The following is a 115,343-nucleotide window of genomic DNA, read 5'->3' as shown; positions in this document are numbered from 1 at the left end:
GACGGGCAGACGACATCCTGGGGCTCGATCGGACGGAACGGTCGTCGGCCGGCGCGGCGCCATGCGTCGCGCGGCCGGCGGTTGCAGACTGTAGCGCAATTCCTGCGCCTGCGTCCTTTCGAAACCCGTACGGCATGGGCGAGCGGGGCAATATGTCGCAGTTGACGCGGATGGCTGCGCGAGGCTCGCCCGCCACCGGTTTCGCCCATCTCGCTACGCAGGCGCGGTAAGATGCGCACAATTCCATTCTCGCAGCGGCGGCCCGCGTTTGCAGGCCGCTCCTCAGACCATCGAATCGATGCAATCCGTTCCGGCTTCCCTGTCCCTGACCGATACCGCGTTCTTTTTCGACTTCGACGGCACGCTCGTCGAGCTGGCGCCGACGCCCGACAGCATTCACGTGCCACCGTCGCTGCTGACGCTGCTCGATGAACTGCGGCGTCGCACGCACGGTGCGGTCGCCGTCGTGTCGGGTCGCGGCATCGACAATCTCGACACGTTCCTGAACATGCCGGACCTGCCGATCGCAGGCCTGCACGGCGCCGAGCGTCGCGATGCGAACGGCGACACGCAGCGTATCGGCTTCAACGACGAACGGCTGCTGCGCATCGAGCGCGAGCTCGCGGCCGTCGTCGACCGTCATCCGGGCATGCTGCTCGAAATCAAGGGTGCGGCCGTCGCGCTGCATTACCGCAACGCGCCCGAGCGCGAGCCGGCCGCGCGCGAGGCGGCCGAGCGCCTCGTCGCCGAATATGCGGATGCGTACGTGCTGCAGCCCGGCAAGATGGTATTCGAGATCAAGCCGAAGGGCGTCGACAAGGGGCGCGCGCTGGCCGCGTTTCTCGACGAGCCGCCGTTCGCGGGCCGCGTGCCGCTGTTCGCGGGCGACGACCTGACCGACGAGAAGGGCTTCGCGGTGGTCAACGCGCGCGGCGGCCTGTCGATCAAGGTCGGCGCGGGCGAGACGTCGGCCCGCACGCGGCTCGACTCGGTCGACGCGCTGCACGAGCAGATCGCCCGCTGGCTTGGCGCGGAGCAGCAGGGCGCATGAGTCGACTCATCATCGTTTCGAACCGCGTCGCCCCGATTTCGGAAGGCGAGCCGGCGGCGGGCGGCCTCGCGATCGGCGTGTACGACGCGCTGAAGGAGACGGGCGGCATGTGGTTCGGCTGGAGCGGCGAGGTGGTCGCGTCTGGTGCGCCGCAGATCCGGGTCGAGGAGCGCGGCCCCGTGACGTTCGCGACCGTCGGGCTGTCACGCCGCGATTACGACCAGTACTACCGAGGTTTCTCGAACGCGACGCTGTGGCCCGCGTTTCATTACCGCGCCGACTTGATCCAGTACGACCGCCACGAGTTCGAAGGCTACAGCCGCGTGAACGTCTGGCTCGCACAGCAGCTCGTGCCGCTGCTGCAGGACGACGACGTGATCTGGGTGCACGACTATCACCTGATCCCGTTCGCGCGTGCGCTTCGTGCGGCCGGCGTGAAGAACCGCATCGGCTTTTTCCTACACATTCCGTTTCCGGCCGCGCAGGTGCTCGTCAACGTGCCGCCGCATCGCGAGCTCGTCGAGTCGCTGTGCGCGTTCGACCTGCTCGGCTTTCAGACCGAGCCGGACCTGCGCGCGTTCTGCGACTACATCGAGTTCGAGGCCGGCGGCGAAGTGGCGCGCGAAGGGCGCACGGTGCGCGTCAGCGCGTTCGGCAACACGCTGCGTGCGGCCGCCTATCCGATCGGCGTGTATCCGGACGAGATCGCGTCGCTCGCGCAGGCCGGCGAGAACGGCAAGGCCGCGCGCATGGCCATGTCGCTGCGCGGGCGCCAGCTGATCATGAGCGTCGACCGGCTAGATTATTCGAAGGGGCTCGTCGAGCGGTTCCGCGCGTTCGAGAAGCTGCTGGAGCACCAGGCGTCGATCCGCAACCGCGTGTCGTTCCTGCAGATCGCGCCGTCGACGCGCGCCGACCTGCGCGCGTACCAGGACATCCGCCTGCAGCTCGAAGCGGAGTCGGGGCGCATCAACGGCCGCTACGCGGAGCTCGACTGGGCGCCGATCCTCTACATTCACCGCCAGTACGACCGACAGGTGCTGGCCGCGCTGTATCGCCTCGCGCGCGTGGGCTTCGTGACGCCGCTGCGCGACGGCATGAACCTCGTCGCGAAGGAATACGTGTCCGCGCAGAATCCGGACGATCCGGGCGTGCTCGTGCTGTCGCGTTTCGCGGGCGCAGCGCGCGAGCTGACGGGTGCGCTGATCGTCAATCCGATCGACATCGACGGGATGGCCGATGCGCTGTCGCAGGCGCTGACGATGCCGCTCGCCGAGCGGCGCGCGCGCTATGCGGACATGATCGCGCAGCTGCGCGAGAACAACGTGTCGGTGTGGCGCGACAACTTCCTGCGCGACCTGCAGCGCGTGTAACCCGCGCGCTGCACGGCGGAGGCCGCGCGATGCCGTGAAAAAAAGCCGCCGTGCGCGAAGCACGGCGGCTTTTTTTGTCGGCTGCGCTGCGCGGCGTCAGGCCACGCGTTCGCCGGTCGGTGCGGTGCCGTCGGGCGCGTGATGGCGGCCGTGCTGCTTCGCGAGCAGGTCGCGGTACAGGCCCGGACGGTTGCGCAGCACGTCGGGGCTGCCGTCGTCGATCACCTTGCCGTTGCTCATCACGATGATCCGGTCGAAGTTGCGCAGCGTCGACAGCCGGTGCGCGATCGCGATCACCGTGCGGCCGACCATCAGGCGGTCGAGCGCGCTCTGGATCGCTTCCTCGGATGCGCTGTCGAGTGCGGACGTCGCTTCGTCGAGCAGCAGGATCGGCGCATCCTTCAGGATCGCACGCGCGATCGCGATGCGCTGGCGCTGGCCGCCCGACAGCTTCACGCCGCGGTCGCCGACGATCGTGTCATAGCCTTCCGGCATCGCCTCGATGAACTCCGAGCAGCGGGCGTCGCGCGCGGCGGCGAGCACTTCCTCGCGGGTCGCCTCGGGGCGGCCGTATGCGATGTTGTCGTAGATGGTCCGGTGCAGCAGCGAGATGTCTTGCGGCACGAGCGCGATCGCGTGCCGCAGGCTGTCCTGCGTGATCGCCTTCACGTCCTGCCCGTCGACCTTCACGGCGCCGTCCTGCGTGTCGTAGAAGCGCTGCAGCAGCGCGAGCACGGTCGACTTGCCGGCGCCCGACTTGCCGATGAGGCCGACGCGCTGGCCCGGTTCGATATGGAGGTCGAAGTGGTCGAGGATCGCGCGGCGATGCGGATACGCGAACGTCACGCGTTCGAAATCGACGCGCCCGCCCTTGGCCGACAGCGGTTGCGCGTCGGAGCGGTCCGGCATCCCGTGCGGCTCGAGCAGCGTCTTCACGGCTTCGGACAGGCGCGCCACATGCTGCGTGACGTCGACGAGCGCGACCGCCAGATCGCGCGTGCCGTGCAGGATCGTGAAGCCGAGCGAGCTGACGAGCACGATGTCGCCGGAGGTCGCGCGGCCTTGGTCCCACAGCCACAGTGCCCAGCCGAGCAGGCCGGCGGACAGCATCGCGGTGATCACCGCGTGCAGCAGGCGCAGCTTCTCGAGATAGAGCAGGCTTTGCTGGCGCGCGTCCATCTCGGCCTTCACCGTTGCGCCGAAGCGCTTCTGTTCGCGCAGCGTCATCCCGAACGCGCGCACGAGGCCCATGTTGCCGATCACGTCGACGAGCTCGCCGTCGACCGCCGCGGCCTTCGACGCGAACGCGTGATGGCGCGCGGAACCGCGCCCGGCAAGCTTGAACAACACGACCGAGAGCACGGCCGAACAGCCGAGCAGGCCGGCGGCCATCAGCGGGTTCACCACGATGATCATGAGGATCGCGCCCATCACAGCGATGCATGGCGGCAGCACGTTCCACGCCATCGTGTTCTCGGACGTATAGACGGCGTTCGACGTGGCGGTGATGCGGCTCGCGAGCGTGCCCGGCTGCTTTTCCGAATAGTACGTCGGCGAATGGCCGATCAGGTACTGGAACAGGTCGCGCCGCAGGTCGCCGGTGACCGCGACGAACGTGTGCGCGGCGACCCAGCCGCCGACGCGCCACAGCAGGTTGTCGGCCGCGATCAGCCCGACGAGCAGCGCGAACGCACTCCACAGCGGGCCAGGATGATGACGCCCGGTCGCGAGCACGTCGATCAGGTGTTTGATCGCGTATTGCGAGCCGAGCGCGCAGCCGACGGCGGCCAGCACGCTGCAGAGCACGATCAGGTGCGCGACGGGATGCAGGCGGATGTAGCGGAACAGAAACGCGATCGGCCGATGCGCGTAGCTCGACAGCTTCGCGTTGTGGGCGTTGCGCTGGGCAGGGGTGAGAGATTCCAAAATATGCGTGCGGTGATTCGGTGATTGAGCGGATCGGTGGATCGCAGCCCACGGTCGCCCGGACTGAATAATCCGGCATTGTAAACAAGGCCGTGCATTGCGCTGCGCGAATCTTGCCTTGGTCAGGGGCGCGCGACCAATTTTGAGATAAAATTCGGCATCCGTCCTGCCGCATGCGCCGGAATCGCGATGCCGGCAGCGAGGGGACGACTCGGAACGCCAAAAGGGCCTTCCACTCTAGAACGGACGCCCAAGTCCGCGGGTTGCAAAGTGTTGCACCTTTGTAACAAAGTAAAGTGTTTGAAATGTTGTGCGCCGTATCGGGATTAACCCTAGATAATCGGCTCCGGGTTCGATTCCAGGTTTTTACGAACCCCTGTCAACGGGTCTTCGTTTCAAACGTTCTATGCCTGTCGCGTCGCCGACGCTCCTTGAGCAGCGCGGGTTCGACGCCCCCGGCAGGCTGATTCGTCCGATTTTCGGACGAAATGCATCCAGCCCGGACCGCCGGCAGGTTGCCGACCCATACCTGGTTTTTAGCCGATTTTTTAGGAGTTACGCATGCGAATCGCCCAAATCGCTCCGTTGCACGAAGCGGTGCCCCCGAAACTGTACGGTGGTACCGAGCGAGTGGTGTCCTACCTCACCGAAGCGCTTGTCGAGATGGGGCATGACGTCACGCTGTTCGCGAGCGGCGATTCGCAAACGTCGGCGAAGCTCGAAGCGTGCTGGCCGCAGGCGCTGCGCCTCGACCCGACGATCCGCGACGTGATGGCCCCGCACATGCTGCTCCTCGAGCAGGTGCGCCGCCGTGCGGAAGAGTTCGACGTCCTGCACTGCCACATCGACTACTACCCGTTCTCGCTGTTCTCGCGCCAGCCGGTCCCGCATCTGACGACGATGCACGGCCGTCTCGACCTGCCGGAACTGCAGCCGATCTTCAACGCGTTCAGCGACGTGCCGGTCGTGTCGATCTCCGACAACCAGCGCATCCCGCTGCCGCAGGCGAACTGGCTGTCGACCGTGTACCACGGCCTGCCGGAAAACCTGCTGACGCCGATCCCGAACGTGAAGCCGAGCTACCTCGCGTTCCTCGGCCGCATCTCGCCGGAGAAGCGCGTCGACACCGCGATTCGCATCGCCGAGCAGGCCGGCCTGCCGATCAAGATCGCCGCGAAGCTCGACAAGGCCGACCGCGCGTACTACGAAGAGAAGATCAAGCCGCTGTTCGCGCTGCCGCACGTCGAGTACATCGGCGAAATCAGCGAGTCGGAAAAGACCGAATTCCTTGGCAACGCGCACGCGCTGCTGTTCCCGATCGACTGGCCGGAGCCGTTCGGCCTGGTGATGATCGAGGCGATGGCCTGCGGCACGCCGGTGATCGCATTCAAGCGCGGTTCGGTGCCGGAAGTGATCGAAAACGGCGTGTCGGGCTTCGTCGTCGAAGACGAACTGTCGGCCGTCGCGGCGCTCAAGCGTCTCGATACGTTGCCGCGCGAGAAGGTGCGCGCCGCGTTCGAAGCACGTTTCTCGTCGAAGGTGATGGCGCAGAACTACGTGAAGGGCTACGAGGAACTGCTGCGCCAGAAGCACCGCACGGTGCTGCGCGAAGTCAACGCAGGCTGATGCCGGAGCGTCGGCCGCACTGCGGCTGAGGCCGTCATTGACGCCCCGTCCGGGTCCCCGGCGGGGCGTTGTCACATCTGCGGCGCCGATCTGTTGTATTCTCGCCGCGCCCGGCGCCGCGAACGGTCCCGGAAGCGGCCCGGCACGCCATCCGGTCGTCTGTCCAGACGGTAATGTCCCTATAATGGCCGTGCCGCGAAATCCGGCCCCGCACGAACATCGAGAGGAGAGCAGTCTTGGCGAGATCGAAAACCACGCGCGCAGCGCCGGCCCCCGGCGCCGGCGTGATCTTCGCGTTGCGCGCGATCGGTCTCGTGCTGCTCGCGCGCTGGCTGTTCTCGATGTCGCAGATGGGCTATCGCGCGTCGCTGTCGGCGATGGTGTCGTCGCCGTGGGCGTTCGTCTATCTCGTGCTGATTTTCCTGCTGCTCGCGCTGCCGGGCGCCGTCGCGCGCGCCGAGCGGCCGTTCCATCCGCTGCCGCAGTGGCTGCGCCAGGCGCTGCGGGTCTTCGCGCTGATCGGTTTCCTGTTTGCCGTGTGGTCGATCGGCGCGTTCGCGTGGGCGGCCGGCTGGCGCCGTGCGCTGCACGCGGTGACGGCGACCAACGGTTGGCTCATCGCCGCGCCGGCGCTGTATGCGGCGATCGTGTGGATGTGTCGCCCGCGGCCGCTGTGGCGCACCAACGTGGCCGCGCGACGCTTCGCGGTCGGCCGCTACGCGATCTCGCTCGATACGCTCACGCGTACCGCGATCGTCTGGATGGAGAGCCGTAAGGTCGGCCAGTACGACGCGCGCGAACTGTCGGTGCGCTGGCCCGGCCGGGGCGCGTCCGCCGCGGCCGAGCAGGGCGCGCAGGCGGCCGCCGTGCCGCCGCGTCGCGGCAGCCTGTTTCGGCGGCCGAAGGTGGAACTGCTGTGGGATTCTCCGGCGGCCGTCGGCCATAACCGGCAGATCGTGATGCGCGCGCCGCTCGCGACCGAGGGTGACCGCGTTGCGGTGCTCGCGCTCGACGCCGCGCTCAAGCAGATCGTCTGACAAGGCCTGCGCGGCGCGCGGGCGACAAGGAGGCGCAATGATCGTTCGCTGGTTGCTGGCAGCCGTTCACCTCATGGCGTTCGGCGTCGCGTTCGCCGCGATCGCGGGGCGCAACCGCGCGCTGCGCCGGGTCATCGCGTCGGCGCAGGCCACCGACCTGCCCGGCGTGTTCAAGGCCGACGCGGCCTGGGGATTGTCCGCGCTGGTGCTGATCGCGACGGGGCTCGCGCGCGCGTTCGGCGGCTTCGAGAAGGGCGCCGCGTATTACCTTCACGCGCCGCTCTTTCACCTCAAGATGACCGCGCTCGTGCTGATCCTCCTGCTCGAGATCGTGCCGATGCTCGGGCTGATCCGCTGGCGCATCGCCGCGCGGCAACAGCAGATGCCCGATCTGGGCCGCGCACGGACCTATGTGCGCATCGGCCATTGGCAGGCCATGCTCGTGATGGTCATCGTGTTCGCCGCGTCGGGAATGGCGCGGGGGATCGGGGCGGCCGGTTAGGCCTTCCGGCCGGGCGGACCAGCCGCCTGGCTCGTCCTGCGCTCAACGCACGAGGCAGGGGCGCTTGTTGTTGAACGTCCAGCCCGGAATCAGATACTGCATCGCGGCTGCATCGTCGCGCGCGCCGAGCCCGTGTTGCTTGTACAACTCGTGCGCGACCGCGACCGCATCCATGTCGATGTCGATGCCGAGACCCGGACGCTTCGGCACTTCCACGAGCCCGTTCTCGATCTTCAGCGGCTCGCGCGTCAGCCGTTCGCCGTCCTGCCAGATCCAGTGCGTGTCGATCGCGGTGACTCGACCGGGTGCGGCGGCCGCGACGTGCGTGAACATCGCGAGCGACACGTCGAAGTGGTTGTTCGAATGCGAGCCCCACGTGAGGCCCCAGTCGCGGCACATCTGCGCGACGCGCACCGAGCCCTGCATCGTCCAGAAGTGCGGGTCGGCGAGCGGGATGTCGACCGCCTGCAACTGCACCGCATGGCCCATCTGCCGCCAGTCGGTCGCGATCATGTTGGTCGCCGTCGGCAGCCCGGTCGAGCGGCGGAATTCGGCCATCACCTCGCGGCCCGAGTAGCCGTTTTCCGCACCGCACGGATCTTCCGCATAGGCGAGCACGTGATGCAGGTCGCGGCACAGCCGCACGGCCTCGTCGAGCGACCACGCGCCGTTCGGATCGAGCGTCACGCGCGCGTCGGGGAAGCGCTCGGCGAGCGCCGTCACGGCTTCGATCTCGCGCGCGCCTTCGAACACGCCGCCCTTCAGCTTGAAGTCGTTGAACCCGTAGCGCGCATGCGCGGCTTCGGCGAGGCGCACGACCGCCTCGGGTGTCAGCGCGGCCTCGTCGCGCACGCGCGTCCAGTCGTCGGTCGCGCCGCGGCCGTCGCGATAGGGCAGCGCGGTTTGCGTCCGGTCGCCGACGTAGAACAGGTAGCCGAGCATCTCGACGCGCTCGCGCTGCTGCCCCTCGCCGAGCAGGGCGGCCACGGGCACGCCGAGGTGCTGGCCGAGCAGGTCGAGCAGCGCGGCTTCGAGCGCGGTGACCGCGTGGATCGTGGTGCGCAGGTCGAAGGTCTGCAGGCCGCGGCCGCTCGCGTCGCGGTCGGCAAAGGTGCGCCGCACGTCGTTGAGCACCGCATGGTAGTTGCCGACCGGCTGACCGACGACGAGCGCGCGCGCATCCTCGAGCGTGCGGCGGATGCTTTCGCCGCCCGGCACCTCGCCGACGCCGGTGCGGCCCGCGCTGTCCTTCAGGATCAGGAGGTTGCGGGTGAAGAACGGGCCGTGCGCACCGCTCAGGTTGAGCAGCATGCTGTCGTGGCCGGCGACCGGGATGGCTTGCAGGTCGACGATGCGCGGCGTGTCGTGGGAAGGCGAGGCAGTGACGGCGTTCATGGCGGCGATGGCGAAAGAGTGGGCAATGCCGTGCGGCAAAAGCTTTGCCGCGCGCGGCGGGAGGTGCGATCATTCGACAACCGACGTGCGCGGCGCGCAAGCCCCGCATGTCGACAGCAACCCGAAAGGGTGAGGGCGACCCGCTTGATGCCGGTGTCGCGGCGGACCGGAGCCAAGCGCGGATGCGCGCTTCGGTGTCGACCGTGAAACCGGGCGCCGGCAGCCGCGCACAAGCGCGAATGCTGGCCGATCGCGAACCACGGGACCCGGCAGGTGCTTGTACACCAGCCTTGGTCAACAGGAGATCCGTATCGCTATCATCAGTCGTCGGATGACTTGTGACGCAGTATAATGAATCATCGGCGTTCGCTCAAACCCCGCGTAAACCCTCGGCTCACATTACGATCATTCAAAAAGGAACCGGCCTCATGTCCGTGCCCACGCTTCCCGCAGCGCCGCGCCGTCGCGCACGCAGCCTCGCACAAGATGTCGTCGACGCGCTGACCGCGCAGATCGAAAACGGCACGCTGCGTCCCGGCGACAAGCTGCCGACCGAAACCGAAGTCATGGCGGCGCAGGGCGTCAGCCGCACGGTCGTGCGCGAAGCGATCTCGCGGATGCAGGCGAGCGGCCTCGTCGAGACGCGCCACGGCATCGGCAGCTTTGTGCTCGAACCGACGCGCCGCCAGGCACTCGGCATCGATCCCGCGACCATCACGACGCTGCGCGACGTACTAGCCGTGCTCGAGCTGCGCATCAGCCTCGAAAGCGAATGCGCGAGCCTCGCCGCGCAGCGCGCGAACGATACCGACCTCGCCGCGCTGCGGCGGGCGCTCGACGCAATCGCGTCGGGGGCGGGCGGCGGTCGCGACACGGCGCAGCTCGATTTCCAGTTCCACCTGCAGATCGCGCAGTCCACCGGCAACCGCTACTTCGTCGACATCATGACGCAGCTCGGCGCGTCGATCATTCCGCGCACGCGCGTGAATTCGGCGCGCTTCGCCGGTGACGACCTCGAGCGCTATGTCGGCCGGCTCAATCACGAGCATGAAGACATTTACGAGGCGATCGCGCGTCACGACCCGGAGGCCGCGCGTGCCGCAATGCGCACGCACCTGACCAACAGCCGCGAGCGGCTGCGCCGTGCGCACGAGGCGGCCGAGGCGGAACGCGACACGCAGGCCAGCTGACGAGACGGCCCGCACAATGCCGCGGGTCACGTCGAATATCGCCGCAACATCAGTCATCGTATAAGATCGGTGCGATTGCGCCGATCGTTTTATTGCTGGCGACGCATCCGTCGGCACGCGCATCGTGCGAGAGAAGGCGGGGCGGCGTTTTCCGCCGTGGCCCGCCCCCAGGCCGCCTGGCTATCCAGGCAGCCGATCCCGCTCGATCAGCCTCCCTTCGTCACGATGGTCTTCCACGTACCGCTCTTCACCTGATACAGCGTCGACATCCCGCTCTTCAGCGAGCCGTCGCTCGCGAACGAGATGCGGCCGGTGACACCTTCGAAATCGACTTTCTTCAACGCCGGGCGATAGACCTTCGGATCGGTCGAGTTGACCGCCTGCATCGCCTTGATCGCCGCCCACGCCGCGTCGTAGCCGAACTGCGCATACGACAGCACGTCGACACCGAAGCGCTTCTTGAACCGCTGCTCGAAATCCTTGCCCTGCGGCAGCTCATCGAGCGGCCGTCCGTATTCCCACGCCATTGCGCCTTCCGCGGCCGGGCCGGCGATCTTGATGAACTCGTTGTCCTTCACGCCGCCGCCGCCGACGAACTGCGCGTTCAGCCCGAGCTGGCGCATCTGCTTGATGAAGTTCGCGGCGAGCGAATCGAGACCGCCGAAGAAGATCAGGTCGGGATTCTTGCCCTTCAGGCTCGTGATCTGCGCGCGGAAGTCGACCGCCTGGTTGCTGGTGAACTCGCGGCCGATGATGTTGCCGCCGGCCGCCTTCACGGCCTTCTCGAACTCGTCGGCCTCGCCCTGGCCGAACGCGGTGCGGTCGTCGATGATCGCGATGCGCTTCGCCTTGGTCACGTCCACGGCGTACTTGCCCGCGTTGCCGGCGTTCTGGCCGTCGGTCGCGATCACCATGAACATGTTCGCGAGCCCGCGCGACGTGAGCGTCGGGTTGGTCGCGGCCGGGTCGATCACCGGGATGCCGGCCTTGTCGTAGACCACCGACGCCGGAATCGTCGTGCCGGAGTTGAAGTGGCCGACCACCACCGACACGTTCTGGTCGATGAGCGCCTGGGCGGCCTGCACGCCGATGCGCGGGTCGGCCTGGTCGTCCTGCACGACGAGGTTGAAGTGCGCGGGCTTGCCGGCGATCTGGATCTTCTGCGCGGCCGCATCGTCGAGCGCGAGCTGCACGCCGTTCTGGAGATCCTTCCCGTAACCGGCGTTCACGCCGGTGAGCGGCGCGGCGAAGCCGACCTTCACGTCGGTTGAGTCGGCCGCCTGAGCGGCCTGTTGCGAGAGGAGAGCTACCGCAGATACGACCGATACCGACAACAGGGAATGACGGAATTTCATGTTCGTTCCTCTTGTTCTTACACCAGCGGGTGGGTACCGCACGCAGCCGGCGGGCCGGGCGCGTGCGACGGGCGGGCGGTTCGACCGCTTCTCGGAATCGGGCGGGGAGGTTGGCATGCTGATGCTTCCCGGAAGAATCTCCCGTCAGGCTCTGCGAGGAGCCCCGATCGCTTCGATATATAGGTCGCCGATATGCGCGGGTCTTGGCAATTTGCTGCGCATTCGGTGCGGATTTGCGCATAGCTTCTACGCGAGCGTGGGCGGCTGGTATCGGGAGTTTCCCGTCGCGAGCGCAACGGGTCGGAAGGCGGGCGGCAGTGGGGGGCAGACACGGCGCGGCCCGCCGGGGCCGCGCCGCGTCATGCGAGCCGTCAGTCGGACAGCGCGTCCGATGCGGCTTCGGCGTCGTCGTGCGCCGCGGTCGTGCGGATCAGCGGGTCGCTGGTGCTCGGGCGGCCGGTCTCGACGTGGCCCGCGAAGCGGCGCTGGAATCCGAGCGGCTTGCCGTCGCTGATGGTCAGGTCATACCAGCCGTTGCTGCCGCGCAGGTCCCAGTAGTCGTCGACGTGCGTACCCGGCTTGAGGTCGAACTCACGTGCATGGCCGTGGCCGTATGCGTTCGTCACCTTGAGCCGCACGGTTTTGTGGCCGCGGTTCATCAGGCGCAGCGTGATGTTGCCGTTCGCGACGTCGTAGCCGTAGATCACCTCGGGGTTGACGCTCGCGGGGCCGACCGCCGACGCGGCGGGGCTGCGGAAGTGGCAATAGAAGCCGTTCGGGCCGTATACGTCGAGGTCGTACAGGCCGAGCGACGGCGCCGGGCTCCACGTGTCGGAGAGCCGCTTGCCGGCATCGACCGTGTAGGTCCACGGGCCGTCGACGCGGTTGCGCGCCTGAACCTGGAACGCCGCGCCCGCCGCGCCGGTGTTCGCGAAGGTCAGCCGGAACTGGCCGCTCGCGTTGTCGATCCGGCCGTGCACGAACAGTTCGTACGGCAGCGCGCGCGCCGGACGCAGGCCGGCCTCCTGCTTCGGCAGATGCTGGACGACCGGCGGCACCGGGATGTAGTCGGGGTGACGGTTGCGGTCGGGCGGCGCGTAGCCGCTCGTGTCCGGGAGCTGTGGCCAGCTTGCGTCGGGCGTTGCGAAGTCGAACGCGGACGTCAGGTTGCCGCACACCGTACGGCGCCACGGCGACACGTTCGCCGCGGTGACCGCGTACTGCGCGCCGAAGCGCGCTTCGATGAATTGCAGGAGCGACGTGTGATCGAAGGTCTGCGAACAGACCCAGCCGCCCTTGGTCCACGGCGATACCACCAGCATCGGCACGCGCGGCCCGAGCCCGTACGGGCCGGCCATGTGCGACGCATCGCCGGCGAACACCTCGTTGGTCGTCGCGACCGTTGACAGCCCGTTGTCGCGCGACTGCGGCGCGAACGGCGGCTGCACGTGATCGAAGAAGCCGTCGTTCTCGTCGTAGGTGATAAAGAGCGCGGTCTTGCTCCACACGTCCGGATTCGACACGAGCGCCTTCAGCACCTGCTCGATGTACCACGCGCCGTAGTTCGCCGGCCAGTTCGGGTGCTCCGAGTACGCTTCCGGCGCGCAGATCCACGACACCTGCGGCAGCGTGCCGTTCTTCACGTCCTGCTGCAGCACGTCGAACAGCGTGCCGCCGGCGCTGATGTTGGTGCCGGTGCGCGCCTTGTCGTACAGCGGCGTGCCGGGCAGCGCGCTGCGGTACTGGTTGAAGTAGAGCAGCGCGTTGTCGCCGTAGTTGCCGATGTAAGGGTTCTGCGTCCAGCCCCACGAGCCGTTCGCGTCGAGCCCCGTGCCGATGTCCTGGTAGATCTTCCACGACACGCCGGCCTGCTCGAGCACTTCCGGATAGGTCGTCCAGCCGTAGCCCTTTTCCTCGTTGCCGAGCACCGGGCCACCGCCCGTGCCGTCATTGCCGACGTAGCCGGTCCACATGTAGTAGCGGTTCGGGTCGGTCGAGCTCGGGATCGCGCAGTGGTACGCGTCGCAGATCGTGAACGCGTCGGCGAGCTGGTAGTGGAACGGAATGTCGTCGCGCTTCAGGTACGCCATCGTCGTGGTGCCCTTGTTCGGCACCCACTGGTCGTAGCGGCCCTTGTTCCACGCGGCGTGCATGTCCTGCCAGCCGTGCGGCAGGTCCTGCAGGAACTGCAAACCGAGCTTGTCGGCGCCCGGGTGGAACGGCAGCAGCTCGGCCGGGCCGACCGGCTGGTGAAACACCGACTTGCCGTTCGCGAGGCGCAGCGGGCGCGGGTCGCCGAAGCCGCGGACGCCGCGCATCGTGCCGAAGTAATGGTCGAACGAGCGATTCTCCTGCATCAGAATCACGATGTGTTCGATGTCGCGGATCGTGCCGGTACGGCGGTTCGCGGGAATGGCGAGCGCATCGCGGATCACGGGCGGGAACAGGTTCAGCGCGGCGGCGCCGGCGGTGCCGGCGGCGACGCGCAGGAAGTCACGACGGTTCGATCGGGTCATGGTCGTTATCGTGCGTTAAAGGGGGAGCCGGTTGGCGGGACATGCGGGAAATAACGGGCGCGTCTGCGGCGCAGGATGCGGCTGCACCGGTCGTGCCGCCGCGAGCATAGCGAGTATTCGGTGTCATTCATGTGAAGTCCGGAAACGTTTGCAGGCGCGGCGTTGAACGGACAACGGCCGGCGGTCGTGGTGCAAGGGAAACGGGGACGCGGACAGCAGGACAGCAGGACAGCAGATGGCGCGCCGGCGACGCGGATGCGGCGGCGTCAGGCGTCCGTCACCCACGCGCCGAACCATTCGCTCGGGCGGGCGATTTCATCCTGCGCGGCGACGAGTTCGAGCTCGTAGCGGCGCGCGTCGTAGGTCGCCTTCACGACCGCGTGCACGGCCGCGAGCGTGTGCTCGAACGCGGCGCGCACCGAGTCGCCGCGCAGCCGGCGTGCGACGAAGATGGCGCTGGTGAGGTCGCCGACGCCGACCGGATGGCGCGGAAACGCATACAGCGGGCGCTGGCCGATCCACGCCTCGGTCTCGGTGACGGCGAGCATGTTGAAGCGGTCGGCGGGGCTGTTGCGGTCGTGCAGGTGCTTGACGAGGATGATCTTCGGGCCGCGGCGGATCAGCGCGCGGCAGGCATCGACGGCTTCGGCGACGGTCTCGATGCGCCGCCCGGCGAGCTTCTGCAGCTCGGTGTGGTTCGGCGACATGCCGTCCGCGAGCGCTGGCATCTCCTGGACGATGAATTCCTCGACGCCGGGTTCGGGGCGGATGCCGCCCGTCTGGCCCAGCGCCGGATCGCAGAAGTACCACGCGTTCGGGTTCATCGCCTTCACCGTGCGCACGATCTCGACCGTCGCGCGCGCCTGCGCGGGCGAGCCGACGAAGCCGGACAGCACCGCGTCGCAGCGCTTGAGCGCGCCGATCGCGGCGACGCCGTCGACGAGCTGCTCCATCTTCGCGGCATCGATCGCGCTGCCGGCCCAGTGGCCGTACTGCATGTGATTCGACAGCTGGACGGTGTTGAGCGGCCAGACGTTGACGCCGAGGCGCTGCATCGGGAACACGGCCGCGCTGTTGCCGGCGTGTCCGTAGATGACGTGCGACTGAATGCTGAGGACGTTTTTCATGAGCGTTCGCCTGCAGGCGTTTCAGGGTCACGTCACACGATACCCGAGATCGTCGCGTGCGCGGAAGCCGCGCAGTCATCGAGTGTTGCGCGCCGTCGTCAGCCCGACCGCGTAGAATCGCGGTGCGCGGGGCCGCCTGGTTGCCCGCGTGCATTTCCCATTACCGTGATCGCCATGCCCTCGATTTGCAAGATGTTGTCCCTCGCGCGTGCCGCCGTGCTCGGCGCGGGTGTCGCTGCCGCATGCGCGACGCCAGCCGCGGCCGCCGTCCCGGCGCCTGCCGGTAACGACGGGCCCGCGTATGGCCCCCGCCTGGAAGGCTTCGCCTATCCGGAGCCGGTGCACCGCTACGCGTTCGTGTCCCAGCGCGAAACCCTCGAGATGATGTACATGGACGTGCGGCCGGCGCACCCGAACGGCCGCACCGTCGTGCTGCTGCACGGGAAGAACTTCTGCGCGGCGACGTGGGAGGACACGATCGGCGTGCTGAGCCGCGCCGGCTATCGCGTGATCGCGCCGGACCAGATCGGCTTCTGCAAATCGTCGAAGCCCGAGCGCTACCAGTTCAGCTTCCAGCAGCTCGCGCGCAACACGCATGCGCTGCTCGAGTCGATCGGCGTGAAGTCGGCGACGATCGTCGGACATTCGACGGGCGGGATGCTCGCGATGCGCTACGCGCTGACGTACCCGAAGGCGACCGAGCAGCTCGTGCTGGTGAACCCGATCGGCCTCGAGGACTGGAAGGCGCTCGGCGTGCCGCCGCTGTCGGTCGACTACTGGTATGCACGCGAGCAGAAGACGACGGCGGACGGCATCCGCCGCTACGAGCAGGCGACCTACTACGCGGGCAAGTGGGCACCGTCCTACGAGCGCTGGGTGCAGATGCTCGCCGGCATGTATCGCGGCCCGGGCCGCGACGCGGTCGCGTGGAACTCCGCGCTGATCTACGACATGATCCTCACGCAGCCGGTGGTCTACGAACTCGGCGCGATCCGCGTGCCGACGCTGCTGCTGATCGGCGACAAGGACACGACCGCGATCGGCAAGGACGTGGCGCCGCCCGACGTGCACGCGAAGCTCGGTCGTTACCCGGAACTCGCGAAACGCACGCAGGCGGCGATTCCCGGCGCGCAGCTCGTCGAATTCCCGGCGCTCGGGCACGCGCCGCAGATCCAGGACCCGGACGCGTTCCACAAGGCGCTGCTCGAGGGGATGGAGGCGGTGCACCCGCCGCAATGACGTGTGCGCGGGCGCACCCGCCCGGTCAGCAGGTTTCGTTCGCGAGTTCGTCGCGGATCTGTGCCGCCAGTTCGAACGAGCGCACCCGTGCGGCGTGATCGTAGATCTGCGCGGTGATGATGACCTCGTCCGCGCCCGTCTGCGCGATCCGGTCGCGCAGCTTGTCGCGCACCGTGTCGCGCGAGCCGACGGCCGCAAACGACAGCGCGTGCGCGACGTTCGCGAGTTCGAACTCGCTCGCCTCGAGCGCGTCGACGGGCGGCGGCAGCTTGCCCGGCGTGCCGCGGCGCAGGTTGATGAACTGCTGCTGCAGCGACGTGAAGAGGCGCCGGGCCTCGTCATCGGTATCGGCCGCGAACACGTTGACCCCGACCATCGCATGCGGCTTCGGCCATGCGGCCGACGGCCGGTACTGCCCGCGATACAGCTCGAGCGCACGCATCAGATAGTCCGGCGCGAAGTGCGACGCGAACGCGAACGGCAGCCCGAGCATCGCGGCGAGCTGCGCGCTGAAGAGGCTCGAACCCAGCAGCCACACGGGCACGTCCAGCCCCGCGCCGGGCACCGCGCGCACGCGCTGGCCGGGCACCGGCTCCGCGAAGTAGCGCTGCAGCTCGGCGACGTCGTCCGGAAACGAGTCGGCGCTGCCGATCAGGTCGCGGCGCAGCGCGCGCGACGTCGTCTGGTCGGTGCCGGGCGCGCGGCCGAGCCCGAGGTCGATGCGCCCCGGATACAGCGACGCGAGCGTGCCGAACTGCTCGGCGATCACGAGCGGCGCATGGTTCGGCAGCATGATCCCGCCCGAGCCGACACGGATCGTCTTCGTCGCGCCCGCCACGTGACCGATCACGACGGCGGTCGCCGCGCTCGCGATTCCCGGCATGTTGTGATGTTCGGCGAGCCAGTAGCGCCGATAACCGAGGCGCTCCGCGTGCTGTGCGAGATCGACGGTGTTGCGGAACGCCTGGGCAGCGTCTGCGCCGGCGGGAATGGGAGCGAGATCGAGTACGGAAAACGGAATCATCGGGTGGCCTTCGAAAGGGAGGGGCGCGGTGATGCGCATGCGCAACAGATGGCGACGATTTTGCCAAAGGGTTCCGGAACGCGCTGGCGACGCGCGGATACCCATGCGCCTTTCAGGGGTGCAAGGTAAGGTCTGGTGATTGTTGCAAAAATGGACCCAATCACCAAATAGTTACCGATCTTTACCGCGATTGCGCGTGTCTTCGCATCGACGTACAAATTTCCACGAAACGTTTGATTTTCAAGACTGCAATATGCCTGCAAAGCGCTTACGCTAACGTGAACGGGGTTGCACCAGAATGGTTCCCCGGTCGCACAGCTTTGCCGAAATCGCACCAGTCCGTTACGCGAGGCGTCCGAGCGCACGTCGGCTCGGGCTGATAAAATCCGGCGCTTGTCCATGTTGTGCCGATGGTAGCCATTCGAATCTTCCCGCATCCCGTCCGGGCATCGCGCGAGGATATGCCACGCGAAGCCGGGCATGGCCGCCTTCGGGGAATGGGCCGTGCCTCCCCATTACACAGACGCTGCTGGAACAAGGAGTCGGGTCGTGCCCGCGTTCGTTGCTGTCGGAATATCCAATCACGTTCAACCCGGTTCGATCGATCGGCAGGGCGCGCGCGTTGCCGGAGGGCATCGCGCATGACGCCGGCCGTCACGCTGCTGGACTGGCTCCTGACCGTGTTCACGCTGGCCGCGGCTGGCTACGCGCTCGTCGCCGCGTTCGCGCCGCAGCCGCGCACGCCGCGCACCGCCGCGCGCGACGGCTTCGAGCCAGTCAGCGTGCTCAAACCGCTGTGCGGCGCGGAGCCGCACCTGTACGAGAACCTCGCGACGTTCTGCGAGCAGCGTCACCCGCGCCATGAAGTGCTGTTCGGGGTCGCTTCGGCGGCTGATCCGGCCATCGCCGTGGTGGAGCGGCTGCGCGCCGATTATCCCGAATGCGACATCACGCTCGTGATTGACGCGCGCGTGCACGGCAAGAACCTGAAGGTCAGCAACCTGATCAATCTGGCCGAGCGGGCGAAGTACGGCCGCATCGTGATCGCGGACAGCGACATCGCGGTGAAGCCGGATTATCTGGAGCGCGTGACGGCGCCGCTCGCCGACGCGTCGGTCGGGGTCGTCACGTGCCTGTATCATGCGCGCAGCGTCGGCGGGTTCTGGACGCGGATCGGCGCGCAGTTCGTCGATGCCTGGTTCGCGCCGTCGGTACGGATCACGCACCTCGGCCGCTCGAGCCGCTTCGGCTTCGGCGCGACGCTCGCGCTGACGCGCGACACGCTCGCCCGGATCGGCGGCTTCATCGCGTTGAAGGACGAACTGGCCGACGATTTCTGGCTTGCCGAGCTGCCGCGTCGCCTCGGGCGGCGCACCGTGCTGTCCGAGGTCGAGGTCGCGACCGACGTGATCGAGCCGTCGTTCGGGCCGCTCTGGCACCGCGAGACGCGCTGGCTGCGCACGATCCGTTCGCTGAATCCTGCCGGCTTCGCGTTCCTGTTCATCACGTTTACCGCGCCGTGGCTCGCGATCGGCGCGGCACTGGCACTGCGCCTCGACGGCACCGTCGCCGGGACGCTGGCGGGTGGCGCGGCCGTCGTCGGTGCGTTCGGGCGGCTCGTGCTGCACGCGCGCGGCGAGGACGGCTGGTGCGCCTTCTGGCGCGATCTGCCGCTCGTCGCGGTGCGCGACACGCTGCTCGCGCTCGAATGGCTCGCGGCCGCGTTCGGCACGCACGTCGTGTGGCGTGGCGCGAGGATGACGGTCGTCGGCGGCGAACGCGCGACGGCGGCAGTGGAAGGCGGGGACGGCCGCTGAGGTGCGTTTCCCGAGGGAGCCGGCCATGCGTGCGGTCCCGATCGAATCCGGCCCGAAGGCCGAGACGCGCCGCGCGGCAACGCCCGCGCGACGCGACATGACAGAGAGGCGGGCGCCGGCAGGGCGGCCCGCGGTTGATTGACTGAATCGTTGAAACGAATCGAACTATGCAGGCTACCGGAGCATTCATGAAAACGCTGTTCTTGCAGGCCCCTTCGTATGACGGCTTCGACGGCGGAGCCGGTTCGCGCTACCAGGCGAAGCGCGAAATCCGTTCCTTCTGGTACCCGACGTGGCTCGCGCAGCCGGCGGCGCTCGTGCCGGGCAGCCGCGTCGTCGACGCGCCGGCCGACGGCCTGTCGGTCGAAGAGACGCTGAAGATCGCCAACGACTACGATCTCGTGATCATCCACACGAGCACGCCGTCCTTCCCGACCGACGCGATGTTCGCGCAGGATCTGAAGAAGATGAAGCCGTCGATGCTGGTCGGCATGGTGGGCGCGAAGGTGATGGTCGATCCGCACAATTCGCTCACGGCGAGCGAGGCGATCGACTTCGTGTGCCGCGAGGAATTCGACTACACCTGCAAGGAAATCGCCGAAGGCAAGCCGTTCCCCGAGATCAAGGGCTTGAGCTGGCGCGCGAAGGACGGCTCGATCGAGCACAACGAAGCGCGTCCGATCCTCGAGAACATGGACGAACTGCCGTTCGTCGCGCCCGTCTACAAGCGCGACCTGAAGATCGACAACTACTTCATCGGCTACCTGAACTACCCGTACGTGTCGATCTATACGGGCCGCGGCTGCAAGTCGCGCTGCACGTTCTGCCTCTGGCCGCAGACGGTCAGCGGCCATCGCTACCGCACGCGCTCGGTCGAGAACGTGCTCGCCGAAGCGAAGTGGATCCGCGACAACATGCCCGAAGTGAAGGAACTGATGTTCGACGACGACACCTTCACCGACGACCTGCCGCGCGCCGAAGCCATCGCTATCGGCCTGGGCAAGCTCGGCATGACGTGGTCGTGCAACGCGAAGGCGAACGTACCGTACAAGACGCTGAAGGTCATGAAGGAAAACGGCCTGCGCCTGCTGCTGGTCGGCTTCGAATCCGGCGACGACCAGATCCTCGTGAACATCAAGAAGGGCGTGCGCACCGATTTCGCGCGCCGCTTCAGCGCGGACTGCAAGAAGCTCGGCATCAAGATCCACGGCACCTTCATTCTCGGCCTGCCGGGCGAGACGCAGGAAACCATCAAGAAGACGATCGAGTACGCGAAGGAAATCAATCCGCATACGATCCAGGTGTCGCTCGCCGCGCCGTATCCGGGCACGACGCTCTACAAGCAGGCCGTGGAAAACGGCTGGATGGAAGAGAACAAGACCATCAACCTGGTGAGCAAGGAAGGCGTGCAGCTGGCGGCGATCGGCTATGCGCACCTGTCGCGCGACGAGATCTATCACCACCTCGAGCAGTTCTATCGCCAGTTCTACTTCCGTCCGTCGAAGATCTGGGAGATCGTCCGCGAAATGCTGACGAGCTGGGACATGATGAAGCGCCGGCTGCGCGAAGGCGTCGAGTTCTTCCGCTTCCTGCGCGCGCACGAGGCCTGATTCGTGACGACGCAGCGGGCGGCGCGGGCGCTGATCTTCACCGCGGACGACTTCGGGCTGCACCCGCGCGTCAACGCGGCGGTCGAGCGCGCGCATCGCGACGGCGTGCTGAACGCCGCGAGCCTGATGGTCGGTGCGCCCGCGGCGCAGGATGCGATCGAACGCGCGCGGCGCCTGCCGTCGCTCGCGGTCGGCCTGCATCTGGTCCTCGCGGATGGGCCGGCCACGCTGCCCGCGCATGAGATCCCCGCGCTCGTCGGCCCCGACGGGCGGTTCGGCGACGCGATGGCGAAGGACGGCTGCCGCTTCTTCTTCCTGCCGCACGTGCGTGCGCAGCTGCGCCGCGAGATCCGCGCGCAGTTCGAAGTGTTCGCGGCAAGCGGCCTGCCGCTCGACCACGTGAACGCGCACAAGCATTTCCACCTGCATCCGACCGTGCTGTCGATGATCATCGACATCGGCCGCGACTACGGGCTGCGCGCGGTGCGGCTGCCGTACGAAACGAGCGCGCCCGCGCTGCTCAAGCCGTGGATCGCGCTGGTGCGCGCGCGGCTCGACCGCGCGGGGCTCGCACATAACGACTATGTGGTCGGGATCGAGCATACGGGCGCGATGGACGAGGCCGTGCTGCTCGACGCGCTGGCCAAGCTGCCACCCGGAGTCGGCGAGATCTACTGCCATCCGGCCGAAGCGGGCGACGGCCCGATCACGCCGACGATGGCCGATTACCGTCCGGTCGACGAACTGGACGCGCTGCTGTCGCCGCGCGTCGCGGCCGCGCTGAAGGCTGCGGGCGTCGCGACCGGCAGTTTTGCCGACGTATTCGGCCAGCCCGCGGTGCGTCGCGGCGCGCAATCGTCGCGCGCACCGGGAGCGCAGCCGTCATGACCAAGTGGATCAAATGGCTCGGCTGGCCGCTCGGCATCGGCATCCTCCTCGCGCTCGGGTTGCACGAAGGCATCGGCGACGTGACCCAGATGCTCGAGCGCGCCGGTTTCGCGCTGCTGTGGCTCGTGCCGTTCCACGCGCTGCCGCTGCTGCTCGACGCGTATGCGTGGCACCAGCTGCTCGACCGGCGCGCGCCGCTGTCGTTCCTGTGGTGGGTCGCGACCGTGCGCGAAGCCGTGAACCGGCTGCTGCCGGTGGTTGGGATCGGCGGCGAGCTGGTCGGGATCCGGATGGCGCGCTGGCAGGTGCCCGATGCGAGCCGCGTGACCGCGTCGGTGATCGTCGAGGTGCTGGTGACGATCGTCGTCCAGTATGCGTTTGCCGCGCTCGGCCTCGTGCTGCTGCTCGCGACGACGCACGACATGGGCGGCGGCACGATCGGCCTCGCGCTGCTGCTGACGCTGCCGCTGCCGGTGCTCGGCGTCGTGCTGATGCGGCGCGGCGGAATCTTCCACGCGATCGAGCGATTCGCGGGGCGTCTGCTCGGCGATTCGCACCGGTTGCTGCAGGGCGTCGACGGCAAGCGGCTCGATGCCGACATCGATGGGCTGATGTCGCGCACCGGCCTGCTGTTCAGCGCGTTTTTCTGGCAGCTGTCCGGCTATGTGCTTGGCGCGCTCGAAATTTACTGGGCGCTCGCGCTGCTCGGCCATCCGGTATCGATCGGCGGCGCGATCGCCATCGAGGCGATGACGCAGGCCGTGCGGCATGCGGCGTTCATGGTGCCGGGCGGTCTCGGCGTGCAGGAAGCGACCGTCGTGCTGCTCGCGCAGATGTTCGGCGTCGATCGCGAGACGGCGCTGTCGCTCGCGCTGGTCAAGCGCGGCCGCGAGGTGCTGTTCGGCTGCCTGGCGCTCGGTTCGTGGCAGCTGGCCGAACTGGTGCGCACGCGCCGCCGGATCAAGGCCGCGCCGGCCGGGGCGCGCGCGGCGCAGGCGAGCCGCGAGGCCGAGGTGGAAACCGAAACGATGCATTGAACACGAGACGGGCCGCGCGCCCGTCTCGCGCTTTTGGCGTCGCGCGGGTATCCTTGCCGCGTGTTTTCTCGACGCGCATTTCTTCTGATGATTTTCCGTTTCCGGCTTCTTCCCGTGACGATGCTGGCCGCCGCGCTGGCGCTGACCGGCTGCGACGACAAGCAAGGCAATTTCGACGTGCAACGCATCAGGGACTTTTTCAACGCGATCAAGCCGGCACCGCTGCTGCTCAAGGGGCTGAAGGCCGGCGTATCGACCGAAGCCGACGTGCGCGCCACGATGGGCAAGCCCGAGACCGAGCGCGCCTTCACCGACGGCTCGAAGCGCCTCGAATATCCGCGCGGCCCGATGGGCAACCAGACCTGGTTCGTCGACCTCGACGCGAGCGGGCACTACACGGGCGCGACGCAGGTGCTGACCGCCGAGAATTTCGCGAAGGTGCGTCCCGGAATGACCGAGGACGAGGTGCGGCGCCTGCTCGGCAAGCCGGGCGACATCGCGCAATACCCGCTGAAGCCCGAGACGGTGTGGAGCTGGCGCTGGCTCGAGGACGGCGTGAACACCGACGCATTCTTTAACGTTCATTTCGGCCCGGACGGGCTTGTCTATACGACTTCGCGCTCCGACATCCTGAAGGGGCGGTGAGACCGGCTGCGGCGCTATATCGAAAAAGCGACCGGAAAATTGCAAAAAGTCCGCTTCCCTGCGTGTCATCCGACTGTCAGGAAGCGGCTTTTTTCCTTTTGAAACAGTGGCGTAGGCCGTGCCTGCAAATGGTGGGACGAATTGCTGCGGCGCAGCAATCGCGTGCACGGTGATTTGAGGCAATCAATTTCGCTTGCGACTATCCGCGTCAGCCCGGCGCGGAAAGGTATGCGCGCCGGTGTTCATATCAACACTGGAGACGCGCGTGTTCCTTTACGGCTTTGGTCCTGTTCTCTGGGCCGGCACCGTGCAGACCATCGAACTGTCGGTGCTGTCGCTCGCCGCCGCGGTGGCGCTGGGGCTGATCGGCGCGGTGGCGAAGCTGTCGCACAACCGGGTGCTGCGAGCGATCGCGACCGGTTATACGACGCTCATCCGCTCGGTGCCCGATCTCGTCCTGATGCTGCTGCTGTTCTACAGCATCCAGATCTGGCTGAACCAGTTCACCGACCTCGTCGGCTGGGACCAGATCGACATCGACCCGTTCGTCGCCGGCGTGCTGACGCTCGGCTTCATCTACGGCGCGTACTTCACCGAGACGTTCCGCGGTGCGTTCCTGTCGGTGCCGCGCGGCCAGCTCGAGGCCGGCGCGGCGTACGGGATGAGCGGCATGCGCGTGTTCGTGCGGATCATGTTTCCGCAGATGATGCGTTTCGCGCTGCCGGGCATCGGCAACAACTGGCAGGTGCTTGTGAAGGCGACCGCGCTGGTGTCGATCATCGGTCTCGCGGACGTCGTGAAGGCCGCGCAGGACGCTGGCAAGAGCACGTTCAACATGTTCTTCTTCATCCTCGTCGCGGCGCTGATCTACCTCGCGATCACGACCGTTTCCAACCTCGTGCTGATCCAGCTCGAGAAGCGTTATTCCATGGGCGTGCGGCACGCAGAACTATGATCGAGATCCTCCAGGAATTCGGCCAGGCGTTCCTTTACTGGGACGGCCAGCGCCTCTCCGGCCTTGCGGTGACGTTGTGGCTGCTCGTCGCGTCGATTTCGCTCGGCTTCGTGTGCGCAGTGCCGCTCGCGGTCGCGCGCGTATCGAAGAAGAAATGGCTTTCGATGCCGGTGCGGTTCTACACGTACGTGTTCCGCGGCACGCCGCTCTACGTGCAACTGCTGCTGATGTACACGGGCATGTACAGCCTCGAGTTCGTGCGGTCGCACTCGCTGCTCGACGCGTTTTTCCGCAGCGGCTTCAATTGCGCGATCCTCGCGTTCGCGCTGAACACCTGCGCGTATACGACCGAGATCTTCGCCGGCGCGATTCGCGCGATTCCGCACGGCGAGGTCGAGGCAGCGCGTGCTTACGGGATGTCGCCGTTCACGATGTACCGCCGGGTGATCCTGCCGTCGGCGCTGCGCCGCGCGCTGCCGCTGTACAGCAACGAGGTGATCCTGATGCTGCACGCGACCACCGTCGCGTTCACGGCGACCGTGCCCGACATCCTGAAGGTCGCGCGCGACGCCAATTCCGCGACCTACATGGCGTTCCAGTCGTTCGGAATCGCCGCGCTGATCTATCTTGCGGTATCGTTCGCACTCGTCGCGGCATTTCGCCGGGCGGAGCGCCACTGGCTCGCGTATCTCGCGGCCGGCCGTCATTGATTTCACTTCGAGGAGAGCCAGTTGGCCGAGATCACTCAAACGAGCGCGTCCGCTTCCGTCAAGCTTGCAGCGGTCGACATTCACAAGCGCTACGGCGACAACGAGGTGCTCAAGGGCGTGTCGTTGAACGCGAAGGCGGGCGACGTCATCAGCATCATCGGTGCGAGCGGTTCGGGCAAGAGCACGTTCCTGCGCTGCATCAATTTTCTCGAGCGGCCGAATGCGGGGCAGATCGTCGTCGACGGCGAGGCAGTGCGCACGAAGACCGACCGCGCCGGCGCGCTCGAGGTTGCCGATCACAAGCAGTTGCAGCGCATCCGCACGAAGCTCGCGATGGTGTTCCAGCACTTCAATCTGTGGGCGCACATGAACGTGCTCGAGAACGTGATGGAAGCGCCGGTGCACGTGCTCGGCATTTCGAAGAAGGAAGCCGAGGAGCGTGCGCGCGAGTATCTGGAGAAAGTCGGCCTCGCGCCGCGCGTCGAGAAGCAGTATCCGTCGCATTTGTCGGGCGGCCAGCAGCAGCGTGTCGCGATCGCGCGTGCGCTGGCGATGCATCCCGACGTGATGCTGTTCGACGAGCCGACCTCTGCGCTCGACCCGGAGCTGGTCGGCGAAGTGCTGAAGGTGATGCAGAAGCTGGCCGAGGAAGGCCGCACGATGATCGTCGTCACGCACGAGATGGGTTTCGCGCGCAACGTGTCGAACCACGTGATGTTCCTGCATCAGGGGCGGACCGAGGAAGAGGGTGATCCGAAGGAGGTGCTGGTGCGTCCGCAGAGCGAGCGTCTGAAGCAGTTCCTGTCGGGCAGTCTCAAGTAACGCGAAGGGCGGGTTTCATACGTGGTACCGGTGTCTCGTCCCGCAGGCGCCACCCGCACGACGCAGGTGGTGATCGTTGCATTGCCGCCCGTGTCGATGTCGGGCGTGGGTCCGATCGTCGATGCGTTGCATCTCGCGAACGAGATCGACGGGCGCTTGCTGTATCGCTGGCAGGTGTGTTCGTGGGACGGGCGGCCGGTGCCGCTCGTCGGCGGGGCGCAGTGGCATGCCGATGCGGCGTTCAACGATGCGATCGCGTGCGACTGGCTGATCGTCGTGTCGGAGCGGTTTCAGCAGTTTGCCGACTACCGGTTGTTTCTCGCGAGTCTCGCGCGGGTCGGGCAGCGGACGCCGGTCGTGACCGGCATTCATCACGGCGTGTGGTGGCTTGCGATGGCCGGACAGCTTTCCGGATATCGCGTGAGCGTGAACTGGGAGACGTATCAGCAGTTCGCCGAGCAGTTCGAGCGGTCGATCGTCACGCAGCAGATCTTCGAGATCGATCGGGACCGCGCGACGTGCGCGGGTGGGCAGGCTACCGTGGATTTCATGCTGGCCATGATTGGCCGGGAACATGGGCCCGATCTCGGTGAGCGGATTGCCGATGCGCTCGGGGCCGGCACGCTGCGCAGCGGCGAGGAGCGGCAGCGGATTCCTTTCGTGACTGCGCCGGGCGAGCGGCATCCTCGGCTGAACGATGCGTTGCTTTTGATGGAAGCCAATGTCGAGGATCCCTTGACGACCGACGAGATCGCCGGGCTCGTGGGCGTGTCGCGGCGGCAGCTCGAAAGGCTCTTTCGGCAGTATCTCGGGGCGATGCCCTCCAAGTATTACCTCAATCTCCGGTTGCTCAAGGCAAGGACGCAGTTGCAGCGCACGAGCAAATCGGTCGTGCAGGTCAGTCTCGCTTGTGGGTTTTCTTCTGCTGCGCATTTTTCCAATGCCTATCGGGAGCGGTTCGGCGTGACGCCACGCGAGGACCGGCGAGCCTGGCTCGAAAAGCAAACCGGGAGCGAGCCTCGCGGGGGCGCGTTGGTCGAGCGTGGGGGGAAGGATTGATTCTCGTGGGTTGCTCGTCGGTTGGCGTGAAGCACCTGTGATCGTGTCGGTCTATTAGCGTCGCCCCTGCGCGGGGCGGCGGTTACTTTTCTTTGTCTTGCCAAAGAAAAGTAACCAAAAGAAAGGCGCTCGGATAACGCATGACTTCCCGGTGCCGTGGCCCACGAAGTGGCCCTCGCCTAAGTGTCGGCGCCAGTCAGGAAACCGGAGTGGTTCGAGCAATGGTTCTGACACCTCTCACCACACAACAAAGCGGTATACCGCCCGCTAGCTCCATCCTCGCTTCGCTCGGCTGCAAGGTGCTTCAAGTCGCAAGATGAGGGTGCTTGCTGTGGCCTTGCCAGGAGGCGTGCGACAAATGGACGACGACGGCGCACATCTGATCCCCAAGAGCAGCGATAGGGGTTAGTCGGCAAGACCTAAGTAGGGTGCGACGTATGGCTTGCAATAGAACAGCGCGGCGAGCAACGTTACAACGAAAAATGCTCCTCCCCAACGACGTCCCGACCATCGTTTATACGCTACCGCGTTTAATATCGCGCATGTGACAGCGGGCCATAACAGCATGGCGAACATGCCCCACAGGAACTTCGCATGCGATGTGCAGTGTTCCATGTCGTTGCAACCCGCTGTATGTGACTTCACCGCGGGCCAACGGATGTGATTGAGGGCGTAGATGGTCACCCATGTGACGAGCAAGCCCCACGCGAACCCTAGTATAGCGAGCGCCATACGTTTCATTTCACTTCCCAGAATAGGATTTCTTTGGAATTTGCCAGGTCGGAGAACCAGCTGTTGTTTGTCAGTGGGTTTCGGAATTGCGACATGCCAATGCGGAAGCGTAAGAAACTCACGACGGATGGGGTAAGTGTGTCCTTGTTCCACAGGTCGATATGACCGCCGCTGAGTGTGTCGGCAGAATCGCCATCCTGTCGCCAGTAGCCGAAAAAGTAGATGATACCGGTTCGGTTTCTTATCTTGGTTTGCCAATCTGGACCAGTGATGTTGTCAGGTTTGCCAAGCCCAAGGAACGGGCGAAGCTTTAACCATTCAGCCAGCTCGTACGCGCGTGTCGCTGTCGCTTTGCCACCAAGCATCAGACGGCCTAGCATCTTCTTTCCCGGCATCGGCTTCAACACATTTTGTGAAAACGACTTCATGTCGCTTCCGATGCTGTGAAACGTGACGCTCATGCGAATGGCGCATTGATTCTCATATTCGCCAGTGGGGTCGTCGTAGGGGTCTTTCTTCGGGTACGCGTTCCAGAGCTCTTGAAAGGACAGCGCTCGAAGCTGTACAGATTTCTTCGATTTTGGCGTGTCGTTCGTGCGGACCTTCGTAGATGGATTAGGCATAACTCACCCCGGTGTGTCTTTTTGCAATTGCTTCGTCTCCCCAGTAGACGATGTAGTCTCGGGGGCCGTCGCCGGTGTGGACGCGCGGTAGCTCGCCGTTTGCATCGAGCACGCCGGAATGGATGCGGCCGTCTGCCGTCTCGATGTAATAGGGGTAACCCGCGGGCCCTTGGGCAGTACTGCCGCTACACTTCGCCTCGACCTGCTCATCAAATTCGCCTTGCTTGATCGACACGACGCGGCCGGTTGTTGTCCGGTCCGAAACGACCTCCCCGAGACCCTTTAGCCAATCATCACACCATGCTTCACCGGCAAGCAAAGCAACGATGCTCGGCGGAGTCGAACAGCCGCACAGGACAATATCGCGGTCGAGTGCGACTTCTCCCTGAAACTTGAGTTGATATGGCCCGCCGGCCTTTGCGATGACGCCGGTGCTTTGACATGCAGTGCAGAACGCACTGCCGCCAATCAAGGCTGCTTGATGCCCGTGGACTAGGAATGGTGGCCCGCTGTATGGGCTAATTGTTCCTCCGCTTGAAAGGCTGTCACCCACAACCGCAATTCTTCTATTCATCGTTTGGCCCTCTCGGAAAGTCACAATGGTAGCCGCACGGCGTAAGGCTATATCTCGATATTGTTCGAAGTACTTGAGAAGGCGTGATCACGCTGACTGCACTACTTGTCGAACGGTGCTCATTTACCCTTTGCGTTATCAAGCAATGTGCCGACTGCGTTATTCCGTGTTCGCTAGCCGCGTTATTCTCAAGGGCCGTGAGGATGACGAGGTGCTTGTGGGTGGGATTCGTGGCGTCGCTTACTTGCCGTGGCCACCGGAACCGATCGACCAACTGTGCTGCTTGAGGGATGCGTCCCCGTCAGCCGAGCGAAGCGAGGATGGAACTGGCGGGCGGTATACCGCTCTGTTGGGTGGTGAGTGGTGTCAGAACCATTGCTCGAACCACTCCGGGTTCCTGGCTGGCGCGGACACTTAGGCGAGGGCCACTCAGGTGACCACGGCACCGGGACGTCATGCGTTTTCACAGCGCCTTTCTTTTGGTTACTTTTCTTTGGCAAGACAAAGAAAAGTAACCGCTGCCCCGCGCAGGGGCGACGCTAGTAGACCGACACGATCATAGGTGCTTCACGAAACCGCAAGCGCACCACCAAAACCTCACCCCGACACCAAAACCCGCGGTCCCCTGCCGGAAGGGCAAAATAGCGACAGAAAAAAGCGCTTCCGATAGAACCCGTCGCAAATCCGCAAGACGCTTGCGTCACCCTTACCTAAACTTGATCCTGTTGAACCCTCTTACGAAACCGAAAGGAACGACCATGACGACCTCGACCGTGACCCGCCAGACATTCGATGAAGTGATGGTGCCGGTATTCTCCCCCGCGCCGTTCGTGCCGGACCGTGCAGAGGGCTCGCGCGTGTGGGACACGGCCGGCCGCGAGTATGTGGATTTCGCCTGCGGCATTGCAGTGACGTCGCTGGGCCACGGCCACCCTGAACTGCTGAAGGTCCTGGACGAACAAGGCCGCAAGCTCTGGCACATCGGCAACGGCTACACGAACGAGCCGGTGCTGCGCCTCGCCAAGCGCCTCGAATCGCTGACCTTCGCCGACCGCGCGTTCTTCGCGAACTCGGGCGCGGAAGCGAACGAAGCCGCGCTGAAACTCGCACGCCGCGTCGCATTCGACCGCCATGGCGCCGACAAATACGAAATCGTGTCGTTCGTCCAGTCGTTCCACGGCCGCACGTTCTTCACGGTCAGCGTCGGCGGCCAGCCGAAATACTCGGAAGGCTTCGGCCCGGTGCCGGCCGGCATCAAGCACCTGCCGTTCAACGACATCGAAGCCGCGAAGGCCGCGATCGGCCCGCAAACCTGCGCGGTGATCGTCGAGCCGGTGCAGGGCGAAGGCGGGGTGATCCCGGCCGATCCGGCCTTCTTGAAGGCACTGCGCGAAGCATGCGACGCGAACGACGCACTGCTGATCTTCGACGAAGTGCAAACGGGCGTCGGCCGCACGGGCCAGTTCTACGCGTACATGGACACGGGCGTCACGCCGGACATCCTCACGACCGCGAAAGCGCTCGGCAACGGCTTCCCGATCGGCGCGATGCTGACGACGAACGAACTGGCCGCACACTTCAAGGTCGGCGTGCACGGCACGACGTACGGCGGCAACCCGCTCGCGTCGGCGATCGCGGACAAGGTCGTCGAACTGATCGGCGACCCTGCATTGCTCGAAGGCGTGCGCGAACGCAGCGTCCGGCTGAAGGGCGCGCTGGAACGCATCAACGCACGCTTTGGCATCTTCAAGGACATCCGCGGCAAGGGCCTGCTGGTCGGCGCGGAACTCACCGCCGCATTCGACGGCCGCGCGAAGGACTTCGTCGCCGCCGCGGCCGAGAACGGCCTGATCATGCTGATCGCGGGCCCGAACGTGCTGCGCTTCGTCCCGTCGCTCGTGATCCCGTTCGACCTGCTCGACGAAGGCGTGAAGCGCTTCGAGAAGGCAGTCGAGCAGGTGCTCGCGGCCCAGGAAGCCACCGCGCGCTGATCGGCGCACCCATCGCAGACAGGAACGACGATGCTATTTGTTCGCCCCGGCAAACTCACGGATCTCGATGCGCTCGCGCACATGGCGCGCACCGCGCAGCCGGTCCTGCACTCGCTGCCGCACGACCGCGCGGCGCTCGAAGCGCGCGTGGCGCTCTCCGAGGATTCGTTTCGCGCGGACGTCGATTTCGCCGGCGAAGAGTTCTATCTCTTCGTGCTCGAGGATTCGTCGACGGGCAAGCTGCTCGGCACGGCGAGCATCGTGGCCGCGGCCGGCTACTCGGAACCGTTCTACGCGTTCCGCAACGACGCACTGATCCACGCGTCGCGCGAGCTGCACGTGAACCGCAAGATCCACGCGCTCACGATGTCGCACGAGCTGACCGGCAAGAGCCGGCTGGCGGGCTTCTACGTCGATCCGTCGCTGCGCGGCGACGCGGCCGCCCACCTGATTTCGCGTGCGCGGATGATGTACATCGCCGCCAACCGCCGCCGCTTCACGCCGGAAGTGTTCACGCTGCTGCTCGGCGTGAGCGACGACACGGGCGCATCGCCGTTCTGGGAAGCGGTGGGCCGCAAGTTCTTCGGCCGCAACTTCACCGACGTCGACATCGCGTCGGGCGGCCGCAGCCGCACGTTCATCGCGGAAGTGATGCCGGCGTATCCGCTCTACGTGCCGCTGCTGCCGGAAGCGGCGCAGCGCGTGCTCGGCGAGCCGAACGAAACGGCACTGCTCGCCTACGACATCCATCTCGAGGAAGGTTTCGAGCCGGACCGCTTCGTCGACATCTTCGACGCGGGCCCGGTGCTGACCGCGCAGGTCGACCGCACCGCATGCGTGAAGCACGGCGCGGAGCGCACCGTGCGCGAAGCCGCGCGTCAGCAGGGCGATGTCGCGTACATGGTGTCGACGGGCAGCGGCGAATCGTTCCGCTGCGTGCTGGCCGACCTGCCGGGCGACACGGCCGACGCGCCGCTGGCCGGCGACGTGCGCGCGGCGCTCGATGTGAAGGATGGTGATGTCGTGCGCTGCGTGCCGCTGCATCGCCGCGACGATGAAGAGATGAAGGGAGACGCAGCATGATCGTCGTTCGGGTCGTACAAACGGGCGACGTCGACGCGCTCGTGTCGCTCGCGAAGGAAACCGGGCCGGGCCTGACCACGTTCAAGCCCGACCGCGACGCGCTCGCCGCGCGCATCGAACGTACGCGTCGCACGCTCGACGGCGAGGCCGCGCCGGGCGAAGCCGGCTACTTCTTCGTGATGGAAGATTCGAAGACGGGCGACATCGCGGGCGTGTGCGGGATCGAGTCGCAGGTCGGCCTCGAACAGCCGTTCTACAACTATCGCGTGAGCACGGTCGTGCATGCAAGCCAGGAGCTCGGCGTGTGGACGCGGATGCACGCGCTGAACATCTCGCACGACCTGACTGGCTACGCGGAAGTGTGCTCGCTGTTCCTGAGCCCGCGCTATCGCACGGGCGGTGTCGGCGGCCTGCTGTCGCGCTCGCGCTTCATGTTCATCGCGCAGTTCCGCGACCGCTTTCCGGAACGCATCTGCGCGGAGCTGCGCGGCCACTTCGACGAGGACGGCACGTCGCCGTTCTGGCGCGCGGTCGGTTCGCACTTCTACCAGATCGATTTCAACGCGGCCGACTACCTGAGCTCGCACGGCCGCAAGTCGTTCCTCGCGGAACTGATGCCGCGCTATCCGGTGTACGTCGACCTGCTGCCGCAGGACGCGCAGGACGCGGTCGGCCTCACGCACCGCGACACGCTGCCGGCCCGCAAGATGCTCGAAGCGGAAGGGCTGCGCTACCAGAATCACGTCGATATCTTCGACGCGGGCCCGGTGCTCGAATGCCACGTCAACGACCTGCGCACGGTGCGCGAAAGCGTCGTCGTGCCGGTCGCGATCGGCGAGCCGGATGCGCGAGAGGATGCGTGGGGCGGCCATCCGCCGAAGTCGCTCGTGTCGAATACGTCGCTCGGCGATTTCCGCGTCGGCGTCGCGCCGGGCGTGGTCGCGAATGGCTCGTTCGTGCTGTCGGCCGACGATGCCGCCGCGCTCGACGTGAAGGCCGGCGATCCGGTCCGCGTGCTGCCGCTCAAAGTCAAACAGGGATAAACGAATCATGACGGAACTCTTCATCGACGGCGCCTGGGTCGCAGGCTCGGGCCCCGTCTTCGCTTCGCGCAACCCGGGCACCGACGCGATCGCATGGCAGGGCGACAGCGCATCGGCGGCCGACGTCGACCGTGCGGTCGCGAGCGCGCGTCGCGCATTCGCCGGCTGGTCGGCACTCGACTTCGAATCGCGCTGCGCGATCGCCAAGCGCTTCGCGGCGCTGCTCACCGAGCGCAAGGAAGCGATCGCCACCGCGATCGGCCGCGAGACGGGCAAGCCGCTGTGGGAAGCGCGCACCGAAGTCGCGGCGATGGCCGCGAAGGTCGGTATCTCGATCCAGGCGTACCAGGAACGCACCGGCGAGAAGCGCCAGGACATGGCCGACGGCGTCGCGGTGCTGCGCCATCGTCCGCACGGCGTCGTCGCGGTGTTCGGCCCGTACAACTTCCCCGGCCACTTGCCGAACGGCCATATCGTGCCGGCGCTGATCGCGGGCAACACGGTCGTGTTCAAGCCGTCGGAGCTCGCGCCGGGCGTCGCGCGCGCGACGGTCGAGGTGTGGCAGGAAGCCGGGCTGCCGGCCGGCGTGCTGAACCTCGTGCAGGGCGAGAAGGACACGGGCATCGCGCTCGCGAATCATCGGCAGATCGACGGGCTGTTCTTCACCGGCAGCTCGGACACCGGCACGCTGCTGCACAAGCAGTTCGGCGGCCGTCCGGAAATCGTGCTCGCGCTCGAGATGGGCGGCAACAACCCGCTCGTGATCGGCGAAGTCAAGGACATCGACGCGGCCGTGCATCACACGATCCAGTCGGCGTTCCTGTCGGCCGGCCAGCGCTGCACGTGCGCACGCCGCATCTTCGTGCCGCAAGGCGCGTTCGGCGACCGCTTCCTCGCACGTTTCGCCGACGTCACGTCGAAGATCACGGCCGACGTGTTCGACGCCGATCCGCAGCCGTTCATGGGCGCGGTGATCTCGGCACGCGCGGCCGCGAAGCTCGTCGACGCGCAGTCGCGTCTGATCGAGCAGGGCGCGAAGCCGATCATCGCGATGACGCAGCGCGATCCGCGCCTGGGTTTCGTGAACGCGTCGATCATCGACGTGACCGGCGTGGCGAACCTGCCCGACGAAGAGCATTTCGGCCCGCTCGCGCAGATCGTCCGCTACGCGACGTTCGACGAAGCGATCGAGCGCGCGAACGACACGGCGTTCGGCCTGTCCGCCGGCTTGCTGGCCGACGACGCGACGGCATGGGACCACTTTCGCCGCACGATCCGGGCGGGGATCGTCAACTGGAACCGCCCGACCAACGGTGCATCGTCCGCCGCACCGTTCGGCGGCACGGGCCGCTCGGGCAATCATCGGCCGAGCGCGTACTACGCGGCCGACTATTGCGCGTATCCGATGGCGTCGGTGGAAAGCACCGAACTGACCTTGCCCGCGAGCCTGTCGCCGGGCCTGCATTTCTGATCGAGGGAACGACGATGAACGCACAAGAAGCCAATTTCGACGGACTCGTCGGCCCGACCCACAACTACGCCGGGCTGTCGTTCGGTAACGTGGCGTCGCTCAACAACGAGAAGTCGGCCGCGAACCCGAAGGCCGCCGCGAAGCAGGGGCTGCGCAAGATGAAGCAGCTCGCGGATCTCGGCTTCGCGCAAGGCGTGCTGCCGCCGCAAGAGCGCCCGTCGCTGCGCCTGTTGCGCGAGCTCGGCTTCTCCGGCAAGGACGCGGACGTGATCGCGAAGGCCGCGAAGCAGGCGCCCGAATTGCTCGCCGCGGCGAGCTCGGCGTCGGCAATGTGGACCGCGAACGCGGCCACCGTCAGCCCGTCGGCCGACACGAGCGACGGCCGCGTGCACTTCACGCCGGCCAACCTGTGCAGCAAGCTGCATCGCGCGATCGAGCACGAAGCGACGCGCCGCACGCTGTCGACGCTGTTCGCCGATCCCGCGCACTTCGCGGTGCACGAGGCGCTGACGGGCACGCCGGCACTCGGCGACGAGGGGGCCGCGAACCATACGCGCTTTTGCGCGGAATACGGCCAGCCGGGCGTCGAGTTCTTCGTGTACGGCCGCGCGGAATATCGCCGCGGCCCGGAGCCGAAGCGCTTCCCGGCGCGCCAGACCTTCGAGGCGAGCCGCGCGGTCGCGCATCGCCACGGTCTCGCCGAGACGGCGACGGTCTATGCGCAGCAGGATCCGGACGTGATCGATGCAGGCGTGTTCCACAACGACGTGATCTCGGTCGGCAACCGCGACACGCTGTTCACGCACGAGCGCGCGTTCGTCAACAAGCAGGCGATCTACGACACGCTGACCGCCGCGCTCGACGCGCGCGGCGCACGGCTGAACGTGATCGAGGTACCCGATGCGGCCGTGAGCGTGAACGACGCTGTCACGTCGTATCTGTTCAACAGCCAGCTGCTGTCGCGCGCGGACGGCTCGCAGGTGCTCGTCGTGCCGCAGGAGTGCCGCGAGAACGCGAACGTTGCCGCCTATCTGGACCAGCTCGCGGCCGGCAACGGCCCGATCCGGGACGTGCTGGTGTTCGACCTGCGCGAAAGCATGAAGAACGGCGGCGGCCCCGCGTGCCTGCGCCTGCGCGTCGTGCTGAACGAGGCCGAGCGCGCGGCCGTCACGTCGAACGTGTGGATCAACGACACGCTGTTCGCGTCGCTCGACGCGTGGATCGAAAAGCACTATCGCGACCGTCTCGCACCGGAAGACCTCGCCGATCCGACGCTGCTCGACGAATCGCGCACGGCGCTCGACGAACTCACGCAGATCCTGCGCGTCGGGTCGCTGTATGACTTCCAGCGCTGAGTCCCGCATGTCGGGCGCCGCGCTGCTCGACGATTTTCTCGCGTTCACGCTCGCGGGCGACGCGCCGCCCGTGAAGGACGGCACGTGCGCGGACGGTGCGGTGCACTGGCAATGGCTCGGCGACGGGCTGCTCCAACTCGCGCCGGCTTCGGCCAATGGGGCCGGCGACGCGGCGAGCGTGCTCGTGTCGGCCGGCGTGCATGGCGACGAGACCGCGCCGATCGAGCTGCTGTCGATGCTCGTGCGCGATCTCGCGGCAGGCACGCTGCCGCTCGCGTGCCGATTGCTCGTCGTGTTCGGCAACGTGCCGGCGATGCGCGCGGGCGAACGCTATCTCGACGACGACCTGAACCGCCTGTTCAGCGGCCGTCACGCGCAAGTGCCCGCGAGCCGCGAAGCGCCGCGCGCGGTGCAACTCGAAGCGGCGGCTGCTGCGTTCTTCGCGGCCGCGCCGGCGGGCGGTGCGCGCTGGCACATCGACATGCACACGGCGATCCGCGCATCGGTGTTCGAGCAGTTCGCGCTGCTGCCGCACACGGGCACGCCGCCGACCCGCGCGATGGTCGAATGGCTCGGCGATGCGCGCATCGCGGCCGTGCTGCTGCATAGCGCGAAGGGCAATACGTATTCGCATTACACGGCCGAGCATTGCGGCGCGCACGCGTGCACGCTCGAACTCGGCAAGGTGCGGCCGTTCGGCCAGAACGATCTGTCGCGCTTCGCGTCGGCCGATCATGCGGTGCGCAACCTCGTCTCGGGCGCGCCGCGCGACGTCGACCCTCCGCCGTTGCCGCGCGTGTTCACGGTGATCGACCAGATCACGAAGCAGAGCGACGCGCTCGAGTTGTTCGTCGCGGCCGACGTCGCGAACTTCACCGCGTTCGCGCGCGGCACCGTGCTCGCGCAGGACGGCGACTACCGCTACACGGTGCAGCACGACGAGGAGCGCATCGTGTTTCCGAATCCGACCGTGAAGCCGGGTTTGCGCGCGGGCCTGCTCGTCGTCGACACCACGCGCGAGACGCTCGCCGCACTCGTCTGACGGAAGACCGGCGGTGCGCGGCTACGGCGATCCGTCGCCCGCGCATCGTCCGGCAGCATCCCCGAAGTGCGTCGACGCCCGCATGCCGTGCAGACGGCCCGCGCGTCGCGCCTTGCGTATTTGCGACATCGTCTTGCAAGTTCGACGGCGTATCCGGTCGTCATCGCGCATGCAGTGCAGCATCGTGTGCCGGCGGCCGCTTTGCCGTATCGGGCCTCGCGGATTGGTACAATCGCGGCCTTGCGGCTGTTGCGCCGCATCAAGGCGCGGCATCGGCATTGTGGTTGTCATCCGACCCTGCAATGATGCATGCGCCCGTAGTTCCGGAACATTCGAGTATCGAGGAGAACACCTGATGAAGTTGGATTGGCGTAAAGTGGCCGCGCACGCGGTAGTGGCGGCATCGGCCGTGGCGGCAGGCAGCGCGATGGCTGCGGATCTGAAGGAGATCCGGTTCGGCGTCGAGGCCTCGTACGCGCCGTTCGAATACAAGACGCCCGACGGCAAGCTGACCGGCTTCGACATCGACATCGGCAACGCGGTGTGCGCGAAGCTGAAGACGAAGTGCGTGTGGGTCGAGAACGACTTCGACGGCCTGATCCCCGCGTTGCAGGCGCGCAAGTTCGACGCGATCAACTCGGACATGACGATCACCGACCAGCGCAAGCACGCGATCGCGTTCACCGATCCGATCTACACGATCCCGAACCAGCTGATCGCGAAGCAGGGCAGCGGCCTGCTGCCGACCCCGCAAGCGCTGAAGGGCAAGCGCGTCGGCGTGCTGCAGGGCACGATCCAGGAAGCGTACGCGAAGAAGAAGTGGGCGCCGGCCGGCGTCGACGTCGTGCCGTACCAGACGCAGGACCTGGCCTACGCCGACCTGAAGTCCGGCCGTCTCGACGCGACGTTTCAGGATTCGGAGGCGGGCTCGAAGGGCTTCCTGTCGAAGCCGCAAGGCCAGGGCTTCGGCTTCGCCGGCGGCACGGTCAGCGATGCGGAGATCCTCGGCTCGGGCGTCGGTTTCGGTCTGCGCAAGAACGACGCGGCGCTGAAGACGGCGCTCGATCAGGCGCTGAAGGAACTGAAGGCCGACGGCACGATCGACAACCTCGCGAAGAAGTACTTCAGCGTGCCGGTCACGCTCAAGTAAGCGTTTCGATCCGTCGCACGATGCAGCCGGCCGCTTTCGCGGCCGGTTTGCTTTTGGGGCGCCCCTTGCGTTACGCGGGGAAGAACCGCCCCAGTTCCCGCGCGAGCTCGTTCAGCACGCTCATCTCCTGCTGCGTGATCTTGCGCGCCGGCTGCGCACCGGCCCAGTCGCCGTACAGCAGGCCGACGGTCTTCGTGCCGACGCGTACCGGCAGCAGCACGAACGCGCGCGTGCCGGGAAGCGCATTGAGATACCACGCGGGCAGGCGCTTCACCATCTTCGGGTCCTGCGCCTGCTCGATGAAGATGCCGACCGAGTTCGTGATCGCGAGATGGAACACGTCCGGCTCGAACCGCTCGTCGAAGCACAGCCGGTCGAGCGCCGCGTCGACGTCCTGGCCGAAGCCGAGCCGCGCGGCGAACGCGCCGTCTTCACGGCGCACGAACATCACGGTGCGCGTGAACGCGAGGCCCGCGAGCAGGCTTTCCGACGCGAGTGCGAGCACCGGCGTCAGCACGTGTTCGGACGGCAGCGCGCGCAGGTCGGCGAGGCCGGCCTCGAGGCATGCCTCGGGATCGGGCTGCGCCCGCGCGATCGCGTCGGCGTTCGCGCGCAGCTCGACGATCTCGCGCATCACGGTGTCGCTCGCTTCCTCGCGTGCGAGCCGGTCGGCGATTTCCACCAGCGCGTCGGCGTCGATATCCAGCTCCTGCGCGTAGTGCTGCGCGAGCGCCGCGATATGCGCATCGCGCTGCGGGCCAGCAGGCATCGCGAGCGCACCGGCGACGTCGGTCGAGCAGCGGCTCACCGCGCGCAGCCAGCGCACGCGCTCGGGGCTGTCGTCGGCGCAGGCGTCGCGGGGCCGCTGGCGGTCTTCGTCGATGTCGTCCTCGTCGAGGCCGGCGGCGTGTGCGCTACCGCCGTCGCCGTCGGCCATGCCGGCGCGGATCACGTCGGGCAGTCGCCAGCTCGCGGCGGCCTCGAGACCGATCTCGTCGAAGCCGACGCCCAGGACGTCGACACACGCCGCCGCTTCGTCGCCGTTCAGCTCGGCGGCGCGGCGCCGGATCCGGTCCCACTCGCTGTCGAGATAGCACACCACCAGCAGCTTGCCGACCTGACGCATCAGCGTGCAGACGACGGCTTCCTCGCCGCCGCGCAACTCGGCATGCTCGGTCAGCTTGCGGGCGACGCAACCGGACAGCAGTGCGCGGTTCAGCTCGAGCTTCGCGTCGATGCGGCGCGGCGTGCTTTGGTGGAAATGGTCGACGAGCTTGAGCCCGACGACGAGATGGCCGACGGTGTCCATGCCGAGCACCATCAGCGCCCGCGTGACGGTCGTGATGTTGCCGCCGAACGCCATGTACATCGCGGAATTGGCGAGCCGCAGGACTTTCTGCGTGAGCGCGAAATCCGACAGCACGACGCTCACGAGCGCGGTGAAGTCGAGATCGTCGTTCTTCATCGCGGCCATCGTCGCGCGTAGCGACTCCGACAGCAGCGGGAAGTCGCCCCGTTCGTTCATCCGGGCCCACAGCTTGTCGAGCAGCGCCGTGCGGGGCAGGTGTGCGGTGATTGACATACGGATGTATCCGGTTCGCCGCGCGCGTCAGGCGGCGTGCAGGCGCAACTGCTGCGCCTCGAAGCGCCGCGCGAGCTCCTCGGACGGCAGCGCCTGACAGACGAGCCAGCCCTGGATGTGGTTGCAGCCCATCTCGGTCAGCAGTTCGCGCTGCGCCTCGGTCTCGACGCCTTCCGCGACGAGCTCGAGATCGAGCGTTTGCGCGAGGCCGACCACCGCCGACACGATCGCGCGGTCGTTGCGCGACGTCAGCAGGTTTTCGACGAAGCTGCGGTCGATCTTCAGCTTCGCGAGCGGGAAGCGCTGCAGGTACGCAAGGCTCGAATAGCCGGTACCGAAATCGTCGATCGCGAAGCGGATGCCGAGCGCGGTCAGCTCCTCGAGCAGCCCCTTCGCCTGGACGGGATCGTGCATCAGCAGGCTTTCGGTGATTTCCAGCACGATGCGGCGCGGGTCGATGCCCGTCAACGCGATCGCCTCGCGCACGCTTTGCGTGAAGCGCGGGTCGCGGAACTGCTGCGGCGACACGTTGACCGCCACATACTGCAGCGCGAGCCCCTGGCGATCCCAGGCGACGAGCTGCATGCACGCGGCCTTGAGCACCCAGTTGCCGAGATAGTTGATGAGGCCGATCGATTCGGCGAGCGGAATGAAGGTTGCCGGCGGCACGAGGCCGTGCACCGGATGACGCCAGCGGATCAGCGCCTCGACGCCGTCCACCGCACCCGACTGGCTGCGCGTGATCGGCTGGAAGTGCAGCGAGAACTCGCCGTTGCGCACGCCGTCGTACAGGTCGGCCTCGAGCTTCAGTCGTTCCGCGTCGGCCGGATCGTCGACCGGCTCATGGAACGCGAGCGCATTGCCGCCGGACGCCTTTGCCTGCGCGAGCGCATGGTCGGCGCGGCGCAGCAGCGGGCTGTGATGCTGCGCGCGATGGTGTGCGGCGCGTTCGTCCGGGTACAGCGCGATGCCGATGCTCGCGGACAGGTGGACGGTCTGCCCCTGGTAGGCGTAAGGCTCACGCACCGCGGCCTGCAGCCGGCGCGCGAGCGCGTCGGCGGCATCGCTTGCCCGCGCGCGGTCCGGCGCGGTGAACACGATCGCGAACTTGTCGCTCGCGACGCGCGCGAGCTGCTCGCCGGGCGCGACGAGCGCCTGCAGCCGCTGCGCGGTGTCGCGCAGCAGCGTGTCGCCGGCGTCGTAGCCGAGCGCGCGGTTGATGCGCTGGTAGTCGTCGAGGTCGAGCAGCAGCAGCGCCGCGCAGGTGCCGCTTTCGTCGGCGGCCTGCTGCGCGCGCATCAGCGCGGGCACGAGCGCGGACAGATTGTCGAGCCCCGTCATCGGGTCGTGGTGCATTTCGTACGTCAGGCGCGCCTCGAGCGCACGCCAGGCCGACACGTCGAACGCCGCGATCGCGAAGCCATCGACGCCGTGGTGGCGGCTCTTGAACGCGCGGATCTCGACGTCGAGCGGGTAGGTGAGCGACTTGACGATGCACATCGTCGCCTTCTCGACCTGGCCGGAACGCGCGGCGCGCGCAAGCAGGCCTTCGAGCACCGCGGTATCCTGTTCCGCGATCAGGTCGCGCAGCGTCAGCGTGTGCAGGTAGTCGCGGTGATAACCGATGAAGCGCAGGCTTGCGTCGGACACGTACAGAAAGCGCAGCTCGCGGTCGACATGGGCGAGGAAATCCACCGTGCCGACCGTCTGTTCCAGCCAGTTGCGCACGGTGTCGTCGCGGCGCGGCGTGCCGGCGCGTGCAGGCATCAGCGCGCCGCCCGACCAGGCGAAGCGGCGCAGCGTATGCAAGGCGTTGCGCCAGGAGCCCTTGCGTGGCGTCTGTTTCCTGTTGGCTTCCATGTATCTCGCTGACGTGAAGGGCTGGAACCGGCTGTCCGGAAGGAATAACGGCAGACCAGGCGGAATCTTTAACCGGTCGGCCGCGGCTGGCGTTGCCGCCGGACCGGGTCATGCATACTGGCGTTCGACAGGCGAACGCCAGTATGGCCTACATCGAGGCTGACTTTATAAGAAATGAGGACGCAGATGAAGCGAAAACTGTTGGTGGGCGCCGCGGCGGCGCTGATGGTGGCCGGCCATGCGCTGGTTGCGCAGGCGCAACTGAAGCCGGGCGACACGGCGCCCGACTTCACGACGCAGGCGTCGCTGGGCGGCAAGACCTACGCGTACTCGCTGGCCGATGCGCTGAAGCACGGGCCGGTCGTGCTGTATTTCTACCCGGCGGCGTTCACGAAGGGTTGCACCATCGAGGCACATGCGTTCGCGGACGCGGTCGATCGTTACAAGGCTTACGGCGCGACGGTAATCGGCGTATCCGCGGACAACATCGACACGCTGACGAAGTTTTCGGTGAGCGAGTGCCGCAGCAAGTTCCCGGTCGCGGCCGATCCGGACGCGAAGATCATCCGCGAATACGACGCGAAGCTGCCCGCGCTCGATCGTGCGAACCGCGTGTCCTACGTGATTTCACCGGAGCGGAAGGTGCTGTACGAATACACGAGCCTGTCGCCCGACAAGCACGTCGAGAACACGCTCGGCGCGGTGAAGGCGTGGGCCGACGCGCATCCGAAGCAGTAAGCCGGAGGCAGCAAGCGCGCAGTCAAGCGGCCCGCATCGCGGGCCGCCGGCACGACGAAATGCGCCGCCCCGTGGCGGCTCGGGCGTGTGTTACGCGCGCAACGCCTGTTCGATCGGCACGCTGCCGCCGACGAAACCGACGACCTTGCGTGAAATGCCGAGCTTGATCGCCTCGATCGCGGCCCATGCGACATCCTGGCGCGACACCGGCGGCGCCGAGTCGAGCGGTTCCTCGGTCAGCGCGATCTTGCCGACGCCTGGCCCGTCCGCGAGCGGGCCGGGGCGCAGGATCACGTAATCGATGCCCGACGCGATCACGCGCTCGTCGCCTTCGCGCTTCATCTGCGAGTAGTGGCGCAGCGCGTCGCCGCTGCGCTCCGGCCAGTAGGCGCTCAGCGAACTGATCACGACCAGCTTCTGCACGTTGTAGGCGAGCGCATGCTCGGCCGTGCGCGCGACCGCGTCGCGGTCGATCTGCTCCTCTTCGGCGGCGCCTTCCGATTCCGCCGAGCCGGCCGCGTAGATCACGTGCGAGATGCCCTGGAACGCGTGCGAGAAATCGCCCGTCAGATCGGCCTCGACGACCTTCGCGCCCGGCAGCGCATAGCCATGCCGGCGCACCAGCGCAGTCACCTCGAATTCCGGCTGCTCGAGCAGCAGATCCGCGCAGGCCCGACCCGTGCGGCCGGTCGCGCCAATCAGCAATACCTTCGTCGTCATGAAACCGCTCCTTGCGCGATGCGTCATCCTCCCAGATAGGGACGGACGACCGATACTCAAGTGTATGTCGATTTGGGGCGGCGGCGCGCGGGTAATTGGGGCTGCACCACTCCGTAACGGCCGGCGCTGCAACCCGTTATCCGCGCGGTCGCGCGCATGGATGGCGGAATCGACCCGCCGACCGGCTATCATGTGCGCGATGCATTCTTCGCCGCTACGCAATACAACGCGGCGACCAACCGGTTGGAGTACACATGGCATTACCCCTGGACAACGTCAGCATGGCCGTGTTCTGCGACTTCGAGAACGTCGCGCTCGGCGTGCGCGACGCGAAGTACGAGAAATTCGACATCAAGCCCGTGCTGGAGCGGCTGCTGCTGAAAGGCAGCATCGTCGTGAAGAAGGCGTATTGCGACTGGGAGCGCTACAAGGGCTTCAAGGCGTCGATGCACGAGGCGAGCTTCGAACTGATCGAGATTCCGCACGTGCGCCAGTCGGGCAAGAATTCGGCCGACATCCGGCTCGTCGTGGACGCGCTCGACCTCTGCTACACGAAGTCGCATGTCGACACGTTCGTGATCATCAGCGGCGACTCGGATTTCTCGCCGCTCGTGTCGAAGCTGCGCGAGAACGCGAAGAAGGTGATCGGGGTCGGCGTGAAGAAGTCGACGTCGGACCTGCTGGTCGCGAACTGCGACGAATTCATTTTCTACGACGACCTGGTGCGCGAGCAGCAGCGCGCGCTGGCGAAGCGCGAACAGCAGCGCACGGGCAACGGCGGCGCGAAGCGGCCCGACGAGCCGTCGCGCAAGCCGGAGCTGGAAGCGCGCCGCAGCGAGGCGATCGCGCTCGCGGTCGAGACCTTCGATGCGCTGGCATCGGAGCGCGACGACGTCGGCAAGATCTGGGCGTCGGTGCTCAAGAGCGCGATCAAGCGCCGCAAGCCGGACTTCAACGAGTCGTATTACGGCTTCCGCGCGTTTGGCAACCTGCTCGACGAAGCGCAGGCGCGCGGCCTGCTCGAAGTGGGCCGCGACGACAAGTCGGGCGCGTTCGTGTCGCGGCCGCGTCAGCCGGCCGTGGCCGAACCGGTGATGGCGCACCGCGATACGGGCGGCGCGCACCACGGTCACGGCGGACGCCACGCGGCGCCGGCACCGGCCGAGCGCGGGTCGCGACGTCGCGGGCAGCGCGCGGAAGCGGCCTCGCCTGAACGCGAGCAGGTCGACGTGGAGGAGGCGATCGTCGACGTGACGAGCGAGGCGGCGAGCGTGCCGGCCGAAGCAGCCGAAGTGACCGAAGCGGTCGAGACGCACGGCGACGCGAAGGACAGCCGCAAGCGCGCGCGCAAGAGCCCGGCGAAGAAGGCCGGTGCGAAGAAGGGCGCCGCCGCGAAGCACGGTGGCGACGCACGCGCGGACGGCAAGCACGCCGAAGCGGCACATCGCGACGCGGAGCATGGCGACGATCGTCACGTTGCGGCGCAGCATGCGGCGCCGACGGCTGGCGACTACGTCGCGGGGGCACCCGCCGCGCAGCCGTCGCACGACGCAGCACCGGCCGTACCGGTGGCCGAGCCGGCCGGGGAAGCGGTTGGTGAAGGAGCTGGTGAAGCAGCCACCGGCACCAAGCCGAAGAAGCCGGCTCGCAAGACGGCGACCCGCGCGCGTCGTCCGCGCAAGACGGCGGCTGCCGCCGAGTAACGGTGGCAGGGCGGGGGCCGCTGTCCGACGCGACGGCGCTACCCGCCACCCGCGGCCGGGTGCCCGTCGCTTGTGCCGTCACGTCGGCCGGCGCAACGCCGGCCGATGCGTTCCGTTATCTGTTCAGCACATACGGCTGGGTCATCACTTCGAGGAAGTGACCGTCAGGATCGTCGAAATACACGCCGCGGCCGCCGTTATGGCGGTAGATGTCATCGGGCTGCCGCTTGGCCGGATCGGCCCAGTGCGGCAGCCCTCGCTCGCGAATGCGCGCATACACGCGATCGAAGCCGGCTTCGTCGGTCAGAAATGCATAGTGCTGCGCCGTGATGTTTCCCGCCTTCTCGTAGAAATCGAGCGACACGCCGTTGTCGAGCTGGACGACCAGCATCGCGCCGAATGGCGTCGGCGCAGGCAGTTCGAGAAGCTCGGCGAGAAAGCGGCTCGACGCATGCTTGTCGCGGCACCAGACGATCGTATGGTTCAGCTGGACGTTCATGACGGGTCCCCGGAACGGGGCGCGAGGATGGGCATGGACACACGATAGCCGATTGCGGCCGGTGTGCAAGCCCGTCGCTCGTGCCGTTACCCGCTTACTCGCCCGCCACCGCCGGTCCGCCCGAATTGCCGCGGCGGTTGCGGCGCTTCTCGCCCCACACGCGGAACCGGTCCATGTACAGGTAGACCACCGGCGTCGTATAGAGCGTCAGCACCTGCGACATGATCAGGCCGCCGGCGATCGCGATCCCGAGCGGCGCGCGCAGCTCCGCGCCGTCGCCGTGGCCGAACGCGAGCGGCAGCGCGCCGAGGAGCGCCGCCATCGTCGTCATCATGATCGGTCGGAAGCGCAGCAGGCATGCCTCGTGGATCGCATCGAACGACGACTTGTTGCCGTTGCGCGTCTGGTCGATCGCGAAGTCGACCATCATGATCGCGTTCTTCTTCACGATACCGATCAGCAGGATCACGCCGATCAGCGCGATGATGCTGAACTCGGTCTTGAACAGCAGCAGCGCGAGCAGGGCGCCCACGCCGGCCGACGGCAGTGTCGACAGGATCGTGATCGGGTGGATGTAGCTCTCGTACAGGATCCCGAGCACGATGTAGACGGCCAGGAGTGCCGCGAGAATCAGGATCGGCTGGTTGTTCAGCGACTGCTGGAACGCCTGCGCGGTGCCCTGGAAGCTGCCGACGATCGTCGGCGGCACGCCGATCTGCGCCATCGTCTGGTAGATCACCTGGGTCGCCTGAGACAGCGACACGCCCGGCGGCAGGTTGAACGAGATCGTCGTCGCGACGAACAGCCCCTGGTGGTTGACCGACAGCGGCGTCGTGCTAGGGCCGAAGGTCGCGATCGCGGAAAGCGGAATCATCGTCGACTTCGACGTCGACACCGCCGCGCCCGACGACGCGCTCGACTTGCCGCTCGACGCGATCGAGTTCAGCGCCTGGTTGCGCGCCGAATCGGACGCGATCGCCGCGGCGCTGGTGGCGGCCGTCCCGGCGCTCGACGTGCCGGCCGAGGTCGCGACGAAGGTGCCGGCCGCGGCGTTGGTCGTCTGTGAGCCGTTCGCGCTGCCTCCCGACGTGCTGATCCACACCTGGTTCAGCATCTCCGGGCTCTGCCAGTATTTCGGCGCGACTTCCATCACGACGTGGTACTGGTTCAGCGGGTTGTAGATCGTCGAGACCTGGCGTTGGCCGAACGCGTCGTACAGCGTGTTGTCGATCTGTGAGGGCTTGATGCCGAGCCGCGCGGCAGTTGCGCGGTCGATCGTCACCATCGCTTCGAGGCCGCCTTGCTGCTGGTCGGAGTTCACGTCGGTCAGCTCGGCGCGCTTCTGCAGCGCCTCGGTCAGCAGCGGCCCCCACTTGTACAGCTCGGCGCTCGAATCGCCGAGCAGCGTGAACTGGTACTGCGCATTGCTCTGCCGGCCGCCGACGCGGATGTCCTGCGCGGCCTGCAGGAACGTGCGCGCACCCGCGACGTCAGCGAGCGGCTTGCGCAGCTGCTGGATCACCTGGTCGGCCGACAGCTTGCGCTCGGTGCGGTCCTTCAGCGTGACGAACATGAAGCCCGAGTTGGTCTGCGTGCCGCCGGTGAAGCCCGCGACGCTCTTCACGTTCGGGTTCGCCTGCACGATCCGCATCATCTCGGAGAACTTCAGCTTCATCGCCTGGAACGACGTCGACTGGTCGGCCTGGATGCCGCCGATCATCAGCCCGGTGTCCTGCTGCGGAAAGAAGCCCTTCGGCACGACGATGTACAGGTAGACGTTCAGGCCGATCGTCGCGAACAGGATCAGCAGGACCAGCAGCGGACGGCGCAGCGCCCACGACAGCGTGCGCTCGTAGCCGCGCTGCATCCGCGTGAAGAAGCGCTCGAGGAACCGGCCGAGGCGGCCTTCCTCCTGCACCTCGTGCGACTCGCGCAGCAGCCGCGCGCACATCATCGGCGTGACGGTCAGCGAAACGGCGAGCGACACGCCAATCGCGAGCGACAGCGTCAATGCGAATTCGCGGAACAGGCGCCCGACGATGCCGCCCATCAGCAGGATCGGCAGGAACACCGCGACGAGCGAAATGCTCATCGACAGCACGGTGAAGCCGACCTCGCGCGCGCCGTCGAACGCAGCCTGCAGCCGCGGCTTGCCGTTCTCGATGTGACGCGTGATGTTCTCGAGCACGACGATCGCATCGTCGACGACGAAGCCGGTCGCGACGATCAGCGCCATCAGCGACAGGTTGTCGATCGAGAAGCCGAGCAGGTACATCGCGCCGAACGTGCCGATGATCGAGATCGGCACCGCGACGCTCGGAATCAGCGTCGCGCGCCAGTTGCGCAGGAACAGGAACACGACCATCACGACGAGGCTCACCGCGATCAGCAGCGTGTGTTCGGTGTCCTTCAGCGACGCGCGGATCGTCGTCGAACGGTCGAGCACCGGCGTCACCGTGATGTCGGCCGGCAGCGACGCGGTGAGCTGCGGCAGCGCCGCGCGCACGCGGTCGATCGTCTCGATGATATTCGCGCCGGGCGAGCGGTAGAGGATCACGAGCACCGCGCGCTTGCCGTTCGACAGGCCCAGGTTGCGCAGGTCCTCGACGCCGTCGACGACCTCGGACAGGTCGGACAGCCGCACGGCCGCGCCGTTGCGGTAGGCGACGACCAGGTCGCTGTACTGCGACGCCTGCGAGGCCTGGTCGTTCGTATAGAGCTGATAGTGCTTCGGGCCGAATTCGATCGCACCCTTCGGGCTGTTCGCGTTCGCGGATGCGAGCGCGGCCCGCACGTCCTCGAGGCCGATTCCGTAGTGGAACAGCGCGTGAGGCTCGAGCTCGACACGCACGGCCGGGTTCGCGGAGCCGCTCACCGACACCTGGCCGACCCCGTCGATCTGTGATAGCGACTGCTGCAGCACCGTCGACGCGGCGTCGTACAGCTTCGCAGGCGACGACGTTTCCGATGTCAGCGACACGACCATGATCGGCGAATCGGCCGGGTTGACCTTGCGGTACGTCGGGTTGCTTTTCAGTGATGCGGGCAGGTCGGCGCGCGCCGCGTTGATTGCGGCCTGCACGTCGCGCGCGGCGCCGTCGATGTCGCGGTTCAGCCCGAACTGCAGGATGATCCGTGCGTTGCCGACGGTGCTGGTCGACGTCATTTCGCTGACGTCGGCGATCGAGCCGAGGTGCCGCTCGAGCGGGCTCGTCACGCTGGTCGCGACCGTCTCGGGACTCGCGCCGGGCAGCGACGCCTGCACCGAGATGGTCGGGAAGTCGACCTGCGGCAGCGGCGACACCGGCAGCTTGATGAACGCGAACAGGCCCGCGAGCGCGACGCCGAGCGCGAGCAACGTCGTCGCGACCGGGCGGGTGATGAAGGGACGCGACAGGTTCATCGCTTATGCGCCCGTGTGCTTGCCGGTGTCGCGGCCGGGGCCGTGCCGTTCGAACCAGCCGCGCACGCGCCGTGCGAGGCTGTCGAAGCCGAGGTAGATCACCGGCGTCGTGAACAGCGTCAGCACCTGCGACACGATCAGGCCGCCCGCGATCGCGATCCCGAGCGGCTGGCGCAGCTCGGAGCCCGCGCCGGCGCCGACGATCAGCGGCACCGCGCCGAGCAGCGCGGCGAGCGTCGTCATCAGGATCGGCCGGAAGCGCAGCAGGCACGCCTGGTAGATCGCCTCACGCGGCGGTTTGCCTTCGACGCGCTCGGCCTCGAGCGCGAAGTCGATCATCATGATCGCGTTCTTCTTCACGATGCCGATCAGCAACACGATCCCGATGATCCCGATGATGTCGAGGTCGTGCCCGGTGATCATCAGCGCGAGCAGCGCGCCGACGCCGGCCGACGGCAGCGTCGACAGGATCGTGATCGGGTGGATGTAGCTCTCGTATAGCACGCCGAGCACGATGTACATCGTGACGACCGCCGCGAGGATCAGGAACAGCTGGTTCGACAGCGACGCCTGGAACGCGAGCGCCGCGCCCTGGAAGCGCGTCTGGAACGAGCCGGGCAGGCCGATGTCCTTCTCGGCGGCGTCGATCGCCTTCACGGCCTCGCCGAGCGATGCGCCCGGTGCGAGGTTGAACGAGACCGTCGTCGACGGGAACTGCGACAGGTGCGCGACGAGCAGCGGCGACGGCCGTTCATGGAACGACGCGATCGACGACAGCGGCACCTGGCCGCCGCCCGCTGACGGCAGGTAGATGTCGTTAAGCGATTCGGCGTAATGCTGCTCCTTCGGCTCCGACTCGAGAATCACGCGGTACTGGTTCGACTGCGTGAAGATGGTCGACACGATGCGCTGGCCGAACGCGTCGTACAGCGCGTTGTCGACGGTCGCCGGCGTGATGCCGAAGCGCGCGGCGCTCGCGCGGTCGATCTCGATGTAGACCGACTGGCCGTTGCTCTGCAGATCGGTCGCGACGTCGGCGAGCGACGGCTCCTGCTGCAGCCGCGTGACGAGCTTCGGCACCCAGGTCGCGAACTCGTCCGGGTTCGGGCTCGTCAGCATGAACTGGTACTGCGTCGGGCTCACGGTCGAGTCGATCGTCAGGTCCTGCACCGACTGCATGAAGAGCGTGATGCCGGTCACGTTCGCGACACGCTGCTGCAGGTTGCGGATGATCTGCGCGGCCGACTCGGCGCGCTCGTCGCGCGCCTTCAGGTTGATCAGCATCCGGCCGCTGTTCAGCGTGATGTTGCTGCCGTCCACGCCGATGAACGACGTGAGGCTTTCGACGTTCGGATCCTTCAGGATCTCGGCCGCGAGCGCCTGCTGGCGTTCGGCCATCGCGCCGTACGAGATCGACTGTGGCGCCTGCGTGATCGCCTGGATCACGCCGGTATCCTGCGCGGGGAAGAAGCCTTTCGGCACGTACACGTAGAGCAGGGCGGTGAGCCCGAGCGTCAGCAGCGCGACGACGAGCGTCGAGCGCTGGCGGTTCAGCACCCATTCGAGCGCGACCGCGTAGCGCGCGATCACCCAGTCGATCGCGCGGTGCACGCGCGCCTCGAAGCGGTGGCTTTCGGGCGGCGGCGAATGGCGCAGCAGCTTTGCGCACATCATCGGCACGAGCGTGAGCGACACGATCGCCGAGATCACGATCGTCACTGCGAGTGTGATCGCGAACTCGTGAAACAGCCGGCCGACCACGTCGCCCATGAACAGCAGCGGGATCAGCACCGCGATCAGCGACACCGTCAACGATATGATCGTGAAACCGATCTGCCGCGAGCCCTTCAGCGCGGCCTCGAGCCCCGAATCGCCTTCCTCGACGTAGCGCGCGATGTTCTCGATCATCACGATCGCGTCGTCGACGACGAAGCCGGTCGCGATGGTGAGCGCCATCAGCGACAGGTTGTTCAGCGAGAAGCCGGCCATGTACATCACCGCGAGCGTGCCGATCAGCGACAGCGGCACCGACAGGCTCGGGATGATCGTCGCGTAGACGTTCGCGAGGAACAGGTACATCACCAGTACGACGAGCCCGACCGCGAGCAGCAGCTCGAACTGCACGTCGCGCACGGCGGCGCGGATCATCGTCGTGCGGTCGGTGACGATCTGCACGTCGAGCGCGGCGGGCAGCGTCTCCTGCAGCTTCGGCAGTTGCGCCTTGATCGCGTCGACGGTCGCGATCACGTTCGCGCCCGGCTGGCGCTGCACGTTCAGGATGATCGCGGGCTCCGAGTTCACCCACGCGCCGAGCTTGGTGTTCTCCGAGCCGGCGACGACCTTCGCGACGTCGGTCAGCATCACCGGACGGCCGCTCTTGTAGGCGACGACCGCGTCGTTGTATTGATCGGCGCTGGTGAGCTGGTCGTTCGCGTTGATCGTGTATGCGCGCGTCGGGCCGTCGAAGTTGCCTTTCGGCGTGTTCACGTTCAGGTTCGAGATCGTCGTGCGCAGGTCGTCGAGGTTCATCCCGTACTGCGCGAGCGCGGTCGGGTTCGCCTGGATCCGCACGGCCGGCCGGTTGCCGCCCGACAGGCTGACGAGGCCGACACCCGCGATCTGCGAGATCTTCATCGCGAGGCGCGTGTCGGTCAGGTCCTGCACCTGCGTGAGCGGCAAGGTCTTCGACGTGATGGCCAGCGTCAGCACCGGCGCGTCGGCCGGATTGACCTTCGCGTAGATCGGCGGGGCGGGCAGATCGGACGGCAGCAGGTTGCCGGCCGCGTTGATCGCGGCCTGCACTTCCTGTTCGGCGATGTCGAGCGGCAGGTCGAGCGAGAACTGCAGCGTGATCACCGATGCGCCGGCCGAGCTTTGCGACGACATCTGGTTCAGCGACGGCATCTGGCCGAACTGCCGCTCCAGCGGCGCGGTGACCGACGACGTCATCACCTCCGGGCTCGCGCCCGGATAGAAGGTCTGGACCTGGATCGTCGGGTAGTCGACTTCGGGCAGCGCGGCGAGCGGCAGGAAGCGCAGCGCGACGAGGCCGGCCAGCATGATCGCCGCCATCAGGAGGGCGGTGCCGACAGGCCGGAGAATGAAGAGGCGGGACGGATTCATCGAGCGGCCCGCGCGTTACTGGGCCGCGGGGGCCGCAGCCTGCGACGCGTCGTGCTTGTGTCCGCCTCGGTGGGCGGCCGCACCCGATGCGCCGGACGCCGCGCCGGCGCCATGCGCGCCCGACGCGCCTTTCGGCTTGTCGGCCGGGATCGTGATCTTCGCGCCTTCGCGCAGCCGGTCGGAGCCGTCGGTGACCACGCGCTCGCCGATCGCGACGCCGCTGACGATGCTCGTGCGCTCGCCGTCGACCGGGCCGACCTTGACCTTGCGCACCGTCACCGTGTTGTCGGGTTTCACGATGTACACGAACTGGCCGATCGAGCCTGTCAGCACGGCGGCCGTCGGCACGATCGTCGCATTGCGCATCACGTCGACCAGCAGCCGCGTGTTCACGAACTGATTCGGAAACAGCAGGCCTTCCTTGTTGTCGAAGGTCGCGCGCAGCTTGACCGTGCCGGTGCTCGTGTCGATCTGGTTGTCGAGCGTTTCGAGCGAACCCGTCTCGAGCGGCACGGTGTTGTTGCGATTGTAAGCGGTGACCGACAGTTTCTGACCCGCGTTTACCTGCTTGACGATCTGCGGCAGGTTGTCCTCCGAGGTCGTGAAGATCACGCTCATCGGCTGCAGTTGCGTGATCACGACGATCCCGTTCGTGTCGCCCGCAGTCACGTAGTTGCCGGGGTCGACCTGGCGCAGGCCGACGCGGCCCGACACGGGCGCCGTGATGCGCGCGTACGTGAGGTTCAGTTTCGCGGAGTCGATCGCTGCCTGGTCGGTCTTCACCGTTCCTTCGTATTGCTTGACGAGTGACGCCTGGGTGTCGACAGTCTGCGACGCGATCGAGTCCTGCGACAGCAGCGTCTGGTAGCGCTTCAGGTCGATGCGGGCCGTCGCGAGCAGCGCTGAGTCGCGCGCGTGCGTGCCTTCGGCATTCTCGAGCGCGACCTGGTACGGGCGTGGGTCGATCTGCGCGAGCAGGTCGCCTTTCTTGACGATCTGGCCTTCCCGGAACGCGACCGACTGCAGATAACCCGACAGCTGCGTCTTGACAGTCACGCTCGCGAGCGGCGTCACGGTGCCGAGCGCGGACAGCACGATCGGCATCTCGCCCTGCGTCGCGGTCGCGACCGATACGGGCTGCGGAACGTTTGCCATGGCGGCGGGGCCGCCGCGGCCGCGATGGCCGTTACTGCCGCCGGCGCTCGCGCCGGAGGCCGCGTTGCCTGCCGCCGACGCGTCCGCCTGCGTACGGCTCCACGGGTGCCACCACAGCAAGCCGCCGATGACGACGACCGCGAGCGTCCCGATCACCAGCGTGCGGCGCGGGCGGCGCGCGGCGGGGGAGGCGGGATCCTTCGAAGGGGGCGTGGGCTTTTGTTGGTTGTCCATCGTGTTCTGTCAGGAAGACGGCGCGGCGGGCCGGGAGACGAGCCTGGGGCGGCGCGTGGGCATGCGGTGCCGGAGGGCCGGCTCGGTCCGGGCCCTTCCGGTCCGCGCGGGAAAAAGAAAAGAGCGGTGCGCGCCGCGGATGCGGCGCGACGATGGGCATGATGCTACGTCCCGTCCCCGTTACAGTCCAGTCGTCTATCTTTCAACGGGTTACGGTCGTTACATAAGGCGACAGGACGATGACGGACCGATTACACGGCGCTGCGCCGGGCTGGCGCGCCGCCGATCTCGCGGGTGATTTTCGCGATGCATTCGTGCAACGCGGGCACCACGTGTTCCTGCAGCCATTCGGGCGGGCACTGACTGGATGCGCCGCCGCAGTTCACCGAATAGCGCTGGCCCGACGGGCCGACGAAACCGGCCGCGACCGCGTTCAGCCCTTCACGCCATTCGCCGATCGCGATCGCATGGCCCGCGCGCATTGCGTCCTCGAGACCGCGGGTCAGGCGCGCCGATACGTGCGGCCAGTCATCGCCGGCCGTCGCGCGCAGCGCGTCGAGCAGCGCGCGGCGCTCGTCGTCCTCCAGTGCCGCGAGATACGCGCGGCCGACCGCGGTGCGTGCGATGTCCATCCGCGAGCCGATCTCGAGGCGCGTGACGAGCACGGCCGAGCGCGGCCGGATCACGTCGATCGCGACCATGTCGAGCCGGTCGCGCACCGCGAGGTGCACCGACAGCGACGTGCGCTCGGCGAGTTCGATCATGAACGGCCGCGAGCGGGCGCGGATGTCGAAGTTGCGCAGGAAGCCGTGGCTCAGCTCCAGGACCGACGCGGTCAGCACGAAGCGCTCGCTGTCGGGCAACTGGAACAGGAAGCCGGCGCTGACGAGCGTCGCCGTGATGCGTGACACGGTCGGCTTCGGGATGCCCGTCAATTCGGTGAGCTCGCGGTTGCTGACCGGGGCGTCGGCGGCCGCGATGCGCCGCAGCACGGCGAGGCCGCGCGCGAGCGCGGTGATCTCGTCCGGCGACGATTCGCGGTCTCGGGGCGCGGGAGGCGTTACAGGTGTCGACACGAGGGATTCTCTCTATTTCCGAAACTCGATTTCAATTTTGTTGGTATTGTAGGATGATTGTCAAAAGATGCATGTTCCATGGGTGAATCGTTCATCGGATGAGATTTTACGGGTTCACCCTTGGTTTATTAGGAAAGCGCTCAAATGAGCATTGCCGGAAAGTGAACAAACCGGTGCAAATACCGCTTGACTTGTCGGGCGGAAACGGAAAGAATGTCTCACGTTTTCGAAACATCGTTTCAGGAGTTTAACCGGCAACGGTGTTTCGCGCAGTCTCTCAGGTTCTAGCACGGCCCTCGGAATGGCTAGAACTTTTTTAGCGCCACGGTCTCCGTGGCGCTTTTTTTTTGCCCGTCCGCCGGACGCGTCAGGTCCGTATTATCCCCCGATCGCTGAAATCGCCCGTTCGACCGGGCTCGTGCGCACTCGCGTGCGCGTGGCGCGCGCAAAAAAAAGCGCGATGCCCGCAATGGGCATCGCGCGTAAACCGGCGTGGAGCGCCGACGAATGAACGGTGATGAAGAAAGGGACGCCCGGTCAGGGACGCCCGGTTAGGGACGCCCAGTCAGGGACGCCCGGTCAGGGGCGGCCTGCCAGGGCGCTAACCCCCTCGTGCGAAGCGGTCACGCCTTCGCGAGCTTGATGCTGGTCGGCTCGGCCGTCAGGTAGCCGACGCTGGCGCCGAAGCGATCCTTGAAGTTCGCGCGCACGAGCGGATCGAGCGTCGGCTTGACCTTGTCGTGCAGCGGCGACTCCCAGTCGCCCGCGTGCTGGAAGTTGCTCATGATGTAGGTCCAGCCGTTGATCTCGTCGACCGCGTGCAGGCCCGTCGATTCGGCGCCGGCCGGGCACGACAGCACGCGCGCGAGCGACTTCGTGTCGACGTTGTACGCCCACAGGAAGTTGTTGACGTGCATGCCCGAGTCTTCGCCGATGAAGAGCGTGCGCAGCTTCTCGGAGAACTTCAGGTTGTCGGGGTTCGCGATCTTGTCCGGGTTTGCCAGGTTGCCGAGCGCATCGGCCGCGGCGAGGTCCTCGCCGACGAGCGCGGCCGGCGCGCCCATGTCGACCGGCACCCACTCGCTGTCGATCGCGCCGCCCGTCGTGTCGCGCTGGCCGGCCTTCAGGTTCAGCGCGTAGACCGCGCCCGAGGCGATCTTCTTGTCGACCGCGACGTCGCGCGACGCCGCGTTGCCCTGGACCATCGACGTCTCGATCCGCGACATCGCCGTGTAGACGATCTTGTCCTTCGCGTTCACGGTCGTGCCTTCGAGCTTCGTGAACGCCATGCTGCCGCCGAGCAGCGCCGCGTAGCGGTGCGTCTCGAGGAACGCGGCCGCTTTTTCCATGCCCGGCTTCACGCGGATCCAGTTGAACTTGCCGCCGAAATGGATCTTCGTGTAGCTCGCATCGTTCGGGTCGGTGGTCACCAGGTCCATGATGTCCGACGCCTTCAGCGTGTTCGCGAGCGTTTCGATCTCGCCGCTGGTCGCATGGCCGATCTTGATCCACGTGAGCGTCGCGGTGCCGGCGCCGGCCGATGACGTCTGCGTCCACTTCGCGACGTACAGCGTGCCGGCCGACAGGTCGGCCGCCTTGTCGGCGACGAACATGAACAGGCCGCCGTTGGTGGCGTCGTCGCCCATCATCACGGTGCGCTGGTCCGGCATCACCTGGATCAGCTCGTGCGAGATGCGGCCGAGGCAGTAGTGCTTCTTCACGGTGCCGGTGCCGTCCGGATTCACGGTGATCTCGGGCAGGTGGCCGTAGTGGTAGGGGTTCGCCTTCGTCTCGTCGCCGAACGTGTTCTTGCTGAACGCCTTGAACTGCGCGTCGGTCGCGGCCTTCGTCGCGTCCGGCTCGTATTCCTCGCTCGACAGGTGCGTGCCCCACGGCGACAGGCTCGCGCCGCAGGTGATCCACAGGCCGTGCGCCTTCGACGTGTCGACGTTGTGGTACTTCACGACCTTCAGCGCGCCGGTGGACGGATCCTGGTCGAGCGTGAGCACGGCGATCGGCGACGGCAACTGGCCGTACTGCGACGCGCTCGCCTGGTCGCGCGTCGTGTATTCGAACTGCACGACCGCGAACACCGTGTTGTCCTTCACGCCGGGCACGTTCGCATTTTTCAGCGTCAGCAGCGAGCTGCCGTCCGGGCAGTCGGAATAGAACTGGCGCTCCTTGCCGGCCACCGAGCGATCGATGATCGGCTGGTTGTTGATGTCGTAGTAGCCGCCCGCGAGCGTCGTGCCGCCCTTGCCGTCCGGCACCATGTCGCCCGTCACGAAGAACGGCCGGTACGCGAGCTTGAAGTTGCGCGACGAGCCGTCCGAGAAGGACACCGACAGCGTCGAACCGACCGTCGTCGTGGCCATCGCGGCCGCGTTGTCGAGCGTGGGCGCGGCCATCGCCGAGAACGCCGCCGACGTGTACGCGGCGGCGGCCGGCGTCGCCGCCGGATTGTCGTCGCCGCCGCAACCTGTCAGCAGGGCCGGCAGCGCGAGGCCGGAGAGGGGCAGCATGGGTGCGCCGGCGAGGATCTTCAGGGCCTGACGACGGGAAGCATTGGGCAACGCGGGCATGTGGAGTCCAGTTTCGAATGTTGGAAGAATCGCCTTTCGCGAAGCAGGCGATCAGCAAGCATTGCGAAGGCAAGTTGAAAACTGGACCGAAGTTTAGGGGCGCTCGATGAAAGTTTTTTGAATTGAAAACGTAATGATGCGTTGGGCGTCCGTCAGGCGGGCTGCCGGACGCCGATCGGACGCGTATTCGCGCTCAGTCGCGCTCGGGCGTCGCCGAGATGCGATGGATCGACAGGTCGGCGCCGTCGAATTCGGCTTCGCGCTCGAGGCGCAGCCCGACGGTCGCCTTCAGCGCGCCGTACACGAGCGTGCCGCCCGCGGTGGCGATCGCGATGCCGCCGAGCGTGCCGATGAGTTGCGACATGAACGACACGCCGCCGAGGCCGCCGAACGCGGGTTGCCCGAACACACCGGCCGCGATGCCGCCGAGCGCGCCGCACATTCCGTGCAGCGGCCACACGCCGAGCACGTCGTCGATGCGCCACTTGTTCTGCACGCAGGTGAACATCGCGACGAACAGTGCGCCGGCTGCGGCGCCGGTGACGAGCGCACCGATCGGGTGCATCACGTCGGAACCCGCGCAGACCGCGACGAGGCCCGCGAGCGGGCCGTTGTACGTGAAGCCCGGATCGTTGCGGCCGGCCATCCACGCGGCGAGCGTGCCGCCGACCATCGCCATCAGCGAGTTCACGGCGACCAGGCCGCTGATCTTGTCGAGCGTCTGCGCGCTCATCACGTTGAAGCCGAACCAGCCGACCGCGAGCACCCACGCGCCGAGTGCGAGAAACGGAATGTTCGACGGCGGGTGCGCGGCGATCCGGCCGTCCTTCGCATAGCGGCCGTGGCGTGCGCCGAGCAGCAGCACGGCCGGCAGCGCGACCCAGCCGCCGAACGCATGCACGACGACCGAGCCCGCGAAATCGTGGAACGGCGCGCCGAAGGCATGCGTGAGCCAGCCCTGCACGCCGAAGCGTTCATTCCATGCGATCCCTTCGAAGAACGGATAGATGAAGCCGACGATGATCAGCGTCGCGACGAGCTGAGGATTGAATTTCGCGCGTTCGGCGATGCCGCCGGACACGATCGCGGGAATGGCCGCCGCGAACGTCAGCAGGAAGAAGAAGCGCACGAGCGCGTAGCCGCTGTGCTGCGACAGCGTGCCGATATCGTCGAAGAACTCGACGCCGTACGCGATCGTATAGCCGATGAAGAAATACGCGAGCGTCGACACCGAGAAGTCGACCAGGATCTTCACGAGCGCGTTGACCTGGTTCTTCTTGCGGACCGTGCCGAGCTCGAGAAATGCGAAGCCCGCGTGCATCGCGAGCACCATGACGGCACCGATCAAGAGGAACAGTGTATCGACGCCGGATTTCAGACCATCCATGCCGTGGCTTCCTTGCGCAAAAAACGGGCAAGGAATGCAAATATCGAGCCAACTTGGTGAACGCGTGCGTACAAGTGGTGCGGAAGGCCGTGCGATGCGGCACGCGGGCGATGCGTGCACGGTAGCGGGGCAGGCCGCGTGTGGGCCCGGAGCCGCAGTGGGTGCACGCGCGTGGTGCGATGAGAGCTCAAATGGTGCGCGCGATGCGTGGCGTGGTGCGCCGCGATGCACCGGTCTGGCGCGTCAGCGGCGGGCGAACAGCACGCGTGAGCGCCGCAGCCGCAATGCGCAGGCGCACCAGTAGGCGGCGACGGTGGTGAGCCCGAGTGCGGCAAATGCGAGCGCCGCGAAGCCGGCGTGCGACTGGCCGTCGCCGTCGGGGCCAAGGATGCCCTGCGCGACGATCAGCGCGGCCGTCCAGAAACCGATCACAGCCTGAACGAGCAGGCGAGCGCACGCCACGCGGCGCGGGCGCCCGGCTGCACGCAGGCGCGGCGCGGACGGTGAACGAAGGCACAGGAACAAGGTGGTGGCGAGCGCGGCGGCCAGCGCGATGAACCAGTCGATGAGGAAAGCCATGAAGAAACGGGAAGCAGACGGAGCGGATTGAAGCCTGCCCACTTTAGTCTCGGCACGCCTGCAATTGAATCAGACAAATCCGAAATTGAAAGGCATTTTTAATCACGAGTCGTCATTGGCCCTGTTCCACAGGCGGTATCATCGACGCTGGTCCAACCATTCAGGCCGTGCGGCGCACGGCCGGAGATCGCTGATGAAGATGAAGACTTGGCCGGCGCGTCGCGTGCCCGGGTCCGTGCTGGCGGCCGCGGCCGTCGGTGCGGTGCTGTTGCTCGCAGGCTGCGAGAAGTCCGGCACGCCGGCCACGCAACCCGATACGGCCGCCAGCGCGGCCGCCGATGCCGCGAACAACGCGGCCAAGGCGCTCGACCAGGTGGCGAGCACCGTCAACCAGCAGATCAATGCCGCGAAGGCCGGCATTGCGAGCGCGGCCTCGGCCGTGCCGCCGCTGTCGGCGAGCGGCCTCGCGTCCGCCGCGCAGGCGCAGATCGATGCGGCCGCTTCCGCCGTCGTTGCACACGCGGCATCGGAAGCGGGCGCGAAGATGGCGGAGGCCGGCAAGAAGCTCCAGCAGTGGAGCCAGCAGAACGCGTCGGGTGCGAAGCCGGCCAGCGGCGAGTGAAGGGCCCTTGCGGAATCTTCAATATGTAATTATCATGGTTACACATCGTCGCCGGCTGCCGTTCGAGCCGGCGTCACCGAGAGAGTGAGGAATGAATACCAGCAGCCGGTTCGCGTTTGCCGTTCATGTGCTTGCGTTGCTGTCGATGCAGGAAGGTGCGCCGCTGTCGTCCGACATCATCGCGGGTAGCGTGAACACGAATCCGGCGCTGATTCGCCGTCTGCTGTCGATGCTGGCGGCCGCGGGGCTGACCACGTCCCAGCTCGGCGCAGGCGGCGGCGCGCTGCTGGCGCGCGAGCCCGGCGAGATCACGTTGCTCGACGTGTATCGCGCGGTCGACGATGCGCAGCTGTTCGCGCTGCATCGCGAGGCGCCGAATCCCGCGTGTCTCGTCGGGCGGCACATCCAGGGCGTGCTGATCGACTATATCGGCGACGCGCAGCGCGCGATGGAAGCATCGCTTGCCACACGCACGCTCGCGGACGTCACGGCCGACGTGCTCGAATCGGAGCAGCGCAGCCGGCCGGCGGGAAGCGCCGGCGGGTGATCGCGGGCAATGGATGATGCCGGGCAGGAGGCCGGGTGACGCGCATGCGCGGCGGCCGGCACGACGGAGTGTTGCTCCGTTTTTTTTCGGTCTTATATGTAATCATTGTAGTTACTTTTTATTTCTGGAGAATCGACATGACGCAACCTACCTTGAACATCGCACTGTTCGGCGCCACCGGGATGATCGGCTCGCGCATCGCCGCGGAAGCCGTGCGCCGTGGCCATCGCGTGACCGCGCTGTCGCGCCATCCGGGCGCGGCCGGCGACGGCATCACGGCGAAGGCTGCCGACCTGTTCGATGCGGCCAGCATCGCGGCCGCGCTGCCGGGCCACGACGTCGTCGCGAGCGCGTACAGCCCGAAGCAGGACGATCCCGCGAAGATCGTCGCCGCGGCGAAGACGCTGGTGGAAAGCACGCGCCAGGCGGGCCTGAAGCGGCTCGTGGTGGTGGGGGGCGCCGGTTCGCTCGAAGTTGCGCCGGGCAAGCAGCTGGTCGACACCGAAGGTTTCCCGGACGCGTACAAGGCGGTCGCGCTCGCGCACCGCGATGCGCTCGATTATCTTGAAACGGTCGGCGATCTCGACTGGACGTTCTTCGCGCCTGCGGCCCTGATCGCGCCGGGCGAGCGCACCGGCACGTTCCGCACGGGCGTGGGCAAGCTGATCGTGGACGCAGAGGGCAACAGCAGGATCTCGGCCGAAGACTATGCGGTCGCGTTCGTCGATGCGCTCGAGCAACACGGCTTCGTGCGCGAGATCGCGACGGTCGCGTATTGAGCGATCCCATGGCGAGGCGGCGCGCAGGGTGCCGTATTCGCCGTGAGCGGCTGGCCAGGCAGCGCAGCCGCAGTGACTTCAGGCGATTCCACCTCGACGGGTGGAATCGCCTGTTTCGTCTGGTGTGCCGATGATCGATGGACCGCTGCGCACGGGATCGTGCGTGATGCGGATTCTTCCCGGCCTGATTGGTATTTATCCCGGTCGACGCCGCGCAGCGGTTTCCATATTGTTCCCCGTCATGCAGGATGCATAGAAAAAATTTCTATCTACGAGGGACTGGGTAAATGGATGCCATCGATCGCAAACTGCTTGAGCTGTTGCAGGCAGATGCCACCTTGCCGATCGCGGAGCTCGCGCAGCGCGTGAACCTGTCGCAGACGCCGTGCTGGAAGCGCGTGCAGCGGCTCAAGGAAACCGGCGCGATCCGTGCGCAGGTCGCGCTGTGCGATCCGCGCAAGCTCGGTGTCGGCACGACCGTGTTCGTCGCGATCCGCACGAACCAGCACACCGAGGAGTGGGCGCAGCGCTTCACGCAGGCCGTGCGCGACATGCCGGAAGTCGTCGAGGTCTATCGGATGAGCGGCGAGACCGACTATCTGCTGCGGGTCGTGGTGGCCGGCATCGACGATTACGATCGCGTGTACAAGCAACTGATCCGCGCGGTGCCGCTGTTCGACGTGAGCTCGTCGTTCGCGATGGAGCAGATCAAGTATTCGACCGCGCTGCCGGTGCGCGATCTGTCCGAGCCGGCATAGCGCGCGCGACGGCAACGGAGCGCGTCGGTGCGCACGGATGTTACGTGTGTGCGCCGCCAATACGCGCCATTGTCGCCCGGTCAGCGGCCGCGCGACAGCGCGCGTGCGCGTTCGTCCGCCAGCGCGTCGCGGCGCACGAACTCCGCGACGAACGGACTGGCCGGATGGTGGTGCAGCGCGTACGGCGTGTCCCATTGCGCGAGCTGGCCATCCTTCATCACGCCGATCCGGTCGGCGATCGCGAACGCTTCCGCCTGATTGTGCGTGACGAGGATCGCGGTGTGACCCGTGCGCTTCAGGATGTCGCGCAGCTCGAACGCGAGCCGCTCGCGTGTATCGACGTCGAGATTCGAGAATGGCTCGTCGAGCAGCAGCAGCTCCGGTGACGGGGCGAGCGCACGGGCGAGGGCGACGCGCTGCTGCTGGCCGCCCGACAGTTCGTGTGGATACGCGTCGCCGGAAGCGGCGAGCCCGACCAGCTCGAGCATGTCCGCGACGCGCGCGCGCCGCTCGGCCTTCGGCATGCGCCGCAGGCCGAACGCGACGTTGTCGGCCGCACTCAGGTGCGGGAACAGCGCGTAGTCCTGGAACATCATCCCGATGCGCCGCCGCTCGGGCGGCACGTCGAGCGACGGCGCCGCGACGGGCGTGCCGTCCAGCACGATGCGCCCCATGCGTACGGGCTCGAAGCCCGCGATCGCGCGCAGCACGGTGGTCTTGCCGCAGCCCGATGCGCCGAGCAGGCAGCCGATATCGCCGCGCGGCAGCGCGAGGCTGAGCCCGTCGACCACCGTGCGGCGGCCGTGCGGCGTGTCATAGGCGACGCAGAGGTCGTCGAGTTCGAGCAGATTCACGGTGTCAGGCTCCGATCTTGTGACGGGTGCGCGCGAGCAGGATCACGGGCACGAGCCCGGCCAGCACGATTGCGAGCGCGGCGACCGCGCCTTCCTCATAGGTGCCGCGCGCGGCCTCCGCGTACAGCCAGGTCGCGAGTGTGTCGAAATTCAGCGGGCGCAGCAGCAGTGTCGCCGGCAGCTCTTTCATCGCGTCGACGAAGACGAGCAGTGCGCTCGTCGTGAGCGCGGGCCGCAGCAGCGGCAGGTGCACGCGGCGCAGCGTGCCGCCGGCCGTCTCGCCGAGCGAGCGCGCGGCGTGTTCGAGCGACGGCGGAATGCGCGCGAGGCCGGCTTCGATGCTGCCGGCCGAGATCGCGAGAAAGCGGACGGTGTAGGCGATCACGAGGGCGGCCGCCGACCCCATCAGCAGTAGCCCGTCACGGCCGAGCGCCGCGCCGAGCAGCCGGTCGGCCGCCGCGAACGGGATCAGCAGGCCGATCGCGAGCACTGTGCCCGGCACCGCGTAGCCGAGGCTCGCGATGCGCGCGCACACGCGGGCCGGGCCCGCACGCGCGCTGTCGCGCTGCGCGCGCGCCGCCCACGAGACGACGAGCCCGCATGCGAGTGTCGCGACGGTTGCGGCGGCGGCGATCGTCAGCGTGTTCGCGAGCCCGGTCGTCAATTGAGCGGATACGCCGCCGACGAGATGCAGCCGCTTGCCGGTCTCGACCGCGAGGTATGCGGCCGGCGCGCCGAAGCCGAGCAGCACCGGCAGCCAGCCGAGCGCGGCGGCGCTCCACGCGGCCGCGCCCGTCAGCTTGCGCGGTGCGACCGGACGCATGCGTCGGCCGTGCGCGTAGCGCTGGCGACGGCGCCCGTAACGTTCGAGCATGATCATGCCGACGACGATCGCGAGCATCGCGAGCGCGATCTGCGCGGCGCCGGCGAGATCGGAGCGCGTGATCCACGTCGTGTAGACCGACACGGTGAGCGTCTGCACACCGAGGAATTCCGATGCGCCGATGTCGTTCAGCGTTTCGAGCAGCGCAAGGCTCACGCCGACGGCGATCGCGGGCCGGGCGAGCGGCACAACGACGCGCCAGAACGTCGCGATGCGTCCCGCGCCGAGCGTGCGCGCGGCTTCGAGAAGACTCGCGGACTGCGTGACGAACATTGCGCGCGTGCTCAGGTACACGTACGGATACAGCACGAAGCCGAGCACGAAGATCGCACCGGGCAGCGAGCGCAGGTCGGGCAGACGGAACTGGCGCGGGCTGTCGAAGCCGAACAGCCAGCGGATCGCGCCCTGCACGGGGCCGATCGGGTGGAGCAGGTCGAGATAGGCGAATGCGACGATATAGGTGGGCACTGCGAGCGGCAGCAGCAGCGCCCAGGTCAGCATCCGGCGGCCGGGAAAATCGTACGCGGTGACGAGCCACGCGCAGCCGGTGCCGACCACCGTGACGATTGCGCCGACGCCCGCGAGCAACAGCAGCGTGTTGACCAGCGCCTGCGGCAGCACGAATTCGGCGAGATGCTTCCAGTGCGCGAGATCGGCGCCGAACGCGGCGGCGACTAGCACCGCGAGCGGCGCCGCGACCGCCGCCGCGATCGCGACGGCCGCGCCCAGCCAGAGGCCGCCCGCGCGCGAACGGAGTGGCCGGCGGCGCGTGCGGGCGAACGGTGCGTCAGTTGTCAAAGCCGACCTTGTCGACGAGCTGGCTGGCCGCCTTGCGGTGCTTCGCGATGTCGGTCAGCGCAAGCGGGTCGACCTTCAGCGTGCCGAAGCTCGCGATCACCGGGTCGAGCTTCACGTTCGCGCGCACCGGATATTCGTAGTTCGCCTGCGCATACAGCGCCTGCGCTTCCGGCGACACGAGGTACTCGAGCAGCTTCACCGCGTTGGCCTTGTGCGGCGCGTGCTTCGCGACCGTCGCGCCGCTGATGTTCACGTGCGTGCCGCCGCTCTTCGCGTTCGCGAACGTCGGCCGTACCACCTTGATCGCGTCGCCCCACTTGCGCGCATCGGTGCCGGGCTCCGCGTTCTTCATGTGACCGACGTAGTACGCGTTGGCCAGGCCGACGTCGCAGATGCCGCCGAGAATGTCGCGCGCGACGTCGCGGTCGCCGCCCGTCGCCTTGCGGGCGAGGTTCGCCTTCACGCCGCGCAGCCACTTCTCGGTCGCGGCTTCGCCGTCGTGCGCGATCATCGCCGCGACGAGTGCCGTGTTGTACGGATGCTGCCCCGAGCGGATGCAGACCTTGCCCTTCCATTTCGGATCGGCGAGATCCTCGTAGCGGAACGCGTCGACCTTCAGATCCTTCTCCACGTACAGCACGCGGTCGCGCAGCGACAGCGCGTACCAGTCACCCTGCGCGCCGCGCAGGTTCGCGGGAATCGCATCGTCGAGCACCTTCGAGCGCACCGGCTGCGCAAGCCCGCCGTCGACAAGGTCGAGCAGGTTGCCGATGTCGACCGTCATCAGCACGTCGGCCGGCGACTGCGCGCCTTCCGCCTTCACGCGCTCGAGCAGGCCGTCCTTCACGAACACCGTGTTGACCTTGACGCCGCTCTGTTTCGTGAACGCGTCGATGAGCGGCTGGATCAGCTTCGGTTCGCGGGTGGTGTACAGGCTCACTTCCTCGGCCGCGTGGGCGAGTGGCGCGAATGCGGCGGCGGCAAGGGCGAGGGCGCCGGCGAGCGGCAGCAGGCGGGTGCGCGGATTCGACATGAAGACTCCGGTGAGGCAGGCGGACGAAGAAGCGTTCCGGGGCGTGCCTGCCGTCCGAGCAACCCGAAACATTACAAAACGAAAGATTTCGGATTCTAGATCGGAATGGGAATGATTATCAAATGAAAGGTGACGGAAAGCAGGGAGGAAGGTGGGAGGAGGGGGCGCTACCGGGGCGTCGCAGCGCGGGCGCAAGCGCGTAGAATGCCCGCTTCAACGAAATCGACGGAGCCGTACCGATCATGAACGATCAGCGCAAGAAGAACCCTGTCCGCAACGTGAGCATCCTGATCGTCGTGGCCGTGCTGCTCGTGATCGGGACGATCCTGTATAACGCGATCTCACAGAAGCACGCGTACGACGAGGCCCATCCGGCCGAGGCCGCGAGCGCCGCGTCGCACTGACGCCGGCGCGGATGCGCATGATCGCTGGGTGGCCCGGTCGGGCCGCCAGCGATGCGCGGAAACGGCAGGAAGCGTGGACGCGGTGCGCGGCGCAAGGCATCGCGCCGGGACGGGCGCGGGCGCCGAAGCCGGCGCGCCGCGTGGAAGGGTCAGCCGTGCGTCAACGTGACGCAGGCGCAAATTTCGGGCGGATTCGTGCGTAGAACACGGCCGCGAGCAGCACGAGCCATGCCGCGCCGACGTAGAGCGCGACGCGCGTATCTTCGAACCAGCCGAGCATCACGATCACGAAAGCCATGAACGCGATCGTCAGCGCGGGTGCGACGGGCCACAGCGGCACCTTGAACTTCAGCGCCGCGACTTCCGCGCTCGACAGGCGACGGCGCATCGCGACCTGCGACAGCAGGATCATCAGCCACACCCACACGGTCGCGAACGTCGCGATCGCCGCCACCACCAGGAACACGTCCTTCGGCATCAGGTAGTTGAGCAGCACGCCGATCAGCAGCGCGCCGGCCATCACGAGCACCGTGACCCATGGCACGCCGTGCCGCGACGTCGCCATCAGCACGCGCGGCGCCTGGCCCTGCCGCGCCATCCCGAACATCATCCGGCCCGCGCCGAAGATGTCGCTGTTGATCGCCGAGATCGCCGCGCTGATCACCACGAGGTTGAGAATGGTCGCGGCCGACTTCACGCCGAGCGCCGAGAAGATCTGCACGAACGGGCTGCCGTCGCTGCCGACGCCGGTCCACGGGCTGATCGACATCAGGACGACCATCGTCAGCACGTAGAACAACAGGATGCGCGCGGGCACCGCGTTGATGGCGCGCGGAATCACGCGCTCCGGATCCTTGGCTTCGCCGGCGCTCATCCCGATCACCTCGATGCCACCGTACGCGAAGATCACGACCGACAGCGACGCGATCAACCCGCCGATCCCGTTCGGGAAGAAGCCGCCGTGGTTCCACAGGTTCGCGAACGTCGGCACGTCGGCCGAATGGCCGAAATGCATGCCGGTCAGCAGGATCGCAACGCCGCCGCCGATCATCGCGACGATCGCGCCGACCTTGATGAGCGACAGCCAGAATTCGAGCTCGCCGAACACCTTCACATGGCACAGGTTCAGCCCGCAGATGACCGCGACGACGCCGAGCACCCAGATCCATTGAGGGACATCCGGAAACCAGAAGCCCATGTAGATGCCGAACGCGGTGATGTCGGCGATGGCGACGATCACCATTTCAAGCGTGTAGGTCCAGCCGGTGACGAAGCCCGCGAATGGGCCGAGGTTTTCGGTCGCATAGTGGCCGAACGAGCCGGCGACGGGCTCGCGCACGGCCATCTCGCCGAGCGCGCGCATCACCATGTAGACAGCCGCGCCGCCCAGGATGTAGGCCAGGATCACCGCCGGGCCCGCGAGCTGGATCGCGGACGCCGAGCCGTAGAACAGGCCGGTGCCGATCGCCGAGCCCAGCGCGAGAAAGCGGATGTGCCGCGCGCTCAGATGGCGCTGCAAGTTCTTCATTGAGTCTCCGATATCGTTATGCGACAGACCGGGCGAACGGGGCCGGCCCGGTTGGTTCAAGTTGTATATACAACTTAGGCGTGCCCGAATGATAACAAGCCTGACCATGCGACCGGAATCGGGTATTCCCTGACTGGCGCAACCGGCGCAATCGAAGGTGGGGCCATCGCGCAGCGGGCGCGTGGGCCGTAAGGGGCGTGCGGGTCATGCTTCGGGAGGGTGTTGCGGGAGCGTGGAGCGCTGCCGGCCGGCCCGCTCGTGTGTGCGGGCGGCCGGTGGCGGAACGACGTCATGGCGTCATGCCGGCAGGCGGATGACGCTCGCGTCCTTGCGGATCAGCAGCGACGACGCGAGCATCTGCTTGCACTGGTGCGCGAGCACCTTCAGGTCGTGCGTGAGCTCGGCGCCGACCGCGTCGGATTTTTCCGCGGACACGACCATCGCGTCGAGGTCGCGGGTGATCTGCTTCGTCGCGTCGAGCTGGTCGGCCGGCGGCGGTTCGCCGGCTTCTGCCTTCTCGAGGTTCTCGAGCACGGCGGACAGGCCGCGGCGCAACGCATCGTCGTGGACGATGTTCTCGTCGGCCGCACACGCGCTCCGGATCAGTGGCGCGGCGGCGGTGATCTGCGCACCGAGCACGTGGGTCTGCACGAGCAGGTCGTTCAGCTCCGGCACGAAGCGCTGGTGCGCCTTCGGCTCGATCATCATCCGCTGGAACGCCTGGCCGAGGTTCGCGAACGCGATGTGCACGTCCTTGCGCGCGAGGCGATAGCGGTAGTCGTCGTCGAGGGCGGCGGCCGGCGTCTCGATTGCCGCCGCGACGACCGGCACGACCGCCGCGCCGTCGGCGGCCGGCACGGGCGGCGGCGACACGCCGCGCCCGGCGCGCCACACTGCTTCGAAATACCTGCGTGTCGAGGTCAGCATGTCGGTGACGAGCTTGCCCATCAGCCGGTATTCCCAGTAAGGGAACAGGCGGCTCGCTGCAATCGCGATCATGCAGCCGACCACCGTGTCGATCGCGCGCTCGCCGATGATCCTCATGCTGCCCGGCGCGAGCAGGTGGAACATCAGCAGCACGTAAGACGACGTGAACACGACGCTCGCCGCGTAGTTGAACAGCAGCAGGCTGTAGCTCATCACCATCGACCCGAACATGATTGCGATCAGCAGGTGCGGTTCCTTGACCGTGTAGATCAGCGCGATGCTCGCCGCGCAGCCGATCAGCGTGCCGACGATACGCTGCGCGTTACGCTGCTTGGTGAGCGAGTAGCCGGGCTTCAGGATGATGATGGTCGTCATCACGATCCAGTAGGCATTCGTGAGCGGTAGCAGCCGGCCGAGCCAGAAGCCGACCGCGACCGCGATCGTCACGCGCAGCGCGTGGCGAAAGCTCGGCGAGCGCATGTTCAGGTTCGAGAAGATCAGGAGCGGCGACATCCGGCGCCGCTGCAGGAAGCGCGTGAGCGCCTTGTCGATCTTCAGTTCGGTCTGCTGCGGATCGGCATGGCCCGACAGGTTGCGGCGCATCCGGTCGATCAGGCGCGTCGCGCTCCAGATGCGGCGGAAGGTCGCGAGCACGGCTGCGTAGGCTTCCGCGTTGGTGGCCGGGAAGTTCTTCTTGCGCATCAGCTCGATCTCGTACTCGATCGCGCGCAGTTCGGCCTTCACGCTGATCCGCGAATGCGGCGCGCGATTCTCGAGCACCGCGAGGCCGATTTCCTCGAGGTCGCGGGCCGCCTTGTGGATCAGGTCGCGATAGAAAATGATCAGGTCGGAGCCGCCGAACGTGTTGCGCACGAGCGGGTAGTCGGTGTGCGCGCCGACGAACAGCTCGTGCAGGTCGACGCTGTTGATGAACAGGTTGTACATCATCGTGCGGCCGGCGTCGAGCTTGCCGCGGCGCAGCTTCGGCAGGTTGCGCAGCACGATGTCGCGCGCGGTTTCCTGGGTTTCGACCGCGGTGATCTGCTTCGCGACGAGATTGCGATAGCACTCGTCGAGATCGGCATCGAGATCGTAGAATTGCGCACGGGCGAGCAGGTAGTCGGCGCATGCGAACAGGCTTTCGGCGAGCGCCTGCTGTTCGATCCGGCGCGCCTGCCATTGCGACACGAGCGTCGCCCAGTACGTGTACCAGAGGCCGCCGGCGAGAATCCAGCCGGCATTGACGAACGCTTGCAGCGGCGTGAAATTCTCCTCGAGCGTCATCACCATCATGAACAGCGTCGCGAAGCTGATCTGCGGCCAGCGGTTGCCGTAGACGACGATCAGCGACAGCACGAACGTGAGCGGCACGATCGTCAGCCACAGCGCGAAGATGTTCGGCGTGGCGAGGCCGGTCGCGAGCGCGGCCAGGAAGCCGATCACGCTGCACGCGAGCATTTCGTTGTGCTTGTACTTCAGCGGGCCAGGCATGTCGACGACGCACGCGCCGAGCGCACCGGTCGAGATCGTGAAGCCGAGCTCCCGGTTGTGAAACACGATCAGGCACAGCACGGCCGGCAGCGATACGCCGACCGCGATCCGCAGGCCGCCGAAAAAGTACTGGCTGTAGAAAAACTTTCTGATTTCGACCGAATAGCGCATCGATGGGCTGAATGACAGACGAAGACGCCCCGGGGCGTCGTAATGACTGGCGACGAGTCTATCGTATTTCGCTGTCCGCAAAACCTGGCCTTTCGGACGAGGTTCGCCGCGACGGCCCTTTTGCTATCCTTGGTGCTCCCGTTCGCACGGCCTGGCCGGCGCGAGGCTCCGACACCCGCTTCATGCTCCATCTCTTCTATTCGAACCGTCACGAAACGCTGGCCGACGCGCTGCTCGACGACCTGGCCGCGTTCCCGGCCCGCAACGGCCCGTGGGCGCCGCAACAGGTCATCGTACCGAGCGCGGCGCTTCGCCGCCGTCTGGAACTCGACATCGCCGCGCGCCACGGCGTGTGCGCGAACGTCGAGTTCACGTATCTCGCGCAGTGGCTGTGGGCGCAGATCGGCCGCGTGCTGACGGTGCCCGCGCGCTCGCCGTTCGCACCCGATCGCCTCGTGTGGCGCTGCTACCGGCTGTTCGCACAGGGCGCGGGCAGCGCGCCGTGGCTCGCGTCGCCACGGCTGGCTGCGTATCTGTCGGCGTCCGACGACGCGATGCGCTACGAGCTCGCACAGCGCGTCGCGGCCGTGCTCGATCATTACCTGACCTATCGGCCCGAATGGCTGGCCGCATGGCAGGCCGGCGAGTCGGTGCTCGCGGGCGACGCCGCGCCGCGCGGAATCAGCGATGCCGCACGGGACGACGAGCACTGGCAGGCGGCGCTGTGGCGTGCGCTGCTCGCGGAGCTGAGCGACAGCGGCACGCCACCCGCGCATCGCTTCCTCGTGGAGGCGCGCAACCTCGATCTCGAGACCGTCGCGCGTGCCGACTGGCCGGAATCGGTCAGCGTGTTCGCGCTGCCGACGATGCCGCCGCTGCACGTCGCGTTGCTGCGGGAGCTGTCGCGCTGGATCGACGTGCGCGTCTATGCGCTCAATCCGTGCCGCGAATTCTGGTTCGACATCGTCACCGCCGCGCATGCCGAAGCGCTCGATGCGGCCGGCCGGCTCGACTATCAGGAAGTCGGCCATCCCCTGCTCGCGGAGTGGGGCCGGCAGACGCAGGCGCAGCTGCACATGCTGCACGAACTGACTGAAAGCGCCGCGTCAGGCGATGCGTCGCGTTTCGTCGGGAATCCCGCGCCGACCTGGCTCGCGCGCGTGCAGAACGCCATCCTCGACCTGCAACCGGAGGCCGAGCTCGGCGAAGCGCCGGCCGAGCGCGGGATCGAGGTGCACGTGTGCCACAGCCTCGCGCGCCAGCTCGAGGTGCTGCATGACCGCCTGCTCGCGTGGTTCGATGCGGACGCGACACTGCAGCCGTCCGATGTGCTCGTGGCGGTCGCCGATCTCGCGGCGGCCGGGCCACTGATCGATGCCGTGTTCGGAACGGCGGGCGCCGGCGGCGCGCGCGTGCCTTACCGGATCACCGGCCTGCCGCCGTCGCAGGCGAACCCGGTCGCGCGCGTGCTGCTGGAATGGCTCGCGTTGCCGGAGCGGCAGGTCGGCGCGCCTGAGTTGGTCGAATGGCTGCGCGTCGACGCGGTGGCGGCCCGTTACGGCATCGACGCAACCGCGCTCGAGACGGTTCAGACCTGGCTCGCGGCCGCAGGCGCGCGGCGCGGGCTGTCGCCGACGGTGAGCGACGATGCGGCGGTGCCTGCGCCGCGCCATACGTTTTCCGATGCGCTCGCGCGGCTCTTCCTCGGCTATGCGATGCCCGAAGGCGCGGCACCGGTCGGCGCGTGGCTGCCGATCGAGGCGGCGACCGGCAGCGAGGCCGAACTGCTCGGCCGGCTCGCGCGCTTCACGGACGATCTCGACGGCTTCTCGCGACGACTCGCCGACGCGCACACGCCGCGCGCCTGGAGCGAACTGTTCGCCGACACGCTCGCGCGGTTCTTCGACTCGGGTGCCGCGTATGCCGATGCGCTGTCGGGTGTGCGCGACGCGCTCGACGCGATGCTCGCCGCGATGACGGAAGGCGCGCCCGACGAAGCCTTGCCCGCGGCCGTCGTACGCGCGGGGCTGGCAGCCGCGCTCGACGATCCGGCGCGCGGCGGGGTGCCGTGGGGCGGCGTCACGTTCTCGTCGCTGACGAGCCTGCGCGGGCTGCCATACCGCGTCGTGTGCCTGCTCGGCATGGACGACGGCGTGCTGCCGAGCCTCGCTCGCGCGGACGAGTTCGACCTGATGGCCGTGTTGCCGAAGCTCGGCGACCGGCAGCGCCGCGATGACGAACGCAACCTGTTCCTCGACCTGCTGCTCGCCGCGCGCGACCGGCTGCTGATTGCCTACACGGGGCGCAGCATTCGCGACAACGCGCCGTTGCCGCCCGCGGCGCTCGTCGACGAATTGCTCGACCATCTCGCGCTCGTCACGGCCGGCGCGGACGCCCCGCCGGACGCTGTCGATGCCGCGCGGCGCGCGTTCGTCGTCGAACATCCGCTGCAACCGTTCGCGGCCGAGTATTTCCGGCCCGGCAGCGAACTGGCTTCGTACGACGCCGAGCGCGCGACGCTCGCGGCACTGCTGGCAGCCGAAGCCGCACGCGATGCCACGCAAGAGCAGCCGTTCTTCGCGCAACCGCTGCCGGCCGAGCCGGTCGAGCCCGTCGCGTTCAGCGAATTCGAGCGTTTCTGGCGGCATCCGGCCCGCGCGCTGCTGCGCGCGCGGCTCGGCATCGTGCTGGCCGACGCGCAGGCCGAACTGCTCGATACGGAGCCGTTCGCACTCGACTTCGCGGGCAGCGACGCGCTCGCCGAGCGCGTGCTGCCGCTTCTGATCGAATCGGATGAAGGCGGCGTGCACGATCACGCGCTGCGTATCGCGGACGCCAGCCCGGAGCTGCCGGGCGGCGCGACAGGCGCCGTCTGGCGCGATCAGGCGCTCGGCTCGATGACGCAGCTTGCGTCGAACGTGCGGCGTGCGCTGGCCGACGGCATGGAACGGCGGCCATTCACGCTCGTGATCGCGCCTGCATGGCCCGACACCGAACAGGCGCTGTTCGGTGCCGATGACGCGATGCTGTCGGGCGATGCGGTGGGCGCGCCGCTCGAGTTGCACGGCACGCTGAACCGGCTGACGCCGGCGGGCCAGATCATCTATCGCTATGCACGGCCGAGCGCGCGCGACTACCTGTCCGCGTGGCTCGCGCACCTCGTCTACTGCGCGGTGGCGCCCGACGGCCCGCGCCGCACACTGTGGTTCGGCAGCGGCGGCGCGTTCGAACTCACGCCGGTCGCGGCACCGCTCGAGCGCCTCGCGCCGCTCGCCGCGCTGTTTCGCGCGGGGCGGCGCATGCCGCTGCGGTTCTTCCCGCGCAGTGCGTGGGCGCGCATTTCCGACGGCGAGGCGAAGGCCGCGAGCGTCTGGATCAACGAGCGCGTGGTGAGCGAAGCCGACGATCCGGCGATCGCGATCGCGTGGCGCGGCGCGCATCCGTCGCTCGACGAGCCGTTCGGCACGCTCGCCCGGCTCGTGTTCGAGCCGATGCTGGAACATCTGAAGGAGGTCGCATGAGCGCCGCATCCCAGCTGCAGGCGGCGCTCGAACTCGACGTGTTCGCGTGTCCGCTCGACGGCGTCAACCAGATCGAGGCGTCGGCCGGTACCGGCAAGACTTGGAACATTTGCGCGCTTTACGTGCGCCTGCTGCTGGAGAAGGATCTCGGCGCGGACGAAATCCTCGTCGTGACCTTCACGAAGGCGGCGACGGCCGAACTGCACGAGCGGATCCGCGGGCGGCTGGCGCAACTCGCGCATGCGCTCGATACCGATGACGACGGCGGCGATCCGTTCGTCGCGCGCCTGCTCGAGACGACGCTCGGCGAAGCCGGCGCGCTCGACCCCGAGACCGCCGCGAAGCGGATCCGGCGAGCGCTGCGCTCATTCGACCAAGCGGCGATCCACACGATCCACGCGTTCTGCCAGCGCGCGCTGCAGGAGGCGCCGTTCGCGGCCGCGATGCCGTTCGCGTTCGAGATGCAGGCCGACGATGCGGCGCTGCGCTTCGAGCTCGCGGCGGACTTCTGGCGCACGCGCGTCGAGCCGATGGCCGCGCGCTGGCCCGGCTTCGCGACGTGGCTCGTCGATTCGGGCGCGGGCCCGGCCGCGCTCGACGCCCAGCTCGCGCGGCGGCTGAAGAAGCCGCTCGCCGCGCTGCGCTGGGACGGCGTCGTCGAACCGGACGCATCGGCGGAGGCCGCTGCCGTCGAATGCTTCGCGGAGGCCGCGCGGATGTGGGCCGACGATCGGGATGCGATCGACGCATTGCTGCGCACCGCGCAGCCCGTGCTCAATCAGCGTTCGCACAAGCCCGACGCGGTTGCCGATGCGCTCGGCGCGTGGTCCGCGCATTTCGCGCAAGGCAACGCGGCTGCCGCGATACCGAAGGCGGCGCTCAAGCTCACCCGCACCGCGCTCGCGAAGGCGACGAAAAAGGGCGGCGCGACCCCCGAACACCCGTTCTTCGACGTGGCCGACGCGCTCGAAGCGGCGGTGGCCGCCGCCGAGGCCGCGCAACGCGCGCGCTGGCTCGCGCTGGTCGCCGACTGGCTCGACACAGCGCCGGGCGAGCTGGCCGAACGCAAGCGTACGCGCCGCGTCGTGTCGTTCGACGATCTGCTGGCGAACCTGTATCACGCGTTGCACGCGCATCCGTGGCTCGCCGAGACGCTGCGCGCGCGCTATCCGGCCGCGCTGATCGACGAATTCCAGGATACGGACCCGCTGCAGTTCGCGATCTTCAACAGGATCTTCGCACCGGGCGGGCCGCTCTTTCTCGTCGGCGATCCGAAGCAGGCCATTTACAGCTTCCGCGCGGCGGATCTGCATACGTATCTCGCCGCGCGGGCAAGCGCGAGCGCGTGCTACACGCTCGCGGTCAACCAGCGCTCGACACCGGCGATCGTCGATGCGTGCAACCGCTTCTTCATGTCGAACCCGCGTGCGTTCGTGCTCGACGGGCTCGACTATTACGCGGTGCGCGCCGGCACGCGCGTGCGCGCACCATTCGTCGACGGAACCGATCCTGGCCCATCCGGCGATTTCCGGATCTGGGCGCTCCCCGGCGGCGACGGCACGCTGCTCAAGCGCGACGCGCAGGCACAGGCCGCCCAGGCGTGTGCGGCCGAGATCGCCCGGCTGATGCGCGGCGCGCGCGAAGGACATGTGCGGCTCGGCGATACGCCGCTGTCGCCGGGCGACGTCGCGGTGCTGGTGCAGACGCACCGGCAGGGCAGCCTCGTGAAACGCGTGCTCGCCACGTGGGGCATCGGCAGCGTCGAGCTCGCGCAGGCGTCCGTGTTTTCGACCGGCGATGCGGAGCAGCTCGAGCGCGTGCTTGCGGCGATCGATGCACCGGGCGACCTGCGGCGCTTGCGTGCGGCGCTGGCCGCCGACTGGTTCGGCCTCGATGCGGGGGCGCTGTGGCGGATGGAGCAGGGCGACGGCGATGTGTCGCGCGCAGCGGCCGACAGTGCGGACGCGATGAGCTGGGTCGAGCGCTTCTCGCGCTATCGGCTGTTGTGGCGCGAACGCGGCTTCGCGGTGATGTGGCGCACGTTCACGCGCGAGCTGCGGATCGCCGAGCGGCTGATGGCCGGCGCCGACGGCGAACGCCGCGTGACCGACATCAACCACCTGGCCGAATTGACGCAGGCGCGTGCGTCCGCGCAGCCGGGCATCGCGCCGACGCTGCGCTGGCTCGCCGCGCAACGGCTCGACGGCGGCGGCGAGGAAGCGCAACTGCGTCTCGAATCCGATCGCAACCTCGTGCAGATCGTGACCGTGCATAAGTCAAAGGGCCTCGAATATGCGGTCGTGTTCTGTCCGTTCCTGAACGACGGGGGGCTGCGCGAGCCGCCCGCGTCGGCGCTACCCGACGCGCGCGAGTATCACGACGATGCGGGCGACGCCGTGCTGCATTACGGGTGCGACGACGAAGCAGCCGAGCATGCCGCGCGCCAGGCGTTGCGCGAACAGGCGGCGGAACGCGCGCGGCTCGTCTACGTGGCGCTCACGCGCGCGGTCTATCGGTGCTATCTCGTCGCCGGGCCTTATCTGTCGTCGCGCTCGACCCGCGAGGCGCGGCGCAGCGTGCTGAACTGGCTCGTGGCCGGGGCTGGCCAGTCGTTCGACGCGTGGCTCGACGAGCCGCCCGACGAGGCGGCGCTCGACGCCGCGTGGCAAGCGCTCGCGGGCGGGCCCGTGAGCGTTGCACCGTTGCCGTTGCCGGCGCGCCGTGAGCGGCTGGCTGCCGGCCACGATGCATCGCAGACGCTCGCCGCACGCCATGCGACGCGCGTGCTGCGCGACGCGTGGCGGATGGCGAGCTTCAGTTCGCTGACCGCGTCGATGGCGCGCGAGGAGGCGGGCGTCGCGGTCGTGCCGGACGACGATCTGCGGCCCGATCACGATGCGCTTGCCGCTGTCGCGCCGGACGGCGCGCTGGCCGTGGCCGACACCGTCGCGGTCGAGGTCGAGCCGCCGGACGACGATATCCTCATGTTTCCGCGCGGCGCGGCAGCGGGCGAGTGTCTGCACCGCCTGTTCGAACTCAGCCAATTCACCGAGCCCGATTCGTGGCACCAGGCGGCGCTCGGCGCGCTGCATGACCGGCCAGTCGAGGCCGAGCCCGAACTCGCGACGCGTCTGCCCGCGATGATGGCGCGGCTCGTCGACGATGTCGTGCGCACGGAGCTCGTGCCGGGCATGCGGCTCGCGGATCTCGATCCCGCCAAGCGGCTCGACGAAATGGGTTTCCTGTTCCCGGCGCCATCGCTCGAGCTGGGCGCGCTGCGTCGGCTGCTGGTCGCGCACGGCTATCCGGACGTTGCGCTGGACGCGGGCGTGCTCGCCGGTTTCATCAAGGGTTTCATCGACATGATCGTCGAACACGACGGCCGCTTCTGGATCGTCGACTGGAAGTCGAACCATCTCGGCAATACGCCGGACGCTTACGGCCCGCGTGCGCTCGACGTCGCGATGGCCAATCACGCCTATCACCTGCAGGCGCTGCTCTATACGGTTGCGCTGCATCGCTATTTGCGCGGGCGGCTGCCCGACTATGACTACGACACGCATATCGCGGGCTATCTGTACCTGTTCGTGCGTGGGGTGCGGCCGGACTGGCGCAGTGCCGGCGAACCGGCCGGCGTGCATGCGCGGCGGCCCGCGCGCGAACTCGTCGACGCGCTCGACCGGATGATGGAAGGGGGCCGCGCATGAACGTGTCCGACGATACGCTCGAATTCACCGGCGGCCTCGTTGCGCGCCTGCCCGAGCCGGCTGATTTCGGCATCGCGCTCGCGGAAGGATTCGCGCGGCGCATCGGCGACCTGTCGCGCCGCGCGGGTGCGCCGGCCGCGGCTGCGCGCTGGGCGGCGCGTGCCGCGTTTGCGACGAGCCGGGCGACCGCGGGCGGCCACGTATGCGTGTCGCTCGGCGCGCTCGCGCAGCGCTACGAGGAACCGGTCGACGACGTGCGCGCGGCGCTTGCCGCGAGCGGCGTGGTGGCCTTCGGCACGCTCGCGCGCGGCGACGAGCGGCCGCTGATCGTCGACCGGCACGACCATCTGTATCTGTCGCGTTATTTCGACTACGAACGTCGGCTCGCCGATGCGCTCGTCGCGCAGGCCGGCGTCGCCGCACCGGGCGACGTGCTGTCGCCCGACCGGTTGCGCGACAGTCTCGTCCGTTACTTCGGGCCCGCGACGGGCGAAGTGGACTGGCAGCGCGTCGCGGCGATCGTTGCGCTGACAGGACGCGTGACGATCGTCAGCGGCGGCCCCGGCACCGGCAAGACGACGACCGTCGTCGGCGTGCTGGCTTGTTTGCTCGACGCGCAGCCGGGATTGCGCATCGCGCTGGCGGCACCCACCGGCAAGGCTGCGCAGCGGATGCAGGAAGCGCTGCACGCGCGGGCGGGCGACCTGCCGCCGGAACTTGCCGCGCGCCTGCCCGAGACGTCGTACACGCTGCATCGCCTGCTCGGCGGCGGCGGGGCGGCGGGCTTCCGCCATCATCGCGACAATCCGTTGCCGTACGACCTGATCGTGGTCGACGAGGCGTCGATGATCGACGTCGCGCTCGCCGCGCATCTGCTCGATGCGCTCGCGCCGGGCGCCCGGCTCGTGCTGCTCGGCGACAAGGATCAGCTTGCTGCGGTCGAGGCCGGCGCCGTGTTCGCCGAACTCAGCGCCCGGCCGACGTTCACCGCCGCTGCGCGCACGCGCATCGCGGATGCGCTCGGGATCGACGAAGCGGCTTTCGTCGCGGCTTTGCCGGTGCCGGACGGCGAGGCGGCGGGGGTGGTTGCTGTTGCGGCCCAACCCCCGGCGTCCGCGCCATTGTCGGCGAACGGGGCGCGCAAGCCATCGGCGCGGCGCAACGTGGATACGCGCCAGGCGTCGTTGTTCGATGACGACCCGCAGGACGAAGTGGTTTCCCCGGCGGCTTCGTCGTCACCTGCACCCGCCGGCCTCGAAGGCACCTCCGTAGCCACCGATCCTGCATGGATCGAAGCCGACGAACTCGCGTGGCTCGACGCGGTCGAGCTCGCGCCGATCGATCCGGCCCATGCGGGAGGGGCGGCAACACGGGTGTCGACCACTGCAACGCGAGCCGATGACATCGCCGCCCCGTCACCCGCACCGCTCGCAGACTGCGTCGTGTGGCTCGAACGCAATTACCGCTTCGGTCTCGATTCGCCAATCGGCCGCCTGTCGCTCGCGATCCGCCGCGGCGACGTGCAGGGCGCGCTCGACGCGTTGCCGGCTGACGATGCCGCTGCCGCGTCGTTTCACGACGACACGGGCGAGACGCTTGCGGCGTCGACGGTCGAGCGGCTCGCGCGCCGGTTCGGTGCGTACATCGATGCGTTGCGCACCGCGTTGTCCGGGCCGCAGCCCGATCCGTTGCCGTTGTTCGATGCGCTCAACCGCTTCCGGATCCTGTGCGCGACGCGCACCGGCTCACGCGGCGCCGAGCACGTCAATGCACTGGTGGCCACGCACGTGCGGCATGCCGTGCGCGTGCCGCTCGCGGTCGGCGCACACTGGTTCACCGGGCGGCCGATCATGGTGACGCGCAATGACTATGCGCTCGGGCTGTTCAACGGCGACATAGGCATCGCGTTGCCGGACGCGCACGGCGTGCTGCGCGTATGGTTCCGCCGCGCGGACGGCACCGCGCGCGCCGTGTCGCCCGCGGCGCTGCCGCCGCATGAGACGGCGTTTGCGCTGACCGTCCACAAGTCGCAGGGCTCCGAATTCGACGAGGCCGCGCTCGTGCTGCCGGCGTCGTTCAGCCGTGTGCTCACGCGCGAACTCGTCTACACCGCCGTCACGCGTGCGCGCACGCGCGTGCAGGTGATCGGCCCGCGGCGCGTGCTGGCGCAGGCAGTCGCGACACGTACGCAACGCGATTCGGGCCTCGCGGCCCGCGTCGACGAGGCGCTCGCGCGGCGCCGCAAGGAGACGTCGCGATGATGATCCGCTACACGCTCGATCCGGCCGAAGTCGAATGGACTGCCGTGCGCGCGCAGGGTGCCGGCGGCCAGAACGTCAACAAGGTGTCGAGCGCGATTCACCTGCGTTTCGACATCCGCGCGTCGTCGCTGCCGCCCGTCATCAAGGAACGGCTTCTCGCGCTGTCCGACCAGCGCATCACGCGCGACGGCATCGTCGTGATCAAGTCACAGGAATACCGCACCCAGGAGAAAAACCGCGACGCAGCACTCGCGCGGCTCGATGCGTTGATCGGCAGCGTCGCGTACACGCCGCGTGCGCGGGTCGCGACACGGCCGACACGCGCATCGAAGGAGCGGCGGCTCGAACACAAGTCGCGCCGCAGCGTGGTGAAGTCCGGAAGAGGGAAGGTGATCGACTGACGAAAGAAAAGGCCGACCGGCCGGCATGGCGGGCGGCGTCGTGCGGCAATACGCGCTACCGCATCACGGTGCCCGCACTGTCGAGCACGAAGTCGACGCAGAACACGACGAGACGGTTTTGCGCGCGAATCGCGACGGCTGCGGTGTAGCAATCGCGGCCTTCGGTCAGCGAGAAGTGCGGACCCATTAGCGCGACGCGCCCTGGTGCCGCGATCGCGCGCTGGAAGTACGGTCGCCGCGACCAGTTGCTGTGCGTCTCCGGGAACAGCGGCGAGAGCCGCGTGCCGCTCGTCTGGCCGTCCTCGGGACGCGCGCCGATCGACGGCAGGAACTGTTCGCCGATCTCGTCCGTGACGAACACCCGGCGCGCGGCCGGCACCACGAATACGCGCTGCGCGGCGTCCTGCAGGCTGCCGCTCGCGGAAAATGCGGCCGCGCCGGCGAGCACGAGCCGCTCGATCGCGTCGAAGCCTGGCTGCTCGGCGATCGCTGGCGTATGCCGACGGGCGATAAAGCGTTGCCACGCGGCGTCGAGCATCGCGGGCGCCGCGGCGCTCGCGTGCGCGATCGACGCATCGGGCTGGCCGAACTGGAAGCCCTGGACGAAATCGATATCGGCCTCCATCAGCGTCTGCAGCGCATCGTCGCTTTCGACACCCTCGGCGAGCACCATCGCGCCGGCCTGATGGAGCATCGATACCAGGTGATGCATGATGCGGCGATCGTCGGCCGACGCGTTCGCGCGTTCGACGAGCGATCGATCGAGCTTGACGATATCGGGCCGTGCGCGCCACACGCGGTCGAAATTCGAGAACCCGGTGCCGAAATCGTCGATCGCGATCAGGAAGTCCCGATGCTGGATCATGTCGATCGTGCGGGCGAGCGCGGCTTCATCGCGCGCCGGCTGCTCGACGACTTCCAGCACGATGCGGTTCGGCGGCAGCGCGAAATGACGGCACAGCGCCTCGACGAATTCGCGCTGCACGAGGCCCGAATCGAGCACGCGCGGCGTCACGTTCAGGAACAGCCAGCCGTCGCCGATGCCTTGCGCAACGAAGTTCGCCGTATGCAGGCAGCGAGCGAGCCGGTCGAGCAGCAACGCGTCGGCAGCGGCACGCGTCCTGTCGAACAGCGCGACCGGCGAAACCAGCGTGCCGTTCTCGTCCACGACGCGCAGTAGCGCTTCATAGCCGACCACGCGCTTGTGCGTGATCGACAGCACGGGTTGAAACACACTGCGCAGCGTCGTCTCGCGATACGTGGCGATCCAGCCGCTGGGCGTCGGCGTGAGGCGTTCGAGCAGGGAATCGAGCGAGAGGTCGCGGGAGGGCTTCATGTCAACGATGCCCTGGGGCGATCGGGGGGCGGTATCGTGCGCGCCACGCAGAAACCGTCGCACGCACAGGTGGACGCGAGAGAACGTGGTGCATCGTAACCGCCTTCTGCGGATGAGTGATCCGAGTGTAACGGGAATGGCGCGGCGCGCGTATCAGGGTAACTCCAGACGCAAACGCTACACCGACGGCTGGACGGGGCATTCCGCCCGGGAGCGCGACACGCAAGGGCCACCGGTCGCGTATGCGGCGACAGCGTCGCGTGTGCCGCGTGCATCGCGTGCGAAGAATCCGGGAGAGCGGGAGAGCGGCAAAGCCGGGCGGCTGCATCGGCATCAGGCGAAACTCGACATGCGCCGTCGCGCACCGGCCGACGCGCGGCGCTCGAGGATCGGCGGCCGGCGCGTCGCGGGGAGCCCGCACCGGCGGGGTGCCGGCCCTGCCCGCCGCTCAGGCCGCTTCGCCGCCGCGTGGGCGGAGCCCGGGAATCCGCTTGATCACGCCGGTGGCAAGCGCGGTGCCGACGAGCACGATCGCGCAGCCTTCGATCATCACGACCGATACGTGTTCGCCGAGGAACAGCGCGCCCCATAGCAGGCCGAACACCGGGATCACGAACGTCACCGTAATCGCGCGGGCCGGGCCGACATGCGCGATCAGGTAGAAGAAGATGAAATACGCGATCCCCGTGCAGGCGATGCCGAGCGCGAGCACGGCGCCCCATGCATGCGCGCCGACGGCTGCCGCGGGCCAGGTCGCGATCGCGAACGGCAGCAGCAGCACGGTCGAGCCGATCATGCTGCCGGTCGCGTTGACGAGCGGATCGACGCCGCTGAGCGTGCGTTTCGTGTAGTTGGCCGCGATGCCGTACAGCAGCGTCGCGCCGAGCGCGGCGGCGGCGGCGAGCGCGGTCGCGTTGGCGCCGGTGCTGCCGTGCGCGTTCGCGATCTGATCCCACACGAGCGTGAGGACGCCGGCAAAGCCGATCACGAGGCCGAGCGCGCGCGGCAGCGACAGCTTGTCCTTCAGCCAAACATAGGCGACGAGCGCGCCCCACAGCGGCGTCGTCGCGTTGATCACCGACGTCACGCCGGCCGACAGCGTCAGTTCGGCGAACGCGAACAGGCAGAACGGGATGCCCGAGTTCAGCGCGCCAACGACGAACAACGGCCACGCGCGACGGCGTAGCTGCGCGCCGAGCTCGGCGGGCTTGAAGCGCGTCAGCGCGAAGCCTGCGAGAAACAGCGCGCCGATTCCCACGCGCAGCGCCATCAGCGGCGCGACACCGAAGTCGGCGACGCCGATCCGGATGAACAGGAACGACGCGCCCCACAGGGCAGCGAGGACGGTCAGCAGAAAGGCGTTCTTGGGTGACATCGAGCGTGGCGGGCGAGGGGACGGGATGCGGAGAATCTTACACCGCGCTCCCGTGCCGTCGTTTCACGATCGGATGAAACGGCAAGAACCGGGAAATGCGCTCGCCCCCGACGCGAACCGGCCGGACGGCCGGCCTGGGCGGCCGTTCAATGATGGCGCCAGCCGCCGCGTCCACCGAAGCCGAAATTGAGCGACACCGCGGGGCCCCAGTAGCCACCCCAGGCCGGGGCATAGGCGGGGGCCGGATAGTAGTACGCGGGGCCCGGATCGACATAGACGGGCGCGGGCTGCACCGGCGCCGCCGTGTAATAGCCGGACGGATAGTAGCCGTAAGGGTAGTAACAGCCGGCGAGCGTCGTGCACGCGAGCGCCGCGGCGACGAGGGTCCTGTTCATGATGTCTCTCCGGCGGAGCCGGCAATCGGCAGATGCTTAAAGCTTAGGCCGCCCGGGGATGACAAGATGCGCTAAACGGTAACGGATCATTTCCGGGCCGCTGCGGCGTGTTGCGGCGCCGCATGTGAAAAACGGCGTTTCCGCCGTGCGGAAACGCCGTCAGGCCGGAGCTTGCCGCGCGCCGCGCGGCAGCCGGATAAGCCGGCCGGCTTATTTGCCGACCTGGTTGCCGATGATGCCGCCGGCTGCCGCGCCGCCCAGCGTCGACAGCGCGTTGCCGCCGATCGCCGCGCCGGCGACGCCGCCGACACCCGCACCAATCGCGGTATCGCGCTGGCGTCGTGTCATCGAATCACAGGCCGAGAGGCTGGCCACCGTCGCGACGAGCAGCGCGCATACCCCAAAACGCCGAATCGAATGGTTCATGATCGTTGTCCTTGTGGTAGTGAACGGAGGTCGCGCGACCGCCTGACGGCCGCGCATGCAATCAATCTACGCGTCGTTCCGCGCGGCGGTTGTAAGGACTTGTTAAGGCTCGAGCGGTTTCGTAATCAATTGTTTCCCGTGCGCCGGCGGGTACACGGGATGCGTGCGCGGGATGCGTGCGCGCAAAAAAGCCCGCTCGAAAGCGGGCTTTCTGCCGTGCTTCACGAAGCGAAGCGGTCCGTGCGGACCGCCGCGTTCGCTTGCCGACTTACTGACGGTGATAGATCTCGGCGCCGGTCTTCACGAACTCGACCGCCTTGACTTCCATCCCCTTCTTCAGCGCCTCGGTTTCCGACACGCCCTGCTGCGCCGCGAACTCGCGCACGTCCTGCGTGATCTTCATCGAGCAGAAGTGCGGGCCGCACATCGAGCAGAAGTGCGCGACCTTCGCCGAATCCTTCGGCAGCGTCTCGTCGTGGAATTCGCGCGCCTTGTCCGGGTCGAGGCCGATGTTGAACTGGTCTTCCCAGCGGAACTCGAAACGTGCCTTCGACAGCGCGTTGTCGCGCACCTGCGCGCCGGGGTGACCCTTGGCCAGGTCGGCCGCGTGCGCGGCGAGCTTGTACGTGATGATCCCTTCCTTCACGTCGTCCTTGTTCGGCAGCCCGAGGTGCTCCTTCGGCGTCACGTAGCACAGCATCGCGGTGCCGAACCAGCCGATCATCGCGGCGCCGATGCCCGACGTGATGTGGTCGTAGCCCGGTGCGATGTCGGTGGTCAGCGGCCCGAGCGTATAGAACGGCGCTTCCTTGCACCAGTCGAGCTGGAGATCCATGTTCTCCTTGATCAACTGCATCGGCACGTGGCCGGGGCCTTCGATCATCACCTGCACGTCGTGCTTCCACGCGATCTGCGTGAGCTCGCCGAGCGTCTTCAGTTCGCCGAGCTGCGCTTCGTCGTTCGCGTCGTAGATCGAGCCGGGACGCAGGCCGTCACCGAGGGAGAAGCTCACGTCGTACGCCTTCATGATCTCGCAGATCTCTTCGAAGTGTTCGTACAGGAAGCTTTCCTTGTGATGCGCGAGGCACCACTTCGCCATGATCGAGCCGCCGCGCGACACGATGCCCGTCATCCGGTTCGCGGTGAGCGGCACGTACTGCAGGCGCACGCCCGCGTGGATCGTGAAGTAGTCGACACCTTGCTCGGCCTGTTCGATCAGCGTGTCGCGGAAGATTTCCCAGGTCAGGTCCTCCGCCTTGCCGTTGACCTTTTCGAGCGCCTGGTAGATCGGCACCGTGCCGATCGGCACCGGGCTGTTGCGGATGATCCACTCGCGCGTTTCGTGGATGTGCTTGCCGGTCGACAGGTCCATCACCGTGTCGCCGCCCCAGCGGATCGCCCACGTCATCTTGTCGACTTCCTCGCCGATCGACGACGTGACGGCCGAGTTGCCGATGTTCGCGTTGATCTTCACGAGGAAGTTGCGGCCGATGATCATCGGCTCGGATTCCGGGTGGTTGATGTTCGCGGGGATGATCGCGCGGCCGCGCGCGACTTCGTCACGCACGAACTCGGGGGTGATCTCGGCGAGCGCGTTCGCGCCGAAGGCCGCGGCACCGAACGCCTGGCCCGGGTGCTGGCGGCCCATCATCGCGGCGAGCTTCGCGCCGTTCGGGCCGCTCGACTTCAGGCTCTCGATGTACTCGGCGCGGCGCTGGTTCTCGCGGATCGCGATGTATTCCATTTCCGGCGTGATGATGCCCTGGCGCGCGTAGTGCATCTGCGTGACGTTCTTGCCGGCTTGCGCGCGGCGCGGGTTGCGGTGCAGGCCCGGGAAACGCAGGTCGGCGGTGGCCGGGTCGGCCGCGCGCTCGAGGCCGTACCGGCTCGACAGGCCGTCGAGCACCTCGGTGTCGCCGCGCGCTTCGATCCAGCGCTGGCGCAGTGCCGGCAGGCCGGCGCGGATGTCGATCTTCGCGTCCGGATCGGTGTAGGGGCCCGACGTGTCGTACACGTAGATCGGCGGGTTCTTTTCGCCGCCGAAGCCGGTCGGGGTGTCGGCCTGCGTGATTTCACGCATCGGCACGCGGATGTCGGGCTGCGAGCCGGTTACATAAACCTTTCGCGAATTGGGCAGCGGGGCGACGGCAGCGGCGTCGACATGGGCGTCCGCGGACAGAAACTTCGGATTGGCGTTCATGCAATCTCCTGTGTGAGCGCCGGACAGGCGCCACGGCGCTTGCCCGGAGCCCTTGACGAATGTGGGGCTCGAGCTAAGCAGGAGACGAGGCTTGGTGAGGCGGCGGATTTCGTCAGAAGGATGGCGGCGAAATCCGTACGCTTCCCTGCGCTGGCATTATCCAGATCAGGTTCAAAGGGTATTTCTCACCCGCAATGCCGGTTGTTTGACCGAACGCATTGCAGGACCCCCGCGTTAGCAGCGCACACGATACACTGGCTTCGCGGCGGTTTCAACCGGTGGCAGATCGGTTGCCGCGGTGCAGTTGCAGCATTGCGGGCGGCGCGCCAGCCGCGCCAGCCGCGCAAGCCGCGATGCATGACACCGCCGCACGGCCCTGCAGAGCGGCTGACAACGACGGCGCGGCGCAGCATTGCGGCACTTCTGGCAGCCCCAAAAAAATATTTTCGAAACGGCTGTCATATCCCGCGACGTCCTCCGTCTATTCGTCTCCTCAAACCCATGTTTCGGAGAGATGTCATGAAAAAAGTACTGATCGCAGCGTGTGTCGCCGGTTTCGCCATGGCCGCAACGGGTGCGTATGCGCAGAACGACGCGATGTCGAAGGAAGGCTCGTCGATGTCGAAGGATGCGATGGGCCACGACGCGATGGCGAAGGATGGGGCGATGAAGAAAGGCGCCATGAAGAAGCACGCGATGAAGAAGGACGCGATGTCGCACGACGCGATGGGCAAGTCGATGTCGGGCGACAAGATGGCACCGTCGAACTGACCGACGCGGGCGGGGCGCGGCCCGCGCATGCGGTACACGAGGCCGCCCGCGCATCGCGCACCGCCGCAACGTTTCGGGAGTCTTCATCATGCAAACCGTTCCCGCTGCCGGGCGCACGGCAGCCACGCCGCCCGCCCGCAAGATTCATCCGCTGTGGGTGCGCGTGAGCCACTGGCTCAACGCGCTCGCGGCGATCCTGATGGCACTGTCCGGCTGGCGCATCTACGATGCGTCGCCGATCTATCCGCCGTTCACGTTCGCGCACGGCATCACGCTCGGCGGCTGGCTGGGCGGCGCGCTCCAATGGCATTTCGCGGCGATGTGGCTGCTGGTCTGCAACGGGCTGTTCTACCTCGCGATGTCGATCGCGACGGGCCGCCTCGCGCGCAAGATGCTGCCCGTCACGCCGGCGTCGATATGGCGCGACGTGCGCGCGGCGCTGGGCGGCCGGTTGTCGCACGACGACCTGAGCGTCTACAACGCGGTGCAGCGTGCCGCATACCTGACCGCGATCGTCGATCTGATCGTGCTGGTGCTGTCGGGGCTCACGATCTGGAAGTCCGTGCAGTTTCCGCTGCTGCGCGAGTTGTTCGGCGGTTACGACAACGCGCGCGTCGTGCACTTCTGGGCGATGTCGCTGCTCGTCGCATTTTTCGTCGTACACGTCGCGATGGCGCTGCTGGTGCCGCGCTCGCTGCTCGCGATGCTGCGCGGTCGCTGACCCGCACGCCGCAGGCGAAGGAACCCATCATGTCGGAATCCGGAAACAACCGCGGTCAGCCGAGCTGGACGCTCGACCGCAAGTCGCTCGAGCTCGATGTGCGCCGCGAACTCGAGATGCCGTCGCGGCGCCTCTTCAACCGGCGCGTGCTGACGCTCGGCGGCCTGACGATGCTGACCGGCTGCACGCTGCAGGACGACGCATCGGTCAACGCGTTCCTCGAGAAGGTGTCGCGCATGAACGATCGCGTGCAGGCCTGGCTGTTCAGCGGCGAGCGGCTCGCGCCGACCTATACCGAGGCCGACATCACGCGGCCGTTCCCGTTCAACGCGTATTACGGCATCGACGACGTGCCGCACGTCGACGCGTCGACGTACCAGCTCGTGCTGTCGGGCCGGGTGACGGGCAAGCGCGTGTGGACGCTCGACGAGCTGTATGCGCTGCCGCACGCGGAGCAGATCACGCGGCACATCTGCGTGGAAGGGTGGAGCGCGATCGGCCGCTGGGGCGGCACGCCGTTCGGCGCGTTTCTGGCACGCGTCGGCGCCGATACGCACGCGAAATACGTCGGCTTCAAATGCGCGGACGATTACTACGAAAGCATCGACATGCCGACCGCGCTGCATCCGCAGACGCTGCTCGCATTCGACTACGACGGCCGTCGCCTGCCGCCCGAATTCGGCTTTCCGATGAAGCTGCGGATGCCGACCAAGCTCGGCTACAAGAATCCGAAGCACATCATGGAAATCTTCGTGACCGATACCTACCCGGGCGGCTACTGGGTCGATCAGGGGTACAACTGGTTCGGCGGATCGTGAGCGGCGGGGCGCGGCCCCGCACCGCCGTGCTTCACGGGTGCTTCACGGGTGCGTCAGGCGGATTCGCGTACCTGCAGATCGACGCGCAGGCCGACCGCCGCCGCCATGTTCACGAGCGCGTCGAACTCGAACCGGTTGATCTTGCCGCGCAGCAGGTCGGACCCGCGCGGCTGAGTGACATCCAGCTGCTTCGCGGCTTCGGCCGGCTGGCCCTCGCTGGCGTCACGGACATGCGTATCGCATCCGTCGGTCATCGTTTCTTCCCGATCGTCAACGCACGATAGCGCCGTGCGGCCCGCGCGACGTCCGCGCAGCGCATATCCGGCCCCGGATTCCCGTTCGTCCGGATGCCGAAAAATGTCGCGCCGAAACGTCAGTCGATATCCTTTCAGACGGGTCCGATGATGCTTTCGAATCCTTGATGCCATAATGCCGAGCGTGCGCGGCCAAAGCCGTCTGCGCGCGTGTTTTCGACCCTCTGCCGCCGCTTGCCGGTCCTTATTCGTCGCCGTTCGCACTGCCATGTCGTTCCGCACGTTCGTCTCCGCCTTCCTGGTCCCGTCAGGGCCGTTTGCCGGCATTGCCGGCGTCTTTCAGCGGAGCACGCGACACGTCGTGCGGGCGAGCTGAACGATGACGCCGCTCGACCGCCTCCTCGATTTCCTCGCCCGCCTGCCGATCCGGATCCGCCTGCCGCAAAGCCGCGGCGGCCGTGTCGCTCTGGCCCTGGTATTCATCTATTTCGTCTGGGGCTCGACCTACAGCGGCCTGCATTTCGCGCTGCAGTCGTTCCCGCCGCTGCTGCTGTCGGGGCTGCGCAACCTGCTCGGCGGGATCGGTCTGTTCATCTTCGCGCTGCGTCGCAAGCCCGAATGGCCGACGCTGCTGGAAATCCGCAATTCGGCGATCGTCGGCACGATGCTGGTCGCGCTGTCGTCCGGCACCATTGCGCTCGGGATGCGCACGGTCAGCAGCGGCTCGGCCGCGGTGATGGTCGCGACCGTGCCGCTTTTCGCGACCGTGATCGCGGCGGTGGCCGGGCGTCCGGTGACGAAGGGCGAGTGGGCGGCCGTCGCGCTCGGGATGGTCGGCATCGTCGTGCTGAATTCGGGCGGCGCGGCCGCCGCGAACTCGGCGCTCGGCACGATCTGCGTGCTCGCCGGCGCGCTGTTCTGGGCGGGCGGCGCGCATCTCGCGACGCGGCTCAAGCTGCCGTCGGACCTGTTTCTGTCGACATCGCTGCAGATCGGCCTGGGCGGGTTGATGTCCACGATCGCCGCGTGGCTGATGGGCGAGCGCATCGAGCAGGTCGCGGTCGGTCCGGTGTTCGCGTTCGTCTACCTGATGGTGTTCTGCACGATGGCCGCGTACGTCGCGTACGGCTACCTGATTCGCCATACGAGCCCGATCATCGCGAGCAGCTGCATGTACGTGAACCCGATCGTCGCGGTCGCGCTCGGCGCGCTGATGCTCGGCGAGCCCGTGACGACGGCGACCGTGGTCGCGACCGTCGCGATTCTCGGCAGCGTCGGGCTGTCGTTCGTGTTCGATCCCGCGCGCCGGCCCGCGGCGCGCGCGGCGGCCGACGCTTCATCGGCCGCGGCAACCGTGGCCGTCGAATCAGCGGCGGGTGCGGCGTCCGCACCGGATCAGGCCGCGATGCCGGACCCGGCACCGATCCTCGCGCCTTCCGCGGTATCGCTTGCGGTGCCGGTACCGGCTGCCGTCGTGGACCCGGCCGCGGTCATGGATCCCGCCCCGGCATTCACGCTTCCACCGGCCGACGAACCGGCCGCGTCTCGCGCCGACGCGTGACGCCGGCGCGCGGGGCGGCGTTCAGCCGCGCCGTGCGCCGCGATGGTGGGACCAGCCGGCGAGCGCGGCAAACAGCAGGCCGGCCGCGCACATGCCGGTCCAGCCGAACGCGTGCCACGCGGCGACGCCGGCCGACGAGCCGAGCGCGCCGCCAATGAAGTAGCACACCATGTACACGGTGTTCACGCGGCTGCGCGCCTCGGGCTTCAGCGCATAGATGCGCGACTGGTTCGAGATCTGCGCGGCCTGCACGCCGACATCCAGCACGATCACGCCGATCACGAGCCCGACGAGGCTCGTCCCCGACAGCGCGAAAATCACGAACGACGCCGCGAGCAGTGCGATCGCGAGCGAGATGATCGCGCGCGGGCCGCGCTTGTCCGCGAAACGTCCCGCGTATGGCGCGGCCAGCGCACCCGCCGCGCCGACGATCCCGAAGAGACCTGCGGCCTGCGGGCCGAGGTGGAACGGCGCGCCGGCGAGCAGCAGCGTGAGCACCGGCCAGAACGCGCTGAACGCGGCGAACAGCGCGGCGCCGGTCAGCGATGCCTCGCGCAGCCCGCGCAGTTCGACCACGAGGTGCCACATCGAACCGAGCAGCTTGCCGTACGGCAGCGTCGACGTCGGCGAACTGCGCGGCAGTCGCAGCACGATCACCGCGGCCAGCGCGACGAGCGCTGCGACCGATGCACCGAACACCGCCCGCCAGCCGAAATATTCGGCGACGAAGCCGGCCGCCGTGCGCGCCAGCAGGATGCCGAGCAGCAGGCCGCTCATCACGGTGCCGACCGCATGCCCGCGCTCGGCCGGCGGCGCGATTTCGGCCGCGAACGGCACGGCCTGCTGCGCGATCGTCGCGAGCACGCCGATCGCGAGGCTCGCGCCGGCGAGCACCGCCAGCGATTGCGCGGTCGCGGCCACGATCAGCGCGATCGACAGGCCCGCGATCTGCATCAGGATCAGCCCGCGGCGATCGAAACGGTCGCCGAGCGGCGCGAGCAGGAACATGCCGGCCGCGTAGCCGAGCTGCGTCGCGGTCGGCACCGCGCCGATCCATGACGCGCCGTCGGGAAAGGCCGAGCGAAAGCTGTCGAGTAGCGGCTGGTTGTAATAGATGTTCGCGACCGATACGCCCGCGATCGTCGCGAGCAGCAACAGCAGGCTGCGCGAATAGTGGGGCGAGGCGGCGTCGGTCGGACGGTCGGTGGACATGGCGGCAACGGAACGAAGTTGGGCGGCTGGGCGCGGGGCACGGCGTCGGCCGCGCGCCGATCGAGGGTGCCGATCATACCGGAGCACGGTGAATCCTGCCGGCCGTGCCGCCAGGCGATCGGGCGGCACGGCCAGGGCGTGACGGGCCGCTTTCCGTCGCTATCGGTCGCTATCGGTCGCGATCCGCCGAACGGGCCGCGACCGCCCGCAGCCGCCCGTCATCGCGAGCGACGCGCGCCTTCAGTCGACCAGTTCGCCGCTCGGTTCATAGAACGGATAAGGCCCGTCGCCTTCGTCCACGTACACGTGATGGGACATCATTCCCCCTTCCGGCGTATGCACGTGGACCGCGAACGCGGGCGGCTCGAGCCGGAACGCAGACGGGGCGTCCGCGCGCAGGTCGAACGCGACCTGGTGCGCGGGCGCCGGCACGGCCGACGCAAGCGTGCCGCCGAAGCGCGTGAACATCGTCCGGTGCACGTGGCCGCACAGCACGCGTTCCACGTTCGGATGGCCGCGCAGCAGCGCATCGAGTTTCGCGGCGGCGGCGGGCGCGAGGCGCAGCGCGTCCATGTGCCCGATCCCGGATGCGAACGGTGGATGGTGCAGCGCGACGATCACCGGCCGGTCGCGCGCGGCGTCGAGCTGCGCGGCGAGCCACGCGAGCCGCGCGTCGCACAGGTCGCCGTGGCTGGCGCCGGGCACCTGCGAATCGAGCGCGAGCACGCGCACGGCGCCGACGTCGAGTGCGTACTGCACGAATTCGCCGTCCTGCAATTCGGGGCGATCGGCGAACGCGCGGCGCAGCCCCGCGCGATCGTCGTGATTGCCGACCATCAGGTAATAGGGAATCTCGAGCGGCGCGAGCAGGTCACGCAGATGGCGGTATTCGTCGTCGTGGCCGAAGTCGGTCAGGTCGCCCGTGACGAGCACCGCGTCGGGACGCGGCACCAGCGCGTTCAGCCTCGCGATGCAGCGCGCGAGCGCGGCGGCGGTGTCGACGCGCCGGTACGCGAGCTGGCCCGGACGCTTGATGTGGAGATCGCTGATTTGAGCAAGCAGCATCGTCGTTCCTCGGAATGTCTGGTTATCGTTGGGCGGTGTTACTCACGCGGCGAGTGCGATCAGGCCCTCCGCCGCGATCGTGAGGCCGACCGCCGTGCCGCGCGCGAGCTCGATGCGGCCCGGCACGTCGATGACGAGCGCGTCGGGCGCCGCATGCTCGATCGTGAGCCGCGTGCGCTCGCCAAGGAACGCGCACGCGCCGATCGCGCCGCGCAGCGGCGCATGCGCGGGATCGGCGAGCTGCGCATCCTCCGGGCGGAAGAACCACTCGTCGGCGGCGTGCGGCGTGACGATCGAGCCGCCGGTCGTCACGAGCGCGCCGTCCCGCCATTGTCCCGCAAGCCGGTTCAGCGTGCCGATGAACTGCGCGACCGTGCGGTTCGCCGGCCGGTAATAGATGTCGCGCGGCGTGCCGATCTGCTCGATGCGGCCCGCGCCCATCACGACGATCCGGTCGCCGAGCTCCATCGCCTCGGCCTGGTCGTGCGTGACGTACACGGTCGTTACACCGAGGTCGCGCAGCAGCGTATTCATCTCGCGGCGCAGCACGTCGCGCAGCTTCGCGTCGAGCGCGGTCAGCGGCTCGTCGAGCAGCAGCACGCGCGGGCGCACCGCGAGCGCGCGCGCCAGCGCGACACGCTGGCGCTGGCCGCCCGACAACTGATCGACCGGTTTGTCCGCATGCGCGTCGAGCCGCATCATCGCGAGCAATTCGTCGACGCGTTCGCGCAGCGCGCGCGGCTGCGTCTTGCGGATCTTCAGTCCGTAGCCGACGTTGCCGCGCACCGTCAGGTTCGGGAACAGCGCGTAGTTCTGGAACACCATGCCGACCTGGCGGCGCTCGATCGGAAGCGCGGTCACGTCGTCGCCGCCGAACAGGATCGTGCCGCCGGCGTCCGGCGTGTCGAGGCCGGCGATAAGGCGCAACGTCGTCGTCTTGCCGCAGCCCGACGGGCCGAGCAGCACGAGCGTCTCGCCCGCGCCGATCGACAGGTCGAGCGGTTCGAGCACGCGCGTGCCGCGGAACGTCTTCGCGCAGCGGGTCAGGGTGATGGGAGTGGAATCGAGTTTCATGGGAGCGGGAAAGTCAACGCAGGGTCAGCGCGGGCGACGCTTCAGCGCGCGCGTGCCGGACGGATCGACGCCGAGCCACTGCATCGCGACGAGAAGCGGCAGCGTCATCAGCAGGAACACGATCGTGTAGGCGCTGCCGACCTCGAGGCGCAGCGATGCGTAGGTGTCGGCGAGCCCGACGGGCAGCGTCTTCGTGTCGGGCGTATGCAGCATCCACGTCAGGTTGAATTCGCCGATCGACAGCGTGAGCACCGCGAGCGCGCCCGCGACGATGCCGGGGCGCAGGTTCGGCAGCACGATCGTGACGAAGCGCGTGACGAACGACGCGCCGAGGCTCGCCGCGCCTTCCTCGAGCGTGCACAGGTCGGCACCGGCGGCAACCGCCGCGACCGCGCGCACCATGAACGGCAGCGTGAACACGACGTGGCCGACGACGATGAACCACAGGCTCATCCGGAACGCGGTGAAGCCGCCGTACACGACCAGCAGCGCGAGCGCCGAGGCGAGGCCCGGCAGCGCGACCGGCAGCACGAGCGCTTCCTCGATCACGCGGGCGACGCGGTTCTTGCTGCGTGCGAGCGCATAGCCGGCCGGCACGCCGACGACGAGCACGATCGCGAGCGTCGCGAACGCGACGCCGAGCGACAGCGCGACCGAACCCTGGTATTGCTGCCATACCTGTTCGAGCCAGCGCAGCGTGAGGCCGCTCGACAGCCCGCGGAAATAGTTGACGGTGAGGCCCGCGAGCACCGACATCACGACGGGCACGATCAGGAACGCGCATAGCAGCAGCGTGACGCCCCATTGCAGCGCGGCGATCGCACGCGCGCCCGACACGCGCGGCGCGCGCCGTGCGGCGCCGTGCGCATGCGACGGGGCGGGTGCCGGCGACGGCGCCGACGAACCGGAAAGCGATTGCATGAAGAAATCCTCAGGCCGCGGCGGCGGCGGTGTGGCCGGTGAAGCGGCGCGCGAGCGCGAGCACGGCCCAGGTGACGATGCCGAGCACGATCGACAGGCCGGCCGCCGTCGCGATGTTCGCGTTCAGCGTGAACTCGGTGTAGATCGTCATCGGCAGCACGTTCAGGTCGGTGGCGAGCGTGAAGGCGGTGCCGAACGCGCCCATCGCGGTCGCGAAGCAGATCGCGCCGGCCGCGATCAGGCCTGGCGCGAGCGCCGGCAGCACGATGTCGACGAAGATGCGCCACGGCGACGCGCCGAGCGAGCGCGCGGCTTCCTCGAGCGACGCGTCGAGCTTCGACGCGGCCGCGATCACCGTGACGATCACGCGCGGAATCGAGAAGTACAGGTAGCCGACGAACAGCCCCGCAACCGAATACGCGAAGACCCACTTGTCGCCGGTCAGCTTCGCGGACAGCATCCCGATCAGCCCTTGCCTGCCGGCGAGCATGATCACCATGAAGCCGACCACGACGCCCGGGAACGCGAGCGGAAAGGTGAGCAGCGCGAGCAGCACGCGCTTGCCGGCGAATTCGCGGCGCGCCAGCAGCAGGCCCGAGATCGTCGACAGCGCGAGCGTCGCGAGCGTGACGCCGGCCGACAACGCAACCGTTTCACCGAGGCTCTTCATGTAACGCGCGTTGCCGAGCAGCGTCGCGTACTGCGTGAAGAACGCGCCGTCGGCGGACACCTGCACGAGTGCCGCCATCGGCAGCAGCCAGAACGCGGCGAACACCGCGAGCGCTGGCGCGACGAGCGCGACGCGCCAGCGCAGCGGGAAAGTCAGGTCGAGCATGGCTTGTGTCCGGCGCTTACTGCATCACCTGCAGGTATTGTTGGCCGAACGCCTGCTGACCGGCGGCCATCTTGCCGAAGTCGACCGATTTCGCCCGCGCATATTCGCTCGCCGGCAGGAACTTCGCGGCGACGTCGGCGCCGAGCGTCTGCGCGCGCACCGGACGCAGGTATGCGTTGGCCCACAGCTTCTGGCCTTCGTCGGACAGCACGAAGTCGAGCACCTTCCTGCCGTTCGCATCGTGCGGCGCGCCCTTGACGAGGCTCATCACGTACGGCACCGCGATCGTGCCTTCCTTCGGAATCACGAACTCGACGTTCGCGTGATCCTTGTACTTCGCGCGATACGCGTCGAAGTCGTAGTCGAGCAGGATCGGAATCTCGCCGGACAGCACGCGCGCATACGCGGTCTGCTTCGGCACGATAGGCGCGTTGGCCTTCAGCTTGCGGAACCAGTCGAGCGCCGGCTTGAAGTTGTCGAAGCTGCCGCCGAGCGCCTGGTTGACGGCGACCGCGCCCGCATAGCCGACGAACGCGCTCGACGGATCGAGGTAGCCGACCATCCCCTTGTATTCGGGCTTCAGCAGGTCGGCCCACGAGCGCGGAACCGGCTTGCCGTCGAGCGCGTCCTTGTTCACGAAGAAGCCGAGCGTGCCCGAGTGGATCGCGAACCAGTAGCCCTGCGGGTCTTTCAGGTTCGCGGGGATGTCGTTCCAGTGCGCGGGCTTGTACGGCGCGATCACGTCCTTGTCCTTCGCCTGGAACGCCGACGACACGCCGAGATAGACGACGTCGGCGACCGGGCTCTTCTGCTCGGCGATCAGCTGCGCGATCGCCTGGCCCGAGTTCTTGTTGTCGAACGGCACGCGGATGCCGGTCTTCTGCTTGATCGCCGCGATCTGCGCGGCCCAGTCTGCCCATTCGGGCGGGCAGTTGTAGCAGATCGCGGTTTCGTCGGCGTGGGCGGCGGGTGCGAACGCGACGAGCGCGGCGCAGGCGATGGGTGCCGCGAGCACGCGCAGCAGCGAGGTCAGGCGAAAGGACACGGTGGGTCTCCGGGCAGGGTAAGGGTATGTCGCCGCGCCGTGCGCGATGGCGCGGCGCGTGCGTTCAGGCCTGGTGCAACTGAAGGTCGGCGGCCGGCGGCGCGACCGTCGCGCCGTCGCGCACGGTATGCGGCAGGATCAGCGACGTGCGCTCGATCGTCGCGCCGCCGATGCATTCGACGAGACGCCGCCATGCATGGCGGCCGATGTCCTGGTTCGGCGTCGCGACGCTCGCGAGCGGCGGTGCGAGCAACTCGCCGATCGCGATGCCGTCGAAGCCGAGCACCGACAGGTCGTCGGGAATCGAGAAGCCCGCGCGGCGCAGGCCGCGCATGACGACCATCGCGAGCAGGTCGTTGCTGCAGAAGAGGGCGGTCGGGCGCGTGGCCTGCGCGGTGAGGTGCGCGAGCACCGCGTCGGGCAATTCGGCCGCGTTGAAGTCGACTTCGACCGGCGGCAGCGTCGCGACGCCGGCTTCCTCGAGTGCCTGCGCGTAGCCGAGATGGCGCTGGCGTGCGCGATCCGACGCGGCGAGCGAGCCGGCCAGCATCAGCACGCGGCGATGACCGCGCGCGGTCAGCAGACGGACGCCGTCATAGGCGGCGCGGCGGTTGTCGACCGACACCGACGGGCGGCGTTGCGTGTCGTTGTGCATCAGCACGTAATGCGGGCCGTCGCGGTCGAGCATGTCGAGCAGCGGATGCGTGTCCGCATCGGCGACGGTCAGGATCAGCCCCTCGACGCGCTGCTCGCGCAGCGTCTCGATCGCATGGCGCTCGCGCGCCGCATCGTATTCGGTCGTCATCAGGATCAGCTTGAAGCCGGCCGCGGTCGCGAGTTCGTCGATGCCCTGCAGGCAGTCGGCGAAGACCGGGTTCGACAGCGTCGGCACGACGACGCCGACGAGCCGCGTGCGCTCGCCGCGCAACTGCCGGCCGAGCGGGCTCGGGCGGAACTGCAGCGTGTCGATGGCGGTGCGGATCGTCGCCAGCGTGGCGGGGCTGACGGTGTGCGGCGCGTTGATCGCGCGCGAGACGGTGGCGATCGAGAAGCCGGCGAGCGCGGCGACGTCCTTGATGGTCGGGGTCATGAAGTTACGCGATGTAAACGTTTTCGGCAGGGAAATTATCGAAAACGTTTGTGACCTCGCGATGACGCGCGAGACGTCTGTTTCGCGAGCAGCACGACACAAACATCTGACGTTTGGCGCCCGGCGAGCGGGGCGGATTCGATTGTATCGGCGGATGCTGCGGCGCGGGACGAAATCGATGAAGGTGTCGCGTCGATGTCGATGACGGCGGATAGATCGGGGCGCGGACGGTGCGGGCCGACATGCTGCATCGCGATGCAATGCGCGTGAATCCGCTAACGCATGTGCAAGCAATGGTAGAATCGCGTCCGCCCTTTTGCCGGGGTGATGAAATTGGTAAACATAGCGGACTTAAACGATTGAGTGCCCGGCCGGAAACGGTCGGTGCAGAACCCTTCAAATTCGGCGAAACCCCTGATGTGCGCATCGAGGCAACGCCGAGCCAAGCCTCGCGGTACAGCTCAAGCGAGGAAGGTGTAGAGACTAGACGGGGGGCGCCTAAGGCGCACGGGCGGCGATCACGCCCGCGCGCGACGGCGAAGGCATAGTCCAGCGCACGAACGGCTTCGTTTCGACGCCGCCGGCTTTGAAAGAAGCAGTGTGACGAAAATCCGCCGCCTTGATTGGCTTGCCGGTTCAAGTCCGGTCCCCGGCACCAGATTCGCTTCAATGCGATGCCATGAAGTTCAGAAGACCCGCGAGAAACACGTTTCTCGCGGGTCTTTTGTTTTCAGGCCCTGCACGGGTGCCATTCACGTCCGAGGGCATGCGGGTGTATGCCGGCGTATGGGTACGGGCTGTTACGCGTCGCACGTCGTCACCCCCGGTGAAGTGGTCTTTACCACCCTGCTATCCGGTTTCCGTGCCGAAAAATAGTCTCCGTTCCGGAGAGCACCTTTCCGCTGCCGGTCACTAACAGTAGAAAAACGGCTCATTACACTGCGCCCGTCGCATCGCGGGATACATCGACGCGGCACGCATTCGCAGCGCGCAAGCCTTGCGACCAGCAAACGAGAGACCTTGGGGGGTAAATCATCATGAACAAGCGTTGGGGGATCATCGTGCCCGCCGCGTTGCTTGCCACCGCCGCGCATGCGCAAAGCAGCGTGACGCTCTACGGCAAGATCGAGGACGGTATCAACTACACGAGCAACGCACGCGGCCACGGGACCGTGCAACTGCAAAGCGGCTACGATTACGGCAGCCGCTGGGGCATCAGGGGTACAGAGGACCTCGGCGGAGGCTACCAGGCCATCTTCACGCTCGAGAGCGGTTTCGACGTCAACAACGGGAAAATGAGCCAGGGCGGCCGGGAATTCGGCCGTCAGGCTTTCGTCGGCATCGCGTCGGAGCGTTACGGCACCGTGACGTTCGGCCGCCAGTACGATCCGAGCGTCGACATTTTCTCGCCGCTCACCGCGAACGGAAACTGGACGGGCTATCTGTTTGCGCATCCCTACGACAACGACAACACCGATTACTCGTTCCGGGTGAACAACTCGGTGAAATACGTGTCGCCCGTGTGGCACGGGATTACCGCGGAAGCCATGTACGGATTCAGCAATCAGGCGGGCGGCTTTGCGAACAATCGTCTGTATGGCGCCGCGCTGCAGTACCAGCAGGGCGGGCTGACGGTCGGCGCGTCGTATTTGAAGATCAACAACGCACACAATGCCGATACGACCGGCGCGATCACCGGCGACAACACGTTCGATGCGTCGTCGCAGCAGAACATCGGCATCGGCGTGAACTACGCGTTTGCGAATGCGCTCGTCGGGTTCACATACTCGCACGTGGATGTGTACGATCCGACGTCCAATGCGTATTTCACCGGGACGACGCAGCCGGCCGGCGGCACATGGAACGCGTGGAAATTCGATAACTTCGAGGTCAACGGGCTCTATCATTTCACGCCCGCGTTATACCTCGGCGCGGCTTACACCTATACGCAGGCTCGTGTCGCCTCGACGGTCGGCTCGTTCAATCCGAAGTGGCATCAGCTGAGCACGAAGTTGAATTACGACATGTCGAAGCGCACGTCGGTATTCGTGGAAGGGGTCTATCAGCATGCAATGAACGCACACACCGGGACCGACTTCGACTACGCGTACGTTCCGGGCGCGGCCGACATCTCGTCGAGCCCGAACCAGTACGTCGTGCGTGTCGCGCTACTGCATCATTTCTGACACGGCTGCTGTTCGCGGGCACCGTTCGCCAGCCACCGCATCGGCCCGCACGCGATAGCGTGAAGGATCGCGGGCCGTTCTCCTCTTGCAGTGGTGCCGGACGGGTGGATCGTGTGGAGTCCGGCCTCGATAAGACCCGCGAGATGCCATGCTCTCGCTGGTTTTTCATTGTGCGCGCCGCCCGCATCGGCGTTGCAACGCTGCCCGCGGTGCAGCTTCGCTGCGACGAACGTGAGGCCATGTGATACTTGGAACACACGTCGCGCCGCACGCATGTGCTTCACCGGCACACGCACCTGCGCCGAGCGCTTTCAACACCATTTGCCTGTCGCAACACGATCCGCCATGACCGATTCGAACTATCACTATTACGAACCGTCGCAAGGCCACGGGCTGCCGCACGACCCGCTGAACGCGATCGTGGGTCCGCGCCCGATCGGCTGGATTTCATCCCGAGGCGCCGACGGCACGCTCAACCTCGCGCCGTACAGCTTCTTCAACGCGTTCAACTATCGTCCGCCGATCATCGGCTTTTCGAGCACCGCCGCGAAGGACAGCCTGCGCAACGTGCAGGAAACCGGCGAGTTCGTCTGGAACCTCGCGACGCGCGACCTTGCCGAGCGGATGAACCAGACCTGTGCCGCGGTGCCGTATGGCGTCAACGAATTCGAACTCGGCGGCCTGACCGCGATTGCGTCGCGCCTCGTCGACGTGCCGCGCGTGGCGGAAAGTGGCGTGAACTTCGAATGCAAGGTGACCGACGTGATCCGGCTGCGCGATCACCGCGGCGTCGAGACACCGGCGACGCTGGTGCTCGGCGAGGTCATCGCCGTGCATATCCGTCATGACCTGCTGAAGGACGGCATCTTCGACACGTTCGGCGCGGGCATCATCCTGCGCGCCGGCGGCCCATCGGCCTACGTGCACGTGACGCCCGGCAGCCGCTTCGACATCGCGCGCCCCGACGCGTGATTCATCGCCCGCCGGGGCCAGCCGGCCAGCCGGCCAAGCCGGCGCGGCAGCGCCCCGACGCACCGAGACCCCGCCGGGATCCAGGATTTCGCGGGGTCTTTTGCTTCGGATCGTCCGATATGACCGCGGTGTGCCGATCGGTCCGGCCTCGATACGCACGCTCCACCGGCCGTTGACGCAGCGCAGCACGGGCGGCGTGCGTTCACGCCGCCGCCAGCATCGATCGTCCATCGACCCCGCCATGGCAAATCTGCTCACCCGCAACGAGCGGGTTGGCCATCGACGTTTCGCGCCATAAGGCATAAATTTCCAAGGTTGGCGCGCTTATCCGTGCGCCAGCTCGCGCGTGAGCCGGCAACCGGCCGCGCGCGTCCATCAGCGTGAGACACAATCGAGCGTGGAGACGACACGATGAGCCTGTCAGAGCCATTGCGTCTGCATGTGCCGGAGCCCACCGGGCGTCCGGGCTGCAAGACGGATTTTTCCTATCTGCATCTATCGCCGGCAGGCGCGGTTCGCCGCCCGCCGATCGACGTTGCGCCGGCGGATACCGCCCATCTCGCCCGCAGCCTGGTGCGTGTGCTCGACGACCACGGCGAAGCCCTCGGCCCATGGGCGCCGGACCTCGACGATGCGCGCCTGATCGCGGGGATGCGCGCGATGCTCAAGACCCGCATCTTCGACGCGCGCATGATGATCGCGCAGCGTCAGAAGAAAATCTCCTTCTACATGGTGAGCCTCGGCGAAGAGGCGATCGGCGCCGCGCATGCGATGGCGCTGCGTCATGGCGACATGTGCTTCCCGACTTACCGCCAGCAAAGCATCCTGATTGCGCGCGACGTATCGCTCGAACGGATGATCTGCCAGTTGATGTCGAACGAAGGCGATCCGCTGAAGGGGCGCCAGCTTCCGGTCATGTATTCGGACCGCGAAGCCGGCTTCTTCTCGATCTCGGGCAATCTGGCGACGCAGTTCATCCAGGCGGTCGGCTGGGCGATGGCGTCGGCGATCAAGGGCGACACGAAGATCTCGTCCGCATGGATCGGCGACGGCGCGACCGCGGAATCCGACTTCCACACCGCGCTGACGTTCGCGCACGTGTATCGCGCGCCGGTCGTGCTGAACGTCGTCAACAACCAGTGGGCGATCTCGACGTTCCAGGCGATCGCGGGCGGCGAGGGGACGACGTTCGCCGGGCGCGGCGTCGGCTGCGGCATCGCTTCGCTGCGCGTCGACGGCAACGACTTCCTCGCGATCTACGCGGCATCGACCTGGGCGGCCGAACGCGCGCGCCGCAATCTCGGCCCGACGCTGATCGAGTGGGTGACCTATCGCGCCGGCGCGCACTCAACGTCGGACGATCCGACCAAATACCGGCCGAGCGACGACTGGGCACATTTTCCGCTCGGCGATCCGATCGCCCGCTTCAAGCAGCACCTGATCGCGAAGGGCATCTGGTCGGACAGCGCGCACGACGCGCTCACGGCCGAGCTGGAGGCCGAGGTGATGGCCGCGCAGAAGGAAGCGGAGAAGTTCGGGACGCTGGCCGACGACCGGATTCCGTCGCCGGCCTCGATGTTCGACGACGTGTACAAGGAGCTGCCCGCGCATCTGCGCCGTCAGCGCCAGGAACTGGGAGCCTGACCATGGCGCAACATGAAACGACGACGGCATCGGCGCAGCCGATGACGATGATCCAGGCGCTGCGCTCCGCGATGGACGTGATGCTCGGCCGAGACGACGACGTGGTCGTGTTCGGGCAGGACGTCGGCTACTTCGGCGGCGTGTTCCGCTGCACCGAGGGGCTGCAGGCGAAGTACGGCAAGTCGCGCGTGTTCGATACGCCGATCTCGGAAGGCGGGATCGTCGGCGCCGCGGTCGGGATGGGGGCGTATGGATTGCGGCCGGTCTGCGAGATCCAGTTCGCGGACTACTTCTATCCGGCGTCCGACCAGATCGTGTCGGAAGGCGCGCGGCTGCGCTACCGCTCCGCGGGCCAGTTCACGGCGCCGATGACGATCCGGATGCCGTGCGGCGGCGGCATCTACGGCGGCCAGACGCACAGCCAGAGCCCGGAGGCGATGTTCACGCAGGTCTGCGGATTGCGTACGGTGATGCCGTCGAATCCGTACGACGCGAAAGGACTCCTGATCGCCTCGATCGAGAACGACGATCCGGTGATCTTCCTCGAACCGAAACGCCTGTACAACGGGCCGTTCGACGGGCATCACGAGCGTCCCGTCACGTCGTGGCTCAAGCATCCGGGCAGCGCGGTGCCGGAAGGTTATTACACGGTGCCGCTCGATACGGCTGCCGTCGTGCGGCCTGGCAACGACTTGACGGTGCTGACGTACGGCACGACCGTGCACGTGTCGCTGGCCGCCGCCGAGGAGACCGGCATCGATGCGGAAGTGATCGACCTGCGCACGCTGTGGCCGGTCGATCTCGACACGATCGTCGCGTCGGTGCGCAAGACCGGCCGCTGTGTGGTGGTGCACGAAGCGACGCGCACCTGCGGCTACGGCGCGGAGCTGGTGTCGCTCGTCCAGGAGCACTGCTTCTACCATCTGGAAGCGCCAATCGAGCGGACAACCGGCTGGGACACGCCGTATCCGCACGCGCAGGAATGGGCGTATTTCCCCGGCCCGGCCCGGGTCGGCGAAGCGTTGCGACGCGTGATGGAGGCCTGAGATGGGGATTCATGTCATCAAGATGCCGGATATCGGCGAAGGGATTGCCGAGGTCGAGCTGGTGGCCTGGCACGTGCAACCGGGGCAGACGATCGCCGAAGACCAGCCGCTCGCCGATGTGATGACCGACAAGGCGGCGGTGGAGATTCCGTCGCCGGTGGCCGGCAAGGTGCTGGAGCTTGGCGGGCGAATCGGCGAGATGATGGCGGTCGGCAGCGAGTTGATCCGTCTCGAAGTCGAAGGCGACGGCAACCTGAAGCCGGGCCCGAAGGCGCGCGATGCCGGCGCGGAGGTGACGCAGCCTCCGGCGGCGGTCGATGCGCGTGCGGAGCCGTCGTCCATCGCTGAGGGATCCGAAACACATGCGTCACCGACGGCGCCGCCGCCTGCCGCGGCCCGCGTGCCGGCCGAGCCGCGCCGCACGGAACACGCGGCGGCGCCGCGCGCGGCGCTCGCGCCGGGCGAACGGCCGCTCGCGTCGCCGGCGGTGCGCCAGCGCGCATGGGACATGGGCATCGAGCTGCGCTACGTGCGCGGCACCGGCGAAGCCGGGCGGATCCTGCATGCGGACCTCGATGCGTACGCACGCACGGGCGGCGGCGCGCCGCGCGGATCCCAGGCGCGCGGCTACGACGAGCGCAACGACGAAACCGACGTGCCGGTGATCGGCCTGCGGCGCGCGATCGCGCGCAAGATGCAGGAAGCGAAGCGCCGCATTCCGCACTTCAGCTACGTCGAGGAGCTCGACGTCACCGAGCTCGAATCGCTGCGCGCCGAGCTGAACCGGCGCCACGGCGACACGCGCGGCCGGCTCACGCCGCTGCCGCTGCTGATTCGCGCGATGGCGATCGCGTTGCGCGACTTCCCGCAGATCAACGCGCGCTACGACGACGAAGCCGGTGTGGTCACGCGCTACGGCGCGGTGCACGTGGGCGTCGCGACGCAGACGGACGGCGGTCTCACGGTGCCGGTCCTGCGTCATGCGGAAGCGCGCGACGTGTGGTCGATCTCGGCGGAAATCGCGCGGCTCGCCGACGCGGTGCGCGCGAACCGCGCGCAGCGCGACGAACTGACCGGCTCGACAATCACGATCTCGAGCCTCGGCGCGCTCGGCGGCATCGTGTCGACGCCGGTCATCAATCATCCCGAGGTCGCAATCGTCGGCGTGAACCGGATCGTCGAGCGGCCGATGATCCGCGACGGCGCGATCGTCGCGCGCAAGATGATGAACCTGTCGTCGTCGTTCGACCATCGCGTCGTCGACGGCGCGGATGCGGCCGAATTCATCCAGGCCGTGCGCGGGTTGCTCGAGCGTCCGGCGCTGCTGTTCGTGGAGTGAGCGCGATGAAGAACGAACACACCACGTTGCTCGTGATCGGCGGCGGGCCGGGCGGCTACGTCGCTGCGATTCGCGCGGGGCAGCTCGGCATTCCGACGGTGCTGGTCGAGCGCGAACGGCTCGGCGGCACGTGCCTGAACATCGGCTGCATTCCGTCGAAGGCGCTGATCCATGTCGCCGATGCGTTCGAGCAGGCGTGCGGTCAGGCCGGCGACGGGATGCTCGGGATTCGCGTGCGCACGCCGGAGATCGACATCGCGAAAAGCGTCGCGTGGAAGGACGGCATCGTCGGGCGGCTCACGCGCGGGGTCGGCGCGCTGCTGAAGAAGCATGGCGTGCGCGTGTTGCACGGCGATGCGCGCGTCGTCGACGGCAAGACGGTCGACGTCGTCACCGGCGACCACACGACGCGGATCGCATGCGAGCACCTGTTGCTCGCGTCGGGTTCGGAACCGGTCGCGCTGCCGTCGATGCCGTTCGGCGGCCACGTCGTGTCGTCGACCCAGGCGCTGTCGCCCGCGTCGTTGCCGAAACGGCTGATCGTCGTCGGCGCCGGGTACATCGGGCTCGAACTCGGATTCGTCTATCGCAAGCTCGGCGTCGACGTCGGCATCGTCGAGGTGGCCGAACGCGTGCTGCCCGCATACGACGCGGAACTCGCGAAGCCGGTCGCCGATTCGCTCGCGCGGCTCGGTGTCGGGCTCTGGCTGGGCCACAAGGTGCTGGGCCTCGCGAGCGACGGCGCGGTGCGCGTGCAGGCGCCCGACGGCGCGGAGAAGACGCTGCCGGCCGATCGCGTGCTGGTTGCGGTAGGCCGCCGGCCGCGCGTCGACGGCTTCGGGCTCGAATCGCTGCCGCTCGATCGCAATGGCCGCGCGCTGCGCATCGATGACGAATGCAGGACGTCGATGCGCAACGTATGGGCGATCGGCGACGTCGCCGGCGAGCCGATGCTCGCGCATCGCGCGATGGCGCAGGGCGAGATGGTGGCCGAGCTGATCGCCGGACGCCGCCGCAAGTTCACGCCGGCATCGATCCCGGCCGTGTGCTTCACCGATCCCGAGGTCGTCACGTCCGGCTGGTCGCCCGACGACGCGAAGGCGGCCGGCGTCGACTGCATCAGCGCGTCGTTCCCGTTCGCGGCGAACGGCCGCGCGATGACGCTGCAGGCGACCGATGGCTTCGTGCGCGTCGTCGCGCGGCGCGACACGCATTTGATCGTCGGCTGGCAGGCGGTCGGGCGCGGTGTGTCGGAACTGGCCGCGGCGTTTTCGCAGTCGCTCGAGATGGGCGCGCGGCTCGAAGACATCGGGGGCACGATCCACGCGCATCCGACGCTCGGCGAAGCGATGCAGGAGGCGGCGTTGCGCGCGCTGGGGCATGCGTTGCATGTGTGATCTCCGCGTCGTTGCTCATATCGATCGAAGCCCCGCCACGGCGGGGCTTTTTTGTGTGCGCGGGGTACGGGCGCGGCCGTTCGACCGTCCACCGCAGCTGAAGAGCATCGCGACGCTGCTGAACACGAGCGAGCACAGGCTCACGCGCCCGCTGCAGGAAGAGGGCGCATGCTTCGGCGACATCTCGAATGCGGTGCGCAAGACGCACGCGCAGGCGCTGGTCGCCGAATGGCGGTTGTCGATCAAGGAAAATCGCGGCGGAACTGGGGTTCAGCGACATGTCGCCGTTCTCGCAGGCGCACAAGCGCTGGACCAGCGTCGCGCCGAGCGTGTCGTGGCTGGCGGGAACGCGCTCGTAGCGGGCGGGATGCGGGTTGCGGTTGACCCTCCCGCGCGGACCGTTCATCGTGTCGGTTCCACGCCGATTCACCGGCCTCACACGGAATGACTTGCCATGAAACTGTTGCTCGTCGGCGCGACCGGACTCGTCGGGCGTCACGTCCTTGAAGCCGCGCTGGCCGATGCGCGGGTGGACCAGGTCGTCGTGCTCGCGCGCCGGACGTTGTCGCCGCATCCGAAGATGCGCGCGCTGGAGGTCGACTTCGATCATCTGCCCGAGGCGGCCGACTGGTGGCAGGCCGACGCGGTGATCTGCACGCTCGGCACCACGATGCGCGTCGCGGGCTCGCAGGCCGCATTTCGACGCGTCGATCACGACTATCCGCTCGCTGTCGCGCATCTCGCGCACCGGTCCGGCACGCCGACCTACGTGCTGAATTCCGCGCTCGGCGCCGATCCGGGCTCGCGCATCTTCTACAACCGCGTGAAGGGCGAGGTCGAGCGCGCGCTCGCGGGCATCGGGTTCGCGTCGCTGACCTGCGTGCGACCGGGCCTGATCGGCGGCAGCCGCGACGAATTCCGGTTCGGCGAACGGATGCTGGTGCTTGCGTTGAGCGTCGCCGGGCCGCTGCTGCCGCGGAAGTGGCGCGTGAATCCCGCGCCGCGCATTGCCCGCGCGCTGCTCGACGCCGCGCTCGAGGCGCGCCCGGGCGTGCATGTGATCGGATCGGAACGGTTGACCTGAACCGGAACGGGCGACGCCGCGCTGCCGACGGCACGGATGAACGAACGGACGGCCTGCGCCGGCTGTTCGCGCACGACGCCGTCGAGCGGGCCGAACTGCTGTAAGACTGTTTCGTCACACCACGCAATGGCGGACAAGTGGCTGCACGCTGACCTACGATGAAGACATCGCGTCCATCGTCTGCCCAACCGTGTGCACCCACTACCGCGCCCCTGATGAAGACCCGGGTATCAGCGAGCTGAGGATCGGCATCGGCGACCTGTTTCGTCGCGCTCCGTGGGAGCCCGACGTCTATCCGGATTACGCGGCACCCATCGCGCGTGCCGATGGTGACGGCCTCGCGGTCGTTCGCGCGGTGTTCGGCTTCTGGCCGAAGTTCATGCAGCCCGAGCGTCTCGACGAGAACGGCCGTAAGCGAAAGAAGCTCGATACGGTGAACGCGCGCGCGGAAACGATCGGTTCGTCGCGACTCTACGGCAACGCCTGGCGCAACGGCCAGCGCTGCCTGATTCCAGTGCGCTGGATCTTCGAGCCGTGCTACGAAACGGGCCGCAACGTATGGCACCGGATCGGTGTCGACGGCTGGCAACCGTGCTGCGTCGCCGGTCTCTGGCGGCGTTACGAAACCGCCGATGGCCATGAGTGCATCGGCATGACGATGCTCACGGTCAATGCCGACGATCATCCGGTGTTCGCGCGCATGCATCGGCCCGGCGACGAGAAGCGGGGCGTCGTGATCCTGCGTCGCGACGACTACGACGAATGGCTGCATGCGCGCGATGTCGAGGCTGCGCGGCGCATGCTGACGCTCCTTCCCGCCGGCGACATGGTCGCCGCATCCGATCAGGTGTCGCCCGCCGGCACCTGAGGTTTCGTTTTCCCTGCATTTTTCATACGTTCAACTGACGCTTCCGGCCGCCGGATGTGCTCGGTTTTCCCGGGCGATCCGCAAAACTGCCAGACACCGGGTAATCACCGATATCAGCCATGTTGTATATACAAGATGATCCGCTGGCACTCTCGGCGCGGGTCGTGCCGGCTGCGCGCCCGCGTGCGGACCTTGCGTGGCGCGTGCCCCGGCGATCCACGGCGCGCCGCACCCGACGAGTCGGAGGGGCGGCTCGGCACGTTCCCCGTCTCGTCCAAACCATTTGCGATCCTCAGTATCCTGGAGATTTTCCCGTGTCGACGAATCCCAATGGAAAAGCCGGTGGCCTGATCGAGGTACGCTCGATCGATTTCATTCCCGACGCCGAACGCCACGGCGGCCTGTTGAGCCAGTTCACGCTGTGGCTGTCGGCGAACATGCAGATCACGGCCATCGTCACGGGGGCGCTGGCGGTCGTGCTCGGCGGCGACGTGTTCTGGTCGCTGGTCGCGCTGCTGCTCGGCCAGTTCGTCGGCGGCGCGGTGATGGCGTTGCACGGCGCGCAGGGGCCGCAACTCGGCTTGCCGCAGATGATCTCGAGTCGCGTGCAGTTCGGCGTCTACGGCGCGATGATCCCGATCGTGCTCGTGTGCCTGATGTACATCGGTTTTTCCGCCAGCGGCTCGGTGCTCGCCGGGCAGGCCGTCGCGCAACTGCTGCACGTCGACGACGCGGCCGGCATCCTGCTGTTCGCGGCCGTGATCGTCGTGCTGACGGTGTTCGGCTATCGTGCGATCCACTTCGTCGGCCGGATCGCGAGCGTGGTCGGCATCGTCGCTTTCGTCTACATGTTCGCGCAGCTGTTCGCGAACCATGACGTCGGCGCGCTGCTCGCGAACCGGCACTTCTCGCTCGCGAGCTTCCTGCTGTCGATGTCGCTGTCCGCGTCGTGGCAGATTGCGTTCGGCCCGTACGTCGCCGATTATTCGCGCTACCTGCCGCGCTCGACGTCGTCGGTCGCCACGTTCCTCGCGGTTGGCCTCGGCTCGGTGATCGGCGCGCAGGCGGCGATGGTGTTCGGCGTGTTCGCGGCCGCGCTGGCCGGCAGCCAGTTCGCGCACCATGAGGTGTCCTACATCGTCGGCCTCGGCTCGACGGGCGCCGTGGCTGCGTTGCTGTATTTCACCATCGCGTTCGGCAAGGTGACGGTGACGGCACTCAACGCGTACGGCAGCTTCATGTCGATGGCGACGATCGTCAGCGGTTTCCGCGGCAAGGGCGCGGTGTCGTCACGCAGCCGTCTCGCGTACATCTTCGGGATGATCTGCGTGTCGACGCTGATCGCGCTCGCCGGCCGCCATTCGTTCCTGAAGGAATTCACCGCGTTCATCCTGTTCCTGCTCGCGTTCTTCACGCCCTGGAGCGCGATCAACCTGGTCGACTATTACTGCTTCACGCGCTCGCGCTACGATGTGCCGGCGCTGTCCGATCCGGACGGCCGCTATGGCCGCTGGAACGTGATGGCGATCACGATCTACGTGGTCGGCATCCTCGTGCAGCTGCCGTTCATGTCGACACACATCTACACGGGCCCGCTCGTCGACGCGCTCGGCGGCACCGACATCTCGTGGATCCTCGGCCTCGTCGTGCCGGCCGTGCTGTACTACGTCGGTGCGCGTGCATCGCGACGCAGCATCCCCGAGCGCCTGATCCTGCCGCTCGAACGCGGCGAGGTTCAGCACTGAACTGACTGGCGCATCGCGTCGCCCGCGTGCCGGCAGGCAGCCGAGCTGTCCGTGCCGGTGCGTGCGTTTCCCGATTGCGGTGCCGCATACCGGCACCGTGCGGATCGCCGTGTGCTTACGAACTCGCGGCGACCGGCGCGCGGCGGCGCTGGATCATCTGCAGTGCGACCAGCGCGAGTCCCGCCGCGGCGATCAGCCCGCCGACGAGCGGCACCGCCCCATAGCCGAAGCCGGCCGAAATCGCCGCGCCGCCGGCTGCCGCGCCGAGCGCGTTGCCGAGATTGAACGCGCCGATGTTGACGGCCGAGGCGAGGCCCGGCGCTTCGTGTGCGGCACGCATCACGCGCATCTGCAGCGGCGGGACCACCGCGAACGTCGCGACACCCCAGACGAGCAGCGTGACCGCGGCACCGACATGCGTGCGGGCGAGCAGCGAGAACGCTGCCATCGTCATGATCAGCAGTACGAGGAAGCCGATGAGCGTGCCGTCGAGCGAGCGATCGGCGAGGCGGCCGCCGGCGATGTTGCCGATCGAGAAGCCGACGCCGATCAGCACGAGCATCGCGGTGACGAAGCCGGGTGTCGCGCCGGTCAGGTGTTCGAGCGTCGGGGCGACATACGTGTACAGCGTGAACATCGCGCCGGCGCCGAGCACCGTGGTCCCGAGCGCGCCGAGTACGACGGGGCGCGTGAGCACGGACAGTTCGGCACGCAGGTTCGGCATCTTGCCGGGTGCGCCCTTCGGCAGGGCGGCCAACAGGCCGGCGATCGCGATCAGGCCGAGCGCCGCGGTTGCCGCGAACGACATGCGCCAGCCGATCATCTGGCCGAGCCAGGTCGCGGCCGGCACGCCGCCGACGTTCGCGATCGTGAGGCCCATGAACATCGTCGCGACCGCGCTGGCCTGCTTTTCACGCGGCACGAGGCTCGCCGCGACCACCGAGCCGAGCCCGAAGAACGCGCCGTGGTTGAGGCTCGTGACGAGCCGTGCGAGCAGCAGCGTCGTGTAGTCCGGCGCGACGGCCGACAACAGATTGCCGATCGTGAAGATCGACATCAGCGCGATCAGCGCCGAGCGATGCGACCAGCGCGCGAGCAGCAGCGTCATCAGCGGCGCGCCGACCATCACGCCGATCGCATACGCGCTGATCAGCATGCCTGCCTGCGGAATCGACACGTGCACGCCGTCGGCGATCACGGGCAAGAGGCCCATCGGCGAGAACTCGGTCGTGCCGATGCCGAAGGCCCCGGCGGCGAGCGCCAGCAGCGGCAGCGCGGCGCTGCCGCCGGGGCGGGAAGGGGAAGAAGTCGTGCTGTTCACGCGATGAGCTCCTGCAAGCATTGGGCAACGGCACCGGGCCATTGCGGACAGGGTGAAGTGTGCCTGCATTACTTTTGCGGAAAAAGCCGCGCTCCGGCGAAATTATCTTGATTCGATATCAATAATCCGGAGTCGAGGCGGCATGCGCGTGCGGCCCGTGGGAAGCAGGTTTCAGCGATTCGTCGGCGCGGCTCGCCGTCGAAAAAGCCCCGGTCACAGGGGGGCCGTGACCGGGGCGAAAAGCATCCTCTCTTTGGCACGAGGGTTGGATGCGGGCGCAGTATATTTCGGGGCATAGGCTTTCGAACTGACGTTTAACGGCCTCTTTTCGTGCCAATTTAACAATTCCGACGTGACGGCGTCATTCGCCTTCGATCTGAAAGATTTTTCGTCGGTCCGAGCGGATGTTTAGTGCGCGATAACGGCGAAGTCGGCTGAATCCACGGCCATGCGACGAGGCGGAATCCACCGCCCGCGCGCGGATGGCGCATGTCGGCGATCGATCATTCCGCCTGGCCGGCCGCGTCGCGCACCGCTTCGAGAAACCGCGCGACGACGGGAGACGCCGGTACCGCCGCCCCGTCGAATACGAACTCGATGTCGAAGCGGCTCGCGAGTTCGTCGAGCGCGACGAGCCGGACCGTGCGCGGGCACGTCGGCGACGCGCTTTCCGGCACGAATGCGCAGCCCATGCCGGCCGCCACGAGACCGATCAGCGTCGGGATGTCGCTACCCACCTGCGCGATGCGCGGCGTGAAGCCGGCCTGTTCGCACTGCACCATCAGGAAGCGGTGGTGCGCGGCGGAGCGCTGCGCGTCGAACCAGACGAACGGTTCGTGTGCGACGTCGGCGAGCGTGCGCGGCGCGCGGAAGCGGCCGCCGGGCGGCGCGGGCATCGCGAGCACGAAGCGGTCGCTCAGCAGTCGCACGCCCGACAGATGCGGCGCTTCGTCTCGGCGCCACGCCATGATGCCGCCGTCGAGCTGGCCGCGCGTCAGCGCTGCCGCCTGTTCGGCAGACAGCATCGGCGCGATCGATAGCTTCACGTCCGGACACGCGTCGCGAAACGCCTTCAGGACGTTCGCGACGACCGGCAGCGGCAGGCAGTTCGGCAGCGCGCCGAGGCGCAGCTCGCCGAGCTGGCCGGACGCGCTGCGCAACGCGCGTTCGCGGCTGTCCTGCAACGTCGCGAGCAGGCCCGTCGCATCCTGCAGGAAACTCGCGCCGGCCGCCGTCAGCGTGACGCCCGTCGCGCGGCGGATCAGCAGCGGCGTGCCGATCGCATCCTCGAGCTCGCGAATCTGCCGCGACAGCGCAGGCTGGACGATGCCGGCCGCGCGGGCGCCGGCCATCACGCTGCCGGCCTGCGCGACGGCCACGAAGTAACGCAGGTGACGCAGTTCGATCTGGCGCATGCGGTGTCGACTCCGGTTGTCGGCCTTGATTGGGTGGATATGCCTGTCAAGCATAGCAAGTGCCATTCGATGGTATTGGAAAAGCATGGCGGACGTGCCGTACGATGATCGACGTTGCCGGGCCCGTTCACGGGCCGCGTGCGTTCCCTTTGTCCCGACCGTGTCCCGCACCATGCCGCTTCATATCCAGACCCCCTATATCCGCTCGCAAATCGCGTCGCGCCGTCTCGGCAAGCACATCCGATTGAAGCTCGACGCGCTGCAGCCTTCCGGTTCGTTCAAATTGCGCGGCATCGGCGCGGTGTGCGAAGCGCGGCATGCGGCCGGCGCGCGCCGGTTCGTGTCGTCGTCGGGCGGGAATGCGGGCATCGCGGTCGCGTATTGCGGTCGCGAGCTCGGCGTGCCGGTGCTCGTCGCCGTGCCGGAAACCGCGTCGGCCCGCGCGCGGGCGCTGATCCGCGCGGAGGGCGCGGAGGTAGTCGTACACGGCGCGAGCTGGGTCGAGGCGAACGCTTACGCGCTGTCGGCCGTCGGTGCGCAGGACGCGTTCGTGCATCCGTTCGACGACCCCGTGCTGTGGCAGGGGCACGCGACGATGATCGACGAGATGGCGGCGGCCGGCCCGAAACCCGACGCGGTCGTGCTCGCGGTCGGTGGGGGCGGGCTGCTGTGCGGCGTCCTCGAGGGGCTCGCACGCAACGGCTGGCACGACGTGCCGGTCGTCGCGGTCGAGACGGAGGGCGCGGACAGCTATGCGCGCTCGGTCGCGCAGGGGCATCCGGTCGAATTGCCGGCGATCACGAGCATCGCGACGTCGCTCGGCGCGAAGCGGCCGTGCGACGCGGCGGTCGAGTGGGCGAAGCGGCACGCGATCCATCCGGTCGTCGTGTCGGATGCGCAGGCGGTGGCTGCGTCGCTGCGGTTCGTGGACGAGCACCGGATCGTCGTTGAGCCGGCGTGCGGCGCCGCGCTGGCCGCGCTCGAACAGTCGGTGCCGGTGCTTGCTCGTGCGTCGGATATCGCGGTGATCGTGTGCGGCGGCGTGACGGCGACGGCCGAGCAGTTGCAGACGCTGAACGCGACGTTGCAGTAACGCGGTGGCGCGCGTGCCGCGGCGCAGCCGGGCGGCGATGCGGGCGAAGACGTAACGACGGCGTGATCGCGCGGCGGGAATGATCGGGGGCGTCCGAGGACCCGGGATTCATGTGGTCCGCGCGACGGGTTGCACTCGATCGCCGGTCACGTTACGGCGCGCATGCGCAACCGGCCTTCGGGTGTACGACGATCACGTGGCGCGGCGGGGAAGGGCGCACATGGCGCGCCGCGCGCGACGGGCGCACGACGCGGAGAGACGGTCGCGCGATCAGTTCGCGGACGGCGCGCTGGCACCGGTCGGTGCGGACGAGGCGACTGGATCGGCGGCAGCGGGCGCGGGCGCCTTGTCAGCCGATACCGGAGCAGCGTTTACGGGGGCCGGTGCCGAGGCTGCCGGGGCAGGCGCGGCCGATGCCGACGTTGGCGCAGTTCGCGTGGCAGCGGCAGGCGTCGATGCGGGCGGTGCCGAGGCAGACGCGGGCGTCCGAACGGAGGCAGGTGCCGAAGCCGAGATCGAAGCAGGCACAGCCGACGCGGGTGCCGGAGCGGATGCCGAGGAGGAAGCCGGGACTGCGGCCGAAGCCGACGCAGGTGCCGAAGCCGAAGCCGGCACGCCACCCCGCATCGCCGCCGGCGCGACCACGGCCGATGCCGCAGGCGAGGCAGGCGCGGCCGACATGCCCGAAGCCGGCGCGACGCCCGGCCCCGACAGCGGCACCGGCGCGGCGGGCGGCGTCGGCACGACCGGCGTCGTCATCTTCATCGGCTCGCCCTGCGGCGTCGGCGCGGGTTCGGGCAGCGGCGTGACGGGTTCCTTCTCGGCCGCCTTCACGGTCGCGCGGTCGCGGCGGGCCGGATCGATCTTCAGAAAATGCTCGACGAGATTGAAGAAGCGCTCATAGAACACGCCGGCGGGAATCGTCTCGCTGGCGGTCTTGACGAGCGCGTCGTCGCTCGACCCGATCGGCAGCGACAGCGAGCCGAACACGCTGAGCCCGACGCTCGCCGACGTATTCGACTTCTTCAGCGTGTAGCGGTCCTGCACCGCGTTCACGTACGCGATGCTCGACGAGCCGTCGGCATTCGCGTCGGCGCACACGACGTGAAACTCGATCACGACGTGCATGTCGTTGCTCGGCTGGAAATTCTTGCTGCCGTCGACCGCGTCGTTGCGCGACGACGACACCACGTAGCCCTGGCTCAGCAGCGCGCGCCGCGCGGCCTCGCAGGACGCGTCGGATTTCGAGCGGAACGTGTGCGCGTACGGGCTGCTCGTTGCGTCGAACTGCTCCTGCTGGTAGATCGGCTTGGGCGGCGACGAGCACGCCGCCAGCACGGTCGCGGCCGCGAGCGCGCACGAAACGGAAAACAGGCGAAATCGGTTGTGCATGGCGTCTTTCAGAAGGCTCGGCGAGATGCGCGGGGCTGCGGGCGCAGCGGCGGGGCCGGTGCGATGCGCGTGGCAATCTCGTATGGCCGGGGCGTCATTATAGTTTCGTTTGATGTCGCGCTCGCTTCAGGCGGTCGGCGCCGGCCGCGCGGCGGCGAGCAGTCGCGACGCCAGCGGGTGGTGTTCGCCGCGCCGCGAGCGGATCGCATGGATCTCCTCGGTCACGTCGCCCGCCCGGCCGAGCCGGCGCAGCCCGCGCAGCAGCGACGCGTCGTTCGCGCCGAGTTCGCTGAGCGGAAACACGCCCAGGCCGCGCGCCGCGAACACGGCCATCAGCGCGCTGTCCTCGAATTCCCCGGCCACGCGCGGCACGATCCGTTCCCGTTCCAGCCACAGGTCGAGGCGGGCGCGCAGCGCCGAGTGGGCGGTCGGCAGCAGCACCGGCAGCTCGGCGAGGCACTGCGGAAAGCGCTGCCGCGCAGCCGGCGTGACGAGTGCCGCGGGTCCGTACCAGTCGACCGGCGACGCGACGAGCCGCTCGCTCGTCACGCGCAGGTTCGACCCCGACGGCGCGCCCTGGCCCGCCAGCACGAGGTCGAGGTGATGCAGCGCCAGTTCCGCGAGCAGCGCGTCGTGCTCGCCCTCGTGGCACAGCAGCCGCAGCGTGGGCGTATCCAGCACGGGCGCGAGGATCGCGTGCGCGGCGAGCTTGGAGATGCCGTCGGCGAGCCCGACCGCGAGCCGCACAGTCGGCTGGCTGGCCGCCGCGCGCACTTCCTCGGGAATCAGCCGGCCCATCTCGAAGATGACCTCCGCGCGCGCATATGCGGCCTGGCCGGCGTCGGTCATCGCGACGCCGCGCCCGGCGGGGCGCAACAACTGGTGCCCGAGCGCCTTCTCGAGCTCGCGCACCTGCGCGCTGATCGTCTGCACGGCCATGTCGAGCCGCGCGGCCGCGCGCGCGAAGCCGCCTTCCTTCACGACGACCCAGAAATAGTACAGATGTCGGAAATTGAGCATCGGATCGTAATTTCGGAAAAACCGAACCAAAAATCAGATTCTCTCTGATTTTTGCGAAGTTCGTGGCGGCATATCATCTGGCTTTCCACTTTCGTATCGGCCCATTCATGGACTACCTGCTGACGCTTGCCGCCGACCCCGCCGTCTGGGCCGCGCTCCTCACGCTCGTCGTGATGGAAGTCGTGCTCGGCATCGACAACCTGATCTTCATCTCGATCCTCAGCAACAAGCTGCCGGAAGCGCAGCGCGCCCGCACGCAGCGCCTCGGCATCGCGCTCGCGCTGGTGATGCGCCTCGCGTTGCTCGGCAGCGTCGCGTGGATCGCGAGCCTCACCGAACCCGTATTCACCCTGTTCGATCACGCGTTCTCGTGGCGCGACATGATCCTGCTGTCGGGCGGCCTGTTCCTCGTGAGGAAGGCGACCACC

At 67.6% G+C, this 115,343-nt stretch carries 91 protein-coding genes, 1 pseudogene and 1 riboswitch (1 of these 93 running past the window's edge); of the genes and pseudogenes, 50 read left to right on the top strand and 42 right to left on the bottom strand.

Going from position 1 to position 115,343, the window contains the following annotated elements:
* Nucleotides 1-16: the 5' portion of an SCO family protein gene (locus DIE11_RS10100; RefSeq protein WP_124623292.1), read on the bottom strand. It extends 629 nt beyond the left edge of the window; 16 of the gene's 645 nt are visible here — the first part of the coding sequence; its start codon is at nucleotides 14-16; its stop codon lies beyond the left edge, outside the window.
* Nucleotides 17-298: 282 nt separating this feature from the next.
* Here DIE11_RS10100 and otsB point away from each other — a divergent pair, with 282 nt between their 5' ends.
* On the top strand, nucleotides 299-1,051 hold the full coding sequence (gene otsB / locus DIE11_RS10095; protein ID WP_059607107.1) for a trehalose-phosphatase: 753 nt from the start codon (nucleotides 299-301) through the stop codon (nucleotides 1,049-1,051).
* Nucleotides 1,048-2,424, top strand: coding sequence for an alpha,alpha-trehalose-phosphate synthase (UDP-forming) (gene otsA, locus DIE11_RS10090; RefSeq protein WP_059607101.1), 1,377 nt, complete (start codon nucleotides 1,048-1,050; stop codon nucleotides 2,422-2,424). Before otsB ends, otsA begins: the two co-directional genes overlap by 4 nt.
* A gap of 96 nt (nucleotides 2,425-2,520) precedes the next feature.
* Here otsA and DIE11_RS10085 read toward each other — a convergent pair whose 3' ends face one another.
* Nucleotides 2,521-4,350 carry an ABC transporter ATP-binding protein gene (locus DIE11_RS10085; RefSeq protein WP_124623290.1) on the bottom strand — a complete coding sequence of 610 codons (1,830 nt, stop codon included), beginning with the start codon at nucleotides 4,348-4,350 and terminating at the stop codon, nucleotides 2,521-2,523.
* 561 nt (nucleotides 4,351-4,911) lie between these two features.
* On the opposite strand from DIE11_RS10085, the gene DIE11_RS10080 reads away from it, so the two are divergent.
* The 3 genes from DIE11_RS10080 to DIE11_RS10065 all read left to right on the top strand — a co-directional run bounded on the left by DIE11_RS10080 (nucleotide 4,912) and on the right by DIE11_RS10065 (nucleotide 7,515).
* Entirely contained in the window at nucleotides 4,912-5,976 is a 1,065-nt protein-coding gene (locus tag DIE11_RS10080; protein WP_059599136.1) for a glycosyltransferase family 4 protein, read from the top strand.
* A gap of 236 nt (nucleotides 5,977-6,212) precedes the next feature.
* Nucleotides 6,213-7,013: a hypothetical protein gene (locus DIE11_RS10070; RefSeq protein WP_124623286.1), complete on the top strand. Its 801-nt coding sequence runs from the start codon at nucleotides 6,213-6,215 to the stop codon at nucleotides 7,011-7,013.
* Nucleotides 7,014-7,050: 37 nt separating this feature from the next.
* Nucleotides 7,051-7,515 carry a DUF2214 family protein gene (locus DIE11_RS10065; RefSeq protein ID WP_124623284.1) on the top strand — a complete coding sequence of 155 codons (465 nt, stop codon included), beginning with the start codon at nucleotides 7,051-7,053 and terminating at the stop codon, nucleotides 7,513-7,515.
* 42 nt (nucleotides 7,516-7,557) lie between these two features.
* On the opposite strand, the gene gudD is transcribed toward DIE11_RS10065, so the two are convergent.
* Complete coding sequence (gene gudD, locus DIE11_RS10060; protein ID WP_124623282.1) at nucleotides 7,558-8,910, bottom strand: glucarate dehydratase; 1,353 nt, start codon at nucleotides 8,908-8,910, stop codon at nucleotides 7,558-7,560.
* 428 nt (nucleotides 8,911-9,338) lie between these two features.
* Here gudD and DIE11_RS10050 point away from each other — a divergent pair, with 428 nt between their 5' ends.
* Nucleotides 9,339-10,100, top strand: coding sequence for a FadR/GntR family transcriptional regulator (locus DIE11_RS10050; protein ID WP_059599140.1), 762 nt, complete (start codon nucleotides 9,339-9,341; stop codon nucleotides 10,098-10,100).
* Nucleotides 10,101-10,306: 206 nt separating this feature from the next.
* On the opposite strand, the gene DIE11_RS10045 is transcribed toward DIE11_RS10050, so the two are convergent.
* From DIE11_RS10045 to pdxY, 3 genes are all read right to left on the bottom strand, one after another.
* Complete coding sequence (locus DIE11_RS10045) at nucleotides 10,307-11,455, bottom strand: branched-chain amino acid ABC transporter substrate-binding protein (protein ID WP_124623277.1); 1,149 nt, start codon at nucleotides 11,453-11,455, stop codon at nucleotides 10,307-10,309.
* A gap of 371 nt (nucleotides 11,456-11,826) precedes the next feature.
* Complete coding sequence (locus tag DIE11_RS10035) at nucleotides 11,827-13,971, bottom strand: phosphocholine-specific phospholipase C (protein ID WP_124623275.1); 2,145 nt, start codon at nucleotides 13,969-13,971, stop codon at nucleotides 11,827-11,829.
* Nucleotides 13,972-14,237: 266 nt separating this feature from the next.
* Nucleotides 14,238-15,098, bottom strand: coding sequence for a pyridoxal kinase PdxY (gene pdxY / locus DIE11_RS10030; RefSeq protein ID WP_059523664.1), 861 nt, complete (start codon nucleotides 15,096-15,098; stop codon nucleotides 14,238-14,240).
* A gap of 174 nt (nucleotides 15,099-15,272) precedes the next feature.
* Here pdxY and DIE11_RS10025 point away from each other — a divergent pair, with 174 nt between their 5' ends.
* Nucleotides 15,273-16,337 (top strand): alpha/beta fold hydrolase, encoded by a 1,065-nt coding sequence (locus DIE11_RS10025; RefSeq protein WP_124623273.1) that lies wholly within the window; start codon nucleotides 15,273-15,275, stop codon nucleotides 16,335-16,337.
* 25 nt (nucleotides 16,338-16,362) lie between these two features.
* On the opposite strand, the gene DIE11_RS10020 is transcribed toward DIE11_RS10025, so the two are convergent.
* A complete protein-coding gene (locus tag DIE11_RS10020) occupies nucleotides 16,363-17,361 on the bottom strand; it encodes an LLM class flavin-dependent oxidoreductase (RefSeq protein ID WP_124623271.1) in 999 nt (332 codons plus the stop codon).
* Between the two features lie 641 nt (nucleotides 17,362-18,002).
* Here DIE11_RS10020 and hpnI point away from each other — a divergent pair.
* The 9 genes from hpnI (at nucleotide 18,003) to DIE11_RS09975 (ending at nucleotide 26,904) form a co-directional block, all read left to right on the top strand.
* Nucleotides 18,003-19,178 (top strand): bacteriohopanetetrol glucosamine biosynthesis glycosyltransferase HpnI, encoded by a 1,176-nt coding sequence (hpnI, locus tag DIE11_RS10015; RefSeq protein WP_059599145.1) that lies wholly within the window; start codon nucleotides 18,003-18,005, stop codon nucleotides 19,176-19,178.
* A gap of 167 nt (nucleotides 19,179-19,345) precedes the next feature.
* A complete protein-coding gene (gene hpnJ / locus DIE11_RS10010; RefSeq protein WP_306426965.1) occupies nucleotides 19,346-20,788 on the top strand; it encodes a hopanoid biosynthesis associated radical SAM protein HpnJ in 1,443 nt (480 codons plus the stop codon).
* Nucleotides 20,789-20,791: 3 nt separating this feature from the next.
* Entirely contained in the window at nucleotides 20,792-21,676 is an 885-nt protein-coding gene (gene hpnK, locus DIE11_RS10005; RefSeq protein WP_124623269.1) for a hopanoid biosynthesis-associated protein HpnK, read from the top strand.
* A complete protein-coding gene (locus DIE11_RS10000; protein WP_124623267.1) occupies nucleotides 21,673-22,713 on the top strand; it encodes a lysylphosphatidylglycerol synthase domain-containing protein in 1,041 nt (346 codons plus the stop codon). Before hpnK ends, DIE11_RS10000 begins: the two co-directional genes overlap by 4 nt.
* A gap of 87 nt (nucleotides 22,714-22,800) precedes the next feature.
* A complete protein-coding gene (locus DIE11_RS09995) occupies nucleotides 22,801-23,358 on the top strand; it encodes a hypothetical protein (RefSeq protein ID WP_059599148.1) in 558 nt (185 codons plus the stop codon).
* 265 nt (nucleotides 23,359-23,623) lie between these two features.
* Nucleotides 23,624-24,313 carry an ABC transporter permease gene (locus tag DIE11_RS09990; RefSeq protein WP_059523652.1) on the top strand — a complete coding sequence of 230 codons (690 nt, stop codon included), beginning with the start codon at nucleotides 23,624-23,626 and terminating at the stop codon, nucleotides 24,311-24,313.
* Nucleotides 24,310-25,023, top strand: a complete 714-nt coding sequence (locus tag DIE11_RS09985) for an ABC transporter permease (RefSeq protein WP_059447650.1) — start codon at nucleotides 24,310-24,312, stop codon at nucleotides 25,021-25,023. The genes DIE11_RS09990 and DIE11_RS09985 overlap by 4 nt, the downstream gene beginning before the upstream one ends.
* 21 nt (nucleotides 25,024-25,044) lie before the next feature.
* On the top strand, nucleotides 25,045-25,845 hold the full coding sequence (locus DIE11_RS09980; protein ID WP_124611256.1) for an ABC transporter ATP-binding protein: 801 nt from the start codon (nucleotides 25,045-25,047) through the stop codon (nucleotides 25,843-25,845).
* Between the two features lie 21 nt (nucleotides 25,846-25,866).
* Nucleotides 25,867-26,904, top strand: coding sequence for a GlxA family transcriptional regulator (locus DIE11_RS09975; RefSeq protein WP_124623265.1), 1,038 nt, complete (start codon nucleotides 25,867-25,869; stop codon nucleotides 26,902-26,904).
* Nucleotides 26,905-27,641: 737 nt separating this feature from the next.
* Here DIE11_RS09975 and DIE11_RS09960 read toward each other — a convergent pair.
* Nucleotides 27,642-28,259 (bottom strand): type VI secretion system amidase effector protein Tae4, encoded by a 618-nt coding sequence (locus tag DIE11_RS09960; protein ID WP_124623261.1) that lies wholly within the window; start codon nucleotides 28,257-28,259, stop codon nucleotides 27,642-27,644.
* A complete protein-coding gene (locus DIE11_RS09955; RefSeq protein WP_124623259.1) occupies nucleotides 28,252-28,833 on the bottom strand; it encodes a PAAR domain-containing protein in 582 nt (193 codons plus the stop codon). The genes DIE11_RS09960 and DIE11_RS09955 overlap by 8 nt, the downstream gene beginning before the upstream one ends.
* 758 nt (nucleotides 28,834-29,591) lie before the next feature.
* On the opposite strand from DIE11_RS09955, the gene DIE11_RS09950 reads away from it, so the two are divergent.
* The 7 genes from DIE11_RS09950 to DIE11_RS09915 all read left to right on the top strand — a co-directional run bounded on the left by DIE11_RS09950 (nucleotide 29,592) and on the right by DIE11_RS09915 (nucleotide 37,968).
* A complete protein-coding gene (locus DIE11_RS09950) occupies nucleotides 29,592-30,824 on the top strand; it encodes an aspartate aminotransferase family protein (RefSeq protein ID WP_059683013.1) in 1,233 nt (410 codons plus the stop codon).
* 30 nt (nucleotides 30,825-30,854) lie between these two features.
* The gene (aruF, locus tag DIE11_RS09945) at nucleotides 30,855-31,907 is read left to right on the top strand and encodes an arginine/ornithine succinyltransferase subunit alpha (protein WP_124623257.1); all 1,053 of its coding nucleotides are present in this window, start codon (nucleotides 30,855-30,857) and stop codon (nucleotides 31,905-31,907) included.
* Nucleotides 31,904-32,950: an arginine N-succinyltransferase gene (gene astA, locus DIE11_RS09940; RefSeq protein ID WP_124623255.1), complete on the top strand. Its 1,047-nt coding sequence runs from the start codon at nucleotides 31,904-31,906 to the stop codon at nucleotides 32,948-32,950. Before aruF ends, astA begins: the two co-directional genes overlap by 4 nt.
* A 7-nt stretch (nucleotides 32,951-32,957) precedes the next feature.
* A complete protein-coding gene (gene astD, locus DIE11_RS09935) occupies nucleotides 32,958-34,421 on the top strand; it encodes a succinylglutamate-semialdehyde dehydrogenase (RefSeq protein WP_124623253.1) in 1,464 nt (487 codons plus the stop codon).
* Between the two features lie 14 nt (nucleotides 34,422-34,435).
* Complete coding sequence (gene astB, locus DIE11_RS09930) at nucleotides 34,436-35,776, top strand: N-succinylarginine dihydrolase (protein WP_124623251.1); 1,341 nt, start codon at nucleotides 34,436-34,438, stop codon at nucleotides 35,774-35,776.
* 7 nt (nucleotides 35,777-35,783) lie between these two features.
* A complete protein-coding gene (astE, locus tag DIE11_RS09925) occupies nucleotides 35,784-36,818 on the top strand; it encodes a succinylglutamate desuccinylase (protein WP_185633741.1) in 1,035 nt (344 codons plus the stop codon).
* Between the two features lie 355 nt (nucleotides 36,819-37,173).
* The gene (locus DIE11_RS09915) at nucleotides 37,174-37,968 is read left to right on the top strand and encodes an ABC transporter substrate-binding protein (protein WP_059467138.1); all 795 of its coding nucleotides are present in this window, start codon (nucleotides 37,174-37,176) and stop codon (nucleotides 37,966-37,968) included.
* Between the two features lie 70 nt (nucleotides 37,969-38,038).
* Here DIE11_RS09915 and DIE11_RS09910 read toward each other — a convergent pair whose 3' ends face one another.
* Both DIE11_RS09910 and cdpA read right to left on the bottom strand, forming a co-directional pair.
* Nucleotides 38,039-39,550 (bottom strand): HDOD domain-containing protein, encoded by a 1,512-nt coding sequence (locus DIE11_RS09910; RefSeq protein ID WP_124623247.1) that lies wholly within the window; start codon nucleotides 39,548-39,550, stop codon nucleotides 38,039-38,041.
* 27 nt (nucleotides 39,551-39,577) lie between these two features.
* Nucleotides 39,578-41,317 carry a cyclic di-GMP phosphodiesterase CdpA gene (cdpA, locus tag DIE11_RS09905; protein ID WP_221622455.1) on the bottom strand — a complete coding sequence of 580 codons (1,740 nt, stop codon included), beginning with the start codon at nucleotides 41,315-41,317 and terminating at the stop codon, nucleotides 39,578-39,580.
* A gap of 279 nt (nucleotides 41,318-41,596) precedes the next feature.
* On the opposite strand from cdpA, the gene DIE11_RS09900 reads away from it, so the two are divergent.
* Complete coding sequence (locus DIE11_RS09900) at nucleotides 41,597-42,148, top strand: peroxiredoxin (protein WP_059603363.1); 552 nt, start codon at nucleotides 41,597-41,599, stop codon at nucleotides 42,146-42,148.
* Nucleotides 42,149-42,238: 90 nt separating this feature from the next.
* Here DIE11_RS09900 and DIE11_RS09895 read toward each other — a convergent pair whose 3' ends face one another.
* On the bottom strand, nucleotides 42,239-42,868 hold the full coding sequence (locus DIE11_RS09895) for an NAD(P)H-binding protein (protein ID WP_124623243.1): 630 nt from the start codon (nucleotides 42,866-42,868) through the stop codon (nucleotides 42,239-42,241).
* A 254-nt stretch (nucleotides 42,869-43,122) separates the two neighbouring features.
* Between DIE11_RS09895 and DIE11_RS09890 the strand changes: the two genes are divergently transcribed.
* Nucleotides 43,123-44,571 carry an NYN domain-containing protein gene (locus DIE11_RS09890; protein ID WP_124623241.1) on the top strand — a complete coding sequence of 483 codons (1,449 nt, stop codon included), beginning with the start codon at nucleotides 43,123-43,125 and terminating at the stop codon, nucleotides 44,569-44,571.
* Nucleotides 44,572-44,686: 115 nt separating this feature from the next.
* Here the strand turns inward: DIE11_RS09890 and DIE11_RS09885 are convergent, their stop codons facing one another.
* The 8 genes from DIE11_RS09885 to DIE11_RS09850 form a co-directional block, all read right to left on the bottom strand.
* Nucleotides 44,687-45,070, bottom strand: a complete 384-nt coding sequence (locus tag DIE11_RS09885) for a VOC family protein (protein WP_409364565.1) — start codon at nucleotides 45,068-45,070, stop codon at nucleotides 44,687-44,689.
* A gap of 94 nt (nucleotides 45,071-45,164) precedes the next feature.
* Entirely contained in the window at nucleotides 45,165-48,473 is a 3,309-nt protein-coding gene (locus DIE11_RS09880; RefSeq protein WP_124623237.1) for an efflux RND transporter permease subunit, read from the bottom strand.
* A gap of 3 nt (nucleotides 48,474-48,476) precedes the next feature.
* The gene (locus DIE11_RS09875; protein WP_124623235.1) at nucleotides 48,477-51,596 is read right to left on the bottom strand and encodes an MdtB/MuxB family multidrug efflux RND transporter permease subunit; all 3,120 of its coding nucleotides are present in this window, start codon (nucleotides 51,594-51,596) and stop codon (nucleotides 48,477-48,479) included.
* Nucleotides 51,597-51,611: 15 nt separating this feature from the next.
* Entirely contained in the window at nucleotides 51,612-52,985 is a 1,374-nt protein-coding gene (locus DIE11_RS09870; protein WP_124623233.1) for an MdtA/MuxA family multidrug efflux RND transporter periplasmic adaptor subunit, read from the bottom strand.
* A 251-nt stretch (nucleotides 52,986-53,236) separates the two neighbouring features.
* Nucleotides 53,237-54,061 (bottom strand): IclR family transcriptional regulator, encoded by an 825-nt coding sequence (locus DIE11_RS09865; RefSeq protein WP_124623231.1) that lies wholly within the window; start codon nucleotides 54,059-54,061, stop codon nucleotides 53,237-53,239.
* 623 nt (nucleotides 54,062-54,684) lie between these two features.
* Entirely contained in the window at nucleotides 54,685-56,643 is a 1,959-nt protein-coding gene (locus tag DIE11_RS09860) for a PhoX family phosphatase (RefSeq protein WP_124623228.1), read from the bottom strand.
* 193 nt (nucleotides 56,644-56,836) lie between these two features.
* Entirely contained in the window at nucleotides 56,837-58,030 is a 1,194-nt protein-coding gene (locus DIE11_RS09855; RefSeq protein ID WP_124623226.1) for an ammonium transporter, read from the bottom strand.
* A gap of 243 nt (nucleotides 58,031-58,273) precedes the next feature.
* Nucleotides 58,274-58,609: a hypothetical protein gene (locus tag DIE11_RS09850; RefSeq protein WP_124623224.1), complete on the bottom strand. Its 336-nt coding sequence runs from the start codon at nucleotides 58,607-58,609 to the stop codon at nucleotides 58,274-58,276.
* A gap of 193 nt (nucleotides 58,610-58,802) precedes the next feature.
* Between DIE11_RS09850 and DIE11_RS09845 the strand changes: the two genes are divergently transcribed.
* The 4 genes from DIE11_RS09845 to DIE11_RS09830 all read left to right on the top strand — a co-directional run bounded on the left by DIE11_RS09845 (nucleotide 58,803) and on the right by DIE11_RS09830 (nucleotide 61,315).
* Complete coding sequence (locus DIE11_RS09845) at nucleotides 58,803-59,231, top strand: hypothetical protein (RefSeq protein ID WP_059603394.1); 429 nt, start codon at nucleotides 58,803-58,805, stop codon at nucleotides 59,229-59,231.
* Between the two features lie 91 nt (nucleotides 59,232-59,322).
* On the top strand, nucleotides 59,323-59,778 hold the full coding sequence (locus DIE11_RS09840; protein ID WP_059603397.1) for an Rrf2 family transcriptional regulator: 456 nt from the start codon (nucleotides 59,323-59,325) through the stop codon (nucleotides 59,776-59,778).
* 137 nt (nucleotides 59,779-59,915) lie between these two features.
* The gene (locus tag DIE11_RS09835) at nucleotides 59,916-60,557 is read left to right on the top strand and encodes an NAD(P)-dependent oxidoreductase (protein WP_124623222.1); all 642 of its coding nucleotides are present in this window, start codon (nucleotides 59,916-59,918) and stop codon (nucleotides 60,555-60,557) included.
* Between the two features lie 287 nt (nucleotides 60,558-60,844).
* Nucleotides 60,845-61,315, top strand: coding sequence for an Lrp/AsnC family transcriptional regulator (locus DIE11_RS09830; RefSeq protein WP_006754321.1), 471 nt, complete (start codon nucleotides 60,845-60,847; stop codon nucleotides 61,313-61,315).
* Nucleotides 61,316-61,395: 80 nt separating this feature from the next.
* Here the strand turns inward: DIE11_RS09830 and DIE11_RS09825 are convergent, their stop codons facing one another.
* Genes DIE11_RS09825 through DIE11_RS09815 form a run of 3 tightly spaced genes read right to left on the bottom strand, consistent with a single transcriptional unit; the run spans nucleotide 61,396 to nucleotide 64,883 of the window.
* Nucleotides 61,396-62,169, bottom strand: coding sequence for an ABC transporter ATP-binding protein (locus DIE11_RS09825; protein ID WP_124623220.1), 774 nt, complete (start codon nucleotides 62,167-62,169; stop codon nucleotides 61,396-61,398).
* A 4-nt stretch (nucleotides 62,170-62,173) separates the two neighbouring features.
* Nucleotides 62,174-63,850: an iron ABC transporter permease gene (locus DIE11_RS09820; RefSeq protein WP_124623218.1), complete on the bottom strand. Its 1,677-nt coding sequence runs from the start codon at nucleotides 63,848-63,850 to the stop codon at nucleotides 62,174-62,176.
* Complete coding sequence (locus tag DIE11_RS09815; protein WP_124623216.1) at nucleotides 63,840-64,883, bottom strand: Fe(3+) ABC transporter substrate-binding protein; 1,044 nt, start codon at nucleotides 64,881-64,883, stop codon at nucleotides 63,840-63,842. Before DIE11_RS09815 ends, DIE11_RS09820 begins: the two co-directional genes overlap by 11 nt.
* Nucleotides 64,884-65,125: 242 nt before the next feature.
* Here DIE11_RS09815 and DIE11_RS09810 point away from each other — a divergent pair, with 242 nt between their 5' ends.
* Nucleotides 65,126-65,287: a hypothetical protein gene (locus DIE11_RS09810; protein WP_006476417.1), complete on the top strand. Its 162-nt coding sequence runs from the start codon at nucleotides 65,126-65,128 to the stop codon at nucleotides 65,285-65,287.
* A 160-nt stretch (nucleotides 65,288-65,447) separates the two neighbouring features.
* Here DIE11_RS09810 and DIE11_RS09805 read toward each other — a convergent pair whose 3' ends face one another.
* Nucleotides 65,448-66,815, bottom strand: coding sequence for an amino acid permease (locus DIE11_RS09805; RefSeq protein ID WP_059603412.1), 1,368 nt, complete (start codon nucleotides 66,813-66,815; stop codon nucleotides 65,448-65,450).
* 297 nt (nucleotides 66,816-67,112) lie between these two features.
* Nucleotides 67,113-69,404: an FUSC family membrane protein gene (locus tag DIE11_RS09800; protein ID WP_124623214.1), complete on the bottom strand. Its 2,292-nt coding sequence runs from the start codon at nucleotides 69,402-69,404 to the stop codon at nucleotides 67,113-67,115.
* 182 nt (nucleotides 69,405-69,586) lie between these two features.
* On the opposite strand from DIE11_RS09800, the gene recC reads away from it, so the two are divergent.
* The 4 genes from recC to arfB are packed head-to-tail and all read left to right on the top strand — an operon-like array spanning nucleotide 69,587 to nucleotide 79,294.
* Nucleotides 69,587-72,925, top strand: a complete 3,339-nt coding sequence (recC, locus tag DIE11_RS09795; protein ID WP_124623212.1) for an exodeoxyribonuclease V subunit gamma — start codon at nucleotides 69,587-69,589, stop codon at nucleotides 72,923-72,925.
* Nucleotides 72,922-76,632, top strand: coding sequence for an exodeoxyribonuclease V subunit beta (gene recB / locus DIE11_RS09790; RefSeq protein ID WP_124623210.1), 3,711 nt, complete (start codon nucleotides 72,922-72,924; stop codon nucleotides 76,630-76,632). Before recC ends, recB begins: the two co-directional genes overlap by 4 nt.
* The gene (locus DIE11_RS09785) at nucleotides 76,629-78,893 is read left to right on the top strand and encodes an AAA family ATPase (RefSeq protein ID WP_124623208.1); all 2,265 of its coding nucleotides are present in this window, start codon (nucleotides 76,629-76,631) and stop codon (nucleotides 78,891-78,893) included. Before recB ends, DIE11_RS09785 begins: the two co-directional genes overlap by 4 nt.
* On the top strand, nucleotides 78,890-79,294 hold the full coding sequence (gene arfB / locus DIE11_RS09780; RefSeq protein WP_059603429.1) for an alternative ribosome rescue aminoacyl-tRNA hydrolase ArfB: 405 nt from the start codon (nucleotides 78,890-78,892) through the stop codon (nucleotides 79,292-79,294). Before DIE11_RS09785 ends, arfB begins: the two co-directional genes overlap by 4 nt.
* Nucleotides 79,295-79,349: 55 nt before the next feature.
* Here arfB and DIE11_RS09775 read toward each other — a convergent pair whose 3' ends face one another.
* The 5 genes from DIE11_RS09775 to thiC form a co-directional block, all read right to left on the bottom strand.
* Nucleotides 79,350-80,630 carry an EAL domain-containing protein gene (locus DIE11_RS09775; RefSeq protein ID WP_059603432.1) on the bottom strand — a complete coding sequence of 427 codons (1,281 nt, stop codon included), beginning with the start codon at nucleotides 80,628-80,630 and terminating at the stop codon, nucleotides 79,350-79,352.
* Nucleotides 80,631-81,078: 448 nt separating this feature from the next.
* Nucleotides 81,079-82,005, bottom strand: a complete 927-nt coding sequence (locus tag DIE11_RS09765) for a DMT family transporter (RefSeq protein ID WP_124623206.1) — start codon at nucleotides 82,003-82,005, stop codon at nucleotides 81,079-81,081.
* 146 nt (nucleotides 82,006-82,151) lie between these two features.
* On the bottom strand, nucleotides 82,152-82,400 hold the full coding sequence (locus DIE11_RS09760) for a hypothetical protein (protein ID WP_059603438.1): 249 nt from the start codon (nucleotides 82,398-82,400) through the stop codon (nucleotides 82,152-82,154).
* Nucleotides 82,401-82,610: 210 nt separating this feature from the next.
* Nucleotides 82,611-82,826 (bottom strand): glycine zipper 2TM domain-containing protein, encoded by a 216-nt coding sequence (locus tag DIE11_RS09755; RefSeq protein WP_059449419.1) that lies wholly within the window; start codon nucleotides 82,824-82,826, stop codon nucleotides 82,611-82,613.
* Between the two features lie 268 nt (nucleotides 82,827-83,094).
* The gene (gene thiC / locus DIE11_RS09750) at nucleotides 83,095-85,026 is read right to left on the bottom strand and encodes a phosphomethylpyrimidine synthase ThiC (protein ID WP_059603441.1); all 1,932 of its coding nucleotides are present in this window, start codon (nucleotides 85,024-85,026) and stop codon (nucleotides 83,095-83,097) included.
* Between the two features lie 124 nt (nucleotides 85,027-85,150).
* Nucleotides 85,151-85,267, bottom strand: a riboswitch (TPP riboswitch).
* A gap of 278 nt (nucleotides 85,268-85,545) precedes the next feature.
* On the opposite strand from thiC, the gene DIE11_RS09745 reads away from it, so the two are divergent.
* The 3 genes from DIE11_RS09745 (at nucleotide 85,546) to DIE11_RS09735 (ending at nucleotide 87,336) form a co-directional block, all read left to right on the top strand.
* Nucleotides 85,546-85,797 (top strand): pentapeptide MXKDX repeat protein, encoded by a 252-nt coding sequence (locus DIE11_RS09745; protein ID WP_059603444.1) that lies wholly within the window; start codon nucleotides 85,546-85,548, stop codon nucleotides 85,795-85,797.
* Nucleotides 85,798-85,885: 88 nt separating this feature from the next.
* Complete coding sequence (locus DIE11_RS09740; RefSeq protein ID WP_124623204.1) at nucleotides 85,886-86,518, top strand: cytochrome b/b6 domain-containing protein; 633 nt, start codon at nucleotides 85,886-85,888, stop codon at nucleotides 86,516-86,518.
* Nucleotides 86,519-86,547: 29 nt separating this feature from the next.
* Nucleotides 86,548-87,336, top strand: coding sequence for a molybdopterin-dependent oxidoreductase (locus DIE11_RS09735; protein WP_059603447.1), 789 nt, complete (start codon nucleotides 86,548-86,550; stop codon nucleotides 87,334-87,336).
* Between the two features lie 53 nt (nucleotides 87,337-87,389).
* On the opposite strand, the pseudogene DIE11_RS09730 reads toward DIE11_RS09735, so the two are convergent.
* Nucleotides 87,390-87,554 (bottom strand): annotated as a pseudogene (locus DIE11_RS09730) (XRE family transcriptional regulator); the annotation flags it as partial.
* Nucleotides 87,555-87,969: 415 nt separating this feature from the next.
* Here DIE11_RS09730 and DIE11_RS09720 point away from each other — a divergent pair.
* Nucleotides 87,970-89,151 carry an EamA family transporter gene (locus tag DIE11_RS09720; RefSeq protein ID WP_059603453.1) on the top strand — a complete coding sequence of 394 codons (1,182 nt, stop codon included), beginning with the start codon at nucleotides 87,970-87,972 and terminating at the stop codon, nucleotides 89,149-89,151.
* A 21-nt stretch (nucleotides 89,152-89,172) separates the two neighbouring features.
* Here the strand turns inward: DIE11_RS09720 and DIE11_RS09715 are convergent, their stop codons facing one another.
* The 7 genes from DIE11_RS09715 to DIE11_RS09685 form a co-directional block, all read right to left on the bottom strand.
* Nucleotides 89,173-90,363 (bottom strand): MFS transporter, encoded by a 1,191-nt coding sequence (locus DIE11_RS09715; RefSeq protein WP_124623200.1) that lies wholly within the window; start codon nucleotides 90,361-90,363, stop codon nucleotides 89,173-89,175.
* A gap of 240 nt (nucleotides 90,364-90,603) precedes the next feature.
* Nucleotides 90,604-91,428, bottom strand: coding sequence for a phosphodiesterase (locus DIE11_RS09710; RefSeq protein ID WP_124623199.1), 825 nt, complete (start codon nucleotides 91,426-91,428; stop codon nucleotides 90,604-90,606).
* A 42-nt stretch (nucleotides 91,429-91,470) separates the two neighbouring features.
* Entirely contained in the window at nucleotides 91,471-92,502 is a 1,032-nt protein-coding gene (locus DIE11_RS09705; RefSeq protein WP_124623196.1) for an ABC transporter ATP-binding protein, read from the bottom strand.
* A 24-nt stretch (nucleotides 92,503-92,526) separates the two neighbouring features.
* Complete coding sequence (locus DIE11_RS09700) at nucleotides 92,527-93,423, bottom strand: ABC transporter permease (protein WP_124623195.1); 897 nt, start codon at nucleotides 93,421-93,423, stop codon at nucleotides 92,527-92,529.
* A 10-nt stretch (nucleotides 93,424-93,433) separates the two neighbouring features.
* Nucleotides 93,434-94,258 carry an ABC transporter permease gene (locus DIE11_RS09695; protein ID WP_059603465.1) on the bottom strand — a complete coding sequence of 275 codons (825 nt, stop codon included), beginning with the start codon at nucleotides 94,256-94,258 and terminating at the stop codon, nucleotides 93,434-93,436.
* 16 nt (nucleotides 94,259-94,274) lie between these two features.
* Nucleotides 94,275-95,303, bottom strand: a complete 1,029-nt coding sequence (locus DIE11_RS09690; protein WP_124623192.1) for an ABC transporter substrate-binding protein — start codon at nucleotides 95,301-95,303, stop codon at nucleotides 94,275-94,277.
* Between the two features lie 64 nt (nucleotides 95,304-95,367).
* Complete coding sequence (locus DIE11_RS09685) at nucleotides 95,368-96,393, bottom strand: substrate-binding domain-containing protein (protein WP_059683094.1); 1,026 nt, start codon at nucleotides 96,391-96,393, stop codon at nucleotides 95,368-95,370.
* Between the two features lie 1,037 nt (nucleotides 96,394-97,430).
* Between DIE11_RS09685 and DIE11_RS09675 the strand changes: the two genes are divergently transcribed.
* The 10 genes from DIE11_RS09675 to DIE11_RS09630 all read left to right on the top strand — a co-directional run bounded on the left by DIE11_RS09675 (nucleotide 97,431) and on the right by DIE11_RS09630 (nucleotide 108,674).
* Nucleotides 97,431-98,579, top strand: a complete 1,149-nt coding sequence (locus tag DIE11_RS09675; RefSeq protein WP_124623190.1) for a porin — start codon at nucleotides 97,431-97,433, stop codon at nucleotides 98,577-98,579.
* 345 nt (nucleotides 98,580-98,924) lie between these two features.
* On the top strand, nucleotides 98,925-99,551 hold the full coding sequence (locus tag DIE11_RS09670; protein ID WP_059603478.1) for a flavin reductase family protein: 627 nt from the start codon (nucleotides 98,925-98,927) through the stop codon (nucleotides 99,549-99,551).
* A gap of 411 nt (nucleotides 99,552-99,962) precedes the next feature.
* Entirely contained in the window at nucleotides 99,963-101,195 is a 1,233-nt protein-coding gene (locus DIE11_RS09665) for a 3-methyl-2-oxobutanoate dehydrogenase (2-methylpropanoyl-transferring) subunit alpha (protein ID WP_059603482.1), read from the top strand.
* 2 nt (nucleotides 101,196-101,197) lie between these two features.
* A complete protein-coding gene (locus DIE11_RS09660) occupies nucleotides 101,198-102,241 on the top strand; it encodes an alpha-ketoacid dehydrogenase subunit beta (RefSeq protein WP_059603485.1) in 1,044 nt (347 codons plus the stop codon).
* A 1-nt stretch (nucleotide 102,242) separates the two neighbouring features.
* On the top strand, nucleotides 102,243-103,580 hold the full coding sequence (locus tag DIE11_RS09655; RefSeq protein WP_124623189.1) for a dihydrolipoamide acetyltransferase family protein: 1,338 nt from the start codon (nucleotides 102,243-102,245) through the stop codon (nucleotides 103,578-103,580).
* Between the two features lie 5 nt (nucleotides 103,581-103,585).
* Nucleotides 103,586-104,977, top strand: a complete 1,392-nt coding sequence (gene lpdA, locus DIE11_RS09650; protein ID WP_124623188.1) for a dihydrolipoyl dehydrogenase — start codon at nucleotides 103,586-103,588, stop codon at nucleotides 104,975-104,977.
* Nucleotides 104,978-105,032: 55 nt separating this feature from the next.
* The gene (locus tag DIE11_RS09645; protein WP_260437100.1) at nucleotides 105,033-105,425 is read left to right on the top strand and encodes a hypothetical protein; all 393 of its coding nucleotides are present in this window, start codon (nucleotides 105,033-105,035) and stop codon (nucleotides 105,423-105,425) included.
* A gap of 6 nt (nucleotides 105,426-105,431) precedes the next feature.
* A complete protein-coding gene (locus DIE11_RS09640) occupies nucleotides 105,432-106,061 on the top strand; it encodes an NAD(P)H-binding protein (RefSeq protein WP_124623187.1) in 630 nt (209 codons plus the stop codon).
* A 190-nt stretch (nucleotides 106,062-106,251) separates the two neighbouring features.
* Nucleotides 106,252-106,929, top strand: coding sequence for an SOS response-associated peptidase family protein (locus tag DIE11_RS09635; RefSeq protein ID WP_059603497.1), 678 nt, complete (start codon nucleotides 106,252-106,254; stop codon nucleotides 106,927-106,929).
* Between the two features lie 314 nt (nucleotides 106,930-107,243).
* Complete coding sequence (locus DIE11_RS09630) at nucleotides 107,244-108,674, top strand: cytosine permease (protein WP_124623186.1); 1,431 nt, start codon at nucleotides 107,244-107,246, stop codon at nucleotides 108,672-108,674.
* 115 nt (nucleotides 108,675-108,789) lie between these two features.
* Here DIE11_RS09630 and DIE11_RS09625 read toward each other — a convergent pair whose 3' ends face one another.
* On the bottom strand, nucleotides 108,790-109,995 hold the full coding sequence (locus tag DIE11_RS09625) for an MFS transporter (protein WP_124623185.1): 1,206 nt from the start codon (nucleotides 109,993-109,995) through the stop codon (nucleotides 108,790-108,792).
* Nucleotides 109,996-110,498: 503 nt separating this feature from the next.
* A complete protein-coding gene (locus DIE11_RS09620) occupies nucleotides 110,499-111,410 on the bottom strand; it encodes a LysR family transcriptional regulator (protein WP_124623184.1) in 912 nt (303 codons plus the stop codon).
* A gap of 172 nt (nucleotides 111,411-111,582) precedes the next feature.
* Between DIE11_RS09620 and DIE11_RS09615 the strand changes: the two genes are divergently transcribed.
* A complete protein-coding gene (locus DIE11_RS09615; RefSeq protein ID WP_124623182.1) occupies nucleotides 111,583-112,503 on the top strand; it encodes a pyridoxal-phosphate dependent enzyme in 921 nt (306 codons plus the stop codon).
* A gap of 270 nt (nucleotides 112,504-112,773) precedes the next feature.
* Here the strand turns inward: DIE11_RS09615 and DIE11_RS09610 are convergent, their stop codons facing one another.
* Together DIE11_RS09610 and DIE11_RS09605 are read right to left on the bottom strand one after the other, a co-directional pair.
* Nucleotides 112,774-113,895 (bottom strand): DUF2242 domain-containing protein, encoded by a 1,122-nt coding sequence (locus DIE11_RS09610; protein ID WP_124623180.1) that lies wholly within the window; start codon nucleotides 113,893-113,895, stop codon nucleotides 112,774-112,776.
* Between the two features lie 126 nt (nucleotides 113,896-114,021).
* Nucleotides 114,022-114,915, bottom strand: coding sequence for a LysR family transcriptional regulator (locus DIE11_RS09605; protein ID WP_124623178.1), 894 nt, complete (start codon nucleotides 114,913-114,915; stop codon nucleotides 114,022-114,024).
* 107 nt (nucleotides 114,916-115,022) lie between these two features.
* Here DIE11_RS09605 and DIE11_RS09600 point away from each other — a divergent pair.
* The coding region (locus tag DIE11_RS09600; RefSeq protein WP_409364564.1) for a TerC family protein at nucleotides 115,023-115,343 on the top strand (321 nt) is incomplete at its 3' end.

Source organism: Burkholderia sp. Bp9012 (assembly GCF_003853825.1).
In the GTDB taxonomy this organism is placed as follows: Bacteria; Pseudomonadota; Gammaproteobacteria; order Burkholderiales; family Burkholderiaceae; genus Burkholderia; species Burkholderia diffusa.
This window is presented reverse-complemented; position numbering and strand designations above follow the sequence as displayed.

Coding starts and splice junctions, on each gene's coding strand:
- DIE11_RS09715 (WP_124623200.1), bottom strand. CDS start 90,363: ATGTCCACCGACCGTCCGACCGACGCCGCCTCGCCCCACTATTCGCGC.
- otsB (WP_059607107.1), top strand. CDS start 299: ATGCAATCCGTTCCGGCTTCCCTGTCCCTGACCGATACCGCGTTCTTT.
- DIE11_RS10020 (WP_124623271.1), bottom strand. CDS start 17,361: ATGATTCCGTTTTCCGTACTCGATCTCGCTCCCATTCCCGCCGGCGCA.
- DIE11_RS09950 (WP_059683013.1), top strand. CDS start 29,592: ATGACGACCTCGACCGTGACCCGCCAGACATTCGATGAAGTGATGGTG.
- DIE11_RS09800 (WP_124623214.1), bottom strand. CDS start 69,404: ATGCGCTATTCGGTCGAAATCAGAAAGTTTTTCTACAGCCAGTACTTT.
- DIE11_RS09830 (WP_006754321.1), top strand. CDS start 60,845: ATGGATGCCATCGATCGCAAACTGCTTGAGCTGTTGCAGGCAGATGCC.
- DIE11_RS09875 (WP_124623235.1), bottom strand. CDS start 51,596: ATGAATCCGTCCCGCCTCTTCATTCTCCGGCCTGTCGGCACCGCCCTC.
- arfB (WP_059603429.1), top strand. CDS start 78,890: ATGATGATCCGCTACACGCTCGATCCGGCCGAAGTCGAATGGACTGCC.
- DIE11_RS09845 (WP_059603394.1), top strand. CDS start 58,803: ATGAAGATGAAGACTTGGCCGGCGCGTCGCGTGCCCGGGTCCGTGCTG.
- gudD (WP_124623282.1), bottom strand. CDS start 8,910: ATGAACGCCGTCACTGCCTCGCCTTCCCACGACACGCCGCGCATCGTC.
- DIE11_RS09620 (WP_124623184.1), bottom strand. CDS start 111,410: ATGCGCCAGATCGAACTGCGTCACCTGCGTTACTTCGTGGCCGTCGCG.
- DIE11_RS09640 (WP_124623187.1), top strand. CDS start 105,432: ATGAAACTGTTGCTCGTCGGCGCGACCGGACTCGTCGGGCGTCACGTC.
- otsA (WP_059607101.1), top strand. CDS start 1,048: ATGAGTCGACTCATCATCGTTTCGAACCGCGTCGCCCCGATTTCGGAA.
- DIE11_RS09745 (WP_059603444.1), top strand. CDS start 85,546: ATGAAAAAAGTACTGATCGCAGCGTGTGTCGCCGGTTTCGCCATGGCC.
- DIE11_RS09660 (WP_059603485.1), top strand. CDS start 101,198: ATGGCGCAACATGAAACGACGACGGCATCGGCGCAGCCGATGACGATG.
- aruF (WP_124623257.1), top strand. CDS start 30,855: ATGCTATTTGTTCGCCCCGGCAAACTCACGGATCTCGATGCGCTCGCG.
- DIE11_RS10080 (WP_059599136.1), top strand. CDS start 4,912: ATGCGAATCGCCCAAATCGCTCCGTTGCACGAAGCGGTGCCCCCGAAA.
- DIE11_RS09760 (WP_059603438.1), bottom strand. CDS start 82,400: ATGAACAGGACCCTCGTCGCCGCGGCGCTCGCGTGCACGACGCTCGCC.
- DIE11_RS09735 (WP_059603447.1), top strand. CDS start 86,548: ATGTCGGAATCCGGAAACAACCGCGGTCAGCCGAGCTGGACGCTCGAC.
- DIE11_RS09615 (WP_124623182.1), top strand. CDS start 111,583: ATGCCGCTTCATATCCAGACCCCCTATATCCGCTCGCAAATCGCGTCG.
- recC (WP_124623212.1), top strand. CDS start 69,587: ATGCTCCATCTCTTCTATTCGAACCGTCACGAAACGCTGGCCGACGCG.
- DIE11_RS09900 (WP_059603363.1), top strand. CDS start 41,597: ATGAAGCGAAAACTGTTGGTGGGCGCCGCGGCGGCGCTGATGGTGGCC.
- DIE11_RS09885 (WP_409364565.1), bottom strand. CDS start 45,070: ATGAACGTCCAGCTGAACCATACGATCGTCTGGTGCCGCGACAAGCAT.
- DIE11_RS10050 (WP_059599140.1), top strand. CDS start 9,339: ATGTCCGTGCCCACGCTTCCCGCAGCGCCGCGCCGTCGCGCACGCAGC.
- DIE11_RS09995 (WP_059599148.1), top strand. CDS start 22,801: ATGATTTTCCGTTTCCGGCTTCTTCCCGTGACGATGCTGGCCGCCGCG.
- DIE11_RS09890 (WP_124623241.1), top strand. CDS start 43,123: ATGGCATTACCCCTGGACAACGTCAGCATGGCCGTGTTCTGCGACTTC.
- DIE11_RS09665 (WP_059603482.1), top strand. CDS start 99,963: ATGAGCCTGTCAGAGCCATTGCGTCTGCATGTGCCGGAGCCCACCGGG.
- hpnI (WP_059599145.1), top strand. CDS start 18,003: ATGACGCCGGCCGTCACGCTGCTGGACTGGCTCCTGACCGTGTTCACG.
- DIE11_RS09775 (WP_059603432.1), bottom strand. CDS start 80,630: ATGAAGCCCTCCCGCGACCTCTCGCTCGATTCCCTGCTCGAACGCCTC.
- DIE11_RS09915 (WP_059467138.1), top strand. CDS start 37,174: ATGAAGTTGGATTGGCGTAAAGTGGCCGCGCACGCGGTAGTGGCGGCA.
- DIE11_RS09700 (WP_124623195.1), bottom strand. CDS start 93,423: ATGCAATCGCTTTCCGGTTCGTCGGCGCCGTCGCCGGCACCCGCCCCG.
- DIE11_RS09910 (WP_124623247.1), bottom strand. CDS start 39,550: ATGTCAATCACCGCACACCTGCCCCGCACGGCGCTGCTCGACAAGCTG.
- DIE11_RS09985 (WP_059447650.1), top strand. CDS start 24,310: ATGATCGAGATCCTCCAGGAATTCGGCCAGGCGTTCCTTTACTGGGAC.
- pdxY (WP_059523664.1), bottom strand. CDS start 15,098: ATGAAAAACGTCCTCAGCATTCAGTCGCACGTCATCTACGGACACGCC.
- DIE11_RS10045 (WP_124623277.1), bottom strand. CDS start 11,455: ATGAAATTCCGTCATTCCCTGTTGTCGGTATCGGTCGTATCTGCGGTA.
- astE (WP_185633741.1), top strand. CDS start 35,784: ATGTCGGGCGCCGCGCTGCTCGACGATTTTCTCGCGTTCACGCTCGCG.
- DIE11_RS10065 (WP_124623284.1), top strand. CDS start 7,051: ATGATCGTTCGCTGGTTGCTGGCAGCCGTTCACCTCATGGCGTTCGGC.
- DIE11_RS10025 (WP_124623273.1), top strand. CDS start 15,273: ATGCCCTCGATTTGCAAGATGTTGTCCCTCGCGCGTGCCGCCGTGCTC.
- DIE11_RS09835 (WP_124623222.1), top strand. CDS start 59,916: ATGACGCAACCTACCTTGAACATCGCACTGTTCGGCGCCACCGGGATG.
- DIE11_RS09705 (WP_124623196.1), bottom strand. CDS start 92,502: ATGAAACTCGATTCCACTCCCATCACCCTGACCCGCTGCGCGAAGACG.
- DIE11_RS09740 (WP_124623204.1), top strand. CDS start 85,886: ATGCAAACCGTTCCCGCTGCCGGGCGCACGGCAGCCACGCCGCCCGCC.
- DIE11_RS09855 (WP_124623226.1), bottom strand. CDS start 58,030: ATGGATGGTCTGAAATCCGGCGTCGATACACTGTTCCTCTTGATCGGT.
- DIE11_RS09755 (WP_059449419.1), bottom strand. CDS start 82,826: ATGAACCATTCGATTCGGCGTTTTGGGGTATGCGCGCTGCTCGTCGCG.
- DIE11_RS09880 (WP_124623237.1), bottom strand. CDS start 48,473: ATGAACCTGTCGCGTCCCTTCATCACCCGCCCGGTCGCGACGACGTTG.
- DIE11_RS09850 (WP_124623224.1), bottom strand. CDS start 58,609: ATGGCTTTCCTCATCGACTGGTTCATCGCGCTGGCCGCCGCGCTCGCC.
- DIE11_RS09810 (WP_006476417.1), top strand. CDS start 65,126: ATGAACGATCAGCGCAAGAAGAACCCTGTCCGCAACGTGAGCATCCTG.
- DIE11_RS09720 (WP_059603453.1), top strand. CDS start 87,970: ATGACGCCGCTCGACCGCCTCCTCGATTTCCTCGCCCGCCTGCCGATC.
- DIE11_RS09860 (WP_124623228.1), bottom strand. CDS start 56,643: ATGCCCGCGTTGCCCAATGCTTCCCGTCGTCAGGCCCTGAAGATCCTC.
- DIE11_RS09870 (WP_124623233.1), bottom strand. CDS start 52,985: ATGGACAACCAACAAAAGCCCACGCCCCCTTCGAAGGATCCCGCCTCC.
- astA (WP_124623255.1), top strand. CDS start 31,904: ATGATCGTCGTTCGGGTCGTACAAACGGGCGACGTCGACGCGCTCGTG.
- DIE11_RS09610 (WP_124623180.1), bottom strand. CDS start 113,895: ATGCACAACCGATTTCGCCTGTTTTCCGTTTCGTGCGCGCTCGCGGCC.
- DIE11_RS09895 (WP_124623243.1), bottom strand. CDS start 42,868: ATGACGACGAAGGTATTGCTGATTGGCGCGACCGGCCGCACGGGTCGG.
- hpnJ (WP_306426965.1), top strand. CDS start 19,346: ATGCAGGCTACCGGAGCATTCATGAAAACGCTGTTCTTGCAGGCCCCT.
- DIE11_RS09675 (WP_124623190.1), top strand. CDS start 97,431: ATGAACAAGCGTTGGGGGATCATCGTGCCCGCCGCGTTGCTTGCCACC.
- DIE11_RS09710 (WP_124623199.1), bottom strand. CDS start 91,428: ATGCTGCTTGCTCAAATCAGCGATCTCCACATCAAGCGTCCGGGCCAG.
- DIE11_RS10035 (WP_124623275.1), bottom strand. CDS start 13,971: ATGACCCGATCGAACCGTCGTGACTTCCTGCGCGTCGCCGCCGGCACC.
- DIE11_RS09785 (WP_124623208.1), top strand. CDS start 76,629: ATGAACGTGTCCGACGATACGCTCGAATTCACCGGCGGCCTCGTTGCG.
- DIE11_RS09955 (WP_124623259.1), bottom strand. CDS start 28,833: ATGAATAGAAGAATTGCGGTTGTGGGTGACAGCCTTTCAAGCGGAGGA.
- DIE11_RS09605 (WP_124623178.1), bottom strand. CDS start 114,915: ATGCTCAATTTCCGACATCTGTACTATTTCTGGGTCGTCGTGAAGGAA.
- DIE11_RS09960 (WP_124623261.1), bottom strand. CDS start 28,259: ATGCCTAATCCATCTACGAAGGTCCGCACGAACGACACGCCAAAATCG.
- DIE11_RS09765 (WP_124623206.1), bottom strand. CDS start 82,005: ATGTCACCCAAGAACGCCTTTCTGCTGACCGTCCTCGCTGCCCTGTGG.
- DIE11_RS09655 (WP_124623189.1), top strand. CDS start 102,243: ATGGGGATTCATGTCATCAAGATGCCGGATATCGGCGAAGGGATTGCC.
- DIE11_RS09695 (WP_059603465.1), bottom strand. CDS start 94,258: ATGCTCGACCTGACTTTCCCGCTGCGCTGGCGCGTCGCGCTCGTCGCG.
- thiC (WP_059603441.1), bottom strand. CDS start 85,026: ATGAACGCCAATCCGAAGTTTCTGTCCGCGGACGCCCATGTCGACGCC.
- recB (WP_124623210.1), top strand. CDS start 72,922: ATGAGCGCCGCATCCCAGCTGCAGGCGGCGCTCGAACTCGACGTGTTC.
- DIE11_RS09670 (WP_059603478.1), top strand. CDS start 98,925: ATGACCGATTCGAACTATCACTATTACGAACCGTCGCAAGGCCACGGG.
- cdpA (WP_221622455.1), bottom strand. CDS start 41,317: ATGCCTGCACGCGCCGGCACGCCGCGCCGCGACGACACCGTGCGCAAC.
- DIE11_RS09840 (WP_059603397.1), top strand. CDS start 59,323: ATGAATACCAGCAGCCGGTTCGCGTTTGCCGTTCATGTGCTTGCGTTG.
- astD (WP_124623253.1), top strand. CDS start 32,958: ATGACGGAACTCTTCATCGACGGCGCCTGGGTCGCAGGCTCGGGCCCC.
- DIE11_RS09685 (WP_059683094.1), bottom strand. CDS start 96,393: ATGACCCCGACCATCAAGGACGTCGCCGCGCTCGCCGGCTTCTCGATC.
- DIE11_RS09815 (WP_124623216.1), bottom strand. CDS start 64,883: ATGTCGAATCCGCGCACCCGCCTGCTGCCGCTCGCCGGCGCCCTCGCC.
- astB (WP_124623251.1), top strand. CDS start 34,436: ATGAACGCACAAGAAGCCAATTTCGACGGACTCGTCGGCCCGACCCAC.
- lpdA (WP_124623188.1), top strand. CDS start 103,586: ATGAAGAACGAACACACCACGTTGCTCGTGATCGGCGGCGGGCCGGGC.
- DIE11_RS10000 (WP_124623267.1), top strand. CDS start 21,673: ATGACCAAGTGGATCAAATGGCTCGGCTGGCCGCTCGGCATCGGCATC.
- DIE11_RS09805 (WP_059603412.1), bottom strand. CDS start 66,815: ATGAAGAACTTGCAGCGCCATCTGAGCGCGCGGCACATCCGCTTTCTC.